The sequence below is a fragment of the Marisediminicola sp. LYQ85 genome (assembly GCF_046600695.1).
Classification (GTDB): Bacteria; Actinomycetota; Actinomycetes; order Actinomycetales; family Microbacteriaceae; genus Marisediminicola.
In genome coordinates this window covers 1-112,765 of record NZ_JBKIWO010000002.1, presented here as the reverse complement: position 1 = coordinate 112,765, position 112,765 = coordinate 1, and the positions used below count along the sequence as shown (strand labels likewise).

Sequence of the window (112,765 nt, the reverse complement as noted above, 5' to 3'; positions counted from 1 at the left end):
CAGCACGAAGCCGAGGATGACGCGCAGCAGCTCGCGCCGAAGCAAGAGGTAAACCGCTCCGCACACGAGCACTCCTGCAGTGATGGCGAGTGTCATGTGAGGCTCCTCTCGGGGGTCGGTGTCGGTTCGGCGGTGGCGGTGTCGGTGTCGTCGTCGCGAGTCGTTGGTGGATCGTGCCGGTGCACGCCGAGCAGGTTGAGCGCGGCGAGCACGACTCCGATGACCGCGAGGTAGACCCCGATGTCGAAGATGAGCGCCGTCGTGAGCTTGTAGCCGAGCACCTCGAATTCGAGCGGGCGCAGGAAGGAGCCCTCGGTGAACCCGGCGATACCGGTCGCGGTCGCGACGATGACCCCGGCCGCGATGAGCGGGATGTATGGCAGACGGATGCGGGCGCTCTCATCCGTCGAGGCCGAGAGGTAGAGCAGGGTGAACCCGGCCCCGCCGACGAGGGCGGAGATGAACCCGCCCCCCGGCTCCTGGTGCCCACGCCACAGCAGCACGATCGAGAGCACGATGATGAGCGGGCCGGCCCAGCGCGTGAGGGAGCGCGCGAAGACCGCGTTGCTCTCAGCGTCGGCGAGGGGCGAGGTCTCATCGACCTCGGTGTCGTCGCTCGGCGGGGAGATCGCGCGGCGGGAGGAGAGCAGGGCCGCGAGGGCGACGCCCGCGAACCCGAGCACGACGAGTTCGCCGAGTGTGTCGAGTGCACGGAAGTCGACGAGGATCGTGTTGACGATGTTGGCCCCGCCCGTCTCGGCCTCGGCGTTGCGCAGGAAATAGTCGGCGGCGTTCGAGAGCTCGCGACGACCCGTGAAGGCCAGCACGGCCGCGAAGGTCGCGACGCCCGCGGCGACCGCGACGACGGCCGACGACACGCGCCGACGCGTGCTGTCACGGCGGAAAGTCCGCGGCAGTCGGCGCAGCACGAGCACGAGCACGCAGACCGTGAGGATCTCGACGAGGAGCTGGGTGAGCGCGACATCCGCCGCACCCAACCAGAAGAACCAGAGCGTCATCGCGAAACCGGTCACCCCCACGACGACGACGGCCGCGACGCGGGTGCGCGCGAGCACCGTAGCGACCGTGCCGACGGCGATGAGGGCCACGAGCACCCAGTCGAGCGGGCGGGTCGGGTCTCCGACCACGGCCGGCAGGTCACGCAGGAGGAGCGACACGGCGCCCGCGATCACGAGGAGGCTCACGACGGGAAGGAGTAGGTGGCGCCGGGGGGCGTCGGTCGCCGTGAGACGCCCCACGAAACCACCGGCCGCGATGATGCCGGCGCGCACGCTGTCGACGACCGCGAGAGCCGAGAACGGGAACGTCATGCGCGCGGTGACCGTCTCGACGCGCGAGCGGAAGACCACGAGAGCGGCACCCGAGGCGATGACGATGCCCGAGATGAGGAGCGGGAGGTTGAGGCCGTGCCACAGGGCGAGGTCGGCGGAGACGACCGTTCCGCTCGCGTCGGTCGTCGCAGGGCTCACGAGGGGGTCGAGGAGGAAGGGGGCGACACCGAGACCGAGGCCCGCGGCGGCACACAGGGCGGGCACGATCCAGAACGAGGGGGCGGCTTCGCGCACGATGCGGCCCGTGCGCCCGCCCATCGCGCCGATCACGAACCGACCGGCGTAGGCGAAGGTGAGCACTGCCGTCACCGCGACGGCGGTCGTGACGACACCCGCGAGCCACGCGGGCCCCGGAGTCTCGAGCAGGGCGTCGAACATGCTCTCTTTGCTCACGAAGCCCAGCAGCGGCGGAACCCCGGCCATCGAGAGGGCCGCGATCGCGGCGACCGTGAGGGTCACGGGCATCCGGATGCGCAGTTTCGCGAGAGCGTTGATGTCTCGCGTTCCCGCTCGGTGGTCGAGGATGCCCACGATCATGAAGAGGGCCGCCTTGAAGAGGGCGTGGGCGACCGTGTGCGCGACGGCGGCCGTGAGGGCGGCGGGAGTGCCGACCCCGATGAGCGCGACGAGCAACCCGAGCTGGCTGATCGTGGAGTAGGCGAGAAGTGCCTTGAGGTCGGTGCAGCGCAGCGCTGCGATGCCGCCGATGATCGCCGTGATGAGGCCGCTCGAGATGAGGAGGGTCGACCAGAGCGCGTTGTCGTTGAGCACGGGTGAGAAGCGCAGGAGCAGGTAGATGCCCGCCTTGACCATCGCCGCGGCGTGCAGGTAGGCGCTCACGGGGGTGATCGCGACCATCGAGTCGGGCAACCACGCGTGGAAGGGAAACTGGGCCGACTTCGTGAACGCCGCGACGACGAGCAGAACGACGACCCACGCGGTGAGCGCGGAATCATCCGACCAGAAGTCGGCCGCGAGAATCTCGCTCAAGCGAGTGGTGCCGGCCGCGACGGCCATCGTGGCGGCGGCGCCGAGAAGGCTCAGCCCGCCGAGGGCCGTCACGAGCAGCGTGCGGATCGCCGGCTCGTTGGCGTGCTCGCCCGAGCGCGCGATGAGGAAGAACGAGCACAGCGTCGTCGCCTCCCACGCGACGAACAGCAGCACGACATCGTCGGCGAGCACGAGCAGGAGCATCGCGAGAGCGAACACCGACATGAGCACGAAGAAGCGCCGGTGACCGCCCTTGCCGAGGTAGCGCGCGGCGTAGGCGAAGACCCCCGCGCCGACGACGGTCACGAGGAGGGCGAACAGCAGGCTCAGGCCGTCGAGCCGCAGGGCGAACGAGATGCCGAGTGACGGCATCCACGACCACGCTTGCTCGGGGGCCGCAGAGCCGGATGCGCCCGTGCTCGCCGCCGCGAGGAGCCCGGCGGCGGCGAGCAGGGGTGCCGCGAGCAGAAAGCCGTTCTCCCGCCCGAGGGCGCGACCGAGGAGGGCGGCGGCGATGCACGCGGCAGCGAGAAGCGCGAGGGAGGCGAGAAGCAACGGAGACCATTCGGGTTGACACGACAGAGAACTGCTGCCGATCGAACCCGAGACGGGGGTCCGCCCACTCGCGCGAGGCGCTTAGTGAGCTTCGATCGACGCTGACGCGACGATCGAGTGGGGGGAGGTTCCCGCGAGAATGGCGCCCCATGTCGAGAGGTACCCGTTGGTGCCGGGGCACCCGAAAACGCGGTGGGTCGGCTCGAAGCCGATCCGCGCAGCACTCATCCCGGTAAACACCCGGCTAACGTACAGGTGAATCCTGAGAAACCGGTCCGGACATGTGGTCCCTCGGGGGAGTTCGCCGCCTTGTACGCTCGGATCGCGGACGCACCCGATCGTCGGCCCGAACGACGACGACATGTCCGACCGTGAAGAGGAGGCGCCCGTGTGGCTCGACGAACTCGCGGATGACGCCCTCGACCCGCAGAGCCGAGCGCCCCTGCACCAGCAGCTGAGCGCCGCCCTCCGCGCGCGCATCACCGACGGATCGCTTCCGGCGGGCTCGAGCCTCCCCACCGAAGCGCAGCTCCAGGAGAAGTTCGGCATCTCTCGCTCGGTCGTGAGGCAAGCGCTCCTCGCCCTCTCGGCCGAAGGCCTCGTGACCCGCGGTCGCGGGCGCGGCAGTGTCGTCGCGCCGCGCGGCGAACACCACAGGCTCGTGCAGCGCATCTCCGGTCTCTCGACGCAGCTCGCCCACGTGACCACTCGCGTGCTCTCCCTCGGCGAGGCCGACGACACGCGTGCTCGCGAGGCACTGGGTGTCGAGACGGTCGTCGAGTTGCGCCGCGTGCGCTCGACCGACGGCGAACCGATCGCGGTCATCCACACCTGGCTGCCCCGCGCCCTCGCGGGTGACCTCGGTGCCGAGGAGCTCACCGACGCCTCGCTGCACGCGACGCTCAAGCGGACCCGCGGTGTCACCGTCGTGGCGGGTCGACGCCAGGTGCGCGGTGTCGCGGCATCCGCGAGCCTCGCCCGCCACCTCGAGATCGAGGCGGGGGCGCCGCTCCTGCTGCTCGAAGGCACGAGCGTCGACCAGAACGGCCGGCCCGTCGAGGTGTTCCGCACGTGGCACCGCGCCGACCGGGTCGTCTTCGACATCGACGTCGTGCCCGGATCGGATGCGCGCACCGCGGCGTTCGACGACGTCGCCGCCGCGCCCGGGGTGACGTCTGCGCCCGGCGTGACCTCTGCGCCCGGAGAGCCCGGGTCGCCCGGTGTGACGCTCGCCGACCGGATCGCCGCGCTGTCTCGCGAGCTCGCCGAACTCGCGGCCATGGCGCGGGAGGGTGACGCCCGCTAGCGACGGGTGACCCTGCCCGCCTGTTCGCTGTCAGGCCCGCCTGTCAGACTGGCCGCATCATGAAGACACTGCTCAACATCATCTGGCTCGTGCTCTCGGGGTTCTGGCTCTTCCTCGGATACATGCTCGCCGCCGTCATCATGTGCATCCTCATCGTGACCATCCCGTGGGGCATCGCGTCGGCGCGCATCGCCGTCTACTCGCTGTGGCCGTTCGGCAAGACCGTGGTCGAGAGGCCCCGGTCGGGTGCGTGGTCGGCGATCGGCAACGTCATCTGGGTTCTGCTCGCCGGCTGGTGGATCGCCCTCTCCCACATCTTCAGCGGCATCGCGCTGTGCATCACGATCATCGGCATCCCGTTCGGCATCGCCAACTTCAAGATGGTGCCCGTCGCGCTCCTGCCCCTCGGCAAGGAGATCGTCGACCACTGATTGCCGCGGCGGCTACGCCTCGTCGCGCTCGGCCCCGTCGATGCCCGCGATGCGCTCGAGAGCCGCGATGAAGACGGCAGACGCCGGGTCTTCGATCACGTGGTGGTTGAGGTAGATGTCTTCGAGCCACGTGAGAACTTCGGCTTCGGCGAGACCGACCTCGGTCCAGTCGACGCCGGGGATGCTCGCGCACTTCGGCTCCTCGGTGCGCGGGTCGAGCCACGCGCGCGCGATCGGTCGGTCGGGTTCGCCGGTCGGGTGCCAGAGCAACTCGATGGGGTGATTGTCGCCCTCGACGTGCTGCTGGTCGACCTGCCCCGAGCCGAGCCACGGAAGGGTGAGGATCTCGCCCTCGATGTCGATCTCGAGCAGATCGAGCTGCGCGGGCTCGGTCTCGCACACGTAGATCGTGTAGCCCTCGTCGTGCCAGGCCGCCGCTTCACCGGCATCCTCTTCGAGTCCGGGCATGAGCGCGTGCACGTCGGCCGCGAACGCGAGCGCCCACGTGAGAACGGCGTCGGCGTCGGACCGCGAGAACGGGTTGCGGTCGGTCGCCGACCCCGAAGCGGTGTGGAAATGGTGCTCGATGCCGTCGTCCGAGACATCGAGGTGCACTTGCCCGCGGGCGAAGTCGACCGACACGGCGGTCGACCTCGTCTCCTCGTCCCACTCGGCATCGAGCTCGGGGTGGTCGAGGGTGCGGGGCAGGGCAAGCTTCGCGGCCCTCTTGTCACCCAGGTTGAGCACGACCTGCAAACGGGTGGTCGGTAGGCGCGGTCTCTCGTCGTTCACACCGACAGTTTCGCACCTCGGCGGGGGCCGACCGTGCGGGGCCCGGGGGTGCGAGCGTTCGGAGCGCCTAGACGGCGTCGGGTGACGGGGCCTCGGGGGAGTCGGCCGCGGGCGAGTCGACGGCCGGCGACTCGTCGTCGAGTGTCGCGTCGGTCTCCCCGAGCGCGTCGTTCGTCGCTGCCTCGAGGTCTCCGTCGGTGGCGGCGTTCGGCACGCCGCCGTCCAACTCGACAGCCTGGATGTCGGGATCACTCATCGTCGTCACCTTCGTCGCGGTCGTTCATTATCGGACTGGATCAAGCTCAGCCGATCTCGACGTCGCGAGCAAGGGGGTGCGATGCACGGGGCGGCAAGCGTAGTGTGTGCGCCGCGGAAGACAAGGGTCTTGTCAGATGCCCGCCGAGCGAGTGGTCTGGGACCATGAAAGAGCTCCGGATCGTCAAAGCCCTCGAAGTGCTCGAGAACGCGAACGCCCTCGACCCCCTCATCGCGAAGGTGCGCGGGGGAGTCATGCGCGTCATCCAGCCGCAACCGGTTCGCGACGCCCTCCACGGGGTGCCGATCGGCCACGCGTTCCACCCCCTCGCGATCCTGCTCCCGGCGGGCGCGTGGGTGTCGACCGCCGTGCTCGACGTCGTGCCCGGGACGACGCGGGCGGCGCGCACGCTCGTCGGTTTTGGCGTGCTCAGTGCGGTGCCGGCATCCGCCGCGGGGCTCACCGACTGGTCGGAGCTGCACCCGCAGCAGAAACGCGTCGGTATCGTTCACGCGGCCGCCAACGCCGTCGCGATCGTGCTCTACGGGGCGTCGTGGATGCAGCGCAAGCGCGGCAAACACACGAGCGGCAAAGTGCTCGCCTACGCGGGGCTCGCGGTCGTCTCCGGCTCGGGTTTTCTCGGCGGCCACCTGAGCTATCGCCAGGCCGCGGGGGCCAACCACGTCGAGCACGTGCCCCACGTGTTCCCGCCCGGGTGGCATCCTCTCGCCTCGCTCGAGAACCTGCCCGACCGAGAGCTCACGCGAGTGGATGTCGCGGGGCAACCGCTGCTCGTGCTGCGACGCGGCGAGAGCGTCGACGTGCTGTCGAACGTGGGCAGCCACCTCGGCGGGCCGCTCGACGAGGGTCGGCTCACGGATGTCGACACCGACACCCCGCTCGTCACTGATCCGTGGCACGGCAGCGTCTACGACATGACGACGGGCGAGGTCGTGCACGGACCCGCGACCGCCCCGCAGCCGCGCTTCTCGACGCGCGTCGTGCACGGCGAGGTCGAGGTGCGGTTGCCGAACGCCGGGTAGCGGTTCCGCGAGAATCGACGCATGACCGACCGCACCCTCACGATCGGGCCGGACAGTCCGTCGGCTCCCGACGTCACGGCACTCCTGCTCGAGCACCTCGCCGACATGCACGCGACCTCGCCGCCTGAGAGCGTGCACGCCCTCGACGTGTCGGCGCTCGAAGCCCCCGAGATCTCGTTCGTCACGGTCCGGGCCGCCGACGGCTCGCTTCTCGCGTGCGGCGCGCTCGCCGACCTCGGCGACGGCGCGGGTGAGCTCAAGTCGATGCGCACGCGTGACGCCGCGCGCGGTCGCGGCGTGGGGGCAGCACTCCTCCGACACCTCGTCGACCTCGCGGTCGACCGCGGCCACCGCGCGATCTATCTCGAGACCGGAACGCCCGAGGAGTTCGCGCCGGCCCGACGACTCTACGAGCGCGCGGGTTTCGTCGAGACCGAACCCTTCGGCTCGTACGAGCTCGACCCGTACAGCGTCTTCATGGTGTTGAGGCTCGCCCCGCACGCGCAGTCCTAGACGGCCGCAGAACCCAGGTAGGAGGCGACCGCGAACACGCAACTCGCCCCGATGATGAGCGCGAAGAGCACGAGCCAGACCGCCGACGGCACCCCGGTGCGACGCGCGAGCAGGTAGGCATCCGAACTCGAGAGCCGCGACCGGTGACGCACGTGCACGCTCGCGACACCCACGAGCGCGCGCACCGACCCCACGAGAAGAGCGACCCCGAGCACGAGGAGCGCGTAGCTCTGCCACTCCGGTGTCGCGAAGAACCACAGCACTGCGCTCGCCGCGATCGACGCGAGCACCACGAGCACGCCGAAGAGATTGCGGATCACGAGCAGGGTGACGACGAGCACGACACCTCCCGCGAAGAGAGCGAGCGACGGGTAGCCCGCGAACACGCTCCACAGCTGAGCGGCACCGACGATCGCGGGGGCCGGATAGCCGAAGACCCCGCTCACCACGGCGCTCGCTGTTCCGCGCCCGCTGCTCAGAGCCTCGCCGGAGTGGTTGCGCCGGATGCGGATGCCGCGCACCGTGCGACCGGTGAGCACCCCCGCGACGGCGTGCCCGAGCTCGTGCACGAGAGTCGTGAACAGGCCGAAATACCGCCAGGTGGCGTTCGGGACGCTCACGAGCGCGGCCGCGACGAGCGCGGCCGCGAGCACCGTCGGAGGCACGTCGATCGGATCGGCGCGGGAGAACAGCGCCGACCAGTCGGGAACGAGATCTGTGGGGTCGATGCTCCCAGTCTCGCAGTGCCGCCACGCTCGCCCGACTCGCGGGCGCGGAGCGCCCGGCCCCTAGGCTCGGGGGCATGTCCGCTCGCTCCGTGCTCACCCGATCATCAGCAGCCCTCGCCGCACTGGGGTTCGTTGCTCTCCTGACGGGGGGAGGTGCGGCGAGTGCACCGGCGTCGGCGAGCTCGCTTCGCGCGGATGTCGACGACTTCACGTTCTCGAGCTTCGACGCCGTCTACGAGCTCTCGGCCGACGACGAGGGCCGCTCGCAGCTGCGAGTCACCGAGACGATCGTCGCCGAGTTTCCGGACTTCGACCAGAACCGCGGAATCTTCCGCGTCATCCCGGATCGCTACGACGGGCATCCGATCGACCTCGAGATCGTCTCGGTCACCGACGAATCGGGGGAGCCGCGCGAAGTGGAGAGCGAAGACGGCGGAGAGGTCACCATCGCGGGAGACGACTTCGTGCGGGGTCAGCAGACCTACGTGATCACGTGGGAGGCGCGCAACGTGACGCGGTTCGCCGACGACACGGGCGTCGACGAGTTCTACTGGGACGTCAACGGCGTCGACTGGGCGCAACCGTTCGACTCGGTGTCGGCGACGGTCGTCGTCGACCCCGAACTCGTCGACTCGCTCACGGGCGACATCGCCGCGATCGCCGGCGAGACCGGTGCCACCCTCAGCAACGCGAACATCACATCGGACTCGAGCGCGGTCGTCGAGGCGACCGATGACGGCCTCGTCGCGAGCGCGACCGACCTCGACCCCGAAGAGACCCTCACCATCGCGATCGCCTTCGAGCCCGAGACGTTCGTGCCTCGCGACAACAGTTTCGGAGCCGCACCGTGGCCGACCATCTCGCTCGTCGCGATGATCGTCGCGCTCGCCGCGGCCGTGTGGGCGCTCGTGCTGCGGCGAACCATGCTCGCCGACGCTCCCGGGCGCGGCACCATCGTCGCGGAATACCTCCCCCCGAAAGACGCGAGCGTGGCCGTCGCCGCCCTCGTGCTGCACAAGCAGAGTGTCGCGACGACGGCGCAGATCCTCGACCTCGCCGTCACCGGTCACGTGCGCATCGTCGACGAGTCGACGTCATCCAAACCGCGCTACCGCCTCGACTACCTCACCGACGAGGGCGCGACGCCTGATCAGCGCGAAGCTCTGCACGCCCTCTTCGGGGCGACCCTGACCCCGGGGGAGAACCGCAGCCTCAAGAAGGCCAACGAGAAGTCGGCGAAGCGGTTCACGAAACTCGCCGAGCGGGTGAAGAAGGATGCCGCAACCGACGACACGCTCAAGCGCGTCTCGCACGCCCTGCCGGGCATCGCGTTCACCGTCGCGCTCGTCGCCGGGCTAGTGTCGGCCGTCTTCGCCGCCGTTTCGCTCGGCGGCGCGTTCGGGGGCGGGGTGCCGATTCTGTTCCTCCTCGCCTCCGCTGCCGCGATCGTCGTCGCGCTGACCGCCGTCGCGAAGGTTCCGCTCGGGGCGCGCGGTGTGCGCGTGCGCGACCACTTGCTCGGCCTCAAGACCTACATCGACCTCGCCGAAGCCGAGAGGCTGCGCTTTCTGCAGTCGCCGGAGGGTGCGGAGCGGGCGCGCGTCTCGGTCGACGACCCGGCCGAGGTCGTGCGTCTGCACGAGAAGCTCCTGCCCTACGCCGTGCTGTTCGGGGTCGAGAAGAAGTGGGCGGCGGAGCTCGGACGCTTCTACGAGCAGAACGGCACCGAACCCGGGTGGTATTCGGGCTCGACGACCTTCAACGCGGCGGTCTTCGCATCCACCATCTCGTCGGTCTCGACGAGCGTGTCGAGCTACAGCAGCCCCTCGGGGGGCACCGGCGGCGGCATCTCGGCGGGTGGCGGCGGTGGCGGCGGGGGTGGCGGCGGCGTCTAGCCCAAGTACGCAATTTCCGCGAGCGTACGTCGGATCCGACGCACGCTCGCGGAAATTGCGCACAGTGGGGGCGGGTCAGTGCGGGTCGTCGACGATGCCGACGAAACGGGAGCCGACGCCGTCGAACTCGGCACGGATGTAGCCCGCCGTGACGGTCGGCAGCTCGCTCGGATCGTGGAACTCGCAACTGAGGTAGGTGAACTCGGGCCACCACTTCTTGGGCCTCGCCGACTCGGTCGCCCCGCAGATGCTGCACGTCAGTTGCACCCACACGGGTTTCTTGCCGGTGCGGTTGGCGCGGGACTGCGCGAGCCACACGGGCGGGTTCGCCTCGATCGCGGCGAGGTCCGCCTCCGAGAGCCGCGACGGGATGCCGTGGCGCTGAGCCATCTCGAGCGGGATGTCCAGTCGCTGTGCCGCGTCGCGTCTCGTGATCATGTCAGTCGAGGGTACGCCGATCGACGGCTGCGTCGGGGTGCGCGTCGGACTCCACCTCGTCGAGTGTCTCGCCCGAGAAGTCGTCGGCGGCCGGATCGTCGAGGGCCGCGCCACCGACGGGTGTGCCGAGCCAGTCGACGAGCGTCCAGCCCGACTCGAACGAGCCCTCGAGCGTGACGATGCCCGTGTTGGGCAGGTCGTTCTCGGCCGTGAACGAGGGGTGGATGTTGTCGGCCCGCGCCGCGACCCAGACGCGGATCGCGGCTCCGTGACTCACGATCGCGACCGTCGTGTCGGAGTCGGCGCCCGCCGCACCGGCACCCGCGATCGCCTCGCGCACGGCACGGTCGAAGCGCTCGAAGAACGCGTGTCCGTCGTCACCGCCGGGCATCGACACATCCCGGTCTCCCGCACCCCACGCGAAGGCGGCCTCGAGGTAGGCGCGGTGGGCCTCCGGGTCGTTGCGCATTTCGAGCGAGCCGGCGCCGATCTCTTCGAGTCCCTCGACGACGGGAACCTCCGTCCCGACCTCGAGTCCCCGGTCGGCGGCGAGCGGTGCGGCGGTGAGGTGCGTGCGCAGCAGCGGCGAGACGACGAGGTGGTCGATGCGCTGACCCGCGAGGGCCTCGGGTATCGCGGCCGCCTGCTGCTCGCCGAGACCGGTGAGGGGCGCGCCGGGGCGCGAGGTGTCGAGCAGACCGTCGACGTTGGAGGGGGTCTGGCCGTGGCGGATGAGAAGCAGGCGCATGATTTTCGAGCCTAGAGGAGTGGGAATAGCGCGAGCCGTGTCGACGCTGAGGAGGGCATGAAGCGCATCGGGTTCCTGTCGTTCGGCCACTACCAGGATGTCGAGGGGTCGCACGTGCGCACCGCGCGCGACGCACTCGTGCAGTCCGTCGAGCTCGCCGAGGCCGCGGAGGAGATCGGTGTCGACGGCGCCTACGTGCGCGTGCACCACTTCACCCGGCAGCTCGCGTCGCCGTTTCCGCTGCTCGCCGCGATGGCGGCCCGCACGAGCCGCATCGAGATCGGCACGGGCGTGATCGACATGCGCTACGAGAACCCCCTCTACATGGCGGAGGAGGCGGCGGCGGTCGACCTCATGAGCGACGGCAGACTGCAGCTCGGCTTGAGCCGGGGATCACCCGAGACGTCGATCCGCGGCTACGAGTCGTTCGGCTACGTGCCCGCCGAGGGCTCGACCGACGCCGACGATGCCCGCAACCGCACCGCGATCTTCCGGGCCGCGATCTCGGGGGCCGGGATGGCGCAAGCGAACCCGCGCATGGGCCCCGCGGGGCTTCTCGCGATCGAGCCGCAATCGCCCGGTCTCGCCGACCGCATCTGGTGGGGGTCGGGCACCCGAGAGACGGCGCGCTGGGCGGGCGAGCAGGGCATGAACCTCATGAGCTCGACCCTTCTCACCGAAGACACGGGGGTTCCGTTCGACGAGTTGCAGGCCGAGCAGATCGCGATCTATCGCGAGGCGTGGGCCGCGACCGGTCACCCCGGCACCGGTCGGGTGTCGGTGAGTCGCAGCATCATCCCCCTCGTGACCGAACTCGACCACCGCTACTTCGGGCTGCGCGCCCAGGTCGAGGGCAAAGACCAGGTCGGTCACCTCGACGGGGGGCTCGCGCGCTTCGGTCGCAGCTACATCGGTGAGCCGGATGTGCTCGCCGAAGAGCTCGCGAACGACGCGGCCATCGACGCCGCCGACACACTGCTCATCACGGTGCCGAACCAGCTCGGGGTCGACTTCAACGCGAGCCTGCTCGACTCGGTCGTGCGCCACATCTCGCCCGTGCTCGGATGGTCGGGCGACCGTCACACGACGCCCGAGACCGCGCGTAAAGTCACTGTGTGAGCTCCCCCCGCATGACCCTGCATCCGACGTCCCCGCCCAGCTGTTCCTGTTCCGTTTCGGCGACCGCGTGCCAGGTGACCGAGTGATCGACGAGTGCATCCACGAGCTCGATCCCGCGCTCTGCGACATCTGCAGCCCGAAGGTCGCGGCGCCGTCTGCGCCCGTCGTTCGCGCGCCGAGAGTGCAGAAGACGTCGCTGCGGTCCACCCCGTCGCTGCGCAGCGACGGAGCAACGACCGCCGGCACCGCATCGGCGGGCCGCGCGCCGAGCCGCTCGAGCGCCTCGTCCACCGGTCGCGTCGCCGGAACCGCCCCCAAGCCGGTGGATGTCGCCGCCCAGCGCCTGCACCACGTGACCCACATCAGCAACCTCCCGGGCATCCTCGCGGGAGGGTCGATCGTCGCCGACATCCTCGCGACGCCGGTCGTCGACGCGTCGTCGCCCGACAACCGGTCGATCCGGAGGTTGGCGCGGGTCGCGGGAGAGGGCTCCGCGACGGTCGCCGAGCACGTTCCGTTCTCGCTCAGCCCCGACGGCACCGTGTGGACGGGCATGCGGGCCGGAAGCAACGACCCCCGCGTGAGCGACGCCGTGCGCGCCCTCCCCGCCTCGGAGTTCGTCATCCTCGTCACGACCGTCGCGCTCGTTCGGGACGCCGTCGACACCCCCCTCGTCGTCGCGGAGGGTGACGCGGCCGATCCGCGCAGCCGTTTCGCGGCGACGGAGGAGACCGCGTCGATGTTCATCGCGCGGCTCGCGCGCGACGAGACGGCCGTCCACCGCGCCGAGCTGCTCGTCGAGCACGCCGTGCCGTTCGAGGCCATCACGCTCATCGGTGTCGCGAACGATCGGGCCCGGGGTCTGGTGCGCGAGATGCTCGCCGACACCCCGCACTCACCTCGCGTGGCCGTGCACCCGCCCTGGTTCGCGGTGCCCGAAGTCGACTGAGCGGCACACGCGGCGTGATACGACCGCTGCCGCGGCACGCCGCGCTGGACCCTGTTCTCGGAACACTTGCCATACTCGGGGCATGGGGTTGTGGGAGCGCGCGCGAGATCGGTGGCGATCCCGGCGCACACCCCCGCTGCACATCGCTCTCGATGAGGGCAGCGGCCCCGTGGTCATCCTCGTGCACGGCATCGCGTCGTCGTCGGTCACCTTCGAGAAGCTGATCCCGATGATCCTCGACACCCACAGGGTCGTCGCGATCGACCTCCTCGGGTTCGGGGAGTCGGTGGCCCCCGAGTCGGCCACGTTCACGATCGAGGAGCACGTCGAGACCCTGAGCGACACGATCGATTCGCTCCGGCTGAGGCGGCCGTTCGTGCTCGTCGGGCACTCGATGGGAAGTCTCATCGCGACCCGCTACACCGCGACCCACAAGAGGCACGTGGCGAAACTGGTGCTCGTGAGCCCGCCCGTCTACGTCGACCCCGATGCGCTCGGCGACCCTGTCGAACGGGCCGCGATGGGGCTCTACCTCAAGGCCTACGAGTACCTGCGTACCAACAAGGAGTTCACGATCCGCAACGCGACGTTTCTCGCTCGGATGTCGCCCATCAAGAACGTGCTCGAGGTGAGCGAACGCAACTGGAACGCCTTCGTGCTCTCGCTCCAGCAGGCGATCGAGTCGCAGACGAGCGTGAGCGACATCGCCTCGGTGAGCATTCCCGTCGAGGTCGTCTACGGGACCCTCGACCCGTTTCTCATGCCCGGAGGGCTGCGCATCATCGAGCAGATGCGCCACGTGTCGGTGCACAAGGTCGAGGCGGGAGACCATCTCGTGCGCAAGAGGCTCGCGCGCGTGGTCGCGACCGCGATCGGGTAGTGCGATCGGCGAGCGCGATCGGCGATCGCGATCGCGTTCTGCGTCGCCCGCCGCGCCGTTAACTCCCGCGTCACCGGGGCTGGATAGACTCCCGGCGCAGCACGAGCACCAACGCTCTGGCGGAGGGGTCGTGAGGATGTCTGGGAGCACGGGGTCTGGCAGCACAGGGTCTGGCAGCACGGGTCTTCTGCTCGCCGGCGAGCGGGCTCCCGAACCGCGCACCCTCGTCGACATCCTGCGCGCGACCGCGGCCGAGAACCCCGAGGCGCCCGCGATCGCGGATGCCGAGGGCAGCGTGAGCTATCGCGAACTCGTGCGCCTCGTGCAGCACGCCGCCGTCGACCTCGTGCGTTCCGGAGTGCGGCGGGGAGACCGCGTCGGGGTTCGTGCCCCGTCGGGGCAGCGCTCGCTCTACGTGTCGATCCTCGCGATCATCTGGGCGGGGGCGAGCTACGTGCCCGTGGATGCCGACGATCCCGACGACCGCGCCGACCTCGTCTTCGGCGAAGCGGGAGTGGTCGGTGTCGTGGGCGCCGGGGGAGTGTTCGCGCGGCGGGAGGGTGCGGGCATCCCGGACGCCGCCCCCGCAGAGTCGATTCCCGCGACGACGCCGATGACCGCGGCGATCACTCTCCTCCCCGAGGTCACGCCCGCCGACGACGCGTGGGTCATCTTCACTTCGGGGTCGACGGGCGTGCCGAAGGGTGTCGCCGTCACCCACCGCTCGGCCGCGGCCCTCGTCGACGCCGAGGCGCGACTGTTCCTGCAGGGCGAACCGCTCGGACCCGGCGATCGCGTTCTCGCCGGACTGTCTGTCGCGTTCGATGCCTCGTGCGAGGAGATGTGGCTCGCGTGGCGCCACGGAGCGTGCCTCGTTCCGGCTCCGCGCTCGCTCGTGAGGTCGGGTGTCGACCTCGGCCCGTGGCTCATCGCGCACGGCATCACCGTCGTCTCGACTGTGCCGACCCTCGCCGCGCTGTGGCCCGTCGAGTCGCTCGAACTCGTGCGACTGCTCATCTTCGGCGGGGAGGCGTGCCCGATGGAGCTCGTCGAGCGCCTCGCCGTCGACGGCCGCGAAGTGTGGAACACCTACGGACCCACTGAAGCCACCGTCGTCGCGTGCGGCGCGCTCCTCGACGGCTCCGACATCGTGCGCATCGGTCTGCCCCTCGACGGCTGGGATCTCGCGGTCGTCGACGCCGACGGCCACCCTGTGGCCCCCGGCGAGGTCGGCGAGCTCATCATCGGCGGCGTCGGTCTCGCGCGCTACCTCGACCCCGCGAAGGACGCCGAGAAGTTCGCCCCCATGGAGTCGCTCGGCTGGGCTCGCGCCTACCGCTCGGGCGACCTCGTGCGCTTCGACCCCGAGGGCCTCGTGTTCCAGGGGCGTGCCGACGACCAGGTGAAGCTCGGCGGCCGCCGCATCGAGCTCGGCGAGATCGACGCCGCTCTCGCCGCACTCCCGGGTGTCGCCGGCGCCGCGACCGTCGTGCAGCGCACCCCCGCCGGAAACAGCGTTCTCGTGGGGTACCTCGCGCCGGTCGACCCGCAGTCCCGATTCGACACGGATGCCGCGACCACCCGATTGCGCGAGGTGCTCCCCGCGCCGCTCGTGCCCGTGCTCGCGGTCGTCGATTCGCTGCCCACGCGCACCTCGGGCAAGGTCGACCGCTCGGCACTGCCGTGGCCGCTGCCGTCTCCGTCGTCGGGGGGAGCGGGGGCGCACGGTGCCGGCACGGGCGACGCGGGGTCGCGCGACGACTCGGCGTCGCGATTGAGCCCGACGGCGCTGTGGATCGCCGACGCGTGGACGTCGGTGCTCGGCATCCCGGTCACGTCGCCCGACGACGACTTCTTCGCGCACGGTGGCGGGTCGCTTTCGGCCGCCCAGCTGGTGTCGGCGATCCGCGCGCGATTCCCGGAGACGACGGTCGCCGACATCTACGACCACCCGCGCATCGGCGCTCTCGCCGACGAGCTCGACGCGAGGGCGCCCGCGGTCGCCGCGCTCGAACGCACGGTCGCGCCCGTGCGACGCCGCACGCAGATCTTCCAGACCCTCCTCGGCATCCCTCTGCACGTGCTCGCGGGTGCTCGGTGGATCGTCTACCTCCTCGCCGCCAACAACGTGCTCGCCCTCGTCGCCGACGTGCCGTGGGCTCCCACGGTGTCGTGGTGGTGGATCGTCGCGGGCTTCGTCGTGCTCGTGACCCCTCTCGGGCGCATGGCGCTCGCCGTCGGGTCGGCGCGACTCCTGCTCGCGGGGGTGACCCCGGGGGAGTACCCGCGCGGGGGTCGCGTGCACCTGCGGCTGTGGCTCGCCGAACAGGTGGCGAGACTCGTCGGCGCCGTCAACATCGCCGGTGCCCCGTGGATCAGCTACTACGCGAGGGCGCTCGGTGCCACGATCGCGCCGGGCGTCGACCTGCACTCGCTGCCGCCCATCACGGGAATGCTCAAGGTCGGCGCGGGAGCCGCGATCGAGCCCGAGGTCGACCTCTCGGGCTACTGGGTCGACGGCGACACCGTGCACATCGGCCGCGTGCACATCGGCGCGGGCGCGACGATCGGTTCGCGCAGCACCCTCATGCCCGGTGCCCGCGTCGGCAAGAACTCCGAGGTCGCGCCCGGATCGGTCGTGCACGGGCACGTGCGCGCGGGCCAGCTCTGGGCGGGGTCGCCAGCCCAGCGCATCGGCAAGGCCAAGAACGCCTGGCCCGACGAGCGACCGCCCGCGGGCAAACGGTGGCTCGCGGCGTTCGCGGCCGGATCGCTCGCCCTCTCGCTGCTGCCCGTCGTCGCCGTCTCGGGAGCCGTCGCCATCATCGGGAGCGCCGTCGTCTCCGCCCCGACCCTCGCGGCCGCGGCGCTCGCGGCCGTCGTGTGGTCGCCCGTCGCCGTCGTCGCGGCCGTCGTCGTCTACGCCGTGCTCACGGTCGCCGCCGTGCGACTGCTCGCGCTCGCGGTGCGTCCCGGCACCGTTCCTGTGCGCAGCCGCACCGGGTGGGCGGTGTGGATGACCGAGCGCTTGCTCGACTCGGCGCGCACCCTGCTCTTCCCGTTCTACGCGAGCCTCTTCACGCCCGTGTGGCTGCGCTTGCTCGGCGCCCGCGTGGGGGCGGGGGTCGAAGCATCCACCGTGCTCCTCCTGCCCTCGCTCACGCGCATCGACGACGGCGCTTTCCTCGCCGACGACACGATGGTCGGCTCCTACGAACTCGGGCGAGGGTGGATGCGGGTCGACGAGACGCGCGTGGGGCGACGCGCGTTCCTCGGCAACTCGGGCATCGCCGCACCCGGTCGTGTCGTGCCGAAGAACGGTCTCGTCGCCGTGCTCTCCGCTGCCCCTCGCAAAGCGAAGTCGGGGTCGTCGTGGCTCGGCAACCCTCCCGTGAGGTTGCGTCGCGCGACCGTCGAGTTCGACGAGACGCGCACGTTCCATCCGCTCCGCAGGCTGCGCGTCGCACGCGCCCTGTGGGAGCTCGGCCGCCTCGTTCCCATCGTCGTGACCGTGATCATCGCGATCGGGGTGCTCGCGACCCTCGAGGCGCTCGTGCTCACGGTCGGTGTCGGCGGCGCCATCGCACTCTCCGGGGCCGTGCTCCTCGCCGCGGGGGCCGTCGCCGCCGGTGTCACGACGGTCGCCAAATGGGTGCTCGTGGGGCGCATCTCGGCGCGCGAACATCCGCTCTGGTCGTCGTTCATCTGGCGCAACGAGGTGTCGGATGCCTTCGTCGAGACCGTCGCGGCGCCGTGGTTCGCCGCGCAAGCCACCGGAACCCCCGCGCTCGCCGTGTGGTTGCGCACCCTCGGGGTCACCGTGGGGCGCGGCGTCTGGGTCGAGACCTACTGGGTGCCGGAGTGCGACCTCGTCACGATCGGCGACGGCGCGACGGTCGGTCGCGGGTGCGTCGTGCAGACCCACCTCTTCCACGACCGCGTCATGGGCCTCGACTCGGTCGAGCTCGCCGCCGGGGCGACGATCGGGCCGCACAGCGTCATCCTGCCCGCCGCGCGCATCGACGACCACGCGACCGTCGGACCGGGGTCGCTCGTCATGCGCGGCGAGACCGTGCCGACCTCGAGTCGGTGGGTCGGCAACCCCATCGCGCCGTGGGCCTCCGAGCGCGCCCCGCGGGCGTGACAGACTCTGGTGTGCCCAAGCGAAATCCCCGGTCCGACGTGACCGCGCGACCCGACGACTACGTCGAGGGCAGCGGTGACAGCGGATACCGCGTGCACCACTATTCGCTCGACCTCGACTACCGTGTCGCCACGAACCGTCTCACGGGCACGGCGACGCTCGAGGCCGTCGCGCGGGGCGACATCGCGAGCATCCGACTCGATCTCGAGGGTCTCTCGGTGTCGAAGGTGCTCGTCGACGGCGCGAAACCGGCGCAGTACCGCCAGGGGGCGACGGCGGTCGCGGTGACGCTCGCCGAGCCTCTCGCCACCGGCACGGCGTTCACCGTCGTCGTGCGCTACACGGGCGACCCGGCTCCCCGAGACAGCGCGTGGGGCGAGGTCGGGTGGGAGGAACTCACCGAGGGAGTGCTCGTGGCGGCGCAGCCGAACGGCGCGCCCACGTGGTTTCCGTGCAACGACGTCGTCGGCGACAAGGCGACCTATCGCATCGCGGTGACCGCCGAGTCGGAGTACACGGTCGTCGCGAACGGCTCGTGCACGTCGACCCGCAAGGTCGGCAGTCGCACGACGCGCGTGTTCGAGATGACCGAACCGATGTCGACCTACCTCGCCACGGTGCAGATCGGGGTCTACCGGCAGCTGCGCGCCCTCGACACCCCCGAGGGTTCGGCGACCGTCGTGCAGCGGTCGTATGTGCCCGGCGATCTCCTCGACGACTTCGGGGCCGACTTCGCGGCGCAACCGCACATGATGCAGCTCTTCGAGCGGATGTTCGGGCCCTACCCGTTCGCGTCGTACACGGTCGTCGTCACCGACGATGAGCTCGAGATTCCGCTCGAGGCCGGAGGCATGTCGACGTTCGGACGCAACCACGTCGACGGGCACGGAGGGTCGCAACGCCTCATCGCGCACGAGCTCGCGCACTCGTGGTTCGGCAACAGCGTGACCGCGGCGAGCTGGCGGCACATCTGGTTGCACGAGGGGTTCGCGTGCTACGCCGAGTGGCTGTGGTCCGAGCACTCCGGTGGCCCGTCGGCGCAGCGGCTCGCGACCGGGTTCTGGGCCAACCTCTCGGCCCTCGACACCGACATCGTGATCGGCGACCCCGGCCCCGACCTCATGTTCGACGACCGGCTCTACAAGCGCGGTGCCCTCACCCTGCACGCACTGCGGCTCACACTCGGCGACGACACCTTCTTCGACATGCTGCGCGCGTGGACCGGCGACCACCGCCACGGCTCGGTGACGACGGACGACTTCGTGGAGCATCTCGACCGGTTCTCTCCCGAACCCCTCGGTGACTTCGTGCGCGCGTGGGTGTTCGAGTCGGCGCTCCCGAAACTGCCGAGAGCCGGTCGCTGAGCCGACTCCCGTCGCCGGCCGGCGTCGGCGTCGTTCAGAAGAGCTCGAGCTCGAGCTCGAGTTCGAGCCCAGCCGCTCCGCCGATCGCGTCACCACCCGGTCCGACGACCGCGACGGCGCCCGCGAGGCCGTCACCCGCCGCGAAGAACCGGATGCTCGCGCCCGAGTCGGTCGTCGCCGACTCAGGATCCTCGGGCCCACCCGCTGTCACCCGCACGGTCGCGGGCTCGGTGCGCAACCCGATCCCCGCCGCCTTGAGCGCCGCCTCCTTCGCGACCCAGAGGCGTGCGCGGGCGATCCGTCCTCCCTCGGTTCGCCGCGGCCCGACCTCGGCGACCTCGAGAGGGTGCACGAGCACCGCGTCGACATCGTGGCGAGCGACGTCGGCGACGCTCTCGATGTCGACGCCGAGGCCGAGGCTCACGTCGTCGCTGGTTTCGCCGTCCGTGAGCGCAGTTCCCGTGAGAACAGCGACGGCGAGCACCCCGGCCGCACGACTCATGCTCACCGCGACACCTCGCGGACGCGAGACGAGCGGGCGACCGTGCTCGGTCGACCCGCACGTCGGGCACGAGCGAGACCACCGCACCGCCTCGCGGGGTGCGCCCGTCGCCCGAGCGATCGCGGTGGTCACGATGTCGTCGTCGTCGTCGCTGTCGCGGTCGCGGTCGCCCGGCGGGGTCAGGGTGACCCTCACGCGCCTCGCTCCGGCACGCCCCCGAGGCTGATCGCTCAGGCCGTCCACGGCAGCCGGAGCACCTCGACGGTCTCGCCTCGCGCCGCGCCGTCGGGCGGGATGACGAGAACTCCCGCGGCCTCCGCGAGCCCGCGGAGCATCGCCGACCCGGTCCACGGCGTCGCGACCGCGCCCGATCGCGCCGCCGACTCCTCGCGCGAGAGCACGTAGGGCACGAGTCGCGTCGGCCTCGACGCCGCAGGGGTCGCGGCGACATCCGCAGCGAGCTCGACGGCACCGAGCGGAGGGGTCGCGCGGCCGAGCAGACTCGCGATCACTGGTTCGAGGAGTGTCAGGACGCCCATCATCGCCGCGAGGGGGTTGCCCGGAAGGCCCACGACGAGCCGCCCGTCGGGGAGGGTCGCGAGCAGGCTCGGGCTGCCCGGCCGCATCGCGACGCGCTCGACGACGATCGTCGCGCCGAGCTCGAGCAGCGCCCCTCGGATGTGGTCGGCGGCCGACGTGCCGGTGCCTCCCGTCGTGACCACCACGTCGGCTCTCGCGGCGGCCCCGATCGCCGCGACGACGGCGTCGCGATCGTCGAGCACGCGCACTGCTCCGTCGAGGGTCGCGCCGAGCATCCCCACGACGGCGGGCAATTGCACTCCGAAACTGTCGCGCACGCGGCCCGGCGCGGGGATCCCCGCCTCGACCACCTCGTCTCCCGTGAGCACGAGGGCGACGCGCGGTTCGCGCACGACCGGCACCTCGTCGTGACCGGATGCCGCGATCACGGCGACGCGCGGAGGCGTGAGCGTCGCGCCGGCGCGGACCACCACCTCGCCCGCACGGGACTCCTCGCCCGCCGGCCGCACGTGCTTGAGTGCAGAAGGCTCGCGAGCCCCCGGCACCGCGGCGACCGTCAGCACCCCGCCGTCGACGTGGGCGAACTCGCTCTGCAGCACCCCCGTGGCCCCCTCGGGCACGAGACCGCCGGTCACGATGAGCACCGCCGTGCCGCGGTCGAGGGCGGCTTGCGAAGTGGGGTGCGCCTCCGAGCCCGGGTCGAGCACGCGCCAGGGTGGGGTGCCCGCGACAGCCCAGCCGTCCATCGCGGCCGACGCATAGTGCGGAACGTCGATGAGCGAAAGCACGTCCGACGCGAGGGTGCGCCCGACCGCGGTGGCGAGCGGCACCGTGTCGATCGCGAGAGCGGATGCTGCCGCGAACGCCGCCCACCTCGCCTCGTGCCAGGTCATCCGCGGCGGCCGTCGCGCGGCGGGGTCGCTCATTCGGGAGGGGCAGTGGCCGCGGAAGCCTGTTCGCGAGCCTGTTCGTCAGCGTGAGCCTGGGCGAGCTGCGATGCCGAGGCCGAGGCGGCTTCGACGGCCGACGCGGGCTGAAGTCGGCCGTCGGCAGCCGCGAGCCCCGCGGCGTATCCGACGAGGAAGGTCGTGAGAGGGGCGGCCGGGCGCACGACGGAGTGCGCGGCTTCACCCGCGAGCCCGAGCAGACCGTCGATGTCGACGTCGAGGTCATTCACGCCGAGTTCGGTCGCGAGGCGTTCGGTCCACTGCGCGAGGAGAGCTGCGCGCTCGTTCGGCGCGGGGCTCGTTCGTGCGTCGTCGCTCACTTTCGAGCATCCGGGGCGGTGACGCCGAGGCGTTCCGCGTCATCCCACGTGTCGACGTCGTCGGCGACGCCGTCGGTCAGGGCGACCTCGGTGAGCTCGAGGTCGCCGAGCATCCCGTGCACCGATGCCCCCGTGAGGTCGGGTCCGTGCGCTTCGACAGCCGCGGCGAGCTTCTCGGTGCTGTATGCCGCGAGAAGCCATTGGCGCCGACCGGTCGAGTCGACGGCGATCACGCCATCGGTCGACCCGGCCGCGCGGGCGGCGTCGAGCACACGCTCGACGGCGTCGGAGGCGTGCACGAGGTCGCACGCGACGACGAGTGTCAGGGCGCTCGGTTCCGATCCGAGCACGGTCAGCAGCGCCGCTCCGGCCGCGATACCAGCGGCGGGTCCCCCGAACTCGGGTTCCTCCCGCGTGATGAGCACGCGATCAGAGAGGCGCGCCTCGAGGGGCAGGTCGGCGGCGTCCCCGACGACCGCCACGGCTCGCGCGCCCGAGCACGCGTCGACGGCGAGGTCGAGCAGGGTGCGTCCGTCGACGACGAGCCCCGACTTCGCGGTGCCGTCCAAGCGGCTGGATCGACCGCCCGCGAGCACGATCGCGTCGACGACCGGTGCTTTCTCGGCGGCAGGGCCGGCGGTCGAGGTCGAGGTCGAGGTCATGGGCCGGGGAGACTCCGTCGTGTCACTCACCTCCCCAGAGTAGGCGACGGCCGGGGCTCGCGACCGGCCGACCATCATCGCGAACTCTCGGCCCTCGCCGCCGTGTTACGTCACAGTTCGACGCGCAACGACATCGAATTCGGCCGATCGGGAGTGCCGCGCGATTCTGATCGTCCGCGACGACGATCCCGTCGTCTGCAGAACGAGCCGCACCACGGTCCGCAGCACGGTCCGCACCACGAACCCCAGCACAGAAGAGAGATCGACGATGTCTGAAACGCCCGGAACACCGGTCACCCCCGGAACCCCGAGAACACCCGACCCGTCGGCCCCCCGGCTCCCCGAGCGCAGAAAGAATCGCGCTCCCCTCATCGTCGGCGGTGCCCTCGCGGCAGCGGCCGGCCTCGTGGCGGCCACCCTCGTGGTCGTCAACCTCTCCGACGCGTCCTCGAGCGAAGCGGCGGCCGACGGTGCCGAACCGACCGTCGTGCGCATCGGCGTCTCCGATGAGAGCCTCCCGTACTGGGCGATCCTGCAAGAGAAGGCCGCCGACGAGAACATCACGATCGAGACCGTCAACTTCACCGACTACCTGCAGCCGAACCCCGCGCTCGCCGACGATCAGGTCGACCTCAACGCGTTCCAGCACTTGCGGTTCCTCGCCCAGCACCGGGTCGACACCGGCGACGACCTCGTGCCCATCGCGTCGACCATCATCGTGCCGCTCGGTCTCTACTCGGAGCGGTGGGAGTCGGTCGACGAGATCCCCGAGGGCGGCGAGATCGCCATCCCCAACGACCCCTCGAATCAGGCGAGAGCCCTCTTCGTGCTCGAAGCCGCGGGGCTCGTGACGCTCACGGGCGACGAGTTCGCCCCGACGCCCGCCGACATCGACACGGAAGCCTCGAGGGTGAGCGTCATCACGGTCGACGCGGCGCAGACGGCCCTCTCGCTTCCCTCGGTCGACGGATCCATCATCAACAACAACTTCGCGAAAGACGCGGACATCGATCCGAACTCGGCGATCTTCGCCGACGACCCGTCGTCTGCGGGGGCTCAGCCCTACATCAACCTCATCGTCGCGCGCGCCGACGAGGCCGACGACCCCGTGTTCGAGCGAGTGGCGGAGCTCTACCACGACCCCGAGGTGCTCGACTCGGTCGTCGAGTCGTCGGAGGGCACGGCGGTCGTCGTCGAGGGGTTCTCGGTAGAGGACCTGCGCGACCTCCTCGCCGAGATCGAGACCGAGATCACCGCGGAAGGGTGACATGACAGCGATCGTCGAGTTCCGAGGCGTCACCAAATCCTTCGACACCAGACAGCAGCGCGTGCACGCCCTCCACGAGATCGATCTGACGATCGACGAAGGGGAGATCTTCGGCGTCATCGGTCGCTCGGGGGCGGGCAAGAGCACGCTCGTGCGGCTCATCAACGGCCTCGAACGGCTCAGCTCGGGCACACTGACCGTCGACGGGCACGACATCGGCTCGCTCCGCGAGCGCGACCTGCGCGCCATGCGGCTCGAGATCGGGATGATCTTCCAGCAGTTCAACCTCTTCCGGTCCCGCACGGTCGCGGGCAACGTCGCCTACCCTCTCCGCGTCGCGGGCTGGCCGCGTGCCGACCGCGACCGGAGGGTCGCGGAGCTGCTCGACTTCGTGGGCCTCCTCGACCGGGCGCACGACTATCCCGAGCAGCTGTCGGGAGGCCAGAAGCAGAGGGTGGGCATCGCGCGGGCCCTCGCGACATCCCCCCGCATCCTCCTCGCCGACGAGGCCACGAGCGCGCTCGACCCCGAGACGACCCTCGAGGTGCTGCGTCTGCTGCGCAAAGTCAATCGCGAGCTCGGCATCACGATCGTCGTCATCACCCACGAGATGGATGTCGTGCGCGCGATCGCCGACCGGGTCGCGGTCATCGAGGGTGGCCGCATCGTCGAGCAGGGCAGCGTGTTCGACATCTTCTCCGCCCCGTCGACCGACATCGCCAAGCGATTCATCGGCACCGTCATCCGCAACCAGCCGGATGCCGACGATCTCGAGCGACTGCAGAGCGTGCACGAGGGGCGCATCGTGACCGTCGACATCCGCGAGTACGTGCAGATCGGGCATGTGCTCGGGCGCGCGCACGCCGACCACGGTGTCGACTTCGAGGTCGTCTTCGGGGGCATCGGCGCGATCCAGGAACGCTCGTTCGGGAGCCTGACCCTCGAACTGACGGGCCCGACCGGCGGTGTCGACGCGTTGATCGGTCACCTACGCGACCTCACGACCGTCACGGAGGTGGCACGGTGACGACCGACTGGAACCAGCTCTTCCCCCTCCTCGTCGAGAATCTCGGGATCACCCTCTACATGGTCGTCACGACGCTCATCGTCGGCGGGTTTCTCGGGCTCATCCTCGGGGTGCTGCTCTACGCGACGAGGCCCGGCCACATCCTCGCCAACGCCGTGGTCTACAACGTGCTCAACGTCGCCGTGAACATCGTCAGGCCGATCCCGTTCATCATCCTCATCGCGACCCTCGGCCCGGTCACGCGCGCGGTCGTCGGCACGCAGCTCGGACCGAACGCGGCGATCTTCGCGATGATCGTCGGCGCGACGTTCGGCATCTCGCGCATCGTCGAGCAGAACCTCGTGACGATCGACCCCGGCACGATCGAGGCGGCGCGTGCCGCGGGGGCGGGACCCCTGCGCATCATCCTCACCCTGCTCGTGCCCGAGACTCTCGCGCCTCTCATCCTCGGCTACACGTTCGTGTTCATCGCGATCGTCGACATGTCGGCGATCGCGGGCGCGATCGGAGGGCGCGGGCTCGGCGACTTCGCGATCTCCTACGGCTACCAGCGGTTCAACGGAGAGGTGACGCTCGTCGTGGTCGTCGTCATCATCGTGCTCGTGCAACTCGTGCAGTTTCTCGGCAACGGTCTCGCCCGCAGGGTGCTGCGCCGCTGACGCGAAACGGTGACCGGGCAACCGCACCCTTGGTTGTGGCTGCCAGGCGCGGGTGTTATGCATGGGCGATGGGACGAATCACGGTTCGACGGCGAATCACGCGGCTGACGGTCGGCTCGGTCGCGCAGAAACGCGAGGACTTCCTCTCGGCCGAGGAGCCCCTCGAGATCCGGGTCGGCGGAACGTCGCTCGCCATCACGATGCGCACGCCCGGGCACGACTTCGACCTCGCCGCCGGCTTCCTCGTCTCCGAGGGAGTCATCTCGAGCGCCGACCACTACTTCGCCGCCCGCTACTGCGCGGGCGCGACGGTCGACGGCGACAACACCTTCAACGTGCTCGACGTCACGCTCGCCCCGGGGGTCGCTGCGCCCGATCCGAGCCTCGAGCGCAACTTCTACACGACGAGCTCGTGCGGACTGTGCGGCAAAGCGAGCATCGACGCCGTGCGCACCCTCTCCAGCTTCACCGTCGCCGACGACCCTCTCGTCGTCTCCGCAGAGACCCTCGTGTCGTTCCCCGACAAACTCCGCGCCGAGCAGGCCGTGTTCGAGAAGACCGGGGGCCTGCACGCGGCCGCACTCTTCGACGGCGTCACGGGGGAGCTGCTCGTGCTGCGCGAGGATGTCGGCCGCCACAACGCCGTCGACAAGGTCGTCGGCTGGGCCCTCACCCAGGGGATGCTGCCGCTTCGCGGAACGGTGCTCATGGTGTCGGGCCGCGCGAGCTTCGAGCTCACCCAGAAAGCCTCGATGGCGGGCATCCCGATGCTCGCCGCCGTGTCTGCGCCGTCGTCGCTCGCCGCCGAGCTCGCGACCGAACTGGGCATGACCCTCGTCGGATTCCTCCGCGGACAATCGATGGTGATCTACTCGGGCGAAAGCCGCATCGTCGACGAGTCGGTCGAGGGCCCGATCGACAGGGCGGCCACGCGACCGCCCGCTCCGGCAGCCCGACGCCCCCTACTTCCTGCGACGCTCAGCGCGACGCATCCGCACGGCACGCACGACCATCAGCTCGACCACCGCGAGAAAGCGACAGCTCAATGACGATGAAGCCACCCATGTCGGGTTCCACCGACAACGAGTTCGAGGTCTCCAAGAAGAAGAACTGGGCGGCGGGGGTTCCCGGCGTCGTGCACTCGATGCAACCCGCGATCACGCAGATGGGGTTTCCGCGCACCCTCAAGCTCATGGCGACGCTCAACCAGAAGGGCGGCTTCGATTGCATGAGCTGCGCCTGGCCCGACCCCGACCACCGCAAGCTCGCCGAGTTCTGCGAGAACGGCGCGAAAGCCGTCACGTGGGAGGCCACCCCGGTCACCGTGCCGCAGAGCTTCTGGGCCGAGAACTCGGTCACCTCGCTGCTCGACAAAGACGAGTACTGGCTCGGCATGCAGGGCAGGCTCGTCGAGCCCGTCTACAAGCCGGCCGGTGAAGACCACTACCGCCCCGTGAGCTGGGATGAGGCGTTCGAGATCGTCTCCGAATCGCTCAACTCGCTCGCGAGCCCCGACGAGGCCGCGTTCTACACGAGCGGTCGCACCTCGAACGAGGCCGCGTTCGTCTACGGCCTCTTCGTGCGCGCGTTCGGCACCAACAACCTCCCCGACTGCTCGAACATGTGCCACGAGTCGACCGGAACGGCCATGGGCGAAACGCTCGGTGTCGGCAAGTCGACGATCGCCTACTCCGACTTCGAGAAGGCCGACCTCATCATCGTCATGGGCCAGAACCCCGGCACCAATCATCCGCGGATGCTCACGGCCCTTGAAGACGCGAAAGCCAACGGGTGCTCGATCGTCGTGGTCAACCCGATGCCCGAGGCCGGGCTGCAGCGCTACAAGAATCCGCAGAAGGTCAAGGGCATCATCGGCAAGGGCACGCCGCTCGCCGACCAGTTTCTCCAGGTGCGCCTCGGCGGCGACATGGCTCTGCTCCACGCCGTCACCCGTCGGGTGCTCGACGCCGAAGACCGCAACCCCGGCACCGTGCTCGACCACGAGTTCCTCGAGAAGCACACCGAGGGTCTCGCCGAATTGCGCGCGCACCTCGCCGACCTCGACGAGACGGCCGTGCGCGACGCGACCGGGCTCGACTCCGCCGAGATCGACGAGCTCGCGGCGCGCTACATCGCGGCCGACCGCGTGATCATCACGTGGGCCATGGGCATCACGCAGCACACCAAGGCCGTCGCGACCATCAAGGAGATCGTCAACCTGCTCCTGCTGCGCGGCAACATCGGCAAGCCCGGCGCGGGCGCCTGCCCCATCCGCGGGCACAGCAACGTGCAGGGTGACCGCACCATGGGCATCTGGGAGAAGATGCCCGAGAGCTTCTTCTCCGCGCTCGAGAACGAGTTCTCGTTCCCCGTGCCCCGCAAGCACGGCGTCGACAGCCTCATGGGCATCGAAGCCATGCAGCGCGGCGAGATCAAAGTGTGGTTCGCCGTCGGGGGCAACCTCGTGGCGGCGATCTCCGACACCGCTGCCGCCGAAGCCGCCATGCGCGGAACCCAGCTCACGGTGCAGGTGTCGACGAAGCTCAACAGGTCGCACGTGGTCACGGGGGATGCCGCGCTCATCCTGCCGACCCTCGGCCGCACAGAGATCGACCGTCAAGACTCGGGCGACCAGTTCGTGACCGTCGAAGACACCGTGTGCGCCGTGCACGCGTCGTACGGCAAGGTGGAGCCCGTCGCGCCGAACATCCTGTCGGAGGTCGCGATCGTGTCGCGCGTCGCCCGGGCCGTTCTCGGCGACAGGGTGGATGTCGACTGGGAGGGATTCGAGGCGAACTACGACACGATCCGCGAGCACATCTCCCGCGTCGTGCCCGGCTGCGAGGACTACAACCGCAAGGTGCGCCAAGACGGGGGATTCATCCTCCCGAACGGTCCGCGCGACTCGCGCACCTTCAACACGTCGACAGGCAAGGCCATGATCACGGTCAACGAGCTCGTGCACGTCGAGCGTCCGAAGGGGCGCCTGCTGCTGCAGACGCTGCGCTCGCACGACCAGTTCAACACGACCATCTACAGCCTCAACGACCGCTACCGCGGCATCAAGCAGGGTCGCAACGTCGTGTTCGTGAGCCCGCTCGACATCGAGGAGCTCGGGCTGCACGACGGTCAGTCTGTCGACATCTACAGCGAGTGGAGGGATGAACCCGACCGCGTGCTGCGCAAGTTCCGCGTCGTGTCGTACCCGACCGCGCGCGGGTGTGCTGCGGCGTATTTCCCCGAGGCGAACGTGCTCGTTCCGCTCGCGAGCGCGTCGGAGGCGAGCAACACGCCCGTCTCGAAGGCGGTCGTGGTGCGCCTCGAGCCCGCCGAGGTGCGCGAGGGCACCCCCGCCGGCGCCCCCGTCGGCACCGGCGCCTAGCCCGCCGCCCAGCCCCGAGCCCCCTCCCCGCGCCCCGAAGTACGCAATTTCCGCGACCGAACGTCGGATCCGACGTTCGCTCGCGGAAACTGCGTTCGGTCGGCGGGGGTTACGCGGGTCGGCGGGGCTGGCGCGGCCGGCGGGTCAGGCTCCGGGGGAGCGCATCTCGGCGAGGGTGAGCTCGGTGTGCAGCGGTGGGGTCTGCCAGCGGGCAGCGAACACTCCATCGCTGCACTCGATGATCATGCGGTGCGGAGTCTCGACGAAGATGAGGTCGACCACTGTCGAGCCGTCGGAGGTGACTCCGCCGCTCGCCGCGAGTGCGTCGGTGACGATCCACTCACCGGTGCCGACCTCGGCATGGATGACGGACTCCCCCTCGTGCACGAAGACCTTCGCGGCCGCGGTTCCGGGGGCCGAGGTCACATCGACCCGGACCTCGGTGATCGACGAGACCTCGTTGCGGTCGCCGGGCGTGAACACGTGAGTCCCGGGAGCGACTGGCTGCGCGTCTCGCACCGGGAGCGCCGCGACGCCGAGTCGGTGCTCGAGCGCGGCTCGGCCCGCTCGCTCCGCATCGTCGTCGACGCGAGCATCCGGTGACAGCGCGGGCAGCAGGTGTGTCCACACCGCAGTGAGCACCGCTTGCATGTCTGTGCTCTGGCCGGTCGCAGCGAGCACGATGTCGTGTTCAGGCAGCACGACGCAGAACTGTCCGTAGGCGCCGTCACCGCGGTAGCCGTGCTGGCCGACCCAGAACTGGAAACCGTATCCCCGCTCCCAGTCGGGGGCGCCGCTCCCGGCGTTGTCGATGTGCTTCGCCGTCGCCTCGGCGACCCAACCGCGTGGCAGCAGTTGCACACCGTTCCACTCGCCGCGCTGCAGGTAGAGCTGGCCGAGCCGCGCGACGGTCTCCGTGGTCGCGTGCACACCGCTGTAGCCAAGCTGCCTCCCGCGCGTGTCGGTGTGCCACGTGACCTCGCCGATGCCGAGAGGGTCGAAGAGGCGAGGACGCAGGTAGTCGGTGAGGGTCATCCCCGTCAGTTTCTGGATGATCGCGGCGATCGTGAAAGTGCACGGCTGGTTGTAGGCAAACACCGTTCCCGGGTCGTGCTCGGGCGGTGTCAACAGAAACCCCCGCACGATGTCGGCGGGGTCGGCTTTCTGCGCGAGGTCGATCGTCTCGGTCGAGTGCCCGCTCGCCATGGCGGCGACATGCCTCACGAGCGTGGCGCGGTTGCGAGCATCCGTGATGTCGGCGTCGAGTTCGGGAAAGTAGCTCAGCACGGTCGCGTCGAGGTCGACGAGCCCTTCGGCGACCGCGAAACCGAGAGCGGTCGATGTGAAGGTCTTGCTGAGCGAATAAAGCAAGTGCACGCGGTCGGCGACGTAGGGAGCCCACCAGCTCTCCGCCACGACGGTGCCGTGTCGCAGGAGCATGACGCTGTGCGTCTCGACGTCGGCCGCCGCATCGACGACGTCGAGAAAGGAGAGGATGCCGCGGGGGTCGACCCCGTGCTCGGTCGGGGTGGCGCGGGGCAGCCGGGCACCGGGAAGAGCGGCGCGGGGAGGGGTGGCGCCGGGGGCGGCGAGGTGAACATCACTGGTCATCCCCGAAGGCTAACCCCGCGCCCCGCACGCGACCCCCACAGTGCGTCGTTTCCGCGAGGGGACGCCGGATCCGGCATACGCTCGCGGAAACGAGGCACTGTGGGGGCCGGGACCGGGACCGGGGCCGGGGCCGGGGCCCGGCGATCGCGTCGACCGCCGGGCCGCGGCGCCACGAGCTGCGCTAGGCGGCGAGGTACCCGTTGGGGTTGAGCACGTACTTGGTCGCGGCTCCCGCATCGAACTCCGCATACCCGCGCGGAGCATCCTCGAGCGTGATGGCCTTCGCGTTCACGTTCTTCGCGATGCTCACCTTGTCGTGCAGGATCGCCATCATGAGCTGGCGGTTGTACTTCATGACCGGGCACTGGCCGGTCGTGAACGAGAGCGACTTCGCCCACCCGGTGCCGAGGCTCAATGAGAGGGAGCCTTTCTGCGCGGCCTCATCGACTCCGCCCGGGTCGCCGGTGACGTAGAGCCCGGGGATGCCGAGCGCGCCTCCCGCCGCCGTCACGTCCATGAGCGAGTTGAGCACCGTCGCGGGCGCCTCTCCCGCGTCTTTGCCGTGGCCTCGAGCCTCGAACCCGACGGCGTCGACACCGCAGTCGACCTCGGGCACGCCGAGGATCTGCTCGATCTGGTCGGGGAGGTCGCCCGCGGAGACGTCGATGGTCTCGCAACCGAAGCTGCGGGCCTGCGCGAGTCGGTCGGCGTTCATGTCGCCGACGATCACGGCGGCAGCCCCGAGCAGCATCGCTCCGGCGGCCGCGGCGAGTCCGACGGGCCCGGCGCCCGCGACGTAGACGGTCGACCCGACGCCGACCCCCGCCGTCACCGCGCCGTGGAATCCGGTCGGGAAGATGTCGGAGAGCATCGTGAGGTCCATGATCTTCTCGAGCGCCTGGTCGCGATCGGGGAAGACGAGGGCGTTCCAGTCGGCGTACGGCACGAGCACGTATTCCGCTTGGCCTCCCACCCAGCCGCCCATGTCGACGTAGCCGTATGCGCTGCCGGGCCGGTCGGGGTTGACGTTGAGGCAGATGCCGGTCTTGCGCTCCTTGCAGTTGCGACAGCGACCGCACGCGATGTTGAACGGAACCGACACGATGTCGCCGACCTTCACGAACTCGACGTCCGGTCCGACCTCGACCACTTCACCCGTGATCTCGTGGCCGAGCACGAGGTTGGCGGGTGCCGTCGTGCGCCCGCGGACCATGTGCTGGTCGGAGCCGCAGATGTTGGTCGCGACGGTCTTGAGGATGACGCCGTGGGGAACCTTGCGTCCGACGTTGGCGGGGTTCACGCCGGGGCCGTCTTTGAGTTCGAAGGTCGGATAGTCGATGTCGATGACTTCGACCTTGCCCGGTCCCTTGTAGGCGACCGCTCTGTTTCCTGCCATGTGATCCTCCTTGATCGTGCGCGCCCGGGTGACGCGTGAGGTCAGGTTATGACGCGCGGATGGATGCGGTGTCAGAGGTGCCGGGTACGCTGGAGACTGCCGCCGAGGCATCCGCGATCCTGATTATCATTAGCGGTTCATCTGGCCCGGTCGGTTCCCCCGGAATGATTTCTCCGCCCCGCACGTTGAGTAGTAATATACAAACGCATGCAAATGAGTCGGCGGTCTCGCCGCCAGGACAGGAGCACGACATGGCCCTCCAATTCGGCATCGACACCTTCGGAGACGTGACGAGCGACGCTCAGGGCGCGCCTGTCGACTACCCCCAGGTGATCCGCAACGTCATCGACGAAGCCGTGCTCGCCGACCAGGTCGGGCTCGACTTCATCGGCATCGGCGAACACCACCGCGACGACTACGCGATCTCGGCCCCCGACGTCGTGCTCGCGGCGATCGCCGGTCGCACCGAGCGCATCCGCCTGGGTTCCGCCGTCACCGTGCTGAGTTCGGATGACCCCATCCGCGTGTTCCAGCGCTTCGCGAGTCTCGACGCCGCATCGAACGGTCGCGCCGAGGTCATTCTCGGTCGCGGCTCTTTCACGGAGTCGTTCCCGCTCTTCGGTTTCGCGCTCGAGGACTACCAGGTGCTCTTCGAGGAGAAGCTCGACCTGTTCTCGAAGCTCCTCGCCGAACAGCCGGTGACGTGGAGCGGATCCACTCGCCCACCGCTGTCGGAACAGCGCGTCTTTCCGACCACCGAGTCCGGTTCGCTCAAGACGTGGATCGGTGTCGGCGGCAGCCCCGAGTCGGTCGTGCGCGCGGCGCGCTACGGACTGCCGCTCATGCTCGCGATCATCGGGGGAGACCCGCAGCGGTTCGCCCCCTACGTCGACCTGTTCCACCGCGCGCTCGCGCAACTGGAGCAGCCCACGCTTCCGATCGGCGTGCACTCGCCCGGCTACATCGCCGACACCGACGAGCAAGCGCGCGAAGAGTTCTTCAGCGACTACAAGGTCATGCGCGATCGCATCGGACGCGACCGCGGTTGGCCGGCGATGCAGAAGGCGGAGTTCGACAGCGAGGTCGACCACGGCTCGCTCTACGTCGGATCACCGGAGACGGTCGCGCGTAAGATCGCGGCGACCGCGTCGGGCCTCGGAATCGACCGGTTCGACCTCAAGTACAGCGCGGGTCCGCTGTCGCACGAGAAGATGATGCACGCGATCGAGCTCTACGGCACGAAGGTCAAGCCGATGGTGCTCGAGATGCTCGGCGAGTAGCGAGTAGGGACCATCGACTAGCGGCGGGCGCTGAGCTCGGGGGAGCGACGCTCGCGGAGTCGCAGCACGATCGTCGCGACGACGACCGCGATGACGGCGACGATCGCCGCGACCGCCGTGGGTGTCGACTCGAGGTCGCCCGAGAGGCGTGCGACCGCGACCCAGCTGAGCCCCCACGAGAGCGAGAGGGTCGGGGCGATCCGTCCTCGTCCGCGGAGAGCGAGGGCGACGCCGACGGCTCCCGCGACCGCGACGATCACGACGCCCCAGGTGTCGAGCCCGAGCCCGAAGCCGCGGAACCCGGCATCCGCGAGCACGGCGGCGATGTTGGCGGCGGTCGCGACGCACACCCAGCCGAGGTAGAGGCCGACGGTTCCGTCGGTCACGACCGTGTCGACGAGGTTCTCGGGGCGCGTCGCGAGGGTGATGAAGAATGCGCGCACGAGCACGACGAGCAGGAGGGCGATGACCGGCACGCTCAGGGGCAGCAGGTCGAACTGCACGCTCAGAATCCAGGCGGCGTTGAGGAGGAGGGATGCCGCGACCCAGTAGCCGAGCCGCCGGTGACGTTCGATAGTGCGTTGACCGGGCAGCGCCTGCCAGATCGCGTAGGCCACGAGTCCGAGGTAGATGACGCTCCAGATGCTGAACGCGGGGCCGCCGGGCGCGATCGGCGTCGCGTCGGCGGCGAGCGCTCCGCCCGAGGCGACCTGCACGGCCTGGCCTCCCGCGGCTCCGGAGCCGACGAACCCGCCGATGATGGCGAGCACGGCGCTCACGACGACGATGACCTGTCGCAGCGTGTCGTTGTGCCCCGTGCTGGTGGTCGTGTTTCTCGTCGCGCTCTTCGCCACGCCGTCGGTCGTCATGCCGCTCATCATCGCCCTTTCGTCAGCTAGCTGATGGATTGACGATATCAGACCGTCAGTCGGCTGACTATCCGACGGAGGGGCACGGTGCGAGGCACTAGATTGTGCACGATGCCCCCCACCGACGACGCCTCCGAGCCACCGGCGGAGCCGACAGCGCTCCCCGGCGCTCCAGTGCCCCCCGCGCCGCACGTGCCCGAGTCCGCCGCCGACGACGTGCACGACTGGCCGACGGGCCGATTGCTCTCCACCGCGGCCCGACTCGTCGAGCACGCCTGGAGCGAAGCGCTCGAGAGCATCGGCCTCACCCACGCCGGGCTCATCGTCTTGCACTTGTTGGGCGCAGGCCCGCTCAATCAGACCGAACTGGCGCGCGCCGCGCGAGTCGAAGCTCAGACGATGTCGCGCACCATCCACCGTCTCGAGCGCGACGGCTTCGTTCGCCGCACGCTCGACCCCGCCGACGCACGACGCCGCTCCGTCGAGAGAACGGATGCCGGCACCGAGGTGTGGCGCGCCTCACGCACGCTCGAGTCCGATGTGTTCCCGTCGCTCAGCGACACCCCGTCGACTCGAGCGGCGTTGCTCGAGATCATCCGGGAGTCATCCGAACGGCGATGGTGACCGGTCGCGTGCCGGTTACTCGCTGAGGGTTCCGGATTCCGCTGCGGCTCGCTGCTTCGCGACCTCGGCGTGAACCTGCTCCATGTCGAGGTCCTTGACCGCCGTGATGACCTGCTCGAGGGCGGGGGCGGGGAGCGCTCCGGCCTGCTGGAAGACGAGGATGCCGTCGCGGAACGCCATGAGCGTCGGGATCGACGTGATGCCTGCCGCACCCGCGAGAGCCTGCTCGGCCTCGGTGTCGACCTTCGCGAAGGTGACGTCGGAGTGCTTCTCGCTCGCGGCGTCGAAGACGGGGGCGAACTGCTTGCACGGCCCGCACCAGTCGGCCCAGAAGTCGACGATCGTGATGCCTTCGCTCGTCACGGTGGTCTCGAATGCGTCGTGTGTCAGTGCGATGGTGGCCATGGTGTCCTCGTTTCCGTTGGATTCTCTCGGCGCGGCATCGTCTGATGCGAACCTGATGGCGAATGGAGTACAACGCTCCACGCTACGGCGTATTCCCCGCATTGCCCTCAGTCGACGGCGAAGAGGGCGACGGCTCCGAGGGCGAGTGCGAGGCCGACCCACTGGGGCGGCGCGAGGCGTTCGCGCAAGAGAGTCGCGGCGAGGATGATCGTCACGGCGGAGCAGAGGGCGGCGAGCACCCCGATGATGGTGACTTCGCCGACGCGCACCCCCGTGATCATGAACACGTCGGCGGTCGCGGCGAGCGTGCCGCCGACGAGAGCGAAGCGCAAGCCGCCGCGCCACCCGGTTCGCGCAGGGTCGGGGTCGGCGACTGCGCGGCGCGGCGCGAGGACCGCCGCTCCGACGATGCCGAGAGTCACGGCCACCGCGACTGCGCGCCCGACGACGAGAGGCACGATGCCGGAGTCCGGCGGGGTGTTGTCGAGCACGACGATGCCGCTGCCCATCGAAACGCCCGCGAGTGCCGCGAGCACGAGGCCGAGGATGCGCGGGCGCACCGCTTCACGATGGGGCACGAGACCCACGAGCACGACGGCCACGAGGGCGACCGCGACGCCGCCGTAACCCGCGAGCCCGAGTCGCTCGCCGACGGCGAGGCCGTAGGTCGCGGGAACGAGAGCGGCGATGACCGCCGTGAGGGGAGCGAGGATGCTCATTGGGCCGATCGCGAGGCTCGCGTAGAGCAGCGCGACGGTCGTCGCGGCCACGAGCCCGGCGATGACGCCCCACCCGAGCGCCCCGGGCGACCAGGTGCCGCCGAGCACGGGGAGGGCGAGGCTCAAGACCACGAGTCCCGCGATCGCGCTCAGGGCGGTCGCGCGCATCGCGCTGATCCTGCGGGCGGCGAGACCGCCGAGGAAGTCGGCGGCGCCGAAGAAGATCGCGGTTCCGAGGCCGAGGAGAACGGTGAGCATGGAGCTTTCGGGCCGAGCGACGCGGATAGTCCGGGTGGGTCCGGGCGGTGACATCCGTCGCGACGAGCAGTCCGAGTGTGGCACGATCGCGCGCCGGGTGTGGGGTGTGGGGTGTGGGGTGTGGGGTGCGCGGGTGCGGCGGCGCGCGCGTGGCGGCAGACGGGTCCTACTCCGCGCCCGCCTGTCGCCCCGACGACACTCGCCGATCACAAAACGGTAACGGTGGGTCGAGCGGGTCGCTCTCGACGCGCGACCCGGGGCGCCGGACCTGTTGGCTGGGATGGACCGAGGAGACCCATGACCGAGACCCGACCCGCCGTCGCCACCCGAACACGATCGCAGCGACTCGACGCTCTGCCGTGGACGCGCAAGCACTCGAAGGTGCTCGCGGGTTCCGGCATCGGATGGGCGCTCGACGCGATGGATGTCGGGCTCATCTCGTTCGTGATCGCACAGCTCGCCGTCGTGTGGAGTGCCGAGGCATCCGAGCTCTCGTGGGTCGCGTCTGCGGGGTTCCTCGGCATGGCGATCGGCGCGAGCCTCGGGGGACTTCTCGCCGACCGCCTCGGCCGGCGCCAGGTGTTCGCGCTCACCCTGCTCGTCTACGGGGTCGCGACCGGGCTCTCCGCGCTCTCGTGGTCGGTCGGTGTGCTCATCCTGCTGCGCTTCGTCGTGGGTCTCGGGCTCGGGGCAGAACTGCCCGTCGCGTCGACGCTCGTGAGCGAGTTCGCCCCCGCGCGCATCCGGGGCCGGGTCATCGTGATCCTCGAGTCGTTCTGGGCCGTGGGCTGGACGGCGGCGGCCCTCATCGGGTTCTTCGTCGTGCCGACGGGGACGGACGGATGGCGCTGGGCCCTGCTCATCGGCGCCGCGCCCGCCGTGTGGGCGATCGTCGTGCGCCTGCGCATGCCGGAGTCGGTGCGCTACCTCGAGTCGACGGGCCGCAGCGCCGAGGCGGAGGCGACGGTGCGCGAGTTCGAGGATGCCGCGGGCGTGAGTCGCGCAGACGGCTCGCCCGCGCGCCCCGCGCCGCCCGAGGCGACCCCGCCGGCCGCGACGCCCGCGACCACCGCGAGCGTGAGCACCGCGAGCATGAGCACCCTGAAGACCCGACCTTTCGCGACCCTCTTCGGGCGCGAGCTCCGTGGGCGCACGATCTCGCTCTGGATCGTCTGGTTCTGCGTCAACTTCTCGTACTACGGCGCCTTCATCTGGCTCCCGACGCTTCTCGTCGCTGCGGGCTTCCCCCTCGTGCGTTCGTTCGAGTACACGCTCATCATCACGCTCGCGCAGCTTCCCGGCTACGCGGTGTCGGCGTTCCTCATCGAGCGCTGGGGGCGCCGAGCGACCCTCGCGGTGTTCCTCGCGGGCAGCGCGGTGTCGGCGGGGCTCTTCGCGACGGCGGATGACGTCACGAGCATCCTGATCTTCGGCTCGATGCTCTCGTTCTTCAATCTCGGCGCGTGGGGCGCGCTCTACGCCGTGACCCCCGAGCTCTATCCGACGCGCGTGCGCGGCACCGGGGCGGGGTGGGCCGCGGGCTTCGGTCGCCTCGCGTCGATCATCGCGCCGCTGCTCGTGCCGATCATGAGTGCTGCGGGCGGCACGGCCCTCCCGTTCGCGGTCTTCGCGGCCTTCTTCGTCGTCGCCGCGATCGCGGCCCTCACCCTGCCCGACCTGCGGGGCAAGCCGCTCGACGACTGATTCACCGGCCGCCCGCATACCCTCGACGAATGGCAGCCGACGACGCGAACACAGATGACGACGGGAGCACCGATGACGACGCGAGCACCGAGGCCGAGCGCTGGCTCGTCGTCAACGGCCGTCGGTGGCGCCGCACAGATCCGTCGCTTCCCGAGCCCGTCGTCGAGAGACTGAAGTCCCACCTCGGCCGCGGGCGATCGGGCGTGCGCGTCGCGAAGTCGCACGGTGACGAGCAAGCGGTTGCGGATGCTCGCACCCGCGTGGGTCTCGCGAAGCACGGTCTCGGCGAGCGGGGTCCGCGCTGGTGGGAATCCTCGGAGGCGGAGCGCCTCGAACGGGCAGAGGAGGCACTGCGCGAGCTCGATCGGCTCAATGAGCCGGACACGGCGGGGAGTGAACCCACGTAACGCGGGTGAAGACGGTGGCTCCGACCGGCGTCGATCCGGTGACCTTTCGATTTTCAGTCGAACGCTCTACCAACTGAGCTACAGAGCCGAACGGCGGCAGCAGAACTGCGTCGTCCGAGACGAAAGGCCCCTCCTTGCGAAGAGGCCCTCATCAGCGACCCTGACCGGACTTGAACCGGCGACCTCCGCCGTGACAGGGCGGCGCGCTAACCAACTGCGCTACAGGGCCAAGCTATTAAGTTCTTTCGTTCTCGAGCAAGCTCGTGACCCCAACGGGATTCGAACCCGTGCTACCGCCGTGAAAGGGCGGCGTCCTAGGCCACTAAACGATGGGGCCGTGAAGTTTGTGAACTCCGTAGCAACCGAGAGCCAAGCATACGGACACCCGACGGTTTAACCAAACCGCCCCCGAACCGCCCCCGCATCGCCCGCGAACCGGGCCCGGGAGGCCCGTCTCGAGCCACTCCGGCGATGGTCGCGGGGTCGGCGCGGTCGAGCGGCTAGTTTCGAGTCGTCAGCCTCCGGATGGCCCTGTCGCGGGCGAGTGCGGTGACGCGGAACCGCTCGATAGTGCGGTGCACCGTGCCGCTGGCACTGGCGCAACAGAAGCGCACGTTGCTACTGTTGCGGATGTTAACAGTGTGACTGGCGTTCTGTGCGCGATCGTCACACCGACAAGCGGGGAAACATGAACAACATCGAACGTCGCCGGGGGGCGCCGCTGCCGACCACTCGTCTCGGTCGTGCCGCACGTCGGCGCGCCGGCTCGCTGCTCGCAGCCATCGCCATCGTCGCTGTCGCGACCACGGGCGCCGTCGTCGGCGCTCCCGCGCAATCCGCGTCGGCCGCGGACTATCCGACGTGGGGCGATGTGGAGTCGGCTCGCAAGAGTGAGTCATCCAAGCGCGCAGAGATCACTCGCATCCGCTCGCTGCTCGCTCAGCTCGAAGACGACGTCGCCGACGCTCAGACCGAGGCGATCGAGCGCGGTGAAGAGATGCGCGAGGCGCAGCAGGCGTTCGACGAAGCCGACTTCAAGGCCAACCAACTCCAGAACGACGCTGACGAGGCTCGCGAGACCGCCGACGAGAGCAAGCTCCGCGCCGGACAGCTCGCGGCGAGGCTCGCCCGCGGAGGCGGAGACGTCTCGGCGTCACTCTTCTTCGACAGCGGGTCCGCCGACGACCTGCTCTCGCAGCTCGGCATGGCGAGCAAGATCACCGACCAGTCGGCGGGCATCTACGACAAGGCCACGATCGACGAGAACGCGGCCCAGTCACTGACTGACCAGGCCGAGGTGGCCAAGGCGGCTCTCGGTGATCTCGCGGATGCCGCGGCCGACGCTCTCGAGGCGGCCCAGGTGGCCGCCGAGGCGGCGGCGATCGCCCTCGACGAGGAGCAGGAGAACCGCGCCCAGATGCAGGCGCAGCTCGAGGTTCTCGTCGAAGACCGTGAAGCGACCGAGGCGGACTTCGAAGCGGGCGAGCGTGCCCGCGAGGCCGAGGCGCGACGCATCGCGGCGGCCCAGGCTGCGGCGGCTCGCGAGGCCGAAGCGGCTGCTGCTGCTGCGGCGGCTGCGGCGGCCGCTGCTGCCGCGGGCGGCGGCGGTGGCGGCGGCGGGTCCAGCGGCGGGTCCAGCGGCGGCGGCGGTTCGACCGGCGGCGGCGGCGGCGGAGGTGGCGGCGGCGGAAGCGCCTCACCGGCCCCCGCACCCGGTGGGCAGGTCGGGTCGAGCGGCTGGGCGCGCCCCTCGGGTGGCGCCGTCGTGAGTGCCTACGGCTACCGCTTGCACCCGATCTACCACGACTACCGTCTGCACGCCGGAACCGACTTCGGCGCCGCGTGCGGTTGGCCGATCTATGCGGCCCAGTCCGGAACGGTGGTCTACTCGGGCCCCAACGGCGGCTACGGCAACTTCATCTCGGTCTCGGGTGGCGGCGTCACGACCGGCTACGCGCATATCCAGAACGGCGGTCTCCTCGTCGGTGGAGGCCAGCAGGTCACGGCGGGCCAACTGATCGCCCTCACGGGAACCACGGGGTCGTCGACCGGATGCCACCTCCACTTCGAGGTGCGCGTCAACGGCAGCACGACCGACCCCGTCACCTTCTTGCGAGGCAAGGGCGTCGGCATCTAGCCTGCAGGCTTCTCCCCGGGCGCGATCGCGGCGAACGCCGCGGCCGCACCGTGGTAGCCGCGCACGAGTCGGTCGAGCACGGCGTCGGTCTCCGGGTCGGCGGCCGTCTGCTCGGGGTGTGACTCGCGCCACGCGAGCATCCGCAGCACCGCTCGGTGGAATGTGCGCGTGGGTGTGAACCCGGGCACGAACCGGCGGATCTTGCTGTTGTCGAAGACCGCGCTGTGCGAGAGGTCGCCCGCGATGAGCTCCGACCAGAACCAGTCGGGCGCGGCGAGGGAGATGAGTTCCGTCGGTGCGTGCACGAGCCGCGGGGCGACACCGAGGGCGTCGGCGACGATCGTGTAGATCTGGTCCCACGTGTAGACGTCGTCCGACGTGATGTGGAACGTCTCCCCGATGGCCCGCGGGTTGCCGAGGAGGCCCACGAGCCCCTGAGCGAAGTCTTCGGCGTGCGTGAGAGTCCACAGCGAGGTGCCGTCGCCGTGCACGACCATCTCGTCGCCGCGCGCGATGCGGTCGATGACGGTCCAGCCGCCGGGGAGCGGCGGAGAGGCCTCGTCGTAGGTGTGCGACGGTCGCACGATCGTCACCGGAAAACCGTCGCGGATGTGTGCGGCGACGAGCACCTCCTCGGCGTCGAGTTTGGCGCGCGAATAGGCGGTGAACCTGTTGTGTCGCGGCGTCGACTCGACGATCGGCGACTGCAGCACGGGCTTGCCGTAGAGCGAGGCGGTGCTGATGTGCACATAGTGGCGCGTGCGGCCCGAGAAGAACTCGACCATGCGCGTGGCGTCGTCTCCCGTGAACGACAGGAAGTTGACCACGACGTCGAAGCGGCGGCCGTCGAGAGCGTCGGCGAGGGAGACCGTGTCGGTCGCATCGCCGAGAAGCGTCGTGACGGTCTCGGGCACGGTGCGCCCGGAGGAGTTGCGTCCGCGGGTGAGGAGCGAGACATCCATTCCCGAGTCGACGGCGAGACGCACGCTCGAAGCGCTGATCGTGCCGGTTCCGCCGATGAAGAGCACGGAGAGGGGGGCCTGGTCGAGGGTCGTGGGGGTCACGGGCGACTCCTTCGTCGATTCGAGTGGCGGGTCGAAGCCCGCCCTCCGACCCTAGGCGGCCCAGCGCGCGAGGCCTAGGCGCCGATAATGGATGCGCGAGAGGCGCGCGATGACGATGACGATGACGATGAGGAGTGACTCGTGACGGCAGCAGAACAGGTGACCGATCGGTGCGTGTTTCACGGCGAGGGCCCTTTCTGGGACTCCCGTGCCGAAAGGCTGCGGTTCGTCGACATGCTCGCGGGCGATATCGTCACCCTCCTGCCGACCGGCACGGTGACCCGGAGGCACGTCGACGACGTGGCCGCGGTCATCCGTGAGCGCGAGGCGGGGGGATACGTCGTCGCGACCGAGAGGTCCGTGCAGCTGCTCGACGAGAACTGGGTGCTCGAGGAGACGATCGGCGTCTTCGCCGACACCGCGGTGCGCCTCAACGAGGGCGGGTGTGGGCCGGACGGACGGCTCTACGTCGGCTCGATGGGCTACGGGGGCGGCGAGGGGGCAGGGGCGCTCTACCGGCTCGACCGGGATCGCGCCGTGTCGACCGTGTTCCCCTCTATGACGATTCCGAACGGTCTGCAGTGGTCGGCCGACGGCTCGACCGTGTTCCACTGCGACACGGCCGACAACCGCATCACAGCCTACGATTTCGACTCGTCCGACGGCACCCTCACCGATCCCCGACCCTTCGTGCAGCTCGCCGAAGACTCCGCAGGGTCACCCGACGGGTTCGCCATCGACGACGAGGGTGGACTGTGGGTGGGGATGTGGGGCGGCAAGGCCGTGCACCGGTACGACGATCGCGGCGAGCTCAGCGAGGTCGTGACCGTCGCGGCGAGCAACGTGACCTCATGCGCGTTCGCCGGGGAGGGCAGCTCGCAGCTCTACATCACGACGTCGCTCGAGGGTGTCGACGCCGACAGCGAGCCGGCGGCCGGCGCGCTGTTCACGGTGACGGTCGGCGCGAGGGGCGCCGTGACACACCGATTCGCAGGGTGAACGACGTGAAGCACATCGCGATCCTCATCTTCGACGGTGTCGAGGAGCTCGACGCCGTCGGCCCCTGGGAGGTTCTCGCGTGGTGGACGCAGAACCACCCGGAAGACGGCTACACCGTGTCGCTCGTGTCGTCGGACGGAGCTCCGGTCACCGCGGCGAAGGGCCTCGTGCTCACACCGCACACGTCGGTGGCGGATGCCCCGCCCGTGACGGTGTTCCTGCACCCCGGCGGTCACGGCACCCGTGCTCTCGCGAGCGACCCCGCCCACCTCGAGTGGGTGCGCTCGCTCGCGAGCACGACGGAGCTCATGACGAGCGTGTGCACCGGTTCGCTCGTCTTCGCCGCGGCCGGCCTTCTGCGTGATCGGCCGGCCACGACCTACTGGAGTTCGTTCGACGCCCTGCTCGCGCTCGACCCGACGATCGAGGCCCGCCGGGACGACCGGTGGGTCGACGACGGCGACATCGTCACGAGCGCGGGCGTGAGTGCCGGCATCGACATGGCCCTGCACCTCGTGCGCCGGTTCGTGAGCGTCGAGCGTGCGAGCGAGGTCAAGCGCGGCATCCAGTACGACCCGCAGCCGCCCGTCGACTGAGCGGCCGGCGCGACTCGCGCAGCGCGACCCGCTCAGCCCCCGTCGCTCAGTGCTCGTCGGTCTTGAACGCCTCGAAGCCCGCGGCCACGATGGCTTCAGCCTCCGCGGCGTCGCCCCATCCTTCGGTCTTGACCCACTTGCCGGGCTCGAGGTCTTTGTAGTGCTCGAAGAAGTGCTCGATCTCTTTGCGCAAGAACTCGGGGATGTCGTCGACGTCTTGGATGTGCGCCCAGCGCGGGTCTTTCGCGACGACCGCGATGACCTTCGCATCGCTACCGCCGTCGTCGGTCATGTTGAAGACGCCGACGGGGCGCACTTTCACGCCGACACCCGGAAAGAGGGGGAGGTCGAGGATCACGAGCACGTCGACGGGGTCGCCGTCGAGCCCGAGGGTGTTCTCGAAGAAGCCGTAGTCGGTGGGGTAGACCATGCTCGTGAAGAGCACGCGGTCGAGAAACACCCGACCGGTCTCGTGGTCGACCTCGTACTTGTTGCGGCTGCCCTTGGGCACCTCGATGATCGCGTCGTAGCTGGCCATGGTGGGCTCCTCGGTTCGGCGGAAAGCTGCAATAACGTTACTGGATGCTGTCAGACCGCCGTCCGCGCCTCACCCCCGCCATCGCCGACGTGCGCCGGGCCGTGCGCGAGAGCATCGCGGGCGAAGTCGACGGCACCCTCGTTCTCGTCGCCCTGAGCGGCGGACCCGACTCCCTCGCGCTCGCCGCGGCGACCGCGTTCGAGGCCCCGCGTGCGGGGCTGCGGGCGGGCGCCGTGATCGTCGACCACGGGCTGCAGGAGTCGTCGGCGGATGTCGCGTCCGCAGCATCCGCGCACGCAACGTCGCTCGGCCTCGACCCCGTTCTCGTGCGCACCGTCGAGGTCGGCTCGGCCGGGGGGCCCGAGGCTGCGGCGCGGGAGGCGCGCTACGCCACGATCGAGGGTGCCCGGCGTGACACCGAAGCGTCGGTCGTGCTTCTCGGCCACACGCTCGACGATCAGGCCGAAACGGTGCTCCTCGGGCTCGCGCGCGGCAGCGGACCGACGAGCCTCGCGGGGATGCCGCATCGCCGCGGGTCGATCGTGCGGCCGCTCCTCGGGGTCACGCGCTCGACGACCGTGCGGTTCTGCGCCGACTCCGGCCTCGAGCCGTGGATCGACCCCCACAACGCCGACCCCGCGTTCGCCCGCGTGCGGGCACGGAAGACGGTGCTGCCCGTGCTCGAGCGCGAGCTCGGCCCGGGCATCGCCGCGAGTCTCGCGCGCACCGCCGAGCAGGTGCGTGAAGACGCCGAGGCCCTCGACCATTTCGCCGAGGAGATCATCGAGGAGCTCGCCGAGCCTGCCGAAGCGGGCATCGCGCTCGGGGTCGCGGCTCTCGCCAACAACCCCGCGGCGCTGCGCCAGCGCCTCATCAGGCTCGTGGTCGAGGGCGAGTTCCACGTGTCGCTCACGCGCGCGCACACCCTCGAGGTCGCGAAGCTCGTGACCGAGTGGCACGGGCAGGGGCCGGTCGACCTGCCCGGCATTAGGGTGGTCAGGCGCGGCGGCCGCATCGAGTTCCAGTCGGCGTCGCACGGCACGGCATCGCCCTAGCCCCCTCGCCTCGAAACCCACAGCACCTCACCGACACGGAGCCTCCATGCAACTGAGCGACATCGCCGACGACCTCGCCGCGACCCTCTACACCGAGGAGCAGATCCAGGAGAAGATCGCCGAACTCGCCGCGCGCATCGACGCCGACTACGCCGGGCAGAACCTGCTGCTCGTGGGTGTGCTCAAGGGCGCCGTCATGGTCATGGCCGACCTCGCTCGCGCGCTCACCCTCCCGATCGAGATGGACTGGATGGCCGTGTCGTCCTACGGCTCGGGAACGCAGTCGTCGGGGGTCGTGCGCATCCTCAAAGACCTCGACACCGACCTCTCGGGCCGCAAGGTGCTCATCGTCGAAGACATCATCGACTCCGGTCTCACCCTCTCGTGGTTGCGCGCCAACCTCGAGAGCCGCGGTGCGGAGTCGGTCGAGATCTGCGCTCTGCTGCGCAAACCGGATGCCGCGAAGGTCGACGTGGACGTGCGCTACGCCGGGTTCGAGATCGCGAACGAGTTCGTCATCGGCTACGGCCTCGACTACGCCGACAAGTACCGCAACCTCCGCGGAATCGGCGTTCTCGCCCCGCACGTCTACGAGAACTAGGCCCTCGCGCTCCCGTAGCGCTTCGAGCGAACACATAGCTGCCGCTCGGTAGCGTGGCAGTAGCCTGACATCCACCAATCCCGTAAGAAAGGCGCCGGGGGCCGCTCCCGGAACACTATGGATTTCAAGAAGCTCCTGCGTGGACCGCTCGTCTACATCATCCTCGCCGTCGTCATCGTGTCGGTCGGCTTCAGCCTGCTGAGCGGGTCGGGGTTCCGTCAGATCACCACGCAAGAGGGCCTCGAACTCCTCCAGGGCGACCAGGTGTCGTCGGCGAAAGTCATCGACGGCGAGCAGCGCGTCGACCTCGTTCTGCGCGAGGCGGGGGAGAACGGCACCCAGGTGCAGTTCAACTATTCGACGCCGCGAGGCGAAGAGGTCATCGCGGCGACGAGCGACATCGCGAGCTTCGACGACGAGGTCACGACCGCCAACTGGTTCACGTCGCTCCTCGGCATCCTTCTGCCCTTCCTCATCATCGGTGTCATCTTCTACTTCCTGTTCATGCGCATGCAGGGCGGCGGCGGTCGTGTCATGCAGTTCGGCAAGTCGAAGGCCAAACTCGTCTCGAAGGAGAGCCCCAAGGTCACGTTCGACGACGTCGCCGGCTCGGACGAGGCGATCGAGGAGCTCACCGAGATCAAGGAGTTCTTGCGCGAACCGGCCAAATTCCAGGCTGTCGGTGCACGCATCCCCAAGGGTGTTCTGCTCTACGGCCCTCCCGGAACCGGGAAGACCCTGCTCGCCCGTGCTGTGGCCGGCGAGGCGAACGTGCCGTTCTACTCGATCTCCGGTTCGGACTTCGTCGAGATGTTCGTCGGTGTCGGTGCGAGTCGCGTGCGCGACCTCTTCACCCAGGCCAAGGAGAACTCGCCTGCCATCATCTTCGTCGACGAGATCGACGCTGTCGGTCGCCACCGCGGTTCCGGTATGGGTGGCGGTCACGACGAGCGCGAGCAGACGCTCAACCAGTTGCTCGTGGAGATGGACGGCTTCGACGTCAAGACCAACGTGATCCTCATCGCGGCGACGAACCGTCCGGACATCCTCGACCCCGCACTCCTCCGCCCCGGTCGTTTCGACCGCCAGATCGGTGTCGACGCCCCCGACATGCTCGGCCGCAAGCAGATCCTCGAGGTTCACGGCAAAGGCAAGCCTCTCGCCGCGGGCGTCGACCTCGAGGTGCTCGCGCGCAAGACGCCGGGCTTCACGGGAGCGGATCTCGCCAACGTGCTCAACGAGGCGGCCCTGCTCACCGCCCGCTCGAACGCGCAGCTCATCGACAACCGCGCTCTCGACGAGGCCGTCGACCGCGTGATGGCCGGGCCGCAGCGTCGCACGCGAGTGATGCGCGACCAGGAGAAGCTCATCACGGCCTACCACGAGGGCGGTCACGCGCTCGTGGCCACCGCGATGAACAACACCGACCCCGTGACGAAGATCACGATCCTGCCGCGCGGTCGCGCGCTCGGCTACACGATGGTCATGCCCGTCGAAGACCGCTACTCGGTGAGCCGCAACGAACTGCTCGACCAGCTCGCCTACGCCATGGGCGGCCGGGTCGCCGAGGAGATCGTCTTCCACGACCCCACGACGGGTGCCTCGAACGACATCGAGAAGGCCACGTCGACGGCGCGCAAGATGGTCACCGAGTTCGGCATGAGCTCAGGCATCGGCTCGGTCAAGCTCGGCTCCGGAAACAGCGAGATGTTCCTCGGTCGCGACATGGGAAGCCAGCGCGACTACTCCGAGCGACTGTCGGAGCAAGTGGATGCCGAGGTGCGCGAGCTCATCGAGAACGCCCACGACGAAGCGTGGACCGTGCTCAACGACAACCGTGACATCCTCGACAGGCTCGCGCTCGCTCTGCTCGAGCAGGAGACGCTCGATCAGAACCAGCTCAAAGAGATCTTCGCCGACGTGAAGAAGCTCCCCGAGCGCCCGCAGTGGCTCTCGAGCACGAAGCGTCCGGTGTCGAGTCGCCCGCCGATCGTCATGCCGGAGAAGGCCCCGATCGACGCGGGAGCCACCGACGGCGCGATCGACTCCGAGCCCGAGACCAAACCGGCGCGCCCGCCGCGTCGCACCTCACCCGACATCGCCACGGCCTGAGCGACGGCGTGGCTGTCGACTCCGCGCGCATCGCCGCGGCGGTCGCGCAACTGCTCGAGGCGATCGGCGACGACCCCGAACGTGAGGGCGTGCGCGAGACACCTCGGCGCGTCGCCGAGTCCTACGCCGAGTTCTTCTCGGGCGTCGGAGTCGACCCTCTCGAGCACCTCGCCGAGACCCTCCCGCTCGACGACTCTCCGAGTGAGACGGTGCTCGTGCGCGACATCCGCTTCCGCTCGATGTGCGAACACCACCTGTTGCCGTTCGTCGGGGTCGCGCACATCGCGTACGCACCGCGGGAGCGACTCATCGGACTTGGACGCCTGCCCCTCGTGGTCGATACGCTGGCATCCCGCCTTCAACTGCAGGAGCGGCTCAGTGACGAGATCGCCGACACGATCGACCGTGCACTCGAACCCCTCGGAGTTCTGGTCGTTCTCGACGCGACTCATCAGTGCGTGACCACACGAGGGGCGCGCCAAGAGCTCAGCTCGACCGTGACGACGGCATCGAGAGGGTTGCTCGCCGACCCCGTGGCACGAACGGAGATCATGACCTTGATCGGAGCACCGCGTGGCTGAGCGCCGCACGACCGCGGGAGCGCGTCGCCGACCGGGCCGCACCGCGAGCGACGAGCGCGTCGCCGACCTCGTGGGGTCGCCCGCGACGTCTCGTCGAGCCCGCGCGATGGCCGACCGCACGACCACCCCGACGAGGCCCGTGATCCTCGGCATACTCAACGTCACGCCCGACTCGTTCAGCGACGGCGGGTCGCACGACGACGCCGCGTCGGCCATCGAGTTCGGCGTGCACCTCGCCGAATCGGGCGCCGACATCATCGACGTGGGCGGCGAGTCGACGCGGCCCGGCGCCGGGCGGATCACCGTGGCGGATGAGCTCGCACGCATCACCCCGGTCGTGCGCGAACTCGTCGACCGCGGCATCCCCGTGAGCATCGACACGATGAACGCCGAGACCGCCGAGGTCGCCGTCGGGCTCGGGGCCGTGATCGTCAACGACGTGTCGGGCGGCACCGCGGATGCCGACATGGCCCGCGTCGTCGCCGACACCGGCGTGCTCTTCGTGGCGATGCACTCTCGCGGCACGAGCGAGACGATGGCGAGCCTCACCGACTACGCCGACCCCGTGTACGACGTGCTCGCCGAACTCGAGCACCGGGTCTCGGCCCTGCTCGCGCGCGGCGTCACCCCCGCGCAGATCATCGTCGACCCGGGCATCGGGTTCGCGAAGACGGCGGAGCAGAACTGGAAGCTCCTCGGCTCGCTCACCGAACTCGCGCAGCTCGGCCATCCCCTCCTCGTGGGGGCCTCGCGCAAGAAGTTCCTCGCCGAGCTGCTGCCGACCGGAGCGAAACCGCGCAAGCGTGACGCGGCGACATCCATCATCAGCGCGCTCTCGGCCGACGCGGGAGTCTGGGGACTGCGCGTGCACGACGTCGCCGGCACCAAGGCCGCGCTCGACGTGTGGGGCGCGATGCGGGGCGTGCGAGAGTGACGGCGGGCGCGGTCGAGCCCCTCGACTCGATCACCCTCACGGGGGTGCGAGCGACCGGACGGCACGGGGTGTTCGAGCACGAGCGGCGCGACGGCCAGGAGTTCGTGGTCGACACGACGGTGTGGCTCGACACCGCCCCCGCGGCATCCGCCGACGACCTCGAGAGCACCGTGCACTACGGGGTGCTCGCCGAGCAGGTCGTCGCGGAGATCGAAGCCGACCCTGTCGACCTCATCGAGACCCTCGCCGAGCGCATCGCCTCACGCGTGCTCGAGCATCGCGCCGCCGTGAGTGTTCGGGTGACGGTGCACAAACCGTCGGCGCCCATCACCGTGCCGTTCGACGACGTCGCCGTGACCATCACGAGGCCACGACCGTGACGGGCCCCATCGAGCCTCGGCGCGTCGTCATCGCCCTCGGAAGCAACCTCGGTGATCGCGAAAGTGCGCTGCGCCAGGCGGTGCGCAGCATCGACGGCATCGACGGCGTGACGGTGACGGCGGCATCGGACATCGTGCAGTCGCAGGCGCTCACGGCTCACGGGGTCGACGACTCGGCCCCCGCCTACCTCAACGCGGTCGTGACGGCCACGGTCGAACTCGCGCCGCTGCACTTGCTCGACCGCCTCAACGACATCGAACGCGACCTCGGGCGGGTGCGCGCCGAACGGTGGGGAGACCGCACGATCGACCTCGACATCGTCGCGATCGGCGACGAGCAGCTCGAGAGCGACCGTCTCACGATCCCGCACCCCGAGGCGCAGAAGCGGTCGTTCGTGCTCGTGCCGTGGCTGCAGATCGAACCGGATGCTGTGCTTCCGCGCGGGGGACCGGTCGTCGACCTCGTGGCGCGATTGCGCGGCCCCGACGACGCGCTCGCGATCTACCCCGCGGCACCCCTTCTCGGGGGTGCGCCGTGAAGCGCACCTCGGCGGTCACGGTCGTCGTGCTCGTGTTCGCGGGGGCCGTGCTCGGCGGCCTCGCGCAGCTCGCGCTCGCCACGAGCGGGCGCCCGATCTTCGCGCCGCCCTTCACGCTCCCCGTGGCGCTCGCCGCGATCGGCGTCATCGTGGTCGTCATGGCCGTTCCGATCCGGCGGATGACGCGCGGCGGAACCACCGCGCCCGTCGACCCCTTCTACGCCGCGAGGGTCGTGACGCTCGCGAAAGCCTCCGCCCTCAGCGGCTCCGTGGGGGTCGGGGCGGGCATCGGCTTCGTGCTCTACCTCCTGAGCCGCGCGGTCTCGCCCGCGCTGACGACCGTCGCTCCCGCGGTCGCGACCCTCGTGGGAGCCGCGGTGCTGCTCGCGGGAGCGCTCATCGCCGAGGCGATGTGCCGGGTTCCGCCGCGCGACGACGACCGCGACGACTCCGACGGGCCCGTGCGCGCGCGCTCGTGACGACACGGCGCACACGACGGGTGACGGCCGGGGTTACGCGTCGCGTCACCGGGGCGCCCTAGGGTGGGTGACCGAACATCCGTTCCGACGAGCAGACCGTGAGGAAGACCGTGAGCACCAGTCTCGAGCTGACCGACACCGAGTGGACGGGGGTCGCCCCGAAATACGTCGTGAGTCAATTCATCGGGCTCGCGGTGTCCGCCGTGATCGTCGTGGGCATCACGGTGTTGCCGCACCTCTTCGGGTGGAGCTTCGCGTGGATCATCACGGGAGTCGTGGTCGCCTACTTCGTGTTCGAGGCCGCGGTCACCCCGCGACGGGTCAAGTCCATCGGATACGCGCTGCGCGACGACGACCTGCTCTTCAAACGAGGCATCCTCTTTCGACGCATCGTGGCCGTTCCCTACGGGCGGATGCAGCTCATCGACATCAACCGCGGACCGCTCTCGCGTGCGCTCGGGCTCAGCGACCTCAAGTTCGTGACGGCCGCAGCATCGAGCGGCGTGGCGATCCCCGGGATCGCCGAGAGTGACGCCGAGCAGTTGCGCGACCGACTCGTCGCGCTCGCCGAGTCGCGTCGGGCGGGACTGTGACCGACGCGAACGCGACGCCCCGTCCCGAGTCGCCGGGCCTCGAGTCGAGGGTCGAGGGCACGCCCGCGGCCCTCCCCGGCACGCCCGTCACCGACCTCGCCGCGAGCCTGAGCGACGGCGAGTGGCATCGGCTGCACCCCGCGTCTCCGCTTCTCAAGGGCGGCATCGCGCTTCTCGCGATCATCGGTGTCATCATCGCGAACCTCCGCGAGAGGCTCATCGAGTTCTTCGTTCCGGGTGAAGACGACCCCGACGGCGATCCGATCGCCCTCATCGTCGAGAACGGGTTCGTCGGCTGGGCCCTGCTCGCGATCCTCGTCGTGCTCCTCGTGCTCACCGCGGGCTTCTACGTGTCGTGGCGCATGCACACGTTCCGCGTCACCGACGAGGTCGTGGAGGTGCGTTCGGGAGTGCTCTTCCGCACCAACCGCAAAGCGAGACTCGACCGCATCCAGGGCATCAACATCGTGCGGCCGTTCTTCGCCCGGCTGTTCGGCGCGGCGAGGCTCGAGGTCAATCAGGCGGGTCAAGACGCGAACGTGAGGCTCGACTACCTCGCGTCGAAGGCCGCAGACGACTTGCGCGCCGAAGTGTTGCGCCTCGCCTCGGGCACGCGCAACGCCGCGACGAAGCAGGCCGTCGCCGCGGGAGGTGCCGGTGCTGGTTCCGTGGTCGATCGTCGCGTGCACGAACTGCTCGCGCCCGAACTCGACCCCTCCCTCGCCGAACCGGAGTCCGTCGTCAAACTGAGCCTCGGACGTCTCATCGGGTCGCTCGTGCTGAGCGGGTGGACGCTCTTCCTCGTCGTGGCGATCATCGCCATCACGGTCACCTCGATCATCAACCCCGACGCTCTCGTGAGCCTCTTCATCTTCATCCCGAGCGCGATCGGTATCGCGGGGTTCTACGTGCAGCGGTTCACGAAGTCGCTGCGCTACTCGATCGCGGGAACCCCCGACGGCGTGCGCGTGGGTTTCGGTCTCCTCACGACGAGCAACGAGACCCTACCGCCCGGTCGCATCCACTCGGTCAAGGTCAGCCAGCCCGTGCTGTGGCGACCGGCGGGCTGGTGGGAGATCAAGGTCAACAGGGCCGGCCACTCGTCGACCTCGGGTGCCGCGGGGCAGCAGAACACCACGATCCTCCCGGTCGGATCGCTCGACGACGTGCGTCGCGTGCTCGGCCTCGTGCTGCCCGACTTCGTCGACCCCGCGGCCGAGGCGCTCGCCGGGCGCGGCCTCGCGAAGGCGACTCCCGACGACGGCTTCACGACCTCACCCCGGCGGGCCGCGGTCGTGCGCTGGTTCTCGTGGCGTCGCAACGGGTTCGCGATCGCGCCGAGCGCCATCCTGCTGCGCAAGGGCGCGATCTGGCGCGAGCTCGTGATCGTTCCCCACGCGCGGCTGCAGAGCGTGTCGATCCACCAGGGGCCCCTCTATCGCAAGCTCGACCTCGCGTGGGTGCACCTGCACACCGTCGCGGGCCCCATCTCGGCCCAGCTGGGCGGTCTCGATCGCGCCGACGCCCTCACCCTCTTCGACACCGTCGCGGATGCCGCGGTGAGCACGTCGGCGACGGACACGACCCACCGCTGGCGCTCGAGCGAGGGTGAGCCGGCTGTCGAGTCTGCGCCGCCGGCTGAGCCAGCGCCCGCTGCTGCGCCCGAGCCGCCGGTCGAGCCCGAGCCCGGCCACGAGCCGCCCCGGTGACCCCCTCTCCGCAAGACCGCTCCGGTCGCCTCGGCGTCGGCATCATCGGCTCCGGTGCCGTCGGCCCCGTGCTCGGGGCGGCGCTGGCCGGTGCCGGGCACGCGCTCGTCGGCATCTCCGCCATCTCCGAGGCGAGCCGGGAACGCGCCGACGCGATCCTCCCCGGTGTTCCGATCCTCCCGATCCCCGAGATCGTCGAGCGCAGCGAACTCGTGATCCTCGCGGTTCCGGCCGACCAGCTCGAGTCCCTCGTCGCGGGGCTCGCCGCGACGGGCGCGTGGCAACCCGGGCAGCTCGTCGTGCACACGGCGGCGCGATACGGCACCGCCGTGCTCGCTCCCGCGACCGCGCGCGGCGGGATTCCGATCGCCCTCCATCCCGCGATGGCGTTCACCGGGTCGTCGATCGACGTCGCGCGACTCACCGATTGCTACTTCGCCGTCACGGCACCCGCGCCCGTGCACCCGATCGGCCAGGCGCTCGTGGTCGAGATGGGCGGCGAACCGGTCATCGTCGCCGAGGCGGACCGCGCCGCATACGCCGAGGCGATCGACACCGCGACGAGCTTCTCGACCGCGATCGTCGAGCAGGCGACGAGCATCCTCAGCGATATCGGCATCGATGCCCCCGGTCGGGTTCTCGCCCCTCTCGTGCGGTCGGCGGTCGAGAACGCCCTCGCGGCGACGTCGCCGTCGACGCCGCTCGTGCCACCCGACCTCTGACCCGAGGCCGGGTCCGCGGCGAGTAGCATCGTCGGGTGCCAATCGTCGTCGAAACCATCGCGAGCTTGCGCTCGCACCTCCGCCGGGCACGATCGGATGCGGCGCGCTTCGGGGTGACGCGGCCCAAGGTCTCCCTCGTTCCGACCATGGGTGCTCTGCACGACGGGCACCTCGCCCTCGTCGAGCGGGCCGTCGACCGCGGTGAGATCGTCGTCGTCTCGGTGTTCGTCAACCCTCTCCAGTTCGGTGACGCGGGCGACCTCGAGCGCTACCCGCGCACCCTCGAGGCCGACCTCGAGAAGCTCGCGCCGTTCGACGTGGCGATCGTGTTCGCTCCGGGGGCATCCGAGATGTATCCGAAGGGCGCCGTGCAGACCTCCGTGAGCGCGGGCGACGTCGGCGACCTCTACGAAGGGCGCACCCGCCGCGGGCACTTCGACGGTGTGCTCACCGTCGTGGCCAAACTGCTCAACCTCGTGCAGCCCGAGACGATCGTGTTCGGCGACAAAGACGCCCAGCAGGTATTTCTCGTCAAGCGCATGGTCGCCGATCTCAACATCGACGTCGCCGTCGCGACGGTGCCGACGGTGCGCGACGACGACGGCCTCGCGCTGTCGAGCCGCAATCGCTTTCTCGACGCGCGAGAACGCCACGCCGCGCGGGCACTGTCACGCTCGCTCGAGGCCGCGGAGTCGGCCGCCGATCGCGGTCCCGACGCGGTGCGCGCGGCCGCGCAAGCGGTGCTCACGGGTGACGACACCGTGCGTCTCGATTACCTCGAGATCGTCGTGCCGTCGACCTTCCTGCCGGTGTCGAACGACGCGACCGGGCGCGCGATCGTCATCGTCGCGGCGCTCGTGGGCGACACCCGACTCATCGACAACACCGCCGTCTACCTCGGCTGATCTGGGTGGCCGGGCCCGCCGGTAGCATTGCCTGGGCGCGCGACCGACCGCGTCTCGTCGCCCGCACACCGCCCACGAGGGAGCCCCATGCCTGACCTGACCACGCCCCCCGCGACTCCGGCGGAGACGCCCGTGACCGACATCGCGACGGATGCCGCCGCCGAAGCCGAAGCGGCCGCGCAGGAGTCCGAGCAGAAGCGGGTGCGCCTCGGCAAGAGGGAGCGCCTCATCGAGTCCGGTGTCGGCGCCTACCCCGTGGGTGTGCCGATCACGACGACGATTCCCGAGGTGCGCGCGGAGTTCCCCGAGCTCGAGGCCGATTCCACGACGGGTCGCATCGTCGGCCTCGCGGGTCGCGTCGTGCACTCGCGCAATACGGGAAAGCTTTGTTTCGCGTCGCTCCAGGCGGGCGACGGGTCCCGCATCCAGGCGATGGTGAGTCTCGCGGCGGTCGGCGACGAGTCGCTCGACAGCTGGAAGGAGCTCGTCGACCTCGGTGACCACGTGTTCGTCTCGGGCGAGGTCATTTCGAGCCGTCGCGGCGAGCTGTCGATCATGGTCGCCGAGTGGCAGATCGCCTCGAAGGCTCTGCGCCCGCTGCCGAACCTCCACTCCGAGCTGAGCGAGGAGACTCGCGTGCGCAGTCGTTACCTCGACCTCATCGCCCGCGACGGTGCCCGCCAGATGGTGCGCGCTCGCGCGAGCACGATGGCCTCGCTGCGGGCCACGTTCGCGGCGCACGACTACCTCGAGGTCGAGACGCCCATGCTCCAGGTGATGCACGGGGGAGCGTCGGCGAGGCCGTTCGCGACGCACAGCAACGCCTTCGACACCGAGCTCTATCTGCGCATCGCTCCCGAGCTCTTTCTCAAGCGCGCCGTCGTCGGGGGCATCGATCGCGTCTTCGAGATCAACCGCAACTTCCGCAACGAGGGTGCCGACTCCACACACTCTCCCGAGTTCGCGATGCTCGAGGCATACCAGGCCTACGGGGACTACGAGCAGATGGCGGCGCTCACTCAGGAGCTCGTGCAGAACGCCGCGCTCGACTCGAGCGGGTCGCACGTCGTGACGTGGGCAGACGGCACCGAGTACGACCTCGGCGGCGAGTGGGATCGCGTGAGCATGTACGAGTCGCTCAGCGCGGCATCCGGTGTCGAGATCACGCCCGAGACGCCGTTCGACGAGCTCACCGCTCACGCCGACCGGCTGGGCATCGAGGTGCACCTGCCGACCCACGGCAAGCTCGTCGAAGAGCTCTGGGAGCACTACGTCAAGCCGAGCCTCGAGCGCCCGACCTTCGTTCTCGATTTCCCCGTCGACACGTCACCCCTCGTGCGGGCGCACCGCTCGACGCCGGGCGTCGTCGAGAAGTGGGATCTCTACATCCGCGGCTTCGAGCTCGGCACCGGCTATTCGGAGCTCGTCGACCCCGTCGTGCAGCGCGAGAGGTTCGTGGAGCAAGCGAAGCTCGCGGCCGGGGGAGACGTCGACGCGATGCTCCTCGACGAAGAGTTCTTGCGCGCGCTCGAGCACGGCATGCCCCCGACCGGCGGCATGGGCATGGGCATCGACCGACTCATGATGGCTCTCACGGGCCTCGGAATCCGCGAGACGATCCTGTTCCCTCTCGTGAAGTAGAGAGAGACCCCGAGTGTGCCCGGGTACCCTGGACGAATGAGCACCCCAACGCCGAAGAGCGACGACGCTGCGAAGGATGCCGCGGAACGACGCGCAGCCGCGAAGCGCGACGAGAAGCAGGCCAAGAAGGCCGAGATTTCCCCTCGCCGCATCGCCCTGTGGGTGGCCGTCGGCGGCATCGGGCTCTACTTCCTCGGCACCGGCATCTGGGGCATCCTCACCGGCTGACGTCGGCTCCCAGCCGACCCGCGTATCCTGGCGGGGTGTTGGAGAATTTCTGGGCGAACGCCGTCTTCTCGGTGACGCCGACGATCCTCGTCGGCCTCATCTTCTGGATGGTCATCCGCTCCATCTTGCGGGCGGACCGCACCGAGCGCGCGGTCTACTCACGCATCGAGGCCGAGGAGCGCGCCAAGCGCGGGCTCGGCGATGCGCCACCCGCCGCGACCCCTCGCCCGAGCGACTCCTAGAGTCCCCGTCGCGTGAGGGTGCCCCGCGACTCACTCGCGCACGAGCAGATCGCCGATCTCGCAGTCGAGCGCCGAACAGATCGCGCTGAGTGTCGAGAAGCGGATGGCGCGTGCCCGGTCGTTTTTGAGAACCGAGAGGTTCACGATGCTCACGCCGACGATCTCCGAGAGCTTCGTGAGGGTCATCCCGCGTTCGGCGAGTAGTTCGTCGAGTCGGCAGTGCACGCCGCTCGCGTCGTCGTCGTCGCCCATCAGACGAGTCCGGTGGTGTCGCGCTGCATCCGCTGGCCCAGCTCGAACGCTCCGGCGACGACGGCGAGGGCGACGCCCCACCCGAGCGGGGCCAGGTCGACGCTGAGCTCGAAGAGCGGCACGCCGGCTTCGGTCAACGCGAGGTAGTCACCGATCTGCGCGTGCGCCACGGAGGTGAGGAACGACGACCCGAGCCCGCCGGCGACGATGAGAATCGCGACGACCCCGATTCCGGCCGTCGCCGACGCGACGAACGGGCGTCCGACGAAGACTCGGAGGCACAACCAGGCGAGGGCTGCGCAGACAGCGACCGAGACGAGTGTCGTCAGAACGGCGGCCGCGGCAAGGGCGGCGCCGGCGACCACGCCGAGCATGGTCTTCTCGGCGAGACCGAGGGTGCGTGTGGTGCGGGTGCGGAAAGTCATGTCGGCTCCTTATCGTTAGTCGTTAACATAACGATTGTCGATATGAGCGTCAAGACATTCGCTCAAAGTGTCACGCCTAGGGCGAACAGGGGCATCAAAAGCCAGAACCCGTCGTTACTGTCTTTACATCGGCACGAATCCTGCACCGTGCCCAGGGAGTAATCATGTTTGAAAGATTTACCGACCGAGCCCGTCGTGTTGTCGTCCTCGCCCAAGAAGAGGCGAAGATGCTCAACCACAACTACATCGGCACCGAGCACATCCTGCTCGGCCTCATCCACGAGGGCGAAGGTGTCGCAGCCAAGGCCCTCGAGTCGCTCGGCATCGCACTCGACGCAGTGCGCGAGCAGGTTCAAGACATCATCGGCCAGGGTCAGCAGCAGCCGACCGGCCACATCCCCTTCACGCCGCGCGCGAAGAAGGTGCTCGAGCTCAGCCTCCGCGAGGCTCTGCAGCTCGGACACAACTACATCGGCACCGAGCACATCCTGCTCGGTCTCATCCGCGAGGGCGAGGGTGTCGCGGCGCAGGTTCTCGTCAAGCTCGGGGCCGATCTCAACAAGGTGCGCCAGCAGGTCATCCAGCTGCTCTCTGGATACCAGGGCAAGGAGCAGGTCGCTGTCGGTGGCAACGACCAGGCCACCCAGCAGGCCGGCAGCCAGGTGCTCGACCAGTTCGGTCGCAACCTCACGCAAGCGGCGCGCGACGGCAAGCTCGACCCCGTGATCGGGCGCGAGAAGGAGATGGAGCGGGTCATGCAGATCCTCTCCCGTCGCTCCAAGAACAACCCCGTGCTGATCGGTGAGCCCGGTGTCGGCAAGACGGCCGTCGTCGAGGGCCTCGCCCAGGCGATCGTGCGCGGCGACGTGCCCGAGACCCTCAAAGACAAGCAGCTCTACACCCTCGACCTCGGGTCGCTCATCGCCGGTAGCCGCTACCGCGGTGACTTCGAGGAGCGCCTCAAGAAGGTCACGAAGGAGATCCGCACCCGCGGCGACATCATCACGTTCATCGACGAGATCCACACGCTCGTCGGAGCGGGTGCCGCCGAAGGCGCGATCGACGCCGCGAGCATCCTCAAGCCGCTCCTCGCGCGGGGTGAGCTCCAGACCATCGGAGCCACGACCCTCGACGAGTACCGCAAGCACTTCGAGAAGGATGCCGCGCTCGAGCGTCGCTTCCAGCCCGTTCAGGTGCACGAGCCGTCCCTGCCGCACACGATCAACATCCTCAAGGGACTCCGCGACAAGTACGAGTCCTTCCACAAGGTGTCGATCACGGATGGCGCGATCGTCGCGGCGGCGAACCTCGCCGACCGCTACGTCGCCGACCGCTTCCTGCCAGACAAGGCGATCGACCTGATCGACGAGGCCGGAGCGCGACTGCGTCTCTCGATCCTCTCGGCACCCCCGGAGCTGCGCGAGTTCGACGACCGCATCGCGGGTGTTCGCACGCAGAAAGAGGGCGCGATCGAGGATCAGGACTTCGAGAAGGCCGCGAGCCTGCGCGACGAGGAGAAGAAGCTCCTCGGCGAGCGACTGCGCCTCGAGAAGCAGTGGAAGAGCGGAGAGGCCGGCTCGACCGGCACCGTCGACGAAGGCGTGATCGCCGAAGTCCTCGCCGCCGCCACGGGCATCCCCGTGTTCAAGCTCACCGAGGAGGAGACCGCGCGTCTCGTCTTCATGGAGAAGGCCCTGCACCAGCGCGTCATCGGTCAGGAGGAGGCCATCTCGGCTCTCTCGAAGACCATCAGGCGCACGCGTGCCGGTCTCAAGGACCCGCGTCGTCCGAGCGGTTCGTTCATCTTCGCCGGCCCCACGGGTGTCGGTAAGACCGAGCTCGCCAAGGCGCTCGCCGAGTTCCTGTTCGACGACGAAGACGCCCTCATTTCGCTCGACATGTCGGAGTACGGCGAGAAGCACACCGTGTCGCGCCTCTTCGGTGCCCCTCCCGGGTTCGTCGGGTTCGAGGAGGGCGGCCAGCTCACCGAGAAGGTGCGTCGCAAGCCGTTCTCCGTGGTGCTCTTCGACGAGATCGAGAAGGCCCACCCGGACATCTTCAACTCGCTTCTGCAGGTTCTCGAGGAAGGACGCCTGACCGATGGTCAGGGTCGTGTCGTCGACTTCAAGAACACCGTGATCATCATGACCACGAACCTCGGAACGAAGGACATCACGGGAACGCCGATCGGGTTCACGTCGGCATCCGACACCGCCACCGGTTACGACCGCATGCGCGGCAAGGTCGTCGAGGAGCTCAAGAAGCACTTCAAGCCCGAGTTCCTCAACCGTGTCGACGAGACCATCGTCTTCCCGCAGTTGAGCCCCGAGGAGCTGCTGCAGATCGTCGACCTCTTCGTGAAGCGTTTGAGCGAGCGCATGCTCGACCGCGACATGACCGTCGAGCTCGGCCTCGCCGCCAAGGAGCAGCTCATCAAGGTCGGGTTCGACCCGTCACTCGGTGCGCGTCCTCTGCGTCGTGCCGTGCAGCACGAGGTCGAAGACCGACTGAGCGAGCGCATCCTGCAGGGTGAACTCAACTCGGGAGACCACGTGCACGTCGACTACATCGAGGGCGAGTTCGTCTTCACGACGTCGCGCCAGCCGGGCCGCGAGGAGCTGCCCGTGCTGTCGGTCGAAGCCTGACCTAGCAGTCGCCACGTGTGAAGGGCCGGGAGCGGATGCTCCCGGCCCTTTCGCGTAGGCTCGACAGCTGGCACGGCAGTCGACAGTTGGGGAGCGCATCATGGATTCACCGTCATTCACGGTGCGCGAGGCTCGCACGAGCGACGTCCCCCTCGTGCAGAAGCTCGTCGAGCCCTTCGTCAACAAGCGCATCCTGCTCGGCAAAGACCCCGTCGTCTACTACGGCTCGATCCAGGAGTTCCGCATCGCCGAGTCGGCCGACGGAACGGTCATCGGGTGCGGCGCTCTGCACGCGCTGTGGGAAGACCTCGGTGAGGTGCGCACCCTCGCCGTGGAGCCCGACCACTTGCACAAGGGGGTCGGCCACGCCATCCTCGACAGGCTCGAAGCGGATGCTCGCGCCCTCGGCCTCAGCCGACTGTTCTGTCTCACGTTCGAGGTCGACTTCTTCGAGAAGCACGGCTTCACCCCGATGGGGGAGGAGACCGTGGATCCGTCGGTCTACGCCGAGTTGCTCCGCAGCACCGACGAGGGTGTCGCCGAGTTCCTCGATCTAGCGCGAGTCAAGCCGAACACGCTCGGCAATACCCGGATGATCAAGCATCTGTAGCTAGCCTGAGGGCATGTCGACGTTCCGTAACCCTGTGGGACCGCAGCCGAGCAGCGTGTACTGGCGTCGACGACTGATTTTCATCCTCGGTCTCGTCGCCGTGATCGTCGTCGTGGTGCTCATCGTCTCCCGCTTCGGCGGGGGCGCGTCGGAGCCCACCGTCGCGCCGAGCCCGAGCGCGAGTGCGCCCGCCGAGGCGGCCGACGACGAATCGGACGACGGCGAGGATGCCGAGCCGAGCGCCGACCAGGAGGAGGGGGCGCCGTGCGATCCGTCCAACCTGGAACTCACGGCCGTCGCCGACCAGAACGCCTACGGCTCGGGGGAGTCCCCGCAGTTGTCGTTCACGATCGCCAACACGTCGTCGTCGGCGTGCACCGTCGACGTGTCGACCGACTTGCAGTCGTATGAGATCACGAGCGGCGCCGAGCTCTACTGGTCGTCGACGCACTGCGCGGGCGATACCGTCGAGGCCACGGTGACCCTCGAACCGAACGTGCCGCAGAGCCCGACGCCGATCACGTGGGACCGCACACGCAGCGACCCCGACGCGTGCGACGCCGAGCCCGCATCCGTTCCGGCGGGCGGCGCGACCTACAACCTCGACGTGTCCGTCGGCGACGTCGAGGCCGAAGCGCCGGTTTCGTTCCTGCTCAACTAGTCGGTACCGTCGAGGGGATGTCTGCCACCCCCGAATCCGATCCCGCCGCGCCCGACGGCATGCCCGACGATCCGTTCGTCGGCGACCCGTTTCTCGCTCCTCGCCCCGACCCGGTCTCGGAGGTGACGGCCGGCGGCGACGGTGTCGGTGACCCGTCGGATCCGCCGTCGACGCCGCTGTCGTCTCCCGCTCTCATCGCGGCGCTCGCCGCGGGGGACTCCGCCGCGGTCGCGTTCGCACTCCGCAATGAAGTCGTCATCGTGCCTCTCCTGCCCACAGACGGAGCCCCGCAGGTGCGCGTCTTCCGCGCGCCCGATGCCGAGCTCTTCACGCTTCTCGTGTTCTCGACGGCCGAGAACTACGCGGCGATGCTGCCGCAAGACCCCGATCTGCGAGTGTTGGGCTACGACCGCTCTCTGCTCACCGAGTTTCTCGAGCTGCACCTCGATTCGCTCGAGACCATGTGGTTCGACCCCGCGGGGCCATTCCCGATGCAAGCCGACCCCGCGGCGATCCTCAAGGCGCTCAAGCTCTAGTCCCGGCAGCGGCCGTTCTCAGAACTCCGGTATCGCGACGCGCTCGGTTGCGGCGGTCGCGGTCGCGAAGGCGCGGCGCACCGCTTCGCCGATGTGGCCCGCATCCGCGTCGAGGAGGGTCGTGAAGCCGAGCCTGCGCGCTTCGGCGGCGCGCTGTTTGGTCGAGGAGGCGGGGCGCACCTCGCCCGCGAGGCTGATCTCGCCGACGGCGGCGAGCGACCCCGCGAACGGTTTGTCCTTATAGGCGCTCGCGATGGCGAGGGCGATCGCGAGGTCGGCTCCCGGCTCCGTCACGCGGATGCCGCCGACGGTCGACACGTAGACGTCGTAGCCGCTGAGAGCGAGCGAGGCGCGGCGCTCGAGCACCGCGAGGAGCATCGCGACGCGCGCCGAGTCGACGCCGTTGACCACACGGCGCGGTTGCGGCGCCGACGATTTGACGATGAGAGCCTGCACCTCCACCGGCAGGGCGCGACGGCCGTCGACGGCGATCGTCACGCACGTTCCCGACACCGCGACGGTGCCGCGCGACAGGAACAGGCCGCTCGGGTCGCTCACCTCGGCGATGCCGTCACCTGTCATCTCGAAGCATCCGACCTCGTCTGTCGATCCGAAGCGGTTCTTGTGGGCGCGCACGAAGCGGAGGGCCGTCTGCCTGTCGCCCTCGAACTGCAGCACGACGTCGACGAGGTGTTCGAGCAAGCGCGGCCCGGCGATGCTGCCGTCTTTGGTCACGTGCCCGACGAGGAGAATGGGCAGGTTGCGGTCTTTCGAGACCCTGATGAGCGTCGCGGCCACTTCGCGCACTTGGGAGGGGCCCCCCGCGAGCCCGTCGGAGAGCGCCGACGACACCGTCTGCACGGAGTCGACGATGAGCAGTTGGGGGTGGATCTGGTCGATCTGCCCGAGGATGGTGCCGAGATCGGTTTCGGCGGCGAGGAAGAGGCTCGGCTGCAGTGCGCCCGTGCGCCCCGCCCGCAGTCGCACCTGGTTGACCGACTCCTCGGCGGTGACGTAGAGCACGCGCGCCCCGCTCGCGGCGGCACGCGAGGCGACCTCGAGCAGCAGGGTGGATTTGCCGACGCCCGGTTCGCCGCTCAGCAGGATGGTGGCGCCGGGGACGATGCCGCCCCCGAGCACGCGGTCGAACTCGGCGATCCCGCTCGGCCAGTGGGCCACCGAGTCGGACTCGATGTCGACGATGGACCTCGCCGCGCGAGCATCCGTCACGGTCACCGGACGCACCGCCTTGGGGGTGAGCCCGACGATCTCGGACGCTTCGACGACGGTGCCCCAGGACTGGCATTCGCCGCAGCGGCCAGCCCACTTGAGGGTCGACCATCCGCACTCGGTGCACCGGAAGTTCGACTGCTGCTTGGCCATGCGGCCAGCCTAGGTCGGTCCGCCGACACCGGGTGCCGTGGCCCCGCCTCCCGTGGTTTTCGTCACGACGTCGACGCGATCGAGGAGCAGTGGCTCGAACGCCGACGCCCACACCGTGTAGCCGCGATCGCTCGGGTGGAAGAAGTCGAGCGCGAAGTCGCCGCGCCAGTATTCGCGGGTGCGGGCCTCGGTGGCGCGGTGCAATTCGACGGGCGACCGGCCGCGGTCGGCGAGGATGTCGCGGATGACCGAGGCCGCCGCCCTCGACTTCTCTTCTCCGCGTCCCTCGTAGAAGCACGGGGTGTCGGCGATGAGCGCGTGCTCGGGGAGGGCCTCGACGATGCCGGTCATGGTCTCACGGAAGTCGGCGAGGTCGAGCCGCCGCACGTCGTTGCCTCCGACGGCGCACGTGACGACGTCGGGCTCGAGGTCGGCCACGAGGGGGATCTGCAGGTCGAGCACGTCTCGCGCCTTCGCGCCGCTCACGCTCAGGTTGACGACGCGCACGGCGGCACCCGCCCGTGTCTCGGCTGCCGCGGCGAGGAGTCCGACGTATCCGGACCACGGCGTCGACGCTCCGAGCCCCTGGGCGGCGGAGTCGCCGATCGCGACGTAGGTGAGTGCCCCCGCGGCGGTCGCGCGTTCCCTCCACGCTGCGGCGTATCGCCGCTTCGACCAGGTCGGGAGCCCGCGCATCCGCCGCTCGTGTCTACGCTCGGGGTCGGGTGGCCAGAGCGCCGACGGCAGCGCGCACGAGCGGCTCGAAGGCGGAAGCCCACACGGCGTAGCCGCGATCATTGGGGTGGAAGAAGTCTTTGGCGACGTCGCGCAGGGCGGTGCGTGCTGCGGTGCGGCCGCGCGTGGTCGAGTGCAGGGGGGCGACGGCGTAGCCGTGTTCGGCGGCGACGCGGCGCACGATCTCGTTGGCGGCGAGCACGCGTCGCTCGAACTCGCCGAGGTAGAACGAGGGCAGGTCGGCGACGATCGCGGTGGCGGGCAGCGCGTCGAGGATGTAGCGCAACTCGCGCTCGAAGCGGTCGCGCTCGAACGTCGCGATGTCGTTGGCGCCGATCGACACCGTGACGATGTCGGGGGAGAGTTTGGCGAGAGCCGGAACCTGCTTCTCGATGGCGTCGCGCAGTCGCGCCCCCGACTGGCTGAGGTTGGCGACCCGCACCGTGCGACCCGACGCCGCGCGGATGGTTTTGGCGAGAAGCCCGACGTAGCTCCGGTTGGGGCGACTGCCCCCGATGCCCTGAGCCGCCGAGTCTCCGAGGGCGACGTAGAGCAGCTCCCCGCCTTTGCGGCGCTGGTCGCGCCAGTAGGCGGAGTGCTCGGGAATCTTGTCGGCGAGCTCGCTCACCCCGGCGGTGCGTCGGCGGAGCACGAGGCTGCGGCCCACGACGGCAGCGGTTCCGAGCGCGGCGGTGCCGATCGCGGCAGACGTGCCGATCGCGACGAAGGTTGCTCTGCGGCGGGGGCGACTCACCCTCGCACTCTAACTCTCGGCGCCGACGTCGGCACCCGATTCTGGCGGGGCTTCGAGGTGTACTAAGATCGACGGCGGTACCGTGTCCGAGCGGCCGAAGGTGCAACTCTCGAAAAGTTGTGTGGGTGAAAGCCCACCGTGGGTTCAAATCCCACCGGTACCGCCACTGGGCTCCTTGCGAAACTCATGAGATTCGTTTGCGAAACCCGAAGAGAACGGCCCTCGAGTTTTTCGAGGGCCGTTCTTCGTTTTCCGACTATCGGCGGTGCGGCCGTCAGTCCAGAACGGCCGTGGCTTCGATCTCGACGAGGACGTCGGGCTCGAACAGGTAGCTCACCCCGATGAGCGACGCCGGCGGCAGGGGGAGCCGTAGCCCGATCTCGTCGGCGACGCCCGTGATCCCCGACATGAACGCGTCGATCTTGTCTGGGCTCCAGTCGGTGACGTAGACGGTCAGGCGCACGACGTCGTCGAAGCCGGCGCCCACACTCGCGAGACCAGCGTGCGTGTTGCGGAGGGCCTGAGCGACCTGACCCGCCAGATCACCCGGTGCCACGGGGCGAGCGTCGGCGGTGCGAGCGATCTGACCCGACACATGCACGTGGCGCGCGCCGGTGGCGACGGCGACGTGATGGTAGGGCACAGGCTGCATGAGGCTGTCGGGCGATGTCAGGTGAACGGTCATGTGAGGCTCCCAATCGATAGAGGCGGTATCTCATGGATACGTGGTGCACGGCGGCCACTTCAACGAGACTTGGTGTCGTGATGGATACCAGTAGGGCGACGTCTGAGCGCTTCGAAATAGATGCACCCCACCGAGAGCTTCTCGAACAGGTGCTCGACAAATGGTCGCTTCCTGTGCTCAACGAGCTGTGCGAGCGACCCGCCCGGTTCAACGAACTGCGGCGAGTCATCCCCTCGGTCACGGCGAAATCACTTGCAGCGACACTGAAACGACTCGAGCGCAACGGCATCGTCGATCGGGTCGTGGTCGGCACCCGACCCGTCGCCGTGGAGTACCGCATCTCGCCGCTCGGCAAGACCCTCCGGCCGCCCGTCGAGGTCATCCTCGCGTGGGCCGAAGCCCAGATGCCCCTCATCGAGCAAGCCCGCCGCCGGTTCGATGATGCTGACTGACGTGATTTGGACTGACACGATGACTGACGTAATGGTGCCCGATGCAGGAGACAAGCATGAGTAAGCCCCGTCGACCGGATGTCACGACCCTCGAGCTCGTCGGCGGTGTCGAGCCGCTCACGCTCGAGCTCCATGCCTACGACCCACGGTGGGTGAGTATCTTCGAGAGCCATCGCGAGCGCATCCGTGGCGCGCTCGCCGGAGCGGCGATCCAGGTCGAGCACATCGGCAGCACGTCGGTGCCCGGGCTTGCGGCGAAACCGATCATCGACGTCGTCGTGACGGTCGACGACATCACCGCCGAGGAGGACTACCTCGACGCCCTCCTCGGCGCGGGATACGAACTGCGGGTGCGCGAACCCGGGCATCGCCTCGTGCGGACACCGGCTCGCGACGCGCACGTTCACGTGTTCGAAAGCGGCCACCCGGCCGTCGAAGAGTACTTTCTGCTGCGCGATCACCTCCGTGTCGACGCCGGCGATCGCGCCCTCTACGAGAACACCAAGAGGGAGCTCATGGGCACCGAGTGGAGTGACATGAACGACTACGCCGACGCCAAGACCGAGGTCATCGTGGCCATCAAGGCTCGAGCGCGGGCGGCGGCATCTCGAGACTGATGCGGATGCCGGCCCCGCGTGCACGGCGGGGCACCGTCCGGTCGCGATAGATAATCGACTGTGCCCTGGACATTCCTCGACCCGCCCGCCCTCGCCTTGGCCGTATTCGTCGTGGTCTGTGCGGCGGGCGCGATCTACCTGTGGGTCAAGGACTGGCGCCGACGGAGGTAGCGGTCGCTGATGGCCGGTGTCGCGCGCGACTCGCTTCGTGTGGACGATGCTCTCCCGCGCCGTGACGGCAAGCCCGCCCGTGCGCCGCGACGCGGGGTCGGGCTGCTTTAGGGTCGAGCATGGCCCCGGCACAGATCGGGCCGGCCGATGAGACGACAGGATCCTGAGACATGACCCGTGACAGCTCCGAGCCCGAGTTCCTCATCGGTGTGAGCCTCAAGATGTACTTCTCGCACGCACGCACGGTCGAGTGGGCTCGCGCGGTCGGCGACATCTGCCGCGAGCATGAGGCGACGACCGGCGGCACGACCGAGGTCTTCGTGCTGCCGACCTTCCCCTCCCTCCCGGCCGTGCTCGACATCGACGCGCCGTGGGGTGTCGGTGCGCAAGATCTCGCTTCCGCCGACGAGGGGGCTTTCACGGGTGAGGTGAGCGGCGCCGAGCTCGCTGAGATCGGCTGCCGCTTCGTCGAGGTCGGTCACGCCGAGCGGCGCACCCTCTTCGGCGAGACCGAGGAGGTCGTCGCGGCCAAACTGGATGCCGCGGTGCGGAACGGGCTCGTGCCGGTGCTCTGCATCGGCGAACACGAGCGGATGCCCGCATCCGATGCCCTCGCGGAGTGCGTCGAGCAAGTGCGTTCCGCGCTCGCCGTCGCCCGCGAGAAGTCGCACCGCGGACGCATCGTCGTCGCCTACGAACCGCACTGGGCGATCGGGGCGCCCGCGCCGGCATCGGCCGATCACATCCGCGACGTGTGCCGAGACCTTCCCGCCGCTCTCGCGGGCGACGCCGTGATCGAGCGGCTCGACGTGCTCTACGGCGGCAGTGCCGGCCCCGGGCTACTCGGTCAGATCAGCGACGCAGTCGACGGGCTCTTTCTCGGCCGGTTCGCCCACGACCCCGACGCGGTGCGGGCGATCCTCGACGAGACCGTGGCCCTGTCGACGACCGCCCGCTGAGCGCCGTTCCGGTGGCACCGAGTGGTGTCGGTGCCGAGTGGTGCCGCTACCTACTTCGCGACCGGTCCGTAGAACGACTCGATGTCGGCGAGCTCCATCTCGGCGGTCTGCTGGATGAGCTCGAGCAGCGACGCGTCGAGTCCGGGGGAGAACTCTTCGAGACGCTCGGGCGCGATCGTCTGCGGGAAGCCCTCGGGGGCCTGCTCGCTCGCGTCGAGAGTCGTGCCGTCGTTCGACGGTGACGCGCCCTGGAAGATGCGGCCCGCCTCCGAGGCGTCGGTGAGGTCGAACGAGTACTGCTTGCTCTGCAGACCCATGTCGACGAGCTTCTTGACCTCGGGAAACTGCTCCGCGTTGGTCTTCGGGATGGGGAGCAGCGCGCCCCAGTTGACGCCGAGCGACTCGAGGGCCTTCGCGTAGGCGTTCTCGTGGGCCTGGTCGCGCACGATGAGGTACGCGATGGTCGAGCGGGCCGTCTTGTTGTCGGTCATCTCGTAGATGCGGCTCTTCTGCAGGCGACCCGTCGACTCGAGCATGAGGTTGTAGAGCAGGTCGAGCGGGAGGTTGCCCGAGTTGTAGACGTAGCTGCCGCTCCACGGGTTGCCGACCGAGTCGACGGGCAACGCGCCTTGCGCCCCCACGAGGTAGTGGTGGATGTTGCCCTGGTCGAGAGCGACGTTGAGGGGGGTGGCGCCGCCGGCGCCGGGGGTGTCGAGCGGGTCGGTGAGCTTGCCGTTGTAGCGCGGCGAACCGTCGGTCAGTCGCGAGATCGTCGTGCCGATGAGCTCGACGTGGCTGATCTCCTCGGTGCCGATGCCCTGGATGAGGTCGCGGTAGGGCTTGGCGGAGGGGCCGCGGAAGTTCATGGCCTGGAAGAGGTACTGCATCATGGTGCGCATTTCGCCGAACTGACCGCCGAGGCCCTCCTGCAGCGCGTTGGCGGCAGCGGGGTCGGGCTCGTCCTGAGCGATTTCGTGGATGAGGTTCTGCACGTGGAAGTACATGGGGGGCTCCGACTTCTCTCGTTGGCAGCGGATGCCGCCTGCCTTCGACTGTGCGCGCACTCGCGGGCTTCGGCCATCCCCTTGCGCCGCGCACCCAAACGCGCATACTCACGGCCGCCCGCGCCGTCGCTCAGCCGGGCTGGGCTACGGGGCCGTCGTGGAAAGCGGTGCTCGCGCGAACCGCTGCTCGAGAACTCAATAGAGTTCTCCTTATGTCCAAAGTCTTGAGCAGTCTCCCCGTCGGTGAGCGAGTCGGTATCGCGTTCTCGGGAGGTCTCGACACCTCGTGCGCGGTCGCGTGGATGCGTGAGAAGGGTGCCGTGCCGTGCACCTACACGGCGGACATCGGGCAGTACGACGAACCGGACATCGATGTCGTGCCCGATCGCGCGAAAGAGTACGGCGCGGAGGTCGCGAGACTCGTCGACGCGAAGTCGGCGCTCGTCGAAGAGGGGCTCGTCGCGCTGCAGTGCGGCGCGTTCCACATCCGCTCGGGCGGCAAGACCTACTTCAACACGACACCTCTCGGTCGTGCCGTCACGGGCACTCTTCTCGTGCGCGCCATGAAAGACGACGGCGTCGACATCTGGGGTGACGGATCGACCTACAAGGGCAACGACATCGAGCGCTTCTACCGCTACGGTCTGCTCGCCAACCCGCGACTGCGCATCTACAAGCCGTGGCTCGACTCCGACTTCGTGCGCGAGCTCGGCGGCCGCACCGAGATGAGCGAGTGGCTCGTCGCCCGCGGCTTCCCCTACCGCGACTCGGTCGAGAAGGCCTACAGCACCGACGCCAACATCTGGGGCGCCACCCATGAGGCCAAGAGGCTCGAAGAGCTCTCGTCGGGCCTCGACCTCATCAACCCCATCATGGGTGTCGCGGCGTGGCGTGACGACGTCGAGGTCGCGACCGAGGAGGTCTCGGTGCGCTTCGAGGCCGGTCGTCCCGTCGCGATCAACGGCATCGAGTTCAGCGACCCTGTCGCGCTCGTGCTCGAGGCGAACACCATCGGTGGTCGTCACGGCCTCGGCGTCTCCGACCAGATCGAGAACCGCATCATCGAGGCCAAGAGCCGGGGCATCTACGAGGCGCCGGGAATGGCGCTCCTCCACATCGTCTACGAGCGCCTCCTCAACGCCATCCACAACGAAGACACCGTCGCGAGCTACCACACCGAGGGTCGCCGACTCGGCCGCCTCATGTACGAGGGTCGTTGGCTCGACCCGCAGTCGCTCATGCTGCGCGAGTCGATTCAGCGCTGGGTCGGATCGGCGGTCACGGGTGAAGTGACTCTGCGCCTGCGCCGTGGCGACGACTACACGATCCTCGACACGACGGGCCCCGCCCTCAGCTACGAGCCCGACAAGCTGTCGATGGAGCGCGTCGGCGACGCCGCGTTCGGCCCCGACGACCGCATCGGTCAGCTCACGATGCGCAACCTCGACATCGCCGACTCGCGCACGCGCCTCGAGCAGTACGCCGCCGCCGGCCTCATCGGCGGCGCCACGGGCGAGCTCGTCGGCGAGCTCGAGGTCGGGGCCGGCGCTCAGATCGCGGGGGCGGTGGAGCCCGCGGATGCCGCGGCGGATCGCCTCGACCGGGCGACGGATGCGGCATCCGAGAGCGCCGCTTTCGACAGCGGCACCGACTAGGGGCACCGAGAGGGCCGTCTGTCAACTGGTGTGGCTCGTCGAGGAGGAGGCGTAGGGTCGGGGAAACTCCTCGGAAGGAGACCCGTGACTGCCTACAGACTGCTCGTCCAAACGCGCGAGTACTACCTCATGAAAGAACAGGACGTCGCGGAACTGAAGTCCGCGGTCGCCGCGGCGGTGCGCCAGGGTGGCGACTTCGTCGAATTCAGTGCGGCCGGAAGAGGCCGGGTCAGCACCCTCGTGAGCCCCGGAATCGCCGTGACCCTCGAGGAGATCGAGACGGTCGAGCTCGACACCGGCTCGGTCGCCGTCGTCGACAACAACCGGATGCTCTACGACGTCAACGACATCAACAACCACTGAGTCGTCGTGCGGGAGCAGCGCTAGCCTCGAGGGGTGGACCCGATCGATGACACCCGGCGCTGCCCGTGCCTCAGCGGCTTCCCCCTCGGCGAGTGCTGCGGGCCGATCATCGCGGGAGCTGCGCCCGCGCCGAGCGCCCTGCGACTCATGCGGTCGCGGTTCACGGCCTACGCCCTCGGCGATGCCCGCTACGTGCTCGAGTCGTGGCATCCGTCGACTCGTCCGCCGACGCTCGAGCTCGACCCCGAGCAGTCGTTCTTCCGGCTCGACATCCTCTCGACGACGCGCGGGGGCATGCTCGACACCGAGGGCACCGTGGAGTTCGTCGCGCACTCGCGACGTCACGGCGAGCGCATCGAACAGCACGAGAACAGCGCCTTCGCAAAAATCGACGGCCGATGGTTCTACGTCGACGGTGTGTGACGTGCCTGCCCGCCAAGACCGCCCCACCCACCACCCCGCAGAGAGAACACCATGCGCGCCGTAGTCATCACGCAGCCGGGCGGAGCCGACGTGCTGCAGCTCGCCGACATCCCGACACCCCCGGTCGGCGACACGGATGTGAGCATCGCCGTCGTGGCGGCGGGCATCAACGGTGCCGACCTCGCGCAACGTCGCGGGGTCTACCCGCCTCCGCCGGGAGCGCCGGACTGGCCGGGACTCGAGGTGTCGGGAACGGTCTCCGCCGTCGGCGGTTCGGTCACGGGCTTCGCCGTCGGCGATGAGGTCTGTGCGCTCGTCTCGGGGGGCGGCTACGCCGAGTCGGTCGTCGTCGACGAGCGCCTCGTGCTGCCGGTGCCGCGCGGGGTCACGGTCGAGAGCGCCGCGGCGCTACCCGAGGTCGCGGCCACCGTGTGGTCGAACCTCGTCATGAACGCCGGGCTCGCGCACGGCGACACCCTCCTCGTGCACGGCGGGTCGAGCGGTATCGGCACGATGGCGATCCAGGTCGGTGTCGCGCTCGGCTGCCGGGTGATCGCGACGGCCGGGAGTGCCGAGAAGGTCGCGGTCGTCGAGTCGCTCGGGGCCGCGGGCATCCGATATCGCGACGAGGATTTCGTCGAGGCCGTCGCCCGCCTCACCGACGGCGCGGGCGTCGACGTCGTGCTCGACATGGTGGGCGGCGACTACATCGCGCGCGACATCCGCTGCCTCGCGATCGGCGGGCGAATCATGGTCATCGCCAACCAGAGCGGCGACGAGAGCACGCTGGATGTCGGCGCCCTCATGCGCGTGCGCGGGCGCGTGTGGGCGACCACCCTGCGGTCGCGGCCGATCGGGGAGCGCGCGCAGATCGTCGCCGCCGTCGCCGAGAAGCTGTGGCCGCTCATCGAGTCGGGTCGCGTGCAACCGATCATCGACTCGGTCTTCGCGCTCGCCGAGGCGTCGGCCGCTCACGAACGCATGGAGTCGTCGGCGCACATCGGCAAGATCCTGCTGAGCGTGGGGCCGCCCGTCGAGCAGCCCGTCGAGCCGCCCGCCGGGGCGCCGGTCAGCCCTGGCCGCTGATCTTCTCCGCCTCGATAGCCAGGACCACGCGCTGCTGGTCTCGCCCGCCGTACCAGGGGTAGGGGCGCCCCGTGTACTTCTGCGACAGGGCCTCGATGCTCTCTGCGCCGCCGTCCGTGTCGAGGCCGACGACGCGCCCGCGCACCTGGATGTAGCGGAACGGATTGCGCGGGTCTTGAATCGCGAGCGCCACCCGCGGGTCGCGCTCGACGTTGCGCACCTTGAGGTACCCGACGACGGTGTTGATGAGCACGTGCTCGCCGTCGGTGTCGACCCAGGTCTCGGTCACTTGCGGCGACCCGTCGGCCATGAGGGTCGAGAGAAAACAGGGGCTCGGTCGCCGGAGCAGGTCGAGCAATTCGGGGGTGAGGGGCATAGAGAAAATGCTATGTCGCGCCGGGTTCGCCCGAGTGTCGACGGCGGGCACGAATGTCGGTGGTGGTCGCTTCACTTTGAGCATGAGAGCAGAGATCCTGGTCGACACGAGGGGCGCATTCGTGAGCCCCGACGACGTGCCTGACGACCTCTTCCGTCGCCACCGCCTCGAGTCTGCGGCCGCCCGTCGCGACCGGGGCCGGGATGTTCTCGCGGCCCCTGAGGGCGGAGCTCGCCGCGGCTCTCTCGATCTCGGAGCGCGCCGCGGAGACGCTCATGGGGCGCGCACGCATCCTCGTCGAGAACCTCCCGAACACGATGGCGATGCTTCGCGCCGGCCGCGTGACGGAACGCCACGCCACGATCATGGCCGACGAAGCGGCAGGCTTGAACGACGCCGAGCGCGCTCGCTTCGAGCACCTCGCGTTGCCGATCGCCGAGCAACACGAGAGGGCGCGGCGTGACCGCGAGGTCGTCATCGAACCCGGTCGCGACGGCATGGGCTGGTTGAGTGCCTACCTGCCGAACCCCGAGCTCGTCGCCATCGGCAATGAGCTCCACGCCACCGCGCGCGGCCTCGCAGTCGAGGGCGAGACCCGCACCCTCGCCCAGGTAATGGCGGATGTCCTCACCGACACTCTTCTCGAGGACGGACGGTTGCTTCCCCCGGCGCATCCGAGGGCGAACTCCGCACCCCCGTCGAGCATCCACCCGCATCCTCACCCACCCCGAGGCCGGAGTCGTGCTCTCGTTCGGCAAAGACCGCTACGCGGTGCCGCCCGACTTGAAGCGCTACCTCAGATTCCGCGACGAGACCTGCCGGTTCGTCGTACGCGCGACATCCGCTCCCGCCACCGGCGGCAACGGCGGGCGCCGAACCGCCGCCGTTCTGAACCTGCGAGCCGGATGCCGCGAGTCGGATGCTATGGCCGAAACCCGGCCAGGTCGAGGGCTGCCGGCCGTGGGGTCTGCCGCGTAGCGTCGATCCGTACGACGACGATCACCACGACGACGATCACGACAACACCCATCACGACCGTGAGGACACAACCATGAGCGACACCAGCAGCAGCGATCTCAACAACCCGGTGCACGATACGGCGGCGAGTGACGACGACAGCCGCGCCTACGGCGCCGTCGACGACGAGACCACCACGTCGCCCGCGAGCGAACGCGACATCCAGGCCAAGCAGAACGACCAGTCGACGACCGCGACAGACGACGCCGAGGTCGACGAGGATCAGATCGAAGTGCTCCCCGGAACCGGAGGGCCCGACGACGTCGGCGACATCGAGGTCGACCCGAGCGAACTCAACCTCAGCGGCGACTCGATCCCCGGTCACCCCAAGCCCGGTTCGCCCGAAGACGTGTGAGCTGACTCCGGCGGGCTGCGCAGTCGGGTTTCCGCTACTTGGGAGCGCGGTTGCCGCGCCCGTCGGCGTCGGCTTTCGTCGGCTCGGCGTCGGCCTGCTCGGCGGCGCGCGAACGCTTGTAGGCGTTGAGGGCCTTGACCCTCGCGTTCTCGTCTTGAACCTCGGCGTGCGTGGCGCGCTCCTCGACGAGCCACTCGGGCTTCTCCTGCAGGAGGGCTTGGATCTCCTCGGTCGTGAGCGCGTCGGTCACACCTGAGCGGGCGAGGCCGCTGTTCGAGATACCGAGCTTGTGGGCGACGACGTCACGCGGGTGCGGGCCGTTCTTGCGGAGTTCGACGAGCCACTCCGGCGGCGACTCGAGCAGCGAGTTGAACTCGTCGCGCGTCACCGGCGCCGAGCGGAACTCCTCGGGTGCCGCGGGCAGAAAGATCCCGAGCTTCTTGGCGGCGGTTTCGGGCTTCATCGTCTGCGGTGTCGTGTTGGCGGCCATGGTGCCAGCGTACTGCGACGCCTCCGTGCTTCCGTGCCCACATGGTCTAGCCTGAGGTCGATCGGATGCAGACGGCCCGATCGGTCGTGGCGGGAGGCCCGGTGCGCTCCGAACCGCTCACTTTCGTCGTCGCCGCGGTGCCCGGTGTCACCCTCACCCGGTGGACGCGCGCGTGGCACGAGCGCAGCGACATCCCCCTCGACGTCGTGCGCACGGCGCCGCAGACGCAGCTCGACGCCGTTCTCACCGGAGACGCGGATGTCTGCTTCGTGAGATTGCCTGTCGACACCGACGGTCTCAACGCCATTCCCCTCTATGAGGAGGTCGCGGTCGTCGTCGTGCCCGAAGACCACCGCTTCGCGGGAGCCGACTCCGTCACGCTCGCCGACCTCGAGGGCGAGAACGTCGTCGACGGCGAGTGGTCGTCATCCGTCGAACTCGTCGCGACAGGGGTCGCCGTCACGGTCGTGCCGCACTCGATCGCTCGACTGTTCTCGCGCGGCGATGTCGCGGCGGTGCCCGTCGCCGACGCCCCCGCGACGAGGGTCGCCCTGGTCTGGCGCGACGACCTGCTCGACGACGACGCACGCGACCGCGTCGACGACTTCATCGGAATCGTGCGCGGACGCACCGCCAACAGCTCGCGGGCGACCCCGGCAGCTCCAAGCGAGCGCCCCACGGCCTCCGCCAAGAAGGCGGCGGCCGCCAAGAAGGCGGCAGCTCAGAGTGCGTCGCCGCGCACGGGGCAGTCGCGGGGAAAGCGACCGACCCGCGCGCGGCGGCCCCGGCAGGGGCGCTGAGCTCACTCGCCGCCCGAATACATCCGGCGGGTCTTCGAACCCTTATGCGCGGCGAGTGTCAGCCTTCGGCCGCGGATTCCTTCTGCGCCCTACCCTCGGCGACACGCAGCGCGGCACGCTCAGCGAGCCGACGCTGCATCTCCGCACCGGCCTCGTCGATGAGCTTCTCGTCGAGGTGCCGATTGGTGTGGTCGTTGTGGCCGTGGTGCTTCTCGATGTAGGCGTCGAGCTCGGGCCCCGACTCCCACGACGTGATGAGGCAGTAGCGCGGCTCGGGCCCGACGTGCCAGACGGCGTGCCAGAAACGCTGCGTGTCGACGATGATCTGGGCGCCCGCGTGCAGTGGGATGCGGATCTCGGTGGCCGAATTGAAACGGTCCTCCCGCAGCAGGAGAAACGAGTCGGGGTCGTCGCTGAGGTTGAAGAACCCGCGAACGATCCACCCGCTGCCGTCGGGGTTGAGGCGGTTGTTGTCGTCTTGGTGCAGGTTGTAGACGGTGCCCGCGTAGTCGTTGGGCTGCAGTTCGATCACACGGCAACGGCCGACATTGGCCCCGGGCTCCTTCGCGCGGCGCGTGAGAATGGGGGCCTTCGCCACTTGTTCGTCGACCCACACACCGTCTTTGTCGGTGCGCGGGGGAGTGTGGTTCCAGAACCCGTTGGCCTCGACCTCTCCGGCCGCGCTCGTGAGGGGGGCGAATCGCGTGTCGCCCGACGACTTCCATTCGACGTAGTCGAGCGCCGTCCACTCATCCGGGTCGCGTGCCTGGTCGTAGCTGTCCAGGATCACGAAGCCCTTCTCGTCGAGAAGACGGGATTTGATGTAGCTCACGACGATGCGCCCTTTCGGTCAGAGAACCGGCGCAGTATCGCCAGCACGACTTAGGCCAACCTAACATCCGGGCCGCATAGACTCGATGCTCGACGGAGGCGATCCATGACCGAGCGAGACCCCGACACTGCCCGATTCGATCCGCGGTTCGACCCGGCGTTCCAGCCCGGGTACGAGCCCGGCGATGAGCCTCGCCATGAGCCCGGTCACGAGCCCGGTCACGAGGTCGCCGCGGGTGCCGCGCGGGGCCCGTCGACGTTCGCCCCCGCGCCGGTTCCGCTCGCGCATCCCTCGCACCGCACCCGCGACGTCGATGCGCGCGATGATCGCGCGGCCGTCGAGCGAGACGATGCAGATCGATCCGCGAACACTGGCGCATACGACGACCGCGCGGGTGACGATCCTTTCGGAGTCGACGACGTCGAAAGCGACGATTCGGACGACGACGCGGCGCGCTCGTCGGTCGCGACCAACCCGTTCCTCATCGCGCTGTGGGTGCTCAGCGTCGTCTTCATCGTCGTCGGTGTGTGGTTGACGGTGTGGATTCCTGAGCTCATGGTTGCCCTCAACAGCGCCGGTGGAGCCACGATGGCGAACGCGGAATTCAACTTCTACCTGTCGCAGACGGCGTCGGCTCTCGCCCCGATGCTGATCCTGCTCGGTCTCGCGACGGCCGTCGGCATCCTCTTCGTCTACGCGGCGCACTCGCTGCGGGTGGGGTCACGCCGCGCCTGACACGGTGTCGCCGCCCGGCGACGCACACGGTCTCGCGCCATCAGGTCTGGCAGCGCGGGCACCAGAAGGTCTCCCGCTCCTGCAGTTCGGTTTCGCCGAGCCGGCCCTCGAGAATCGTGGTGCCGCAGCGCAGGCACGGTTTGCCCGCGCGCCCGTAGACCCAGTCGGTCGCGCCGCGGAGGGTGCCCGTCGTCGTGCGTTCGACGCGGTCTTTGTTGGCGTGGATGAGGCGGTGGGCGAGCGCGATGATCTTCTCGGGGTGCTCGATCGTGCCGACGGGCCGGGTCGGCAGAACCCCGCGCAAGAAGCACAGTTCGCCGCGATAGACATTGCCTAGCCCCGCGAGAACCCGCTGGTCGAGCAGCGCGAGTCCGACGGCGCGGTCGGGATCGGCGGTGAGCCTGCGCAGGGCTTCGTCGGCGTTCCAGTCGTCGCCGAGCAGGTCGGGCCCGAGATGTCCGACGACGGTGTGCTCGTCGTCGCGATCGACGACTTCGGTGATGCCGAGGGAGTAGCCGACCGCGACCCAGTCTGTGGTCTCGAGCACGATCCGGGCCGAGTGGGCGGGTCTGCGCCAGCGGGTGCCGTGGCGGTAGAGGTGCCACGATCCCTCCATTTTGAGGTGCGTGTGGATGCTGACATCCCCGACCCTCATGAGCAGGTGCTTGCCGCGGCTCAGGACTTCGTCGACCCGTTCACCCGTGAGATCGACGGTCGCGAACTTCGGAACCCGGATGTCGCACCGCGTGAGCACGGCACCCTCGATGGCGGCGCGCAGGTTCTTGGCGGTGCGGTAGACGGTGTCGCCCTCAGGCACGCAGCCTCAACCCCTGCGGTGTCGTGGAGAACCCGGCGGCCACGAGGGCGTCGCCCACGGGCGATCCGATGACGAAGTCCCCGTCGACCCTCTCGACTCTCAGTCGACGGAGCGAGCGGCGCACCGCCGTCGCGAGCGAGGCCGTCGCGGGCTCGATGAACTTGTCGGGCGCCCCGAACGTGAGCATCGTCTTGCCGCCGCGCTCGACGTAGAGCACGAGGCGGCCGTCGACGAGCACCACGAGGGCTCCGGCCTTGCGCCCGGGGCGGTGGCCGCGTTTCTCTGCCGGCGCGGCTGCACCGTCGGGGCTCTCCGCGCTCACGGGTGCGCCCGGCCAGGGCAGGGCTGCGCCGTAGGGGTTGGCGGGGTCGGTTGCCGCGAGGGTCACCGCGGCGAGGTCATCGGCGTCATCGCTCTGCCTCGTGAAGGCGCGCAATCGGTCGACGGTCGCACCGGTGGCGAACTGCGCGGCGCCGAGCCCCTCGACGAAGTATCCCCGCCGGGCCCGACCGCTCTCCTCGAACCCACTGAGCACCTTGTAGACGAGGCTGAAGCCTCCGCGCACGGCTTCGCTCGCGACGGCGCCACGCGTGACGACGCCGTGGCGCTCGAGCAGCAGCTCACCGAGGGCGAGGCCCCGCACGGTGGCATCCGGTTCGGCGAGGGGCAGGAGCGACCAGCGCCCGGCGACGTTCGGCGTTCCGCCCTGCGTCGGCAGGATCGGGCGCGCGCGGCCACGGTAGGCGCGAGCCCGCGGCACAGGGCGCCGTGCGGCGGGAGCGCCACCGAGGTAGGCGCGCAGGGGCGAGAACGTGTCGTTCGTGATGAGCCCCGACCACACGAGATCCCAGAGGGCGAGCGTGAGGGCTTTGTCGTCGGTGCTCCCGACCGAGTTGGAGAGCTGCCGGAAGAAGTAGGCCCCGCCGCCCGCGAGCGACGCGAGGATCTCGCGCTGGAGCTCGGTCGTCTCGTCGCCCGTGGGTTCCGCGAGGGTCACGGGAGCGCTGTCGGCGAGGTGCAGACTGATCCATCCGTCGTCGCCCGGAAGCGATCCCGCGCCCGACCAGATCACTTCGCCCGTCGCCGTGAGTTCGTCGAGCATCACGGGCGAGTAGTCGCGCACGCGAGCGGGCAGCACGAGGGTCTCCCACGCGGATGCCGGCAGCGCGACACCGGAGAGCTGGTCGATCACCTGCGCGACCCCGTCGACTCCTCGCAGAGGTTCACTCACGTGCTGCCACGACGGGAGGAACCGGCCGAGGGTCGCGGCGTCGACGGGTTCGACATCCTGGCGCAGGGCCGCGAGGGAGCGGCTGCGCAAGCGGCGGAGCACGTCGGCGTCGCACCACTCACTCCCCGTGCTGGCGGGGCGGAACTCCCCCTCGACCACGCGGCGCTTCTTCTCGAGCCTGCGCAGCGCGTCGGAGGCGATCGCCGTTCCGATGCCGAGCCGGTCGGCGAGGTCGGCGACGGTGAACGGCCCGTGCGTGCGGGCGTATCGACTCACAAGGTCGCCGAGCGGATCGTCGACCGGATCGATGAAGGCCGTGGGGATGCCGATGGGGAGCGGGATGCCGAGCGCATCGCGCAACCGGCCGGCATCTTCGATGACGGCCCAGCGGGATGCGCCCGCGCGCCACACGCGATTGACCGTCGCGAGTTCGCCGAGCCAGGTCTCGACCGCCGAACGGGTCACCGCGGGGTCGGCGACGGCGCCCTCGGCGACGGGAACGAGGCGCTCGACGATCTCGTCGATGTCCAGTGGCCCGAGGATGCGCAAGAGGTCGACGACACCTTCCGCCCCTTTCGCGCGGCGGTCGGGTGCGAGTCTCTGCAGCTCGAGTTCGGTCTGTTCGATGACCCCGGCGTCGAGGAGTTCGCGCAGTTCGGCGCGACCGAGGAGTTCGGCGAGCAGGCCGGGGTCGAGCGAGAGGGCGGCAGCCCGTCGCTCGGCGAGGGGCGAGTCGCCCTCGTACATGAAGGCCGCGACGTAGCCGAAGAGCATCGAGCGCGCGAACGGTGACGCTTGCTCGGTCTCGGTTTCGACGATGCGGATGGCGCGGTTGTCGATCGCGCGCGTGAGCTCCATGAGTGACGGGAGGTCGTAGACATCCTGAAGCACCTCGCGCACCGCTTCGAGAACGATCGGAAAGCTCGGGTACTTCACTGCGACCGAGAGCAGTTGCGAGGCGCGCTGGCGCTGCTGCCACAGCGGCGAGCGTTTGCCGGGGTTGTAGCGGGGGAGCAGCAGGGCGCGGGCCGCGCACTCGCGGAACCGCGACGCGAAGAGGGCCGAACCGCCGACCTCCTCGGTCACGATGGCGTCGAGCTCGTCGGGGTCGAAGACGAACAGCTCCGCCCCGGGGGGTTCGCTGTCGGTGTCGGGAATGCGCGCGATCACGCCGTCGTCGCTCGCCATCGCGGCACCGTCGAGTCCGTACTGGTCGCGGATGCGCGCGCCCACGGCGAGAGCCCACGGCGCGTGCACCGGCATGCCGTACGGCGAGTGCAGGATGACGCGCCAGTCGCCGAGCTCGTCGCGGAACCTCTCGACCACGAGGGTGCGGTCGTTCGGAACGTGCCCCGTCGCCTTCTTCTGGTCGTCGATGAAGGCGATGAGGTTGGTGACGGCGCGAGTGTCGAGACCTCCCGCTTCGATGCGGGTGCGAGCATCCGCCAGAGAACTCGACGCGATCTCTCGGATGTACCCGCCGATCGCGCGACCGAGTTCGGCAGGCCTGCCGAGGCCGTCGCCCTTCCAGAACGGCACGCGCCCCGGTTGCCCGAACGCGGGGGTCACGAGCACGCGGTCGTGCGTGATGTCTTCGATCTTCCAGCTCGTGGCGCCGAGGGCGAAGACGTCGCCGACGCGCGACTCGTAGACCATCTCCTCGTCGAGCTCGCCGACGCGACCGCCGCTGCCCTTCGTCGGGTCGGAGCCGACCATGAACACACCGAAGAGCCCGCGGTCGGGGATGGTTCCGCCGCTCGTCACGGCGAGACGTTGCGCTCCGGGGCGGCCGGTGATGGTGCCCTTCACGCGGTCCCAGACGATGCGGGGGCGCAGTTCGGCAAACTCGTCGGAGGGGTAGAGCCCGCTCAGGAGGTCGAGGGTGGCGTCGTAGGCGCTGCGGGGGAGGCTCGCGAACGGCGCGGAGCGGCGAACGGTGTCGAACCACTCCTCGACATCGAGGGTGTCGAGGGCGACGGCGGCGACGGTCTGCTGCGCGAGCACGTCGAGAGGGTTGGTCGGCACGGTGATGGCCTCGATGCGCCCCGAGAGCATGCGTTCGCTCGCGACGGCCGAGTGGATGAGGTCGGCACGGTGTTTCGGAAAGATGATGCCGCGCGACACCTCTCCCACCTGGTGCCCGGCGCGTCCGACACGCTGCAGGCCGCTCGCGACCGAGGGCGGCGCCTCGACCTGGATCACGAGGTCGACGGCACCCATGTCGATGCCGAGCTCGAGCGACGAGGTCGCGACGACGCAGCGCAGGCGACCGCTCTTGAGGTCGTCTTCGATGATCGCGCGCTGATCTTTCGAGACGGAGCCGTGGTGGGCGCGGGCTAATAGGGGCTCGGCGCCCGCGCTGGAGCTATGAGAATCGCGAAGCGATTCTGCGACGCCCGCGCTGGAGCTTTGAGGATCGCGAAGCGATCCCGCGACGCCAGCGCCGACGGAGCCTGCGACGGCGGTCTGGTTCGCGCCCCCCACCGCAACCAGTTCGCCCTCCGACTCGACCTCGGGCGCAGACATCCGCTCGACGAAGATCTCGTTGAGCCTGGCGGTGAGGCGCTCGGCCAGGCGTCTCGAGTTGGCGAAGACGATGGTGGAGCGGTGTTCGAGAATGCGGTCGACGATGTTCTCTTCGACGTGCGGCCAGATGGATGCCTGCTGCGGTTCGCTGCTCGCGGCGGCGGAGCCCTCGCGCACGGGTGCCGTGCCGAGCTCGGTCATGTCGTCGACGGGCACGACCACTCGGAGGTCGAACTTCTTGTTCGCCTCGGGCGCGACGATCGTGACGGGCGCGTCGCCGGCGAGAAAGCGCGCGACCTCTTCACGAGGACGCACGGTCGCCGAGAGACCGATGCGTTGCGCGGGGGTGTCGAGAATGGCGTCGAGGCGCTCGAGCGAGAGGGCGAGGTGGGCGCCGCGCTTCGTCGCCGCGACCGCGTGCACCTCGTCGATGATGACGGTCTGCACCCCGCGCAGCGTCTCGCGCGCGGCCGAGGTGAGCATGAGGTAGAGCGACTCGGGAGTCGTGATGAGGATGTCTGGCGGCGTGCGCTGCAGCAGGCGGCGATCACTCGACGTCGTGTCGCCCGATCGCACACCCACGGTCACGTCGGGCGGCGACATCCCGAGGCGCTTCGCGGTCTGGGTGACCCCGACGAGCGGGGCGCGGAGGTTGCGTTCGACGTCGACACCGAGGGCCTTGAGGGGCGAGATGTAGAGCACACGGGTGCGGGGGGCGTCTTCGCCGTCGGCCGTGGCGGTCGCGGCAGGCGACGACGCGAGGCGGTCGATCGACCACAGGAATGCCGCGAGAGTCTTGCCCGAACCCGTGGGGGCGACGACGAGAGCGTGCGACCCGCTCGAGATCGCGTTCCAGGCTCCCGCTTGCGCGTCGGTGGGCGCGGGGAACGCCCCCGCGAACCACTCGCGGGTGGCGGGGGAGAAGAGATCGAGCGGAGAGCTCACCTGCCCATCATCATGCAGACCCCTGACATCCGCCTGCGGTGGGGCCGTGGCGCTCACACCGGCGGAGTCGGGTAAGAATGGAGCATGAGCTCCGTAGGCACCCCCGACCCGAACTCTGGCTGGCTCTCCGACGATGAGCTCGCCGAGACCCGCCGCCGCCTCCCGATCCTCTACGTCGAGGCGATGCCCGTGAGGGTCGACGGTCTCGGGCGCATCACCGAGGTCGGCATGCTCTTGCGAGCGAACGCTGCGGGCGCGATGTCGCGCAGCCTCGTGTCGGGCCGCGTGATGTACGGCGAGACCCTCCGCGACGCGCTCTTCCGCCACCTCGAGAAGGACCTCGGGCCGATGGCGTTTCCGCTTCTGCCCGCGAGCGCCGTGCCGTTCTCGGTCGCCGAATACTTTCCGTTCCCGGGCGCGCAGTACCGCGACGACCGTCAGCACGCGGTCTCGCTCGCCTACGTCGTGCCCGTGACGGGGTCGTGCGACCCGCGTCAAGACGCCCTCGAGCTCACCTGGATGAGCCCCGCGGATGCCGCATCCGACGCCATCGCCGCCGAGATGGAGGGCGGTCGCGGAGCCCTCGTGCGCGCTGGCCTCGCGTCGGTCGGAGCGCTCGGCTAGCGGCGCACGCTCGCTATCCGCAACCACAGAACGGCCCCGACGCAACGCGCCGGGGCCGTTCTGGTTGGTTCTAGTTCTGGTTGGTGCTGGTTCTGGTGCAGCGAGTGCTCGAGGTCAGCGACCGCCGCCGCCACCGCGGCGCTGTCCGCCACCGTTGGAGCGCACGACCGAGCCGACCATGAGCTTGCCCGAACCGCCGGGGGCTCCGGCGCGGCGGGGTCCGCCCGAGCGGCGCGCGGGTGCAGCATCCGAGCTCGCAGCGCGGTCGTTGGTTCGGTCGTTGCTTCGGTCATTCGACCGGTCGCTCGAGCGAGGGGCGGATGAACGGCCCGAAGCCGGCGCGTCGCCGCTGCTGTAGTACGGGCGTGAGCCACCTGCCGCAGCACGCTCGGGGCGACCCGCGCCGGAGCCCGAGGCTCCGGAACGGCCACCACCGGAACGACCGCCCGAGCGGCCACCACCGGCGGGAGCGCCGTCGCGGTTGGCGCGCTTGCGCTGCGCGTTGGCACCTTGCGAGCGTCCGCCCTGCGACTGTCCGCGTGCGGGCGCCGCGGCGCGAGGAGCGGGCGTGACGTAGGCCGCGACGTCGCCCACGAGGGCGCTGACCGCCGCGGAGTCCGCGGTGACCTGCTGAGGCGTGACCGTGATGGCCGCCTTGCGCAAGAGCGCTGCCGTGTCTTTGCGCTGCGTCGGCAGAACGAGGGTCACGACCTCGCCCTCCTTGCCCGCGCGAGCGGTGCGACCCGAGCGGTGCAGATATGCCTTGTGCTCGGCGGGCGGGTCGACGTGGATCACGAGTTCGATGTCGTCGACGTGCACGCCACGGGCGGCGACGTCGGTCGCGACGAGAACGCGCGAGGTGCCGTCGGAGAACGCGGCGAGGTTGCGATCGCGCTGCGGCTGCGACAGGTTGCCGTGCAGGTCGACGGCGGGGATGCCGGCATCCGTCAGCTGCTTCGCGAGCTTCTTGGCGTGGTGTTTGGTGCGCATGAAGAGGATGCGGCGACCGGTGCCCGACGCGAGCTTCTCGATGAGCAGGCGCTTGGCTTCGACCGACTCGACCTCGAACACGTGGTGGGTCATCGCCGAGACGTGCGATGTGGCCTCGTCGACCGAGTGCAGCACCTGGTTGTGGAGGTACTTGCGCACGAGCTTGTCGACGCCGTTGTCCAGCGTTGCGGAGAACAGCATCCGCTGCCCGCTCTGCGGGGTCTTGTCCATGATGCGCGTGACGACGGGGAGGAATCCGAGGTCGGCCATGTGGTCGGCCTCGTCGAGAACCGTGATCTCGACGGCGTCGAGCGACACGAAGCCCTGCTTCATGAGGTCTTCGAGTCGGCCGGGGCAGGCCACGACGATATCGACGCCGGCCTTGAGCGCGGCGACCTGGCGCTGCTGTGAGACGCCGCCGAAGATCGTCGTGAGCTTGAGGCCGTACGAGGCCGCGAGCGGCTCCATCGCGGTCGTGATCTGGGTGGCGAGCTCGCGCGTGGGGGCGAGCACGAGTCCGAGGGGCCGACCCGCGCGGCGGTTGCCGCCGGCGAGCTTGCCGCCGAGGCGCGCGATCATCGGGATCGAGAAGGCGAGGGTCTTGCCCGAGCCCGTTTTTCCACGGCCGAGGACGTCGCGACCGGAGAGGGTGTCCGGCAGGGTGTCCTGCTGGATGGGGAAGGGGGCGTCGATGCCCGCTGCGGTGAGCGCGGCGACGAGGGGAGCCGGCACGCCGAGCGCGCCGAAGGATGTTTCGGTCAAGATGTTTGCCTTTCGGGCAGATCCATACCGGGTGTCGGCGCGCAGAAGCACGACTGTCGAACCGTCGATGGTGTGATGGCGAAGGTGGCGATGGCCACAATCGTTCGCCGCAAGAAAGTGTCTACGAACCGTTGTCAGCGAGTGATGCTGAGCGGCGAGAAGAGGAAGCGTTCCACGACGCACGGTGTTCGTGATGAACACGCGAGTGATCTCAGCCTAGCACTCGCGGATGTTCGCGGCCGGCTGGTCGCCCGCCAGTGGCCCCTCAGTGCCCGCTGATACCGCTGTAGCGCTCGCCCACGGGGATCTCGACGTCGACCGTGTTGCCGGGCTGCGCGAGCGGGCACGCCCAGGCCGGGTCGTAGGCGCACGACGGGTTGTAGGCGAAGTTGAAGTCGAGCACGAGCGACTCGGGGGTGCCTCCCGGCCCGAGGTCGGCGCCCTTGACGGTGTCGAGGAGGTAGCGGCCGCCGCCGTAGGTGCCGCCGGGGGTTCCCGCGAGTGCGTCTTTCACGGGCAGGAAGAGTCCGCCCCCGTAGCTCGCGAGGCGCCAGACATCCAGGCTCCCGACCGAGGGCACGTGCGCTACCCCGACGAGTTCGAACGGCACGGTGCCGTCGGTGCCCGTCTCGACCTCGATGCGGCGTGCGCCGCCCGTCTCGGGGTCGATCTCGGCTGGTTCGACCTCCACCTCGAAGCGCCAATCGGGGTCGTACGGTTTCACCGGGAGGCCGGTGAACTCGAGCAGATCCTCCGGCAGCAACGGGCTCGACGGGTGCTCGGCGAGGAGCCTGTCGCGCTCGCGCCTCCACTGATCGTGAGCCGCCTGCAGGTCGGTCGCCCGGCGGATGTCGGCGTAGAGGGCGAAGACGCTGCGACGCCAGTCGGCGAGCTCGAGTGCGGTCATCGTTCGAGGCTAACCCCGCAGCGCACGGCTATGCCTGCCAGGTGCGCGCGAGCTGGGAGATGCGCAGCGCGCGCCACTGCCAGAACACCCAGTAGACGGGCCACAGCAGAGCGGTCACCCGACCCGCCTCGAAGCGCAGCTCGTCGCGGTAGAGGGTGCGGCCGTCGGCGAGCGGAGAGACGGCCATGGTGTGGTGCCACGCGGTCACGGTCGTGAAGATGCCGCTCACGCCGTAGCCCGTGTCGACGACGAGTCGGGCGCCGGCCCGCTCGGGCGGGATGCCGATGCGGATCACCTGCTCGCCCACGGGCACGAGGCCGAATGCCTTCGCTGCGACCGGATGCTCTCCCTCCGGCCACGACTCGGGGTAGCCGCCCGGCTCGAGGGAGGTGAACCTCATGATCGGGGCCGACACCTGCTGGAACACCGCGGGCGACCGCACCGCGGTCCACGCGGCGTCGACATCGCAGTCGAGAACGAGTTTGAGGAGGATGCGCATGGGTTCAGTGTGGCCGGTGCGGCTGCGAGAGCGTCACGCAGTGTCATGTCACGGCGCGGCGCCGGGCGCGCGGCTAGCGTGGATCGGTGCCTGAAACCGCTCCAGCCCCTGCCCCTGCCCCTGCCCCTGCCCCAGCGTCCACCGTCGCGACGGCTTCCGCATCCCAGCAGCAGTACCAGGTGCGCTTCGACTGGGGGCGTGACGGTGCCGCCGCGATCGGCACGGGGGCCGATGTCGTCGTGCTCGTCGACGTGCTCGAGTCGCCCTCATCCGCAGCCCTCCGTGACGATCTCGACCGAGCCTCGCGCGACGGACGAGGCGCGCCCGTAATCACTGCGGGGCTTACGAACAAGAGCGCGGTTGCCGCGTGGGTACTCGCGCAGCAGGCAGACAAGGGAGACAGGTTCGCCGTCGCGGTCGTCGCCGCGGGGGAGGAATGGCCGACCGGTGCGGTGCGCTTCGCCGTCGAAGACCTCTTGGCCGCGGGCGCCGTGATCGACGCTCTCGCCGACCTCGGCATCGACTACTGCTCGCCGGAAGCCGCGGCGGCATCCGCGGCCTTCACGGGGCTGCGCAACGCGACAGGTCATCTCGTCGGCGCGAGCGCGAGCGGCCGGGAGCGCACCGCGGCAGGTCGCCGCTCCGACGTCGACGCGGCCATCGCGATCGACTCGGTGACCGAGGCGGATGTCGCGCACGCCCCGTCGGCCTGAGCGGCACTGCCCCGACCCCGACCTCGACCCCGACCCCGAGCCGTCGCCGCGCCGAGCTCGCCGCGGCATCCGCCGACCGTTTCGGCATCCGCCCGGCAGATGTGCGCGGCGGATGCGAGTTCGGGCAGCGGACGCTGCCGATGAGTTGCCGCACGAGGCGATTCCCGTCGGGAATTCAGCTCGCGAGCCTAGCGTTTCGAACCTCACACACCCATCCAGGAGACACGCCTCGAGCGTGCCGGTAACGAGGAGAGACCATGAAGGCAACAGTCGACGGAATCGTCATCGCCGAGGCCCCGAAAGACGACCTCATCTCGATAGAGGGCAACTGGTACTTCCCGCCGTCGAGCGTCAACCAGGAGCTGCTCGAGAAGTCGCCCACCCCATACACGTGCCCGTGGAAGGGTGAGACGCAGTACTTCACGGTGAAGGCGGGCGACACGTCGCTCCCCGACCGCGCGTGGAGCTACCCGACCCCCTACCCGACGTCGTTCGACCGCGTCGGCAAGGACTACAGCAACTACGTGGCCTTCTGGAAAGAGGTGAAGGTCACCGAGTAGCGGCTATCCCGCGGCGCGGCGTTGGGGCGCTCGGGCGACCGAGCGCTCCGACCAGGTGATGAGGTGGGTCGGGTCGAACCGTTTGGCGCACCGACCGCACGCGAGGGCGCGAGCGGGTTTGCGATAGCGGTAGTGCGTGTGACCGTTCGAACACGTGCCCACCCACGGGGCGAACTCGTCGGCGATGGCGCCGTCGTGCAAACGTTTGCCCTCGTAGCCGAGGTCGGCGGCGATGCGCTTCCAGGTCGCGCCGTGACCCGCCTTCGATCCGGCGATCGCGTGTGCCACCTCGTGCAGAAGCACCTGGTGGATCTCGTCGTCGTCGTACCGAGCCGCGAGGTAGCGCGACACCGAGATGCGCTTGTGGGTGTAGTTGCAGAGCCCGGCTCGCGTCTTCGCGGTGTCGAACGAGAACGACCACGACGCGTCGAGGTGCAGGGCGATGAGGGCGTTGGCCCAGTGCCGCACGCGTTCGAGTTCAGCCACGCGTCGAACCTAGCCGAGACGCCCGACAGTGCTGACCGAAGACACGGTGGTGGCCGGCAGCATCACGCCGGCTCGATGAGCATGCGGCGCATGATGAGCTCGAGGGCCCCGTCGAGCGCCTCGAGTTGTTCGGGGGGTGCCCCCTGAGCCACGCGCAAGCGGATGAGCTCCGACACGGCTTCGCGCGCCTCGTCGAGTTTTCCGAGGTCGACGAGAACACTCGCGAGTTGATAGAGAGCGGATGCCTCGAGCTCGCCCCAGCTCTCGGTGTGCGCGGTCTGGCGGCACGCCTTCACTTCGGTGAGCGCACGCTCGAGCGCGCCCTGATCTTGGAACACGCGTGCTCGCCGCAGTCTGGCCTCGGTCAGCTGCTCGCGGTCGCCCGTGAAGAACGCGAGCCGGTAGCTCTCCTCGGCCATCGCGAGAGCGTCGTCGAGTCGACCCAGCACACGCAAGAGTTCCGCCCGCTCGGCCACGGCGGCGGTGCTGCGCGCCGTGCCCAGCTCGTCGAGCCGCGCTCGGGCCGCGGTCTCGTCGGGGGTGTCGTGAAAGCTGTCGCTGATCATTTGTACGAGAGTAACCCGGGCGCTCGTCGCTCAGTCCGCGACAAGCGGTGCGAGTTGAACGCGGATGATCTGGTCGTCGCCGTCTCGGGGCTCACCCCGGCCGTCGGTGTTGTTGGTGAGCACCCAGAGCGACCCGTCCGGACCCTCCGCCACGTCGCGGATGCGGCCGAACTGTCCCTGGAAATACGGAACGGTGCCCCCGTCTCCGACCTCTTCCTCGGCGTCGGGGTAGAGAGCCCACACTCGCTCGCCCCGCAGCGCCGCCATGAAGAGGGTGCCGCCGATGTGCGCGAGCCCGCTCGGGCTCGCCTCGTCGGTCGACCACTGGTATTCGGGGTCGACGTAGGCGGGGTCGTCGCCGATGCCCTCGACCACGGGCCATCCGTAGTTCTCGCCGGGCTCGATGAGGTTGACCTCGTCCCACGTGTTCTGCCCGAACTCCGATGCCCACAGGCGGCCGTCGTCGTCCCACGCGATGCCCTGCGGGTTGCGGTGGCCGAGGGAGTAGACGAGCGAATCGTCGAACGGGTTGTCGTCGGGTGTCGCACCGTCGGGTGTCATCCGCAGGATCTTGCCGCTCAGCGACGAGACGTCTTGCGCCGCATCGGTGACGTTGGCGTCGCCGACGGTCGCATAGAGATGTCCGTCCGGTCCGAAGGCGATGCGACCGCCGTTGTGGGTGTTGGCTTTCGGGATGCCCTCGAGCACGGTCTCGGGTGCGCCGAGGGTCACGCCCCCGGCCCCCGCGTCGAGGGGCATCCGGACGATGCGGTTGTCGGCGCTCGCCGTGAAGTAGGCGTAGAGCCAGGTGGCGTCGCTGTCGTCGCCGCCGTCGCTCTCCCTCTCGCCCTCGAGAACCGCGATGCCGAGCAGCCCGCCCTCGCCTCCGGGGGTGACGCCGTCGATCACCCCGACGTCGGCCACCTCGCCGTCGCTCGAAACGCTCGTGATCATCGCGGTGTCGCGTTCGCTCACGAGTGCCGACCCGTCGGCGAGCGGGGCGATGGACCACGGGGCCTCGAGACCCGTCGCGACGACGCTCGGTTCGCCGACCGGCTCGACGGGCCCCGCGGCCGGCGCATCGGTGGTTTCGCTCGGAGACGGCGCGGGCGGCAGGGGGGTGGGCTGCTCTGCGGCCGGCGATGCGCACCCGCTCACCGCGAGGGTGAGGGCGAGGGCCGCGCCGCCGAGGGCGGTCGTCGGGGTGAGTGCTCGGCGCATGCTGTGCCTCCAGGGCGATCGTCGAGTCTCCAGTCTCGAAGAGCGGCACGCGAGACCCGGTGCCGATCGGGGCATTGCCGGTCGATTCGGAGGTGCGCCGCCGGGCTACGACCCGCGTTTGGTCTGGAAGATGTTCTTCGACGGCGGCGGCGAGGGGATCGCCGTCGCGTCGGTCACGACGGGGGCTCCCGCGATCCACTCGGTGAGTTCGGTTCCGCTCAAGACCTTCGAGGGGTGTGGTCCGCCGGCGAGCAGTCGCGGCATCCAGTCGAGGGGGAGCTCGGTGGCGGATGCCACGAACACGACGTTGCCGAACCGTCGCCCCTTGAGCACCTGGGCGTCGGCGAGCGCCGCGACGTGGCCGAGCGCCGTCTGCAGGGTCGCGGCCTGCCCGCGTACGAACGCGAGCCCCGGACCGTCGGCGACGTTGATGGCCACGACCCCCGTCGGGGCCAGGAGCGTCGCGACCTCGCGATAGAACTCGAGGCTCGTCACGTGAGCGGGCGTGCGTGCCCCGGAGAAGACGTCGACGACCACGAGGTCGACGGTGCCCCGCAGTCCTGGCGGGAGTTTCTCGACCACGGCGCGGGCGTCGCCGTGACGCACGCGGATCGACGCCGACTTCGGGAGGGGGAGGGCGGAGCGCACGAGGTCGACGAGGTCGCTCTCGATCTCGACGACCTGCTGCCTCGACCCCGGCCTCGTCGCCTCGACGTAGCGGGGGAGGGTGAACGCGCCGGCGCCGAGGTGCACGGCGGTGATGGGCTCGCCCGGCATGCGCAGTTCGTCGATGACGTGACCGATGCGCCTCACGTACTCGAAGAAGAGGTGCGTGGGGTCGCCGACATCCACGTGCGATTGCGGGGTTCCGTCGACGGTGAGGGTGAAGCTCCCGGGAACGTAGCGGTCGGGGGTGATCTCCGCGTGGTGCCCGCTGAGAGCGAGTTTGGTCGAGGGGTTTTGTTCCACATCCCGACTGTAGAGCGTGCTCCACGAGGCGGTTGCGGCACCTTATAGCCGATTCTCAGAATCTGGTCAAGGAACAGGTGGACAAGGCGAGTCGTTTAGACCTATGCTTGTTCTTTGCGCTCCCAGACTATCCACGCCTTCATATTGCGGTCGGCTCGTGTTTGTTCGGAATCTCTCCCACAAGCCTCGTCTGTGGAGCACTCATCACACCGACTGTAACTGGCCACAAGGCCCACCGGAGGTTATTTCCTTGGCTGCTGCGCAAAACGCAACCACGACGAACGATTCGACATCAGGATCCCTCAAGACCGGACGGACGGCGTCACGCCTCTCGTTCGCGAAGATCACTGACAACCTGACGGTTCCCGATCTGCTTGCACTGCAGACCGAGAGCTTCGATTGGCTGGTCGGAAACGACCTCTGGAAGCAGCGCGTGGCCGACGCTCAGGCCGCAGGTCGTCAAGACCTCGCGACTCGCAGCGGGCTCGAGGAGATCTTCGAGGAGATCTCCCCGATCGAGGACCTCGGCGAGACCATGCAGCTCTCGTTCGCGAAGCCCGAGCTCGAGCCCGAGAAGTACACGATCGACGAGTGCAAGGAGCGCGGCAAGACCTATTCCGCTCCCCTCTACGTCGAGGCCGAGTTCATGAACCACCTCACCGGTGAGATCAAGACCCAGACGGTCTTCATGGGCGACTTCCCGCTCATGACCGAAAAGGGAACGTTCATCATCAACGGCACCGAGCGTGTCGTCGTCTCGCAGCTCGTGCGTAGCCCCGGTGTCTACTTCGACCGCGCCCAGGAGAAGACCTCCGACAAGGACATCTACTCCGCTCGCATCATCCCGAGCCGCGGTGCCTGGCTCGAGTTCGAGATCGACAAGCGCGACCAGGTCGGCGTTCGCATCGACCGCAAGCGCAAGCAGTCGGTCACGGTGTTCCTCAAGGCCCTCGGCCTCACGAGCGAAGAGATCCTCGAGGAGTTCAAGGGCTTCTCGTCGATCGAGCTGACCCTCGAGAAAGACAACATCCTGACCAAGGATGAGGCGCTCAAAGACATCTACCGCAAGCTCCGCCCGGGAGAGCAGGTCGCCGCCGAGGCTGCGCGCGCACTCCTCGACAACTTCTACTTCAACTCGAAGCGCTACGACCTCGCGAAGGTCGGTCGCTACAAGATCAACCGCAAGCTCGGCATCGAGTCCGCGCTGTCGAACTCGGTCCTGACCGTCGAAGACATCATCGGCACGATCAAGTACCTCGTGTCGCTCCACGACGAGCAGAAGACGATCGCCGGAGTCCGCGAGGGCAAGGCCGTCGACATCCGCCTCGACGTCGACGACATCGACCACTTCGGCAACCGTCGCATCCGCGCCGTGGGCGAGCTCATCCAGAACCAGGTGCGCACCGGCCTCAGCCGCATGGAGCGTGTCGTCCGCGAGCGCATGACGACTCAGGACATCGAGGCGATCACCCCGCAGACCCTGATCAACGTGCGCCCCGTCGTCGCCGCGATCAAGGAGTTCTTCGGAACGTCGCAGCTCAGCCAGTTCATGGACCAGAACAACCCTCTCGCGGGCCTGACGCACAAGCGTCGACTCTCGGCCCTCGGCCCCGGTGGTCTGAGCCGTGAGCGCGCCGGCGTCGAGGTGCGAGACGTCCACCCCTCGCACTACGGCCGCATGTGCCCGATCGAGACCCCGGAAGGCCCGAACATCGGTCTGATCGGGTCGCTCGCATCGTTCGCTCGCATCAACGCGTTCGGGTTCATCGAGACCCCCTACCGTCGCGTCGCCAACGGCGTCGTGTCGGAGACCATCGACTACCTCACCGCGAGCGAAGAGGACGACTTCATCGTCGCCCAGGCCAACGCCACGCTCAAGGCAGATGGTTCGTTCACCGAGGCTCGCGTTCTCGCCCGCAAGAAGGGCGGCGAGGTCGACCTCATCCCCGTCGAAGACGTGGGATACATGGATGTCTCGCCTCGCCAGATGGTGTCGGTCGCGACGAGCCTCATCCCCTTCCTCGAGCACGACGACGCGAACCGCGCCCTCATGGGTGCCAACATGCAGCGTCAGGCTGTTCCGCTGCTCCGCAGCGAGAGCCCGCTCGTCGGAACCGGTATGGAGGGCTACGCGGCCATCGACGCCGGAGACGTGCTCACCAACCTCAAGGCCGGTGTCGTCTCCGAGGTCTCGGCCGACGTCGTCACCGTGCAGCAGGACGAGGGCGGAACGAAGGACTACTACCTCCGCAAGTTCGACCGCTCCAACCAGGGCACGAGCTACAACCACCGCGTGATCGTGAGCGCGGGCGACCGCGTCGAAGCCGGCGAGGTCCTCGCCGACGGTCCCGCGACGGAGAACGGCGAGCTCGCGCTCGGAAAGAACCTCCTCGTGGCGTTCATGCCGTGGGAGGGTCACAACTTCGAAGACGCGATCATCCTGAGCCAGAACCTCGTGAAAGACGACGTGCTCTCGTCGATCCACATCGAGGAGTACGAGGTGGATGCCCGCGACACGAAGCTCGGCAAGGAGGAGATCACGCGTGACCTCCCCAACGTCAGCCCCGAGTTGCTCGCCGACCTCGACGACCGCGGCATCATCCGCATCGGAGCCGAGGTGCGCCCCGGCGACATCCTCGTCGGCAAGGTCACGCCGAAGGGCGAGACCGAGCTGAGTGCCGAGGAGCGCTTGCTGCGCGCCATCTTCAACGAGAAGAGCCGCGAAGTGCGCGACACCTCGCTCAAGGTCCCCCACGGTGAGCAGGGCACGATCATCGCCGTCAAGGAGTTCAACGCCGACAACGACGACGAGCTCGGCTCGGGTGTCAACCAGCGCGTGGTCGTGTACATCGCCCAGAAGCGCAAGATCACCGAGGGCGACAAGCTCGCGGGTCGTCACGGCAACAAGGGCGTCATCTCGAAGATTCTGCCGGTCGAGGACATGCCGTTCCTCGCCGACGGAACGCCGGTCGACGTCGTTTTGAACCCGCTCGGTATCCCCGGTCGGATGAACTTCGGTCAGGTGCTCGAGACCCACCTCGGTTGGGTCGCGAAGCAGGGCTGGAACGTCGAGGGAAGCCCGAAGTGGGCCGGCCGTCTGCCGGAGCAGGCGCACTCCGCCGCTCCCGGCACGAAGGTCGCGACCCCCGTGTTCGACGGTGCGCTCGAGGAGGAGATCGCTGGTCTGCTCGACTCGACTACCCCGACTCGCGACGGTGACCGACTCATCGACTCGACCGGAAAGACCCGTCTCTTCGACGGCCGTTCCGGTGAGCCGTTCCCCGAGCCGGTCTCGGTGGGCTACATGTACATCCTGAAGCTCCACCACCTCGTCGACGACAAGATCCACGCGCGTTCGACGGGTCCGTACTCGATGATCACGCAGCAGCCCCTCGGTGGTAAGGCGCAGTTCGGTGGACAGCGCTTCGGTGAGATGGAGGTCTGGGCTCTCGAGGCCTACGGCGCCGCTTACGCCCTGCAGGAGTTGCTCACGATCAAGTCCGACGACATCCTCGGTCGCGTCAAGGTCTACGAGGCGATCGTCAAGGGCGAGAACATCCAGGAGCCCGGTATCCCCGAGAGCTTCAAGGTGCTCATCAAGGAGATGCAGTCGCTGTGCCTCAACGTCGAAGTCCTTTCGGCCGACGGCACCGCGGTGAGCTTGCGCGACACGGACGACGAGGTCTTCCGTGCCGCCGAGGAGCTCGGAATCAACATCTCCACGCGGTTCGAGAACTCGTCCATCGACGACATCTGAGCCAGCCGGTAACCCGGACCTGATTTAGCCCTTTTTTAGCTGGACCTTCTTCAAGGAGAAAAATTGCTCGACGTAACAACGTTTGATGAGCTGCGTATTGGCCTCGCCACCGCCGACGACATCCGTCGCTGGTCGCACGGTGAGGTCAAGAAGCCCGAGACGATCAACTACCGCACACTCAAGCCCGAGAAGGACGGCCTCTTCGGAGAGCAGATCTTCGGACCGAGCCGTGACTGGGAGTGCTCGTGCGGTAAGTACAAGCGAGTGCGCTTCAAGGGCATCGTGTGCGAGCGCTGCGGCGTGGAGGTCACCAAGTCCTCCGTGCGTCGCGAGCGCATGGGCCACATCGAGCTCGCCGCGCCCGTCACCCACATCTGGTACTTCAAGGGTGTTCCGAGCCGTCTCGGGTACCTCCTCGACATGGCGCCGAAGGACCTCGAGAAGGTCATCTACTTCGCCGCGTACATGATCATCTCGGTCGACGAGGATGCCCGTCACGCGGACATGCCCGGCCTCGAGAACGAGCTGCGTCTCGAGATCAAAGAGCTCGAGAGCCAGCGCGACTCGCGCATCGCCGACCGCTTGACGAAGCTCGAGACCGACCTCGCTGCCCTCGAGGCCGAGGGGGCGAAGGCCGACCAGAAGCGTCGCACCAAGGACGGCGCCGAGAAGGAGATGAGCCAGACCCGCAAGTCGTTCGACGAGCAGATCGCTCACCTCGAGCGCGTGTGGGATGACTTCCGCAGCCTCAAGGTCGGAGACCTCAAGCCCGAGGACGCCGTATTCCACGAGCTCCAGGACCGCTTCGGCATCTACTTCGAGGGCTTCATGGGCGCCGAGGCGATCCAGAAGCGACTGCAGGCGTTCGACCTCGCGGCTGAGAGCGAGTCGCTCCACCTCCAGATCGCCGAGGGCAAGGGTCAGAAGAAGATCCGTGCCATCAAGCGACTGCGCGTGGTCAACTCGTTCCTCCAGACGGGCAACTCGCCTGCCGCGATGGTGCTCGAGGTCGTTCCGGTCATCCCGCCGGAGCTCCGCCCGATGGTGCAGCTCGACGGTGGTCGTTTCGCGACTTCCGACCTCAACGACCTCTACCGTCGTGTGATCAACCGCAACAACCGTCTGCGTCGTCTGTTGGACCTCGGTGCCCCCGAGATCATCGTCAACAACGAGAAGCGCATGCTGCAGGAGGCCGTCGACGCACTGTTCGACAACGGTCGCCGCGGTCGCCCCGTGACGGGAACCGGTAACCGCGCGCTCAAGTCCTTGAGCGACATGCTCAAGGGAAAGCAGGGTCGGTTCCGCCAGAACCTGCTCGGCAAGCGCGTCGACTACTCGGGTCGTTCGGTCATCATCGTCGGACCGCAGCTCAAGCTCCACCAGTGCGGTCTGCCCAAGCAGATGGCTCTCGAGCTGTTCAAGCCGTTCGTGATCAAGCGACTCATCGACCTCAGCCACGCGCAGAACATCAAGAGTGCCAAGCGCATGGTCGAGCGTTCGCGTCCGCAGGTGTGGGATGTGCTCGAGGAGATCATCCGCGAGCGCCCCGTGCTGCTCAACCGCGCACCCACCCTCCACCGTCTGGGCATCCAGGCGTTCGAGCCTCAGCTCGTCGAGGGCAAGGCCATCCAGCTCCACCCCCTCGTGTGTGCGGCGTTCAACGCCGACTTCGACGGTGACCAGATGGCAGTCCACCTGCCGCTCTCGGTCGAGGCTCAGGCCGAAGCGCGCATCCTCATGCTCGCCTCGAACAACATCCTCAAGCCGTCCGACGGTCGCCCGGTGACCCTGCCCACGCAGGACATGATCATCGGTCTCCACCACCTGACCACCCTCAAGGAGGGTGTCACGGGCGAGGGACGCGCGTTCTCGTCGGTCGCCGAGGCGATCCTCGCGTTCGATCAGCACTCGCTCGACCTCAACGCCAAGGTGCGCATCCGTCTCGAGAACCTCTACCTCGATGAGGAAGTCGCTCCCGAGGGCTTCGAGCAGGGCCAGACGGCGCTGCACGAGACGAGCCTCGGTCGCGCCCTCTTCAACGAGGCGCTCCCCACCGACTACCCGTTCATCGACGCGGTGGCCGACAAGGGCAAGCTCTCGGCGATCGTCAACGATCTCGCCGAGCGCTACCCCAAGGTGGAGGTCGCGGCAGCTCTCGACCGCATCAAGGACGCCGGTTTCTACTGGGCCACGCGCTCGGGAGTGACCGTCGCTCTCTCCGACGTTCTCACCCCGCCGAACAAGCGCGAGATCATCGGGAGCTACGAGAAGCAGGCAGCCAAGGTTCAGACCCAGTTCGAGAAGGGACTCACGACCGACGCCGAGCGTCGCCAGGAGCTCATCGAGATCTGGAACAAGGCCACCGCCGAGGTCGCTACGGCGATGGAGGCGAACATGCCCGAGAACAACACGATCAACCGCATGGTCACCTCGGGGGCTCGTGGTAACTGGATGCAGGTTCGCCAGATCGCCGGTATGCGTGGACTCGTGTCGAACCCGAAGGGTGAGATCATCCCTCGCCCGATCATCTCGAGCTACCGCGAGGGCCTGTCGGTCGCCGAGTACTTCATCGCGACCCACGGTGCTCGCAAGGGCCTCGCCGACACCGCGCTCCGCACGGCCGACTCGGGGTACCTCACGCGTCGACTCGTGGATGTCTCGCAAGACGTCATCATCCGCGAAGACGACTGTGGCACCACGCGCGGTCTCAAGCTTCTCGTCGGAACCCCGAACGCCGAAGGCGTTCTCGTGCCTGACCCGAACATCGAGAACTCGCTCTACGCTCGCAGCCTCGCAGAGGATGCGGTCGACGAGTCGGGAACGGTCATCGCGAAGGCGGGCGACGACATCGGAGACGTGCTCATCGAGCAGCTCATCGAGGCCGGCATCACGCACGCTCGCGTGCGCTCGGTGCTGACCTGCGAGTCCGCTGTCGGTGTGTGTGCGGCGTGCTACGGCCGTTCGCTCGCGACCGGCAAGCTCGTCGACATCGGTGAGGCCGTCGGTATCATCGCGGCCCAGTCGATCGGTGAGCCCGGAACGCAGCTCACCATGCGTACCTTCCACACGGGTGGTATCGCGTCTGCCGACGACATCACGCAGGGTCTTCCCCGCGTCACCGAGCTCTTCGAAGCCCGCACCCCCAAGGGTGCGTCGCCTCTCGCCGAAGCCGCGGGCCGCATCACGATCGAAGACACCGACCGCAGCCGCAAGCTCATCCTCACGCCCGACAGCGGAGACGAGCCGATCGCCTACCCGGTGCTCAAGCGCGCGACGCTCCTCGTCGAAGACGGAGAGCACGTCGAGCTCGGCCAGCAGCTGCACGTCGGCAACGTCGACCCGAAGGAGGTTCTCCGGGTTCGCGGTGTCCGGGCGGTTCAGGAGCACCTCGTCGGTGGAGTGCAGGGTGTCTACCGCTCGCAGGGTGTGCCGATCCACGACAAGCACATCGAGGTCATCGTCCGCCAGATGCTTCGCAAGGTCACCGTCGTCGACCACGCCGACACCGACCTGCTGCCCGGCGAGCTCGTCGACCGGTTGAAGTACAACGAGCTCAACCGCGCCGCGTTGACTGAGGGAAAGAAGACGGCTTCGGCTCGTCAGGAGATCCTCGGTATCACCAAGGCGTCGCTCGCGACCGAGTCGTGGCTGTCGGCCGCGTCGTTCCAGGAGACCACCCGGGTTCTGACCCAGGCGGCCATGGAGGGCAAGTCCGACCCGCTCATGGGCCTCAAGGAGAACGTCATCATCGGAAAGCTGATTCCTGCCGGAACCGGTCTGCCGAAGTACCGCAACGTCAACGTCGAGGCGACGGAAGAAGCCAAGGCCGAGCGTTACCCGAACCGCATCTTCACGGATGAGTCGGTGTTCAGCGAGAGTGACCTGTCGTTCGTCGACTTCGAGAGCTTCTCGTCGGACGACTACACGCCGGGAACCTACAACTAGGCCCTCGCGCACGAAGGAACGGCCCGTCACCTCGAGGTGGCGGGCCGTTCTGCGTGTCGGGGGCGCCTACTCCACGACCGCCCACTGCTCAAGGTCGTGGATGAGAGGCGCCACCGGCCCGCTGCGCACGGAAACGCCCGTCACGGCCCGGTCGGTGACGGTCACGGTGGGATTGACGGCGAACGGTCGCGCGACGGCGGCGCGCACGATGCTCGACTCGATCCGGGCCAGCAGCTCCCGGGCCTCGTAGACGTCGACGGTCTGATCGAGCTGAGTGATGAGTTCATCTCGGTCGGCATCGGCGTCGCCGATGAGGGATGTCTCGCTCCCGCTGCCCCACTGCGCCGCGATCTGAGCGGGCGTCTGCGGGAGGGATACGCGGGTGATCGCGGCATCCCAGCCCGGTTCGTCCATCTCGGCGACGATGTCGTCGGTCCCGCAGTCGACGATGTTCCACCCTTCGGCGCCGACGGCATCTCTCAGGGCCTCGAAGGCGCCGACGGCGAACTCGCTGCCGCGATCGTAGAGCACGCACAGCGATGTGCCCGCTGCGACGCCGGCGGCTGCGCGCTCGAGGGCCGGCTCGCGGCTCGGCGTGCCGAGCACCGACGCGAATCCCGAGTCCTCGTTCACGATGTCGTAGGCGGGGGAGCCCGGCGCCGACAACATCGAGGTCGTCGCCGTGTAGGCCGACGCCCACCCGCCGGCGCCACGATCCACGATGTCGCGCGCGGGGACCGTGCGGAGAAATGCGGTGCGCGCGGCCGGCTTCGCGAACACACCGGTCGGGCGCAGCAGCACGGTCCACACGGTTCCATCGTGCGATGTCAGAACGGGATTGTCGCGGCGCTCGAAGTCGTCGACGATCGCGCGGTTCTGGAGCGTCGGGGCCACCTGAACGACGTCGATCCGCCCGCCGATCGCCGACACGCCGTCGTCTCCCATCGGCACGAGGTCGATGCGCGCGACCTGCGGCGTGGCCGCGCCCGCATACAGAGGATTGGGCACGAGTGTGACGCTCTGTCCGTCGTCGTCGCGGGTGAACCCGTCGACCTGGTACGCCCCGCTCGACAAGCGCACGTATGCGGGGACATCCGTCACCTCGGTCACATCGAATGTGTCGGTCCACGCCTCGCCGACCGCTTCGAGGGCAGCGTCGTCCTCGTCCTGGATCGCGCGGATGACCGCTTGCTTCGCCTCCATCGCATCGTCGAGGCCGAAGGCACGCCCGCCGACCACGTGCGCGGGAACGGACGCCTCGATCGCGCTCTGCCACCCGATCGTCGGCTCGGGGGACGTCACCTCGATCGCGCGCGCGAATTCGTCGAGCTCGGGGACGATCGGTGCCTCCTGCACCTCGGCATCGTCGTCGAGGTCGGCTTCGTCTTCGTCCTCGGTCTCCCCCTCCGGAGCGAGGAGTCCGCTTCCCGCTGCCCATCCGAGCAGAAGATCCGCGGCGTCGAGCGGGATGCCGTCGGACCATGCCGGTTCCGCGAGATCGTAGCGGGCGGTGAACGGGATGTCGCTCACGATCGTCACGGTCCCGAAGCTCTCGTCGGGAACGAACTCGCCGTCGACGATGTCGCCGAAGCTGCTTCTCGTGGCCTCCGCGATGTCGATGTTGCCGCGTGTCGGCGAGGCGGCGGCATTGAACGACGTGATTTCGCCGGTCCAGCCCACCGTGACCGTCGTGTCGGGCACGACCGTGTCAGGCACACCGGGTGCGCACGCGGTCAGGCTCGCGACGACGACCACGACCCCGGCTGCGGCGGCCCGGCGGGGAGACTTTCTGCTCACCGACCTCACACGAGGTCGGTGCCGTCGTCGCTCTCGGCACCCATCTCGCGGTAGCGCTCGCTCTCTTCACTCTCGAGCCACGCCCGCGCATACTCGAGCAGAGTCGCAGGCGACTCTTCGGCTTCCTCAGCGGAGGCGAACGGTCCGATCGTATCTTCGGACGGACGCTCGTCGGCTCGTTGCACCGACTGGGTCGTCAGGTTGTACCAATAGGTCTGTGCTGGTGTCATCGGCTCCGCACTCCGTTCATGACATGGATACTAATCGCCCGAGGAAACGAAAGAGGTCGTGGTGCGATCGTTCGCACCACGACCTCCGAAGGTGTGTCGGCTCAGCCGCCAGCCATCTCCGCATCCGTGTCGCGGATCCTGTCGGCCATGCGGTCGAGCGCCTCAGCCATGTCGTTGACGGCCTCGGCGGCGTCGTCGAGCGACGTCGTGAGCTCCGCGTACGCGGTGGAATACGCTTCCGACGCGTTCTCGGTCTTGAAGCCGTCCTGCACGAGGTCTGTGATGATGCCTTCGAGCTCTTTCAGCGTGTCGGTGACCGTCTGGCGTCCGTCGCGCAGACGCTGCGCCGCAGTCTCCATCTCGCTGTATGTTGCACCGAAATCATGTCCGGCCATGAAACCCGCCTCCCAGCGTTCGTCGTGTTCAGGCCCGTCTGGCCTTCCCCACAACTGAGGCTAACGAAGGAACGCCCGAGTGCACATGGGGAGCGCTACCCATGTGTCGCTGCCTGCCTGGCCGCTGCCCGTGTGCCCGGCGCCGGCGTGGCCGCGTCGGTGCTCGCAGACTCCGCGACAAAGGGCATCTGCATCGTGACCGCCTGGCCCGCCTGCACGAAAATGCCGCGACCGACCGGAAAGTCGGAGCGCTTGACGCGCCCGAAAGCCGTCTTGAAGATCGCCTCCCCGTCGTAGGTGTCGGGCTTGAGCACGATTCCCTGCCGGGCGGTCTTCCACTCGCCGAGCACGCCGATGCTTCCGCTGGCGCGACTGATCTCGGCCTCGGCGACGAGAAGATGCTCGCTATTGCCCATCGCTTGAAGCAGCGCGCGCATCGGGCGGTCGGCAGGCCCGTCAGCGAGGTGCGGGATGTCTTCGATCACGATCATGATCCGCTCGCCCGGGGCATCGCTGACGACGAGACCCGCGAGCTCCGTCGCCAGTTCGGCCTCGTCCTCGGGGCGTGTGGCGCTGCGCAACCAGGGCCTGAAGTCCTTGAGATCGGCGCGCCTGCTCCCGAAGTGGTACAGGCGCACAGCGGGGTCGAAGCGTTCCATCGCGACGACGAGCGCCTTGAGGGCGTTCGTGCGCCCCGAGGCCGGCGGACCGGAGACCACGAACGAGCCGATCGGCTCGAACCCGCGGGGGGCCAGTGTGTCGTCTGCAATACCGAAGACCGGCATCCCCTCGACATGCGCGGGCATGTCCGCCGCCAGCGCCATCGTCGGGAGTGCTCCGATCTCCGGCAGGTCGCGCACGCCGAGGCCGCGGAGACGATCGCCGAGGGCGGCGAGGGCTCTGGTCTGCTCGACGGCGTTCGACGTGCCGCCGAGCACGGCGATCTGTGCCTCGTGCCCGTCGATGACCGCTCGACCGGGAGGTGACTGCTCGTCGAGGATGTTGCGAGGCGCACCGAGGAGCATGTACTGGCTCTGGTCGCCCATCCGCAGGATGACGCGACGCGAGATGTTGGCGCCGACGGCGCTCGGCACCGCGTTGCCGCGGTCGGCCGTGATGACGGTGTGCAGACCCAGGGTGCGCCCCTCGCCGAGGATGCGCATGAACGTGCGGTACGACGGCCCCCTGCCCGGCGCGACCTCCCAGTCCTTCTTGAACTCCGGGTAGTTGTCGATCAGCAGGATGATGCGCGGCATCGCCGGATCGACGAGCTCGCGGTACTCCTGAACGGATGCCGCACTGGCGGTAGCGAAGGCCGCGGCCCGACGGTCCATCTCCTGATCGAGGGTGCGAAGCAGTCGCTGGATGCGTTCCACATCCGCGCCGTCGACGACCGACCCCACGTGGGGGAGGGCCGACAGGGCTCCGAGCGCGCCGGACGCGAAGTCGAGGCAGTAGACCTGCACGCGACCGCGATCCGGGCGCAGCCCCGCCGCGGTCCCGATGGTCTTGAGCACCGTCGACTTGCCCGAACCCGAGGTGCCGTAGACCACGAGCGACCCGTCGCGGTCGGGCACGAAGACGGCCGATTCCTGCAGCTGTTTCTCGGGGACGTCCATCAGTGCGAGCGGGATCCTCGTGTCGCCGTCGGCGGGCAGGCGCTCGAGGTCGACGAGCTGCGGCAGGTCGTCGAGCCACGGCCGGCGGGGGCGTGGGAGGCCCGCGACTTCGCTCGCTCGCACGAGGGTCTGCACGATGCGCTTCTGATCGTTGGGGCCGAGGTCGTACTCGTGCGAATCGGATTCCGCGGATCGGTCGGGCTCCCACTCTCGCGTGGCACCGAACCGGAGCTCAGCGACGCGCACCTCGGCGACGGCGGTGTCGTCGTCGGAGGTCCAGCCACCCGTGTATGCCGACTGGAACGGCACGAGGCGACCGGGGCCGGTCTTGGCGATCGCCCGACCCGGGATGCTCGCCGAGAAGCTCGCCGCGATCTCGTCGTCGACGACATCCCGGGAATCCGACTCGTCGGCCATCCGAAGCGCGATGCGCAGATTCGTGTTCGCCCGGAGATTGTCCTTGATCACGCCGGCGGGGCGCTGGGTCGCCATGATGAGGTGGATGCCGAGCGACCGCCCGCGCTGCGCGATGTCGACGACCCCGTCGACGAACTCCGGCATCTCCGACGCGAGAGCAGCGAACTCGTCGATGACGAGAACGAGCGCCGGGGGACACTCCGGATCCTGGCGCTTCTCGAGCTCGAGGAGGTCCTTGGCCTTCTTGCGGTTGAGCAGATGCTCGCGATGCTGCAGCTCGGCGCGCAGGCTCGTGAGAGCGCGGCTCACGAGGTGAGGACTCAGGTCGGTCACGAGCCCCACGCAGTGCGGCAGATCGACGCAATCGGCGAAGGCGGATCCGCCCTTGTAGTCGACGAAGAGGAACGTCACTCGGTCGGGGCTGTGTGCCGCCGCCATGCCGAGCACCCAGGCCTGGAGGAACTCCGACTTGCCGGCGCCCGTCGTGCCGCCCACGAGCGCGTGCGGGCCCTGCGTGCGCAGGTCGAGCGCCATCGCATCGCTCGGGCCCTGCCCGATGATCGCCCGGAGGGTGCCCGCTTTCTTCAACCGCGGCCGGGGGTTCGAAGACCGGTCGATGATCGTGGTGTTCTGTCGCCATCGTTCGATCGCCACGGTCGGATCCTCGGCGATCGCCGGGTCGATGAGCTGCAGGAACATCACGGAGTTCGGGATGTCGGATGCGTCGTGCACCACCGTGCTCGCGTCGACGACGGGGGAGAGGCGCCGCGCGAACATCTCCATGTACGCGTTCGACACACCTTCGACTCGCACGTGGTCGAACGCTTCGCCGGTGCGGACCAGGCCCACGCGCGCATCTTCGAGGCCGGCGGTCGTCAGCTCGACGAAGCTCCGGCAGACGGCGGGGAGGGATTCGACGGTGGACGAGACGAAGACCGCGTGCACGCCGTGATCCGCTCCGCGCTCGAGCACGTCGGTCAGCCGACCACGGTCGACCGGGGCGTCGCCGGTGACGAACACGATGATCGAGATCGGCGGAGTCACGTGTCGCTCGCCTGCCGCGCGCGCGACGTCGGTGCCGAAGAGCAGCGGGTTCCAGTCCTCTTTGAAGGGCCCTCGCGGTTCGGGCTTGCCGGCGTCACCGGCGGCACGAGCGACGTACTCCTCGAGTGAGCTCAAGAGCGCCGCGCTGGTCGGTGCGGAGTCGGCCAGAGGCCGGTCGCGAAAGGGGCTGCGCTCGCTCGACGTGTGCGGCATCCACTTCAACCACTCCAGCTCGGGCGTCCATGTCGAGTCGGCGAAGGCCACCGCGACGACGTCGTTGGGGGCGTGGAGGCCGAACAGCTGGACGGCGACACCGCGCATCGTGTCGGCGACGAGTGCTCGGGGTCCGGCTATGCCGATCGAGCCTGCGGCAGACAGCATCTCGAACACGGGCACGTCATCGACGGAGTCGTAGCGCTCGCGGAGGCGGTCGACGCGGTCGATGTACTCGGGGAGTCCCTCGGGGGTGTCCGCATCGTCGATCGAGTTGCGTGCGGGCAACCGGCAGCTGCCCAGCCGCAGGCCGAGGTAGTTCCAGTGCTCGGGTCGCCTCGTCCAGAGCATCGGGCCGAGCCGCATCGCCTGGTCGAACACTTCGGCTACCGGCGGGGCCTCGACGTTGCGGGCGCGCTCCTCCTCGGGCTTGCCTCGGAACAGATCCTCTTCCAGCTGCTCGTACTGACGCTCGAAGAGGAGGAACTCGTGGTTCTGCTTCTTCCGGCTCTGCACTGATTGGTTGAAGAGGTTGCCGAGGGCCATGAGCGGGGTCATGACGATGAGGAGAAGCGACCGCGGGTTGCCGTTGAGGGCGTACAACGCGGCTCCCATCAGGATGGGTGCGATGAGGATGGGCCACGGGAAGATCTTGCCGATCTTCTCGGTGGGCAGACGGGGAGGCTTGAATCCCGTGCCCGGGTAACGGACCTCGACGCGCGGACTTCGGTTGAACATCACTCCGCCACCGCGTTCGATGATCGGATCTTCGTCTGCGGAGCCGTCGAAGGAGCGCGCGAGGTGGAACACGAGGGTGGTGCTCCCGATCACGAACGGTGTGCCCTCTTCGACCCGCACCCGCTGCAGCTGCACCCCGTCGACGAGCACGCCGTTGGCGGAGTTGAGGTCGACGACTTCCACGTGCGAACCGGCCTCGAGCCGTGCGTGGCGCTTGGAGACCATCGGATCGGCGAGCACGATGTCGTTCTCCGGGTCGCGCCCGAGCGAGACGTGGCCGGCCGCGATGGGAAACTCCTGCCCGGCGAGCGGGCCGGCGATCGCGCGCATCCTCCCCACGATCTCGCGCTGCGCCGACGCGGTGTATCCCGACCCGTAGTTGATGATGGACGCCGCGAACCCCGACCCGATCGGCGCCTCGCCGATCGGGAGGTGGGGCGAGAGCGAGACCATGCGCTGGCCGGTCGGTGGGGCGACGGCGAGGGTCAGCACGTCGTCGTCGCCGAGAACGATCGATCGGGTGGGATCCGATTCCGCGACATGGCGTGCCACGTCTCCGACCGTGGCGGTCGAATCCGTGGTGATCACGATGTCGGCGGGGTCGCTCGCGTGGCGGTGCAGTGTCAGCTTCAGTCTCATGGCTCTTCTCCGAGGTGGATGCGCCGCACGGCAGCACAGGTCGTCGTCACGCGGGGTGTCACATCCGGACCACGTCTGCGACCCGGTCGCCGAGCCGGATGCTGTCGCCGTCGACGACGGAGACCGGCACACCGGGCGCGAGCTCACGGTCGACTCCGTCGTGCGTGAGCGCCGACCCGTTCGTGGAGTGCCAATCGACGACCTCGAGCCCGTCGCCGACCGGACGAACGAGCAGGTGCGTCTTCGACATCGACCGACTCGGGTCCGGAACGGGGATCGACCGTGCGCCGGGGTGGTCGGCGGGGTCGGGGTCACGCCCCAAGAAGATCGGTCCGGACACCGGGATGCTCGCACCGGTGTCGAGCCGAAGAGAGAAGAGCGCGGTGCGCACCTCCTGCTGAGGCGCGGCGGGCGGGGATGCCGGTGCGGCCACTGGCGTGGGAACGGGCGCAGCCACGGGCGCAGGGATGGGAGCGGCCACCGGCGGAGGTACGGGCGCGGGGCGCTGCGCGACCGGTGCGGGGGCCGCAGCGCGCGCCGCAACCGCGGGCTCCGGCGGGGGCGTCGCGAGCGGTTGCGGTGTCGGCGGTGCCACGACGAAGTCCGCCGAGAGCACCTCCGCATCGTCGGGCCTCGAAACACCGAGCACCCCCGCACTGTTGCGGCTCCCGGGACGGTACTCGGGCTGAGCCGAGGGCGCACTGCGCGTGGCGAGGGACGGCAGCTCGGAGCGCTCCGGCAGGGGATCGACCTTCACCATCTTGCGGGCGATTCGCATCCGCTTCTCGTCGAACGGGTTCAGCCCCCGCCGTGTGTCGACGAGCCACACCCCCGTCGCCTTGTCGTGCCAGCCTCGACCGCGTCTGTCGGGATCGAAGGTCGGGGTGAGCAGGATGAGCGCCGAGCCGATGCCGGGAACTATGCCCGCGGCTAGGACGATGAGGTAGCGCAGCAGCACGGCGCCGATGCCGGGTCGCTCCAGCGTGCGCACATTCACGCTGCGGATGCCGACGAGGGACTTGCCGATCGTGCGACCCCTGCGCCCGTGGAGCACGAGTTGGGCGACGACGAGCACGAGCGAGAGTGCGACGCTGATCGACGCCATGACGATGCCGAGCACGAAGTCGGGATGGTTCACGAAGCCGTAGGACGAGATGGACCCCGTCGCGAGTTTGATCAGCAGCGGAACCGCACCGAGCCACAGGGGGAGCTGCAGGATCACCCAGAGCGTGACGTCGCACGCGTACGCGAGTGCTCGACGGCCGAAGGGTGCCCGCAGCAGACCGAGGGCAGCGGCGTAGGCCGGATCGGGGCGTCCCGCGGCGTCGACCCCCTCGACGGCCCGCTCCCGCTCATCGATCTCCCAGATCATGAGCGTTTGTTGCCAGGCTGAGCGCAAGCAGAGGAGGGAGTGCCCCCGACCCCGCTGGACGACCCCGGCGAGTGGTCACCCACTCGACGGTCGAACTCCCACGATCTCGGTCTCACAGGCGGTATGCGCCCGACTCGAAGTCCTCGAGGTTCAATAGCGTCAGCGCAATTCTCGAATCGAAGTACTCCTCGAAGGATGCGTACTCGTCGAGGATCCCCGACGGGTCGAGGGAGAGCACCTCACTCGCCACTCGTCCATCGATCACCCGCATGGCGGCGAACATCGGCATCTCGAGGTCGACGGCGATCGGGAGGAGGGTCGCTGCCGAATACCCCGCGGCCAGGGCCTGTGGCGGGGCAGTCTCGATCCACGCGGTGAATACCTCGCGGTGCTCCCCGGCTGCGAGTTGCTCGACGCTCAGGAGGTCCTGCGTCTCGAAGAACGCCCGCCAACCGTCGGCTGCCTCGAGGAAGGAGCGATGGCCGGGGTCGAGCACGAGTCCGGTGCGTTCCTCGTACTCGTCGAGCCGACTCGATAGGGCGGCTACCGCCGGAATCGTGAACGGAAAGATGCGATCGACATCGAGTTGCGCAATGCGTTCCTTCACACGCGCCAACTCCACGATCTTTGTGGGCCAGTCGGTCATCATTCCCTCACAATGAAGATCGTCGGGTCATATCCCACCGGGTAGCGGTTGACCTGCCCGGCGAGGCTGGAGTTGACTCTACTACTGTAATCGCCCCAGCCCGGCGGCTTGCCCTGCCCGACCCAGGTGGAGTCGGGAACGTGTGCGACGACTCCCTGGTAGGGGGTTCCCGCGTCGCGTGCGCGAATCCGTTCGAGGCGCGCTTCACGCCGCGCGTCGCGGGCGATCTGCTCGGCCGTGCTGACGCGACCGGAGTCCGACAGCGAGCCGTCAGCGAGGTACCGATTGCTGCGGTTGACGTAGTCGTGGAACTGAGCGATCTCCTCGGGCGTTGCTCCGTCGACGACGTCGAAGATGACGGGGCCGGTTCCGTCGGGGTTGGGGACTTGCGGCCCTTGTACGGGGGCGTCGGTCCCGCTCGGGCCGTCGTAGTGGTCGTTATTGGTGGTTCGGCGGATGACCGTGTCGAAGTGGCCGTCGAGTCTCTCGGCGACCTGGTGGAGTTTGTCTTTCAGGTTCGCGCCGCCCTTGACGCCTGCTTCTCTGAGTTCGCGGAGGACCGGTTTGATGGCGGACATCAGTCGTCGCCTCCGAAGTCGAGGGCGGAGAACTCGGTGAAGAACGTCGAGGTGATGGTTTGGATGTCTGCCCCGTGGATCTTCATCTCGGTGCGGGCATCCTCGAGCGCTTCGAGGTCGGCGTAGAACTCGTCGGAGTCACCGACCTGACCCTCGACCATCGGTGCGTCGAGGATCGCGTCGATGATGGCGGGCAGTTGTTCCGCGAGCGGCTCGATGGCCATCGGCGCCAACTGCATGATCAGTTGCTCGACGGCGATATCGACCGCGGCGTTCAACAGTTTCTTCTTGATCAGCAGCATCGGTCCGGCTCCGGCCGCGGTGACCGGGTTGGTGAGCATCGCGGCCAGGGTGATCATCGTCGTCGTGACATCGACGATGACTTTCATCTTCAGTGCGAAGATCGCGTCCGCTCCGATGTCCATCGCGGTCGCGGCCGGCGGCATGATGTCGATGAGTTGTTGGAGGTTCTGCGACCGGTTGGTGTTCCAGGCACTCATGGTCGAGGGTCCGGTTTGGCCGCGCATCGCTCCGGCGACGTCGCCGTTGACTTTGCGGTCGACGGCTTGCACGACACCCTCGAGGTCGGATCCGAGGGTGCGCACGAGCACGGCGCCTTTGCGCACCTCGTCCTCGTCGACGTCGGGCCACTCGAATCCGAGTTTTTCCATGACCCAGACGAGCTCGTTCGGCAACATCATTCCCACGGTCGCACCACCTCCACGATGACCCTACGGTCGCACCACACCACACACCATGGGGAGAAGTCCCCACCCGCCGTGCGGCTAGGACAGCGACGGCGTGCCGAGCCGAGTGCCGCGGTCCACCACGCGTACACAGCGAGTCCCGCGTCGAGGATGACCCGGCCGAGGGCACAACCCGTTCATCCGGGACCAGGTCAACGCCAGTTGATAGGTGAACATCCAATAGAGCGCCTCGAGCGCGTCCTGACCAAGCTCCGGACGTCGAGCCACCAGAACCTCCTGAGCCTCCCGCCCGCCTTCGGACAGGGTCTTCGTCGCCCAGTCGATCTTGATCGACATCATCTCGTCGGTGACGGCGCGCACGCGCGTCAGCAGCACCGCAGCGTCCTCGCCGACCGCGAGCGCTCTGACGGCGTCCTCATCCGTTCGGGGGAAGGGCGACCGTCCTTTGCCGAGGTACGCGACGATGGCGCGGGTCAGGTCTCGGTCTTCCACGGTCACATCGGGCGCCGGCCGACGACGTCAGCGCCCGGGTGTGAAGACCCGGGCGGCCGCCTGGATCTCGGCCTCATCCGGCACACGATTCTCGTAGCCACGCGCACGCACGTGCTCGAGAAAACCCTCATCGGGAGCGACGCCGTGGGTCTGAACGTAGTAGGTCACCGGGCCCGTCCACACGTATTCGCCGTCGGTCCGGATCGTCAGAGGGACGACATGCTCGTCACCCCGCAGAATGTCGATGCCGCGCGCGGTCGTGTGCATCACAACGGCACCCGCGTCGAGGTAGGCGCCCACGAGAGACTGCTCCTCGTCGGAGAGCCTCCCCTCGTTGAGCAACGGCCGCTCACCCTGGGTCGTGTCGGCCACACCCGGCTGGAAGACAGAAACCTGCTTGACCATTCGCTTTCACCATTTCTCTGCCGAGTCGGCAACGGCGCCTAGCCGTTCGACTGGAATTGTACCCAGCCGCCGTTCGGCGGCCAGACAGGAGCACCGGTGACCGGATCGATGTCCGTGACGAAGGGCGCGCCGCCCGCGGTCGACCACACCGGCTTCGTGGGCGCGGTCACCGTGACGCCGAGGTCATCGGCCAGCTGCTGCGCGAAGCCGTCGGGCGCAGAGCCGGTGTCGCACGAGAAGAGCCGGATGGGTGACTCGCCGTCCCAATCGGTTCGTTTTCTGACCTGTTCGGCGAAGTCGGCGGCATTCATCATCGACCCGTCGCCGCCCTGGACCGCGTGCGGAGAGCCGTGCAGATCCAGTACGTACTCGCCCGGGTACCGGGGCACGTCACCCGCGGCGGCACGATCCTTGTCGGGAAGAAAGTGCCACCCCGCATCCGTTTTCTTTCCCCTGCGCAGCGCTCGGTTCTTCAGCCAGCCCCGGGCGACCGCGTCGTCCGGGGCATCCATATCCGGCCGATCGAAGCGGTCTTTGTCCTTGACCTGCCTGATGACGGCGTCGAGATGCCCATCGAGGTTGTCGGCGACCCGGTGCAGCTTGTCCTTCGCCTGCACACCACCCTTGAGTGCGGCTTGCTTCAGTTCACGGAGGACCGGCTTGATGGCGGACATCAGTCTTCCCCTCTCGAGTTCAGGGCGGAGAGCTCCATGGAGAACATCGACGTCACCGTCGGACTATCCGTTCTCGGTTCGTGATTCACGACTGCACCACCTCGCCGACGACCCTACGGTCGCACCGCACCACACACCATGGGGAGGAGTCCCCACCCGCCTCCGACGCGTGTCAGGATCGCGGTTCACCTAGGTCAACCAGACGCCGGGGGAGGGAAATCGATTCCCCGTGCCTGTTCGAGCGCGTCGAGGTTTGGAAGCTCGAGGTTCGCACGCTCCCGCGATATCACCTGGGGATAGCTGAAAGCCCCGACCTCCCAGTAAGTGCCGCAGTAGCGGCAGCGACGCACTTCAGCCATGAACTCGTCGCTATCGCCAATGGTGACTGCCCGTGCCTCCGGCGCATAGCTTGCCCAATACCCAGAGCAGATTTCGCACGCCCCGGCGTATGCCTCAACCGGATCAGTCATCGCCGCTACCGGATCGTCGTCGAGGACACGCTTGGACCGCCACGATCGGTCTCACGTTCGCTCTCACGTGTGCCTCTGTCGCTGCCGACAGATGTGCGCGCTCGGCGTTAGCTGTCATGTCATCGTGCGGCATTCTCGCTCCTCATCGCAGGTCGATGTGATTCAGTCTGAGAGCGGTGGCAGCGACCGCCGCGACTTCTCAACGTGGCGAAGCTTGACCAGAACATGCTCGAGAGCACTTTCTTCGTCAGCGAACGTGCGGATCGTCGTTTCGAACGGCTGCGTCCGTTCGTCCGCGAGATACACCCTCCACAGTTCCCCGTCGCGCTCGAGGACGACCGCGTCGAGGTGGAGGCGCCCCATTCCATAGACGACAGGGGTGGGAAGGTGTTCGGCGTCGACGATCCGCATCAGCTGGTCGACGTTCATCTTCAGACCTCTCGAATTGCCCTGTCAGAAGTTATGGCCGGGCCTACGCGCCGCGCTGGCTCTCGTCGTACAGGCGGTCGATCTCTGCGCGCTGCTCTGCAACGGTGGTCACTGTGGCCGGATCCACGGGCTCGAAGGTGTCGACGACACCTGCGGCTCCGGCCGTTGTCATGCGATAAGAAGTCAAACCGCCGCCCTGATCGCGGCCCATGCCGCTCGGCCAGACATCCGCCTGGGCGCCGACGACGCCGACCCGCCAGCCGAGAGGCTCCAGTGCGTTGCGTACGACGCACAGAGCTTCGAACGCGTCATCCGCGCTCGCCTCGATGGGGTCGAAGTGGGGGGAATCCACGCGGACCACCCAGCCGGAGGATTCGTACCGCCATGCGATGGTCGCGCCGACGGTCACTCCGTGCCTCGCTGCATCGATCGATTGCGGACTCTGGATCATGCGGTTGTGACGTCGATTGTCAGGACTGGCCCGCGCCATATGCGGCTTCGTAAGCCGCGAGGTACTCGGATCCGAGTCTCAACCTTACGTAATAGTCGATGTCCTCGAGAGCTACTCGAACTTGCTCCCGGGTACCGCGGATCGTCAGCCGTCGTCCGAGGGGCTTGGACACCGAAACGTCGCCGCCCAGGAGTACACCGAATCCCCAGTTGCCTTCGCCGTAGTCGTCGTATCGGCCACGAACGGCGAACGCGTCGTACAGAACGAAGGTGACCTCGCCATCCGACAGCTTCTGTACCTGCCTCGCTGCTGGGAGATGTTGTTCGACCAGGTCGAGCACGTCGTCAACGGCCATGTCATCGTGCGGCATTTTCGCTCCTCAGCTTCATCGCGGAACCGCCTGCATCGTCGTGGGGTCGAAGCGGTAGCCGTGGTCCCGTAGGAAATCGAGTTCGTCCGCCAGCGCGCTGTCGGGAAAGTCCAGCGGGTTGTGAGAGAAGGTGATCGGCTTTCCTTCGGCCATCATACGTTCGAGGAACGGCACGTTGAAGGCGTCGAACATGTCGGGGTCAGTCAGGTTATTCGAATCCCTGATGTCCCCCCACCGGTCGCCGAGACTGAAATAGGTGGCGGGTGGCTGCTGGCCCTCGGCGACGTCGACATAGCTGGACGTGCCGGGGACGTAGTACTTGCCCAGTACCGCCTCGCCGCCGTTCGGGTTGTGCACACTCGAATCGAGGATGTCCAAGTAATCCTGGTCACTCATCGATGAGGGCTTACGGCTCAGGCTGGGCTGCCACGGGTTGGTCCGGGAATCGGGCGTCCGATCGCCGTTGCTGCCGGGGCCGTCGTAGCGGTCGTTGTTCTTCACCCGCCTGATCACATCGTCCATGTGGTTGTCGAGTCTGTCGGCGACCTGATGGAGTTTGTCTTTCAGGTTCGCGCCGCCCTTGACGCCTGCTTCTCTGAGTTCGCGGAGGACCGGTTTGATGGCGGACATCAGGCGTCGCCTCCGAAGTCGAGGGCGGAGAACTCGGTGAAGAACGTCGAGGTGATGGTTTGGATGTCTGCCCCGTGGATCTTCATCTCGGTGCGGGCATCCTCGAGCGCTTCGAGGTCGGCGTAGAACTCGTCGGAGTCACCGACCTGACCCTCGACCATCGGTGCGTCGAGGATCGCGTCGATGATGGCGGGCAGTTGTTCCGCGAGCGGCTCGATGGCCATCGGCGCCAACTGCATGATCAGTTGCTCGACGGCGATATCGACCGCGGCGTTCAACAGTTTCTTCTTGATCAGCAGCATCGGTCCGGCTCCGGCCGCGGTGACCGGGTTGGTGAGCATCGCGGCCAGGGTGATCATCGTCGTCGTGACATCGACGATGACTTTCATCTTCAGTGCGAAGATCGCGTCCGCTCCGATGTCCATCGCGGTCGCGGCCGGCGGCATGATGTCGATGAGTTGTTGGAGGTTCTGCGACCGGTTGGTGTTCCAGGCACTCATGGTCGAGGGTCCGGTTTGGCCGCGCATCGCTCCGGCGACGTCGCCGTTGACTTTGCGGTCGACGGCTTGCACGACACCCTCGAGGTCGGATCCGAGGGTGCGCACGAGCACGGCGCCTTTGCGCACCTCGTCCTCGTCGACGTCGGGCCACTCGAATCCGAGTTTTTCCATGACCCAGACGAGCTCGTTCGGCAACATCATTCCCACGGTCGCACCACCTCCACGATGACCCTACGGTCGCACCACACCACACACCATGGGGAGAAGTCCCCA

At 68.8% G+C, this 112,765-nt stretch carries 110 protein-coding genes and 4 tRNA genes (1 of these 114 cut by a window edge); 58 read left to right on the top strand and 56 right to left on the bottom strand.

Features of this window, described 5'->3' with window-relative positions; genetic code table 11:
- Together ACLHG5_RS08835 and ACLHG5_RS08830 are read right to left on the bottom strand one after the other, a co-directional pair.
- Positions 1-96 carry the 5' end (the start) of a sodium:proton antiporter gene (locus ACLHG5_RS08835; RefSeq protein WP_411317155.1) on the bottom strand. 330 nt of this gene lie to the left of the window's left edge, so the window shows 96 of its 426 coding nt (coding positions 1-96); it begins with the start codon at positions 94-96; its stop codon lies beyond the left edge, outside the window.
- Positions 93-2,897, bottom strand: a complete 2,805-nt coding sequence (locus tag ACLHG5_RS08830) for a DUF4040 family protein (protein WP_411317156.1) — start codon at positions 2,895-2,897, stop codon at positions 93-95. The genes ACLHG5_RS08835 and ACLHG5_RS08830 overlap by 4 nt, the downstream gene beginning before the upstream one ends.
- 361 nt (positions 2,898-3,258) lie before the next feature.
- Here ACLHG5_RS08830 and ACLHG5_RS08825 point away from each other — a divergent pair, with 361 nt between their 5' ends.
- Positions 3,259-4,203 carry a GntR family transcriptional regulator gene (locus ACLHG5_RS08825; RefSeq protein ID WP_411317157.1) on the top strand — a complete coding sequence of 315 codons (945 nt, stop codon included), beginning with the start codon at positions 3,259-3,261 and terminating at the stop codon, positions 4,201-4,203.
- Positions 4,204-4,262: 59 nt separating this feature from the next.
- The gene (locus ACLHG5_RS08820) at positions 4,263-4,634 is read left to right on the top strand and encodes a YccF domain-containing protein (protein ID WP_411317158.1); all 372 of its coding nucleotides are present in this window, start codon (positions 4,263-4,265) and stop codon (positions 4,632-4,634) included.
- Between the two features lie 12 nt (positions 4,635-4,646).
- Here the strand turns inward: ACLHG5_RS08820 and ACLHG5_RS08815 are convergent, their stop codons facing one another.
- Together ACLHG5_RS08815 and ACLHG5_RS08810 are read right to left on the bottom strand one after the other, a co-directional pair.
- The gene (locus tag ACLHG5_RS08815) at positions 4,647-5,426 is read right to left on the bottom strand and encodes a hypothetical protein (protein ID WP_411317159.1); all 780 of its coding nucleotides are present in this window, start codon (positions 5,424-5,426) and stop codon (positions 4,647-4,649) included.
- Between the two features lie 67 nt (positions 5,427-5,493).
- A complete protein-coding gene (locus ACLHG5_RS08810; protein ID WP_411317160.1) occupies positions 5,494-5,682 on the bottom strand; it encodes a hypothetical protein in 189 nt (62 codons plus the stop codon).
- Between the two features lie 164 nt (positions 5,683-5,846).
- On the opposite strand from ACLHG5_RS08810, the gene ACLHG5_RS08805 reads away from it, so the two are divergent.
- On the top strand, positions 5,847-6,725 hold the full coding sequence (locus tag ACLHG5_RS08805) for a Rieske (2Fe-2S) protein (RefSeq protein WP_411318491.1): 879 nt from the start codon (positions 5,847-5,849) through the stop codon (positions 6,723-6,725).
- A gap of 21 nt (positions 6,726-6,746) precedes the next feature.
- Entirely contained in the window at positions 6,747-7,238 is a 492-nt protein-coding gene (locus ACLHG5_RS08800) for a GNAT family N-acetyltransferase (RefSeq protein ID WP_411318490.1), read from the top strand.
- Here the strand turns inward: ACLHG5_RS08800 and ACLHG5_RS08795 are convergent.
- Positions 7,235-7,903, bottom strand: a complete 669-nt coding sequence (locus ACLHG5_RS08795; protein ID WP_411318489.1) for a M50 family metallopeptidase — start codon at positions 7,901-7,903, stop codon at positions 7,235-7,237. The genes ACLHG5_RS08800 and ACLHG5_RS08795 overlap by 4 nt on opposite strands.
- Positions 7,904-8,040: 137 nt before the next feature.
- Here ACLHG5_RS08795 and ACLHG5_RS08790 point away from each other — a divergent pair, with 137 nt between their 5' ends.
- A complete protein-coding gene (locus ACLHG5_RS08790) occupies positions 8,041-9,861 on the top strand; it encodes a DUF2207 domain-containing protein (protein WP_411318488.1) in 1,821 nt (606 codons plus the stop codon).
- A 75-nt stretch (positions 9,862-9,936) separates the two neighbouring features.
- On the opposite strand, the gene ACLHG5_RS08785 is transcribed toward ACLHG5_RS08790, so the two are convergent.
- Both ACLHG5_RS08785 and ACLHG5_RS08780 read right to left on the bottom strand, forming a co-directional pair.
- The gene (locus ACLHG5_RS08785) at positions 9,937-10,299 is read right to left on the bottom strand and encodes a hypothetical protein (protein ID WP_411317165.1); all 363 of its coding nucleotides are present in this window, start codon (positions 10,297-10,299) and stop codon (positions 9,937-9,939) included.
- Position 10,300: 1 nt separating this feature from the next.
- Positions 10,301-11,047 carry a histidine phosphatase family protein gene (locus ACLHG5_RS08780; RefSeq protein ID WP_411318487.1) on the bottom strand — a complete coding sequence of 249 codons (747 nt, stop codon included), beginning with the start codon at positions 11,045-11,047 and terminating at the stop codon, positions 10,301-10,303.
- A gap of 57 nt (positions 11,048-11,104) precedes the next feature.
- On the opposite strand from ACLHG5_RS08780, the gene ACLHG5_RS08775 reads away from it, so the two are divergent.
- From ACLHG5_RS08775 to ACLHG5_RS08755, 5 genes are all read left to right on the top strand, one after another.
- Positions 11,105-12,166 (top strand): LLM class flavin-dependent oxidoreductase, encoded by a 1,062-nt coding sequence (locus tag ACLHG5_RS08775; protein ID WP_411317167.1) that lies wholly within the window; start codon positions 11,105-11,107, stop codon positions 12,164-12,166.
- A gap of 67 nt (positions 12,167-12,233) precedes the next feature.
- Positions 12,234-13,115: a DarT ssDNA thymidine ADP-ribosyltransferase family protein gene (locus tag ACLHG5_RS08770; RefSeq protein ID WP_411318486.1), complete on the top strand. Its 882-nt coding sequence runs from the start codon at positions 12,234-12,236 to the stop codon at positions 13,113-13,115.
- 82 nt (positions 13,116-13,197) lie between these two features.
- A complete protein-coding gene (locus ACLHG5_RS08765) occupies positions 13,198-13,995 on the top strand; it encodes an alpha/beta fold hydrolase (RefSeq protein ID WP_411317169.1) in 798 nt (265 codons plus the stop codon).
- Between the two features lie 136 nt (positions 13,996-14,131).
- Positions 14,132-18,139: a Pls/PosA family non-ribosomal peptide synthetase gene (locus ACLHG5_RS08760; protein ID WP_411318485.1), complete on the top strand. Its 4,008-nt coding sequence runs from the start codon at positions 14,132-14,134 to the stop codon at positions 18,137-18,139.
- Between the two features lie 11 nt (positions 18,140-18,150).
- On the top strand, positions 18,151-19,503 hold the full coding sequence (locus ACLHG5_RS08755; RefSeq protein WP_411318484.1) for a M1 family metallopeptidase: 1,353 nt from the start codon (positions 18,151-18,153) through the stop codon (positions 19,501-19,503).
- Positions 19,504-19,537: 34 nt separating this feature from the next.
- Here ACLHG5_RS08755 and ACLHG5_RS08750 read toward each other — a convergent pair whose 3' ends face one another.
- Genes ACLHG5_RS08750 through ACLHG5_RS08735 form a run of 4 tightly spaced genes read right to left on the bottom strand, consistent with a single transcriptional unit; the run spans position 19,538 to position 22,504 of the window.
- Positions 19,538-20,200: a 4'-phosphopantetheinyl transferase family protein gene (locus ACLHG5_RS08750; protein WP_411317172.1), complete on the bottom strand. Its 663-nt coding sequence runs from the start codon at positions 20,198-20,200 to the stop codon at positions 19,538-19,540.
- A gap of 35 nt (positions 20,201-20,235) precedes the next feature.
- On the bottom strand, positions 20,236-21,438 hold the full coding sequence (locus ACLHG5_RS08745) for a molybdopterin molybdotransferase MoeA (RefSeq protein WP_411318483.1): 1,203 nt from the start codon (positions 21,436-21,438) through the stop codon (positions 20,236-20,238).
- 29 nt (positions 21,439-21,467) lie between these two features.
- A complete protein-coding gene (locus tag ACLHG5_RS08740) occupies positions 21,468-21,812 on the bottom strand; it encodes a DUF6457 domain-containing protein (RefSeq protein WP_411317174.1) in 345 nt (114 codons plus the stop codon).
- Positions 21,809-22,504 carry a molybdenum cofactor guanylyltransferase gene (locus tag ACLHG5_RS08735; RefSeq protein ID WP_411318482.1) on the bottom strand — a complete coding sequence of 232 codons (696 nt, stop codon included), beginning with the start codon at positions 22,502-22,504 and terminating at the stop codon, positions 21,809-21,811. The genes ACLHG5_RS08740 and ACLHG5_RS08735 overlap by 4 nt, the downstream gene beginning before the upstream one ends.
- Positions 22,505-22,742: 238 nt before the next feature.
- On the opposite strand from ACLHG5_RS08735, the gene ACLHG5_RS08730 reads away from it, so the two are divergent.
- The 5 genes from ACLHG5_RS08730 (at position 22,743) to ACLHG5_RS08710 (ending at position 28,809) form a co-directional block, all read left to right on the top strand.
- Entirely contained in the window at positions 22,743-23,741 is a 999-nt protein-coding gene (locus ACLHG5_RS08730; protein ID WP_411318481.1) for a MetQ/NlpA family ABC transporter substrate-binding protein, read from the top strand.
- Position 23,742: 1 nt separating this feature from the next.
- Positions 23,743-24,768 (top strand): methionine ABC transporter ATP-binding protein, encoded by a 1,026-nt coding sequence (locus tag ACLHG5_RS08725; RefSeq protein ID WP_411318480.1) that lies wholly within the window; start codon positions 23,743-23,745, stop codon positions 24,766-24,768.
- Between the two features lie 59 nt (positions 24,769-24,827).
- Positions 24,828-25,427, top strand: a complete 600-nt coding sequence (locus ACLHG5_RS08720; RefSeq protein WP_411317291.1) for a methionine ABC transporter permease — start codon at positions 24,828-24,830, stop codon at positions 25,425-25,427.
- A 68-nt stretch (positions 25,428-25,495) separates the two neighbouring features.
- On the top strand, positions 25,496-26,476 hold the full coding sequence (gene fdhD, locus ACLHG5_RS08715) for a formate dehydrogenase accessory sulfurtransferase FdhD (protein ID WP_411317178.1): 981 nt from the start codon (positions 25,496-25,498) through the stop codon (positions 26,474-26,476).
- Entirely contained in the window at positions 26,473-28,809 is a 2,337-nt protein-coding gene (locus tag ACLHG5_RS08710) for an FdhF/YdeP family oxidoreductase (RefSeq protein ID WP_411318479.1), read from the top strand. The genes fdhD and ACLHG5_RS08710 overlap by 4 nt, the downstream gene beginning before the upstream one ends.
- Before the next feature lie 144 nt (positions 28,810-28,953).
- Here ACLHG5_RS08710 and ACLHG5_RS08705 read toward each other — a convergent pair whose 3' ends face one another.
- Both ACLHG5_RS08705 and fdhA read right to left on the bottom strand, forming a co-directional pair.
- Positions 28,954-30,420, bottom strand: coding sequence for a serine hydrolase domain-containing protein (locus ACLHG5_RS08705; protein ID WP_411318478.1), 1,467 nt, complete (start codon positions 30,418-30,420; stop codon positions 28,954-28,956).
- Positions 30,421-30,601: 181 nt separating this feature from the next.
- On the bottom strand, positions 30,602-31,816 hold the full coding sequence (gene fdhA / locus ACLHG5_RS08700) for a formaldehyde dehydrogenase, glutathione-independent (protein ID WP_411318477.1): 1,215 nt from the start codon (positions 31,814-31,816) through the stop codon (positions 30,602-30,604).
- A gap of 251 nt (positions 31,817-32,067) precedes the next feature.
- On the opposite strand from fdhA, the gene ACLHG5_RS08695 reads away from it, so the two are divergent.
- Entirely contained in the window at positions 32,068-33,096 is a 1,029-nt protein-coding gene (locus tag ACLHG5_RS08695) for an LLM class flavin-dependent oxidoreductase (RefSeq protein WP_411318476.1), read from the top strand.
- A 17-nt stretch (positions 33,097-33,113) separates the two neighbouring features.
- Here the strand turns inward: ACLHG5_RS08695 and ACLHG5_RS08690 are convergent, their stop codons facing one another.
- A complete protein-coding gene (locus tag ACLHG5_RS08690) occupies positions 33,114-33,965 on the bottom strand; it encodes a TspO/MBR family protein (protein ID WP_411318475.1) in 852 nt (283 codons plus the stop codon).
- A 111-nt stretch (positions 33,966-34,076) separates the two neighbouring features.
- On the opposite strand from ACLHG5_RS08690, the gene ACLHG5_RS08685 reads away from it, so the two are divergent.
- A complete protein-coding gene (locus ACLHG5_RS08685) occupies positions 34,077-34,589 on the top strand; it encodes a MarR family winged helix-turn-helix transcriptional regulator (protein ID WP_411317184.1) in 513 nt (170 codons plus the stop codon).
- 15 nt (positions 34,590-34,604) lie between these two features.
- On the opposite strand, the gene trxA is transcribed toward ACLHG5_RS08685, so the two are convergent.
- Positions 34,605-34,994, bottom strand: a complete 390-nt coding sequence (gene trxA, locus ACLHG5_RS08680) for a thioredoxin (protein ID WP_411317185.1) — start codon at positions 34,992-34,994, stop codon at positions 34,605-34,607.
- Positions 34,995-35,101: 107 nt separating this feature from the next.
- Positions 35,102-35,971 carry an EamA family transporter gene (locus ACLHG5_RS08675; RefSeq protein WP_411317186.1) on the bottom strand — a complete coding sequence of 290 codons (870 nt, stop codon included), beginning with the start codon at positions 35,969-35,971 and terminating at the stop codon, positions 35,102-35,104.
- Positions 35,972-36,268: 297 nt separating this feature from the next.
- Between ACLHG5_RS08675 and ACLHG5_RS08670 the strand changes: the two genes are divergently transcribed.
- Both ACLHG5_RS08670 and ACLHG5_RS08665 read left to right on the top strand, forming a co-directional pair.
- The gene (locus tag ACLHG5_RS08670) at positions 36,269-37,675 is read left to right on the top strand and encodes an MFS transporter (protein WP_411318474.1); all 1,407 of its coding nucleotides are present in this window, start codon (positions 36,269-36,271) and stop codon (positions 37,673-37,675) included.
- 29 nt (positions 37,676-37,704) lie between these two features.
- Positions 37,705-38,082: a biopolymer transporter Tol gene (locus tag ACLHG5_RS08665; protein ID WP_411318473.1), complete on the top strand. Its 378-nt coding sequence runs from the start codon at positions 37,705-37,707 to the stop codon at positions 38,080-38,082.
- Positions 38,083-38,097: 15 nt separating this feature from the next.
- Here the strand turns inward: ACLHG5_RS08665 and ACLHG5_RS08660 are convergent.
- The 3 genes from ACLHG5_RS08660 to ACLHG5_RS08650 all read right to left on the bottom strand — a co-directional run bounded on the left by ACLHG5_RS08660 (position 38,098) and on the right by ACLHG5_RS08650 (position 38,419).
- A tRNA-Phe gene (locus tag ACLHG5_RS08660) sits at positions 38,098-38,170 on the bottom strand.
- A 67-nt stretch (positions 38,171-38,237) separates the two neighbouring features.
- A tRNA-Asp gene (locus ACLHG5_RS08655) sits at positions 38,238-38,311 on the bottom strand.
- Positions 38,312-38,346: 35 nt separating this feature from the next.
- Positions 38,347-38,419 (bottom strand) — tRNA-Glu (locus ACLHG5_RS08650).
- A gap of 351 nt (positions 38,420-38,770) precedes the next feature.
- Here ACLHG5_RS08650 and ACLHG5_RS08645 point away from each other — a divergent pair.
- A complete protein-coding gene (locus ACLHG5_RS08645; RefSeq protein ID WP_411318472.1) occupies positions 38,771-40,219 on the top strand; it encodes a peptidoglycan DD-metalloendopeptidase family protein in 1,449 nt (482 codons plus the stop codon).
- Here ACLHG5_RS08645 and ACLHG5_RS08640 read toward each other — a convergent pair.
- A complete protein-coding gene (locus ACLHG5_RS08640; protein WP_411318471.1) occupies positions 40,216-41,283 on the bottom strand; it encodes an NAD-dependent epimerase/dehydratase family protein in 1,068 nt (355 codons plus the stop codon). The genes ACLHG5_RS08645 and ACLHG5_RS08640 overlap by 4 nt on opposite strands.
- A 141-nt stretch (positions 41,284-41,424) precedes the next feature.
- Between ACLHG5_RS08640 and ACLHG5_RS08635 the strand changes: the two genes are divergently transcribed.
- The gene (locus tag ACLHG5_RS08635; protein WP_411318470.1) at positions 41,425-42,282 is read left to right on the top strand and encodes an SMP-30/gluconolactonase/LRE family protein; all 858 of its coding nucleotides are present in this window, start codon (positions 41,425-41,427) and stop codon (positions 42,280-42,282) included.
- Between the two features lie 5 nt (positions 42,283-42,287).
- Positions 42,288-42,878, top strand: coding sequence for a DJ-1/PfpI family protein (locus ACLHG5_RS08630; RefSeq protein ID WP_411317192.1), 591 nt, complete (start codon positions 42,288-42,290; stop codon positions 42,876-42,878).
- A 46-nt stretch (positions 42,879-42,924) separates the two neighbouring features.
- Here the strand turns inward: ACLHG5_RS08630 and ppa are convergent, their stop codons facing one another.
- The gene (gene ppa, locus ACLHG5_RS08625; RefSeq protein ID WP_411317193.1) at positions 42,925-43,416 is read right to left on the bottom strand and encodes an inorganic diphosphatase; all 492 of its coding nucleotides are present in this window, start codon (positions 43,414-43,416) and stop codon (positions 42,925-42,927) included.
- A 44-nt stretch (positions 43,417-43,460) separates the two neighbouring features.
- On the opposite strand from ppa, the gene tilS reads away from it, so the two are divergent.
- From tilS to ACLHG5_RS08550, 15 genes are all read left to right on the top strand, one after another.
- Positions 43,461-44,471 (top strand): tRNA lysidine(34) synthetase TilS, encoded by a 1,011-nt coding sequence (tilS, locus tag ACLHG5_RS08620; RefSeq protein ID WP_411318469.1) that lies wholly within the window; start codon positions 43,461-43,463, stop codon positions 44,469-44,471.
- A gap of 46 nt (positions 44,472-44,517) precedes the next feature.
- The gene (hpt, locus tag ACLHG5_RS08615) at positions 44,518-45,072 is read left to right on the top strand and encodes a hypoxanthine phosphoribosyltransferase (protein WP_411317195.1); all 555 of its coding nucleotides are present in this window, start codon (positions 44,518-44,520) and stop codon (positions 45,070-45,072) included.
- Positions 45,073-45,189: 117 nt separating this feature from the next.
- Complete coding sequence (ftsH, locus tag ACLHG5_RS08610; protein WP_411318468.1) at positions 45,190-47,184, top strand: ATP-dependent zinc metalloprotease FtsH; 1,995 nt, start codon at positions 45,190-45,192, stop codon at positions 47,182-47,184.
- An 8-nt stretch (positions 47,185-47,192) separates the two neighbouring features.
- Positions 47,193-47,765: a GTP cyclohydrolase I FolE gene (gene folE / locus ACLHG5_RS08605; RefSeq protein ID WP_411317197.1), complete on the top strand. Its 573-nt coding sequence runs from the start codon at positions 47,193-47,195 to the stop codon at positions 47,763-47,765.
- Complete coding sequence (gene folP / locus ACLHG5_RS08600; RefSeq protein WP_411318467.1) at positions 47,758-48,699, top strand: dihydropteroate synthase; 942 nt, start codon at positions 47,758-47,760, stop codon at positions 48,697-48,699. The genes folE and folP overlap by 8 nt, the downstream gene beginning before the upstream one ends.
- Positions 48,696-49,079, top strand: a complete 384-nt coding sequence (gene folB / locus ACLHG5_RS08595; RefSeq protein WP_411318466.1) for a dihydroneopterin aldolase — start codon at positions 48,696-48,698, stop codon at positions 49,077-49,079. The genes folP and folB overlap by 4 nt, the downstream gene beginning before the upstream one ends.
- Entirely contained in the window at positions 49,076-49,618 is a 543-nt protein-coding gene (gene folK, locus ACLHG5_RS08590) for a 2-amino-4-hydroxy-6-hydroxymethyldihydropteridine diphosphokinase (protein WP_411318465.1), read from the top strand. Before folB ends, folK begins: the two co-directional genes overlap by 4 nt.
- Positions 49,615-50,097 (top strand): DUF3180 domain-containing protein, encoded by a 483-nt coding sequence (locus ACLHG5_RS08585; protein WP_411318464.1) that lies wholly within the window; start codon positions 49,615-49,617, stop codon positions 50,095-50,097. Before folK ends, ACLHG5_RS08585 begins: the two co-directional genes overlap by 4 nt.
- Before the next feature lie 110 nt (positions 50,098-50,207).
- Positions 50,208-50,690: a PH domain-containing protein gene (locus ACLHG5_RS08580; protein ID WP_411317202.1), complete on the top strand. Its 483-nt coding sequence runs from the start codon at positions 50,208-50,210 to the stop codon at positions 50,688-50,690.
- Positions 50,687-52,399: a PH domain-containing protein gene (locus tag ACLHG5_RS08575; protein ID WP_411317203.1), complete on the top strand. Its 1,713-nt coding sequence runs from the start codon at positions 50,687-50,689 to the stop codon at positions 52,397-52,399. The genes ACLHG5_RS08580 and ACLHG5_RS08575 overlap by 4 nt, the downstream gene beginning before the upstream one ends.
- Positions 52,396-53,121 carry a Rossmann-like and DUF2520 domain-containing protein gene (locus tag ACLHG5_RS08570; RefSeq protein ID WP_411317204.1) on the top strand — a complete coding sequence of 242 codons (726 nt, stop codon included), beginning with the start codon at positions 52,396-52,398 and terminating at the stop codon, positions 53,119-53,121. Before ACLHG5_RS08575 ends, ACLHG5_RS08570 begins: the two co-directional genes overlap by 4 nt.
- Positions 53,122-53,156: 35 nt before the next feature.
- Positions 53,157-54,026, top strand: coding sequence for a pantoate--beta-alanine ligase (panC, locus tag ACLHG5_RS08565; RefSeq protein WP_411317205.1), 870 nt, complete (start codon positions 53,157-53,159; stop codon positions 54,024-54,026).
- Positions 54,027-54,113: 87 nt separating this feature from the next.
- Positions 54,114-55,667, top strand: a complete 1,554-nt coding sequence (gene lysS, locus ACLHG5_RS08560) for a lysine--tRNA ligase (RefSeq protein WP_411317206.1) — start codon at positions 54,114-54,116, stop codon at positions 55,665-55,667.
- 36 nt (positions 55,668-55,703) lie between these two features.
- On the top strand, positions 55,704-55,895 hold the full coding sequence (locus tag ACLHG5_RS08555) for a hypothetical protein (protein ID WP_411317207.1): 192 nt from the start codon (positions 55,704-55,706) through the stop codon (positions 55,893-55,895).
- Between the two features lie 35 nt (positions 55,896-55,930).
- A complete protein-coding gene (locus ACLHG5_RS08550) occupies positions 55,931-56,137 on the top strand; it encodes a hypothetical protein (protein ID WP_411317208.1) in 207 nt (68 codons plus the stop codon).
- A 30-nt stretch (positions 56,138-56,167) separates the two neighbouring features.
- On the opposite strand, the gene ACLHG5_RS08545 is transcribed toward ACLHG5_RS08550, so the two are convergent.
- Positions 56,168-56,389 (bottom strand): helix-turn-helix domain-containing protein, encoded by a 222-nt coding sequence (locus tag ACLHG5_RS08545; RefSeq protein ID WP_411318463.1) that lies wholly within the window; start codon positions 56,387-56,389, stop codon positions 56,168-56,170.
- Entirely contained in the window at positions 56,389-56,814 is a 426-nt protein-coding gene (locus ACLHG5_RS08540) for a hypothetical protein (RefSeq protein ID WP_411318462.1), read from the bottom strand. Before ACLHG5_RS08540 ends, ACLHG5_RS08545 begins: the two co-directional genes overlap by 1 nt.
- A gap of 164 nt (positions 56,815-56,978) precedes the next feature.
- Between ACLHG5_RS08540 and ACLHG5_RS08535 the strand changes: the two genes are divergently transcribed.
- The 4 genes from ACLHG5_RS08535 (at position 56,979) to ACLHG5_RS08520 (ending at position 61,266) form a co-directional block, all read left to right on the top strand.
- On the top strand, positions 56,979-59,459 hold the full coding sequence (locus tag ACLHG5_RS08535; protein WP_411317211.1) for an ATP-dependent Clp protease ATP-binding subunit: 2,481 nt from the start codon (positions 56,979-56,981) through the stop codon (positions 59,457-59,459).
- A gap of 100 nt (positions 59,460-59,559) precedes the next feature.
- A complete protein-coding gene (locus tag ACLHG5_RS08530; RefSeq protein WP_411317212.1) occupies positions 59,560-60,069 on the top strand; it encodes an amino-acid N-acetyltransferase in 510 nt (169 codons plus the stop codon).
- A gap of 13 nt (positions 60,070-60,082) precedes the next feature.
- Positions 60,083-60,730, top strand: a complete 648-nt coding sequence (locus ACLHG5_RS08525) for a hypothetical protein (RefSeq protein WP_411318461.1) — start codon at positions 60,083-60,085, stop codon at positions 60,728-60,730.
- 17 nt (positions 60,731-60,747) lie between these two features.
- Positions 60,748-61,266, top strand: a complete 519-nt coding sequence (locus tag ACLHG5_RS08520; RefSeq protein ID WP_411318460.1) for a dehydrogenase — start codon at positions 60,748-60,750, stop codon at positions 61,264-61,266.
- Between the two features lie 18 nt (positions 61,267-61,284).
- On the opposite strand, the gene radA is transcribed toward ACLHG5_RS08520, so the two are convergent.
- From radA to ACLHG5_RS08505, 3 genes are read right to left on the bottom strand one after another with little or no spacing between them, the layout of a single operon-like run.
- Complete coding sequence (radA, locus tag ACLHG5_RS08515; RefSeq protein WP_411318459.1) at positions 61,285-62,649, bottom strand: DNA repair protein RadA; 1,365 nt, start codon at positions 62,647-62,649, stop codon at positions 61,285-61,287.
- A 9-nt stretch (positions 62,650-62,658) separates the two neighbouring features.
- Entirely contained in the window at positions 62,659-63,345 is a 687-nt protein-coding gene (locus ACLHG5_RS08510; protein ID WP_411317216.1) for an SGNH/GDSL hydrolase family protein, read from the bottom strand.
- 13 nt (positions 63,346-63,358) lie between these two features.
- On the bottom strand, positions 63,359-64,138 hold the full coding sequence (locus ACLHG5_RS08505) for an SGNH/GDSL hydrolase family protein (protein ID WP_411318458.1): 780 nt from the start codon (positions 64,136-64,138) through the stop codon (positions 63,359-63,361).
- A 76-nt stretch (positions 64,139-64,214) separates the two neighbouring features.
- Between ACLHG5_RS08505 and ACLHG5_RS08500 the strand changes: the two genes are divergently transcribed.
- Positions 64,215-64,304 (top strand) — tRNA-Ser (locus tag ACLHG5_RS08500).
- Between the two features lie 108 nt (positions 64,305-64,412).
- Here the strand turns inward: ACLHG5_RS08500 and ACLHG5_RS08495 are convergent.
- Entirely contained in the window at positions 64,413-64,823 is a 411-nt protein-coding gene (locus tag ACLHG5_RS08495) for a RidA family protein (protein ID WP_411317218.1), read from the bottom strand.
- A 149-nt stretch (positions 64,824-64,972) separates the two neighbouring features.
- Here ACLHG5_RS08495 and ACLHG5_RS08490 point away from each other — a divergent pair, with 149 nt between their 5' ends.
- The 3 genes from ACLHG5_RS08490 (at position 64,973) to ACLHG5_RS08480 (ending at position 67,022) form a co-directional block, all read left to right on the top strand.
- Positions 64,973-65,275, top strand: a complete 303-nt coding sequence (locus tag ACLHG5_RS08490) for a winged helix-turn-helix transcriptional regulator (protein WP_411318457.1) — start codon at positions 64,973-64,975, stop codon at positions 65,273-65,275.
- Between the two features lie 56 nt (positions 65,276-65,331).
- Complete coding sequence (locus ACLHG5_RS08485) at positions 65,332-65,892, top strand: GrpB family protein (RefSeq protein WP_411317219.1); 561 nt, start codon at positions 65,332-65,334, stop codon at positions 65,890-65,892.
- A gap of 341 nt (positions 65,893-66,233) precedes the next feature.
- On the top strand, positions 66,234-67,022 hold the full coding sequence (locus ACLHG5_RS08480) for a triose-phosphate isomerase family protein (protein WP_411317220.1): 789 nt from the start codon (positions 66,234-66,236) through the stop codon (positions 67,020-67,022).
- A gap of 50 nt (positions 67,023-67,072) precedes the next feature.
- On the opposite strand, the gene ACLHG5_RS08475 is transcribed toward ACLHG5_RS08480, so the two are convergent.
- A complete protein-coding gene (locus tag ACLHG5_RS08475; protein WP_411318456.1) occupies positions 67,073-68,026 on the bottom strand; it encodes a manganese catalase family protein in 954 nt (317 codons plus the stop codon).
- Positions 68,027-68,238: 212 nt separating this feature from the next.
- Here ACLHG5_RS08475 and argG point away from each other — a divergent pair, with 212 nt between their 5' ends.
- From argG to ACLHG5_RS08455, 4 genes are all read left to right on the top strand, one after another.
- Positions 68,239-69,681, top strand: coding sequence for an argininosuccinate synthase (gene argG / locus ACLHG5_RS08470; protein ID WP_411317222.1), 1,443 nt, complete (start codon positions 68,239-68,241; stop codon positions 69,679-69,681).
- Between the two features lie 84 nt (positions 69,682-69,765).
- Complete coding sequence (locus ACLHG5_RS08465) at positions 69,766-70,044, top strand: hypothetical protein (protein ID WP_411318455.1); 279 nt, start codon at positions 69,766-69,768, stop codon at positions 70,042-70,044.
- Positions 70,045-70,077: 33 nt separating this feature from the next.
- Positions 70,078-70,467, top strand: a complete 390-nt coding sequence (locus ACLHG5_RS08460) for a YchJ family protein (protein ID WP_411317224.1) — start codon at positions 70,078-70,080, stop codon at positions 70,465-70,467.
- A gap of 51 nt (positions 70,468-70,518) precedes the next feature.
- A complete protein-coding gene (locus ACLHG5_RS08455; RefSeq protein ID WP_411318454.1) occupies positions 70,519-71,553 on the top strand; it encodes an NAD(P)H-quinone oxidoreductase in 1,035 nt (344 codons plus the stop codon).
- Here ACLHG5_RS08455 and ACLHG5_RS08450 read toward each other — a convergent pair.
- A complete protein-coding gene (locus ACLHG5_RS08450; RefSeq protein WP_411317226.1) occupies positions 71,537-71,929 on the bottom strand; it encodes a PPOX class F420-dependent oxidoreductase in 393 nt (130 codons plus the stop codon). The genes ACLHG5_RS08455 and ACLHG5_RS08450 overlap by 17 nt on opposite strands.
- A gap of 203 nt (positions 71,930-72,132) precedes the next feature.
- Here ACLHG5_RS08450 and ACLHG5_RS08445 point away from each other — a divergent pair, with 203 nt between their 5' ends.
- Positions 72,133-72,984, top strand: a complete 852-nt coding sequence (locus tag ACLHG5_RS08445; RefSeq protein WP_411318453.1) for a hypothetical protein — start codon at positions 72,133-72,135, stop codon at positions 72,982-72,984.
- Positions 72,981-73,301, top strand: a complete 321-nt coding sequence (locus tag ACLHG5_RS08440) for a hypothetical protein (protein ID WP_411317228.1) — start codon at positions 72,981-72,983, stop codon at positions 73,299-73,301. The genes ACLHG5_RS08445 and ACLHG5_RS08440 overlap by 4 nt, the downstream gene beginning before the upstream one ends.
- Before the next feature lie 34 nt (positions 73,302-73,335).
- Here the strand turns inward: ACLHG5_RS08440 and ACLHG5_RS08435 are convergent, their stop codons facing one another.
- Positions 73,336-73,791 carry a DUF5997 family protein gene (locus ACLHG5_RS08435; protein WP_411317229.1) on the bottom strand — a complete coding sequence of 152 codons (456 nt, stop codon included), beginning with the start codon at positions 73,789-73,791 and terminating at the stop codon, positions 73,336-73,338.
- Positions 73,792-73,856: 65 nt separating this feature from the next.
- Here ACLHG5_RS08435 and ACLHG5_RS08430 point away from each other — a divergent pair, with 65 nt between their 5' ends.
- Positions 73,857-74,591, top strand: coding sequence for a LysR family transcriptional regulator substrate-binding protein (locus ACLHG5_RS08430; RefSeq protein WP_411318452.1), 735 nt, complete (start codon positions 73,857-73,859; stop codon positions 74,589-74,591).
- A 58-nt stretch (positions 74,592-74,649) separates the two neighbouring features.
- Here ACLHG5_RS08430 and ACLHG5_RS08425 read toward each other — a convergent pair whose 3' ends face one another.
- Positions 74,650-75,423 (bottom strand): hypothetical protein, encoded by a 774-nt coding sequence (locus ACLHG5_RS08425; RefSeq protein WP_411318451.1) that lies wholly within the window; start codon positions 75,421-75,423, stop codon positions 74,650-74,652.
- Positions 75,424-75,528: 105 nt separating this feature from the next.
- On the opposite strand from ACLHG5_RS08425, the gene ACLHG5_RS08420 reads away from it, so the two are divergent.
- Entirely contained in the window at positions 75,529-76,158 is a 630-nt protein-coding gene (locus tag ACLHG5_RS08420) for a hypothetical protein (RefSeq protein WP_411318450.1), read from the top strand.
- A 40-nt stretch (positions 76,159-76,198) separates the two neighbouring features.
- Here ACLHG5_RS08420 and ACLHG5_RS08415 read toward each other — a convergent pair whose 3' ends face one another.
- Entirely contained in the window at positions 76,199-76,975 is a 777-nt protein-coding gene (locus ACLHG5_RS08415) for a DNA-formamidopyrimidine glycosylase family protein (protein WP_411318449.1), read from the bottom strand.
- Positions 76,968-81,677, bottom strand: coding sequence for an ATP-dependent helicase (locus ACLHG5_RS08410; RefSeq protein WP_411318448.1), 4,710 nt, complete (start codon positions 81,675-81,677; stop codon positions 76,968-76,970). The genes ACLHG5_RS08415 and ACLHG5_RS08410 overlap by 8 nt, the downstream gene beginning before the upstream one ends.
- A gap of 84 nt (positions 81,678-81,761) precedes the next feature.
- On the opposite strand from ACLHG5_RS08410, the gene ACLHG5_RS08405 reads away from it, so the two are divergent.
- Positions 81,762-82,301 carry a DUF4916 domain-containing protein gene (locus ACLHG5_RS08405; RefSeq protein ID WP_411317235.1) on the top strand — a complete coding sequence of 180 codons (540 nt, stop codon included), beginning with the start codon at positions 81,762-81,764 and terminating at the stop codon, positions 82,299-82,301.
- A 114-nt stretch (positions 82,302-82,415) separates the two neighbouring features.
- Here the strand turns inward: ACLHG5_RS08405 and ACLHG5_RS08400 are convergent, their stop codons facing one another.
- The 3 genes from ACLHG5_RS08400 to ACLHG5_RS08390 all read right to left on the bottom strand — a co-directional run bounded on the left by ACLHG5_RS08400 (position 82,416) and on the right by ACLHG5_RS08390 (position 85,459).
- Positions 82,416-84,053: a DEAD/DEAH box helicase gene (locus ACLHG5_RS08400; protein WP_411318447.1), complete on the bottom strand. Its 1,638-nt coding sequence runs from the start codon at positions 84,051-84,053 to the stop codon at positions 82,416-82,418.
- Positions 84,054-84,318: 265 nt separating this feature from the next.
- Positions 84,319-84,960, bottom strand: a complete 642-nt coding sequence (locus tag ACLHG5_RS08395) for a DUF1684 domain-containing protein (RefSeq protein WP_411318446.1) — start codon at positions 84,958-84,960, stop codon at positions 84,319-84,321.
- A 28-nt stretch (positions 84,961-84,988) separates the two neighbouring features.
- Complete coding sequence (locus tag ACLHG5_RS08390; protein WP_411318445.1) at positions 84,989-85,459, bottom strand: hypothetical protein; 471 nt, start codon at positions 85,457-85,459, stop codon at positions 84,989-84,991.
- An 86-nt stretch (positions 85,460-85,545) separates the two neighbouring features.
- Here ACLHG5_RS08390 and ACLHG5_RS08385 point away from each other — a divergent pair, with 86 nt between their 5' ends.
- Together ACLHG5_RS08385 and ACLHG5_RS08380 are read left to right on the top strand one after the other, a co-directional pair.
- A complete protein-coding gene (locus tag ACLHG5_RS08385; RefSeq protein ID WP_411318444.1) occupies positions 85,546-86,172 on the top strand; it encodes a 2-phosphosulfolactate phosphatase in 627 nt (208 codons plus the stop codon).
- Between the two features lie 257 nt (positions 86,173-86,429).
- On the top strand, positions 86,430-86,732 hold the full coding sequence (locus ACLHG5_RS08380; protein WP_411317240.1) for a DUF427 domain-containing protein: 303 nt from the start codon (positions 86,430-86,432) through the stop codon (positions 86,730-86,732).
- 3 nt (positions 86,733-86,735) lie between these two features.
- Here ACLHG5_RS08380 and ACLHG5_RS08375 read toward each other — a convergent pair whose 3' ends face one another.
- The 4 genes from ACLHG5_RS08375 to ACLHG5_RS08360 form a co-directional block, all read right to left on the bottom strand.
- Positions 86,736-87,218, bottom strand: a complete 483-nt coding sequence (locus ACLHG5_RS08375; protein ID WP_411317241.1) for a SprT-like domain-containing protein — start codon at positions 87,216-87,218, stop codon at positions 86,736-86,738.
- A 62-nt stretch (positions 87,219-87,280) separates the two neighbouring features.
- The gene (locus tag ACLHG5_RS08370) at positions 87,281-87,784 is read right to left on the bottom strand and encodes a hypothetical protein (protein ID WP_411317242.1); all 504 of its coding nucleotides are present in this window, start codon (positions 87,782-87,784) and stop codon (positions 87,281-87,283) included.
- Between the two features lie 30 nt (positions 87,785-87,814).
- A complete protein-coding gene (locus tag ACLHG5_RS08365) occupies positions 87,815-89,005 on the bottom strand; it encodes a PQQ-dependent sugar dehydrogenase (RefSeq protein WP_411317243.1) in 1,191 nt (396 codons plus the stop codon).
- A gap of 105 nt (positions 89,006-89,110) precedes the next feature.
- Complete coding sequence (locus ACLHG5_RS08360; RefSeq protein WP_411318443.1) at positions 89,111-89,974, bottom strand: spermidine synthase; 864 nt, start codon at positions 89,972-89,974, stop codon at positions 89,111-89,113.
- 250 nt (positions 89,975-90,224) lie between these two features.
- On the opposite strand from ACLHG5_RS08360, the gene rpoB reads away from it, so the two are divergent.
- Both rpoB and ACLHG5_RS08350 read left to right on the top strand, forming a co-directional pair.
- Positions 90,225-93,731, top strand: coding sequence for a DNA-directed RNA polymerase subunit beta (rpoB, locus tag ACLHG5_RS08355; protein WP_411317245.1), 3,507 nt, complete (start codon positions 90,225-90,227; stop codon positions 93,729-93,731).
- A 63-nt stretch (positions 93,732-93,794) separates the two neighbouring features.
- Entirely contained in the window at positions 93,795-97,676 is a 3,882-nt protein-coding gene (locus ACLHG5_RS08350) for a DNA-directed RNA polymerase subunit beta' (RefSeq protein ID WP_411318442.1), read from the top strand.
- Positions 97,677-97,742: 66 nt separating this feature from the next.
- Here the strand turns inward: ACLHG5_RS08350 and ACLHG5_RS08345 are convergent, their stop codons facing one another.
- The 16 genes from ACLHG5_RS08345 to ACLHG5_RS08270 form a co-directional block, all read right to left on the bottom strand.
- On the bottom strand, positions 97,743-99,473 hold the full coding sequence (locus ACLHG5_RS08345) for a hypothetical protein (protein ID WP_411318441.1): 1,731 nt from the start codon (positions 99,471-99,473) through the stop codon (positions 97,743-97,745).
- A 5-nt stretch (positions 99,474-99,478) separates the two neighbouring features.
- Positions 99,479-99,703, bottom strand: a complete 225-nt coding sequence (locus ACLHG5_RS08340) for a hypothetical protein (protein WP_411318440.1) — start codon at positions 99,701-99,703, stop codon at positions 99,479-99,481.
- Between the two features lie 101 nt (positions 99,704-99,804).
- Entirely contained in the window at positions 99,805-100,098 is a 294-nt protein-coding gene (locus ACLHG5_RS08335) for a WXG100 family type VII secretion target (protein WP_411317249.1), read from the bottom strand.
- 95 nt (positions 100,099-100,193) lie between these two features.
- Positions 100,194-104,768 carry an FtsK/SpoIIIE domain-containing protein gene (locus tag ACLHG5_RS08330; RefSeq protein ID WP_411317250.1) on the bottom strand — a complete coding sequence of 1,525 codons (4,575 nt, stop codon included), beginning with the start codon at positions 104,766-104,768 and terminating at the stop codon, positions 100,194-100,196.
- 58 nt (positions 104,769-104,826) lie between these two features.
- Positions 104,827-106,140, bottom strand: a complete 1,314-nt coding sequence (locus ACLHG5_RS08325; RefSeq protein WP_411317251.1) for an RDD family protein — start codon at positions 106,138-106,140, stop codon at positions 104,827-104,829.
- Between the two features lie 112 nt (positions 106,141-106,252).
- A complete protein-coding gene (locus ACLHG5_RS08320) occupies positions 106,253-106,747 on the bottom strand; it encodes a hypothetical protein (RefSeq protein WP_411318439.1) in 495 nt (164 codons plus the stop codon).
- A gap of 38 nt (positions 106,748-106,785) precedes the next feature.
- Complete coding sequence (locus ACLHG5_RS08315) at positions 106,786-107,364, bottom strand: hypothetical protein (RefSeq protein ID WP_411318438.1); 579 nt, start codon at positions 107,362-107,364, stop codon at positions 106,786-106,788.
- Positions 107,364-108,062, bottom strand: coding sequence for a hypothetical protein (locus tag ACLHG5_RS08310; RefSeq protein ID WP_411318437.1), 699 nt, complete (start codon positions 108,060-108,062; stop codon positions 107,364-107,366). The genes ACLHG5_RS08315 and ACLHG5_RS08310 overlap by 1 nt, the downstream gene beginning before the upstream one ends.
- Before the next feature lie 87 nt (positions 108,063-108,149).
- Positions 108,150-108,569, bottom strand: coding sequence for a hypothetical protein (locus ACLHG5_RS08305; RefSeq protein WP_411318436.1), 420 nt, complete (start codon positions 108,567-108,569; stop codon positions 108,150-108,152).
- Positions 108,570-108,590: 21 nt separating this feature from the next.
- Positions 108,591-108,968 (bottom strand): hypothetical protein, encoded by a 378-nt coding sequence (locus ACLHG5_RS08300; RefSeq protein WP_411317256.1) that lies wholly within the window; start codon positions 108,966-108,968, stop codon positions 108,591-108,593.
- A gap of 38 nt (positions 108,969-109,006) precedes the next feature.
- Positions 109,007-109,642: a hypothetical protein gene (locus ACLHG5_RS08295; RefSeq protein WP_411317257.1), complete on the bottom strand. Its 636-nt coding sequence runs from the start codon at positions 109,640-109,642 to the stop codon at positions 109,007-109,009.
- 632 nt (positions 109,643-110,274) lie between these two features.
- Complete coding sequence (locus tag ACLHG5_RS08290; protein WP_411318435.1) at positions 110,275-110,541, bottom strand: hypothetical protein; 267 nt, start codon at positions 110,539-110,541, stop codon at positions 110,275-110,277.
- Between the two features lie 43 nt (positions 110,542-110,584).
- A complete protein-coding gene (locus ACLHG5_RS08285) occupies positions 110,585-110,950 on the bottom strand; it encodes a hypothetical protein (protein WP_411318434.1) in 366 nt (121 codons plus the stop codon).
- A 61-nt stretch (positions 110,951-111,011) separates the two neighbouring features.
- A complete protein-coding gene (locus tag ACLHG5_RS08280) occupies positions 111,012-111,347 on the bottom strand; it encodes a hypothetical protein (protein WP_411318433.1) in 336 nt (111 codons plus the stop codon).
- 30 nt (positions 111,348-111,377) lie between these two features.
- Complete coding sequence (locus tag ACLHG5_RS08275) at positions 111,378-111,992, bottom strand: hypothetical protein (protein ID WP_411318432.1); 615 nt, start codon at positions 111,990-111,992, stop codon at positions 111,378-111,380.
- Positions 111,992-112,690, bottom strand: coding sequence for a hypothetical protein (locus ACLHG5_RS08270; protein WP_411318431.1), 699 nt, complete (start codon positions 112,688-112,690; stop codon positions 111,992-111,994). The genes ACLHG5_RS08275 and ACLHG5_RS08270 overlap by 1 nt, the downstream gene beginning before the upstream one ends.
- Positions 112,691-112,765: the final 75 nt, after the last annotated feature.

Excerpts from the sequence above, each read along its gene's own strand:
- tilS (WP_411318469.1), top strand. The coding sequence starts at position 43,461 with ATGCTGTCAGACCGCCGTCCGCGCCTCACCCCCGCCATCGCCGACGTG.
- trxA (WP_411317185.1), bottom strand. The coding sequence starts at position 34,994 with ATGGCCACCATCGCACTGACACACGACGCATTCGAGACCACCGTGACG.
- ACLHG5_RS08340 (WP_411318440.1), bottom strand. The coding sequence starts at position 99,703 with ATGACACCAGCACAGACCTATTGGTACAACCTGACGACCCAGTCGGTG.
- hpt (WP_411317195.1), top strand. The coding sequence starts at position 44,518 with ATGCAACTGAGCGACATCGCCGACGACCTCGCCGCGACCCTCTACACC.
- ACLHG5_RS08480 (WP_411317220.1), top strand. The coding sequence starts at position 66,234 with ATGACCCGTGACAGCTCCGAGCCCGAGTTCCTCATCGGTGTGAGCCTC.
- ppa (WP_411317193.1), bottom strand. The coding sequence starts at position 43,416 with ATGGCCAGCTACGACGCGATCATCGAGGTGCCCAAGGGCAGCCGCAAC.
- ACLHG5_RS08435 (WP_411317229.1), bottom strand. The coding sequence starts at position 73,791 with ATGGCCGCCAACACGACACCGCAGACGATGAAGCCCGAAACCGCCGCC.
- ACLHG5_RS08270 (WP_411318431.1), bottom strand. The coding sequence starts at position 112,690 with ATGTTGCCGAACGAGCTCGTCTGGGTCATGGAAAAACTCGGATTCGAG.
- ACLHG5_RS08445 (WP_411318453.1), top strand. The coding sequence starts at position 72,133 with ATGTTCTCGCGGCCCCTGAGGGCGGAGCTCGCCGCGGCTCTCTCGATC.
- ACLHG5_RS08705 (WP_411318478.1), bottom strand. The coding sequence starts at position 30,420 with ATGACCAGTGATGTTCACCTCGCCGCCCCCGGCGCCACCCCTCCCCGC.
- ACLHG5_RS08745 (WP_411318483.1), bottom strand. The coding sequence starts at position 21,438 with ATGACCTGGCACGAGGCGAGGTGGGCGGCGTTCGCGGCAGCATCCGCT.
- ACLHG5_RS08495 (WP_411317218.1), bottom strand. The coding sequence starts at position 64,823 with ATGACCGTTCACCTGACATCGCCCGACAGCCTCATGCAGCCTGTGCCC.
- ACLHG5_RS08725 (WP_411318480.1), top strand. The coding sequence starts at position 23,743 with ATGACAGCGATCGTCGAGTTCCGAGGCGTCACCAAATCCTTCGACACC.
- ACLHG5_RS08390 (WP_411318445.1), bottom strand. The coding sequence starts at position 85,459 with ATGCGCATCCTCCTCAAACTCGTTCTCGACTGCGATGTCGACGCCGCG.
- fdhD (WP_411317178.1), top strand. The coding sequence starts at position 25,496 with ATGGGACGAATCACGGTTCGACGGCGAATCACGCGGCTGACGGTCGGC.
- ACLHG5_RS08540 (WP_411318462.1), bottom strand. The coding sequence starts at position 56,814 with ATGACTTTCCGCACCCGCACCACACGCACCCTCGGTCTCGCCGAGAAG.
- ACLHG5_RS08690 (WP_411318475.1), bottom strand. The coding sequence starts at position 33,965 with ATGACGACCGACGGCGTGGCGAAGAGCGCGACGAGAAACACGACCACC.
- ACLHG5_RS08530 (WP_411317212.1), top strand. The coding sequence starts at position 59,560 with ATGGATTCACCGTCATTCACGGTGCGCGAGGCTCGCACGAGCGACGTC.
- ACLHG5_RS08395 (WP_411318446.1), bottom strand. The coding sequence starts at position 84,960 with ATGACCGCACTCGAGCTCGCCGACTGGCGTCGCAGCGTCTTCGCCCTC.
- ACLHG5_RS08310 (WP_411318437.1), bottom strand. The coding sequence starts at position 108,062 with ATGTTGCCGAACGAGCTCGTCTGGGTCATGGAAAAACTCGGATTCGAG.
- ACLHG5_RS08365 (WP_411317243.1), bottom strand. The coding sequence starts at position 89,005 with ATGCGCCGAGCACTCACCCCGACGACCGCCCTCGGCGGCGCGGCCCTC.
- ACLHG5_RS08675 (WP_411317186.1), bottom strand. The coding sequence starts at position 35,971 with ATGCTCACCGTTCTCCTCGGCCTCGGAACCGCGATCTTCTTCGGCGCC.
- ACLHG5_RS08300 (WP_411317256.1), bottom strand. The coding sequence starts at position 108,968 with ATGGTCAAGCAGGTTTCTGTCTTCCAGCCGGGTGTGGCCGACACGACC.
- ACLHG5_RS08695 (WP_411318476.1), top strand. The coding sequence starts at position 32,068 with ATGGCCCTCCAATTCGGCATCGACACCTTCGGAGACGTGACGAGCGAC.
- ACLHG5_RS08685 (WP_411317184.1), top strand. The coding sequence starts at position 34,077 with ATGCCCCCCACCGACGACGCCTCCGAGCCACCGGCGGAGCCGACAGCG.
- ACLHG5_RS08450 (WP_411317226.1), bottom strand. The coding sequence starts at position 71,929 with ATGCCCCTCACCCCCGAATTGCTCGACCTGCTCCGGCGACCGAGCCCC.
- ACLHG5_RS08765 (WP_411317169.1), top strand. The coding sequence starts at position 13,198 with ATGGGGTTGTGGGAGCGCGCGCGAGATCGGTGGCGATCCCGGCGCACA.
- ACLHG5_RS08330 (WP_411317250.1), bottom strand. The coding sequence starts at position 104,768 with ATGAGACTGAAGCTGACACTGCACCGCCACGCGAGCGACCCCGCCGAC.
- ACLHG5_RS08430 (WP_411318452.1), top strand. The coding sequence starts at position 73,857 with ATGCAGACGGCCCGATCGGTCGTGGCGGGAGGCCCGGTGCGCTCCGAA.
- ACLHG5_RS08665 (WP_411318473.1), top strand. The coding sequence starts at position 37,705 with ATGGCAGCCGACGACGCGAACACAGATGACGACGGGAGCACCGATGAC.
- ACLHG5_RS08780 (WP_411318487.1), bottom strand. The coding sequence starts at position 11,047 with ATGCGCCTGCTTCTCATCCGCCACGGCCAGACCCCCTCCAACGTCGAC.
- ACLHG5_RS08405 (WP_411317235.1), top strand. The coding sequence starts at position 81,762 with ATGAGCTCCGTAGGCACCCCCGACCCGAACTCTGGCTGGCTCTCCGAC.
- ACLHG5_RS08730 (WP_411318481.1), top strand. The coding sequence starts at position 22,743 with ATGTCTGAAACGCCCGGAACACCGGTCACCCCCGGAACCCCGAGAACA.
- ACLHG5_RS08475 (WP_411318456.1), bottom strand. The coding sequence starts at position 68,026 with ATGTACTTCCACGTGCAGAACCTCATCCACGAAATCGCTCAGGACGAG.
- ACLHG5_RS08325 (WP_411317251.1), bottom strand. The coding sequence starts at position 106,140 with ATGATCTGGGAGATCGATGAGCGGGAGCGGGCCGTCGAGGGGGTCGAC.
- ACLHG5_RS08790 (WP_411318488.1), top strand. The coding sequence starts at position 8,041 with ATGTCCGCTCGCTCCGTGCTCACCCGATCATCAGCAGCCCTCGCCGCA.
- ACLHG5_RS08670 (WP_411318474.1), top strand. The coding sequence starts at position 36,269 with ATGACCGAGACCCGACCCGCCGTCGCCACCCGAACACGATCGCAGCGA.
- radA (WP_411318459.1), bottom strand. The coding sequence starts at position 62,649 with ATGGCCAAGCAGCAGTCGAACTTCCGGTGCACCGAGTGCGGATGGTCG.
- ACLHG5_RS08810 (WP_411317160.1), bottom strand. The coding sequence starts at position 5,682 with ATGAGTGATCCCGACATCCAGGCTGTCGAGTTGGACGGCGGCGTGCCG.
- ACLHG5_RS08710 (WP_411318479.1), top strand. The coding sequence starts at position 26,473 with ATGACGATGAAGCCACCCATGTCGGGTTCCACCGACAACGAGTTCGAG.
- ACLHG5_RS08440 (WP_411317228.1), top strand. The coding sequence starts at position 72,981 with ATGAGCGACACCAGCAGCAGCGATCTCAACAACCCGGTGCACGATACG.
- ACLHG5_RS08645 (WP_411318472.1), top strand. The coding sequence starts at position 38,771 with ATGAACAACATCGAACGTCGCCGGGGGGCGCCGCTGCCGACCACTCGT.
- ACLHG5_RS08370 (WP_411317242.1), bottom strand. The coding sequence starts at position 87,784 with ATGATCAGCGACAGCTTTCACGACACCCCCGACGAGACCGCGGCCCGA.
- ACLHG5_RS08520 (WP_411318460.1), top strand. The coding sequence starts at position 60,748 with ATGTCTGCCACCCCCGAATCCGATCCCGCCGCGCCCGACGGCATGCCC.
- ACLHG5_RS08380 (WP_411317240.1), top strand. The coding sequence starts at position 86,430 with ATGAAGGCAACAGTCGACGGAATCGTCATCGCCGAGGCCCCGAAAGAC.
- ACLHG5_RS08280 (WP_411318433.1), bottom strand. The coding sequence starts at position 111,347 with ATGGCCGTTGACGACGTGCTCGACCTGGTCGAACAACATCTCCCAGCA.
- ACLHG5_RS08535 (WP_411317211.1), top strand. The coding sequence starts at position 56,979 with ATGTTTGAAAGATTTACCGACCGAGCCCGTCGTGTTGTCGTCCTCGCC.
- ACLHG5_RS08290 (WP_411318435.1), bottom strand. The coding sequence starts at position 110,541 with ATGAACGTCGACCAGCTGATGCGGATCGTCGACGCCGAACACCTTCCC.
- ACLHG5_RS08545 (WP_411318463.1), bottom strand. The coding sequence starts at position 56,389 with ATGGGCGACGACGACGACGCGAGCGGCGTGCACTGCCGACTCGACGAA.
- ACLHG5_RS08510 (WP_411317216.1), bottom strand. The coding sequence starts at position 63,345 with ATGCGCGGGCTCCCGACCTGGTCGAAGCGGCGATACGCCGCAGCGTGG.
- ACLHG5_RS08335 (WP_411317249.1), bottom strand. The coding sequence starts at position 100,098 with ATGGCCGGACATGATTTCGGTGCAACATACAGCGAGATGGAGACTGCG.
- ACLHG5_RS08825 (WP_411317157.1), top strand. The coding sequence starts at position 3,259 with ATGTCCGACCGTGAAGAGGAGGCGCCCGTGTGGCTCGACGAACTCGCG.
- ACLHG5_RS08785 (WP_411317165.1), bottom strand. The coding sequence starts at position 10,299 with ATGATCACGAGACGCGACGCGGCACAGCGACTGGACATCCCGCTCGAG.
- ftsH (WP_411318468.1), top strand. The coding sequence starts at position 45,190 with ATGGATTTCAAGAAGCTCCTGCGTGGACCGCTCGTCTACATCATCCTC.
- ACLHG5_RS08555 (WP_411317207.1), top strand. The coding sequence starts at position 55,704 with ATGAGCACCCCAACGCCGAAGAGCGACGACGCTGCGAAGGATGCCGCG.
- ACLHG5_RS08315 (WP_411318438.1), bottom strand. The coding sequence starts at position 107,364 with ATGTCCGCCATCAAACCGGTCCTCCGCGAACTCAGAGAAGCAGGCGTC.
- fdhA (WP_411318477.1), bottom strand. The coding sequence starts at position 31,816 with ATGGCAGGAAACAGAGCGGTCGCCTACAAGGGACCGGGCAAGGTCGAA.
- ACLHG5_RS08720 (WP_411317291.1), top strand. The coding sequence starts at position 24,828 with ATGGTCGTCACGACGCTCATCGTCGGCGGGTTTCTCGGGCTCATCCTC.
- ACLHG5_RS08805 (WP_411318491.1), top strand. The coding sequence starts at position 5,847 with ATGAAAGAGCTCCGGATCGTCAAAGCCCTCGAAGTGCTCGAGAACGCG.
- argG (WP_411317222.1), top strand. The coding sequence starts at position 68,239 with ATGTCCAAAGTCTTGAGCAGTCTCCCCGTCGGTGAGCGAGTCGGTATC.
- ACLHG5_RS08455 (WP_411318454.1), top strand. The coding sequence starts at position 70,519 with ATGCGCGCCGTAGTCATCACGCAGCCGGGCGGAGCCGACGTGCTGCAG.
- ACLHG5_RS08485 (WP_411317219.1), top strand. The coding sequence starts at position 65,332 with ATGAGTAAGCCCCGTCGACCGGATGTCACGACCCTCGAGCTCGTCGGC.
- lysS (WP_411317206.1), top strand. The coding sequence starts at position 54,114 with ATGCCTGACCTGACCACGCCCCCCGCGACTCCGGCGGAGACGCCCGTG.
- ACLHG5_RS08420 (WP_411318450.1), top strand. The coding sequence starts at position 75,529 with ATGACCGAGCGAGACCCCGACACTGCCCGATTCGATCCGCGGTTCGAC.
- ACLHG5_RS08800 (WP_411318490.1), top strand. The coding sequence starts at position 6,747 with ATGACCGACCGCACCCTCACGATCGGGCCGGACAGTCCGTCGGCTCCC.
- ACLHG5_RS08275 (WP_411318432.1), bottom strand. The coding sequence starts at position 111,992 with ATGTCCGCCATCAAACCGGTCCTCCGCGAACTCAGAGAAGCAGGCGTC.
- ACLHG5_RS08760 (WP_411318485.1), top strand. The coding sequence starts at position 14,132 with ATGTCTGGGAGCACGGGGTCTGGCAGCACAGGGTCTGGCAGCACGGGT.
- ACLHG5_RS08820 (WP_411317158.1), top strand. The coding sequence starts at position 4,263 with ATGAAGACACTGCTCAACATCATCTGGCTCGTGCTCTCGGGGTTCTGG.
- ACLHG5_RS08775 (WP_411317167.1), top strand. The coding sequence starts at position 11,105 with ATGAAGCGCATCGGGTTCCTGTCGTTCGGCCACTACCAGGATGTCGAG.
- ACLHG5_RS08525 (WP_411318461.1), top strand. The coding sequence starts at position 60,083 with ATGTCGACGTTCCGTAACCCTGTGGGACCGCAGCCGAGCAGCGTGTAC.
- ACLHG5_RS08295 (WP_411317257.1), bottom strand. The coding sequence starts at position 109,642 with ATGTCCGCCATCAAGCCGGTCCTCCGTGAACTGAAGCAAGCCGCACTC.